The organism is Streptomyces akebiae (assembly GCF_019599145.1).
Classification (GTDB): Bacteria; Actinomycetota; Actinomycetes; order Streptomycetales; family Streptomycetaceae; genus Streptomyces; species Streptomyces akebiae.
In genome coordinates this window covers 8,996,973-9,112,315 of the sequence record NZ_CP080647.1, presented here as the reverse complement: position 1 = coordinate 9,112,315, position 115,343 = coordinate 8,996,973, and the positions used below count along the sequence as shown (strand labels likewise).

The 115,343-nt window shown below is 69.9% G+C and carries 96 protein-coding genes and 13 pseudogenes (2 of these 109 cut by a window edge); 47 read left to right on the top strand and 62 right to left on the bottom strand.

Features of this window, described 5'->3' with window-relative positions; translation table 11 throughout:
* On the bottom strand, positions 1-101 hold the 5' end (the start) of the coding sequence (locus tag K1J60_RS39620; RefSeq protein WP_220650427.1) for an alkene reductase. Its footprint begins 961 nt before the window's first position; only the first 101 of its 1,062 coding nucleotides appear in the window; it begins with the start codon at positions 99-101; its stop codon lies beyond the left edge, outside the window.
* A gap of 320 nt (positions 102-421) precedes the next feature.
* A complete protein-coding gene (locus tag K1J60_RS39615; protein ID WP_220650426.1) occupies positions 422-1,213 on the bottom strand; it encodes an SDR family NAD(P)-dependent oxidoreductase in 792 nt (263 codons plus the stop codon).
* A gap of 274 nt (positions 1,214-1,487) precedes the next feature.
* Between K1J60_RS39615 and K1J60_RS39610 the strand changes: the two genes are divergently transcribed.
* A complete protein-coding gene (locus K1J60_RS39610) occupies positions 1,488-2,066 on the top strand; it encodes a TetR/AcrR family transcriptional regulator (RefSeq protein ID WP_220650425.1) in 579 nt (192 codons plus the stop codon).
* Between the two features lie 609 nt (positions 2,067-2,675).
* Positions 2,676-3,689 carry an NADP-dependent oxidoreductase gene (locus K1J60_RS39605; protein WP_220650424.1) on the top strand — a complete coding sequence of 338 codons (1,014 nt, stop codon included), beginning with the start codon at positions 2,676-2,678 and terminating at the stop codon, positions 3,687-3,689.
* A 234-nt stretch (positions 3,690-3,923) separates the two neighbouring features.
* On the opposite strand, the gene K1J60_RS39600 is transcribed toward K1J60_RS39605, so the two are convergent.
* Positions 3,924-4,907 (bottom strand): enoyl-CoA hydratase/isomerase family protein, encoded by a 984-nt coding sequence (locus K1J60_RS39600; protein ID WP_220650423.1) that lies wholly within the window; start codon positions 4,905-4,907, stop codon positions 3,924-3,926.
* Between the two features lie 65 nt (positions 4,908-4,972).
* Entirely contained in the window at positions 4,973-6,133 is a 1,161-nt protein-coding gene (locus tag K1J60_RS39595) for an iron-containing alcohol dehydrogenase (protein ID WP_220650422.1), read from the bottom strand.
* Positions 6,134-6,259: 126 nt separating this feature from the next.
* Between K1J60_RS39595 and K1J60_RS39590 the strand changes: the two genes are divergently transcribed.
* The 4 genes and pseudogenes from K1J60_RS39590 to K1J60_RS39575 all read left to right on the top strand — a co-directional run bounded on the left by K1J60_RS39590 (position 6,260) and on the right by K1J60_RS39575 (position 9,500).
* Complete coding sequence (locus K1J60_RS39590; protein WP_220650421.1) at positions 6,260-7,222, top strand: LysR family transcriptional regulator; 963 nt, start codon at positions 6,260-6,262, stop codon at positions 7,220-7,222.
* 169 nt (positions 7,223-7,391) lie between these two features.
* A pseudogene (locus K1J60_RS39585) lies at positions 7,392-8,145 on the top strand (IS5 family transposase).
* Positions 8,146-8,257: 112 nt separating this feature from the next.
* Positions 8,258-9,105 (top strand): annotated as a pseudogene (locus tag K1J60_RS39580) (IS5 family transposase).
* Positions 9,102-9,500 carry a hypothetical protein gene (locus K1J60_RS39575; protein ID WP_220647302.1) on the top strand — a complete coding sequence of 133 codons (399 nt, stop codon included), beginning with the start codon at positions 9,102-9,104 and terminating at the stop codon, positions 9,498-9,500. Before K1J60_RS39580 ends, K1J60_RS39575 begins: the two are co-directional and overlap by 4 nt.
* A 216-nt stretch (positions 9,501-9,716) precedes the next feature.
* Here the strand turns inward: K1J60_RS39575 and K1J60_RS39570 are convergent, their stop codons facing one another.
* The 3 genes from K1J60_RS39570 to K1J60_RS39560 all read right to left on the bottom strand — a co-directional run bounded on the left by K1J60_RS39570 (position 9,717) and on the right by K1J60_RS39560 (position 13,243).
* Entirely contained in the window at positions 9,717-10,205 is a 489-nt protein-coding gene (locus K1J60_RS39570) for a GNAT family N-acetyltransferase (RefSeq protein ID WP_220650420.1), read from the bottom strand.
* Between the two features lie 203 nt (positions 10,206-10,408).
* On the bottom strand, positions 10,409-11,785 hold the full coding sequence (locus K1J60_RS39565; RefSeq protein WP_398683930.1) for an RICIN domain-containing protein: 1,377 nt from the start codon (positions 11,783-11,785) through the stop codon (positions 10,409-10,411).
* 30 nt (positions 11,786-11,815) lie between these two features.
* Positions 11,816-13,243: an endo-1,4-beta-xylanase gene (locus K1J60_RS39560; RefSeq protein ID WP_220650419.1), complete on the bottom strand. Its 1,428-nt coding sequence runs from the start codon at positions 13,241-13,243 to the stop codon at positions 11,816-11,818.
* Between the two features lie 1,021 nt (positions 13,244-14,264).
* Here K1J60_RS39560 and K1J60_RS39555 point away from each other — a divergent pair.
* Positions 14,265-15,731 (top strand): non-reducing end alpha-L-arabinofuranosidase family hydrolase, encoded by a 1,467-nt coding sequence (locus tag K1J60_RS39555; protein WP_220650418.1) that lies wholly within the window; start codon positions 14,265-14,267, stop codon positions 15,729-15,731.
* A gap of 331 nt (positions 15,732-16,062) precedes the next feature.
* On the opposite strand, the gene K1J60_RS39550 is transcribed toward K1J60_RS39555, so the two are convergent.
* The 4 genes and pseudogenes from K1J60_RS39550 to K1J60_RS39535 all read right to left on the bottom strand — a co-directional run bounded on the left by K1J60_RS39550 (position 16,063) and on the right by K1J60_RS39535 (position 19,078).
* A complete protein-coding gene (locus K1J60_RS39550; protein WP_220650417.1) occupies positions 16,063-16,302 on the bottom strand; it encodes a hypothetical protein in 240 nt (79 codons plus the stop codon).
* A gap of 297 nt (positions 16,303-16,599) precedes the next feature.
* Positions 16,600-17,049: pseudogene (locus K1J60_RS39545) on the bottom strand (GNAT family N-acetyltransferase); the annotation flags it as partial.
* 24 nt (positions 17,050-17,073) lie between these two features.
* Positions 17,074-17,601, bottom strand: a complete 528-nt coding sequence (locus K1J60_RS39540) for an aspartate carbamoyltransferase (protein WP_220650416.1) — start codon at positions 17,599-17,601, stop codon at positions 17,074-17,076.
* 79 nt (positions 17,602-17,680) lie between these two features.
* Positions 17,681-19,078: an MFS transporter gene (locus K1J60_RS39535; RefSeq protein WP_220650415.1), complete on the bottom strand. Its 1,398-nt coding sequence runs from the start codon at positions 19,076-19,078 to the stop codon at positions 17,681-17,683.
* Positions 19,079-19,182: 104 nt separating this feature from the next.
* Here K1J60_RS39535 and K1J60_RS39530 point away from each other — a divergent pair, with 104 nt between their 5' ends.
* Complete coding sequence (locus K1J60_RS39530; protein ID WP_220650414.1) at positions 19,183-19,797, top strand: TetR/AcrR family transcriptional regulator; 615 nt, start codon at positions 19,183-19,185, stop codon at positions 19,795-19,797.
* A gap of 10 nt (positions 19,798-19,807) precedes the next feature.
* A pseudogene (locus K1J60_RS47260) lies at positions 19,808-19,955 on the top strand (DUF4396 domain-containing protein); the annotation flags it as partial.
* Here the strand turns inward: K1J60_RS47260 and K1J60_RS39525 are convergent.
* On the bottom strand, positions 19,919-20,239 hold the full coding sequence (locus tag K1J60_RS39525; protein ID WP_220650413.1) for a hypothetical protein: 321 nt from the start codon (positions 20,237-20,239) through the stop codon (positions 19,919-19,921). The pseudogene K1J60_RS47260 and the gene K1J60_RS39525 sit on opposite strands and share 37 nt — an antisense overlap.
* 642 nt (positions 20,240-20,881) lie before the next feature.
* On the opposite strand from K1J60_RS39525, the gene K1J60_RS39520 reads away from it, so the two are divergent.
* The 7 genes from K1J60_RS39520 (at position 20,882) to K1J60_RS39490 (ending at position 31,693) form a co-directional block, all read left to right on the top strand.
* Positions 20,882-22,567, top strand: a complete 1,686-nt coding sequence (locus K1J60_RS39520) for an NAD(P)H-dependent oxidoreductase subunit E (RefSeq protein ID WP_220650412.1) — start codon at positions 20,882-20,884, stop codon at positions 22,565-22,567.
* Positions 22,564-25,254: a formate dehydrogenase subunit alpha gene (gene fdhF / locus K1J60_RS39515; RefSeq protein ID WP_259408110.1), complete on the top strand. Its 2,691-nt coding sequence runs from the start codon at positions 22,564-22,566 to the stop codon at positions 25,252-25,254. Before K1J60_RS39520 ends, fdhF begins: the two co-directional genes overlap by 4 nt.
* A gap of 749 nt (positions 25,255-26,003) precedes the next feature.
* Entirely contained in the window at positions 26,004-27,794 is a 1,791-nt protein-coding gene (gene acsA, locus K1J60_RS39510) for an acetate--CoA ligase (RefSeq protein WP_220650410.1), read from the top strand.
* Positions 27,791-28,870: a pyruvate dehydrogenase (acetyl-transferring) E1 component subunit alpha gene (gene pdhA / locus K1J60_RS39505; protein WP_220650409.1), complete on the top strand. Its 1,080-nt coding sequence runs from the start codon at positions 27,791-27,793 to the stop codon at positions 28,868-28,870. Before acsA ends, pdhA begins: the two co-directional genes overlap by 4 nt.
* A gap of 2 nt (positions 28,871-28,872) precedes the next feature.
* Positions 28,873-29,868, top strand: coding sequence for an alpha-ketoacid dehydrogenase subunit beta (locus K1J60_RS39500; protein WP_220650408.1), 996 nt, complete (start codon positions 28,873-28,875; stop codon positions 29,866-29,868).
* 2 nt (positions 29,869-29,870) lie between these two features.
* Positions 29,871-31,445 (top strand): dihydrolipoamide acetyltransferase family protein, encoded by a 1,575-nt coding sequence (locus K1J60_RS39495; protein WP_220650407.1) that lies wholly within the window; start codon positions 29,871-29,873, stop codon positions 31,443-31,445.
* A gap of 2 nt (positions 31,446-31,447) precedes the next feature.
* The gene (locus K1J60_RS39490; RefSeq protein ID WP_220650406.1) at positions 31,448-31,693 is read left to right on the top strand and encodes an acyl carrier protein; all 246 of its coding nucleotides are present in this window, start codon (positions 31,448-31,450) and stop codon (positions 31,691-31,693) included.
* Between the two features lie 189 nt (positions 31,694-31,882).
* Here K1J60_RS39490 and K1J60_RS39485 read toward each other — a convergent pair whose 3' ends face one another.
* The 6 genes from K1J60_RS39485 to K1J60_RS39460 form a co-directional block, all read right to left on the bottom strand.
* Entirely contained in the window at positions 31,883-32,539 is a 657-nt protein-coding gene (locus K1J60_RS39485; RefSeq protein ID WP_220650405.1) for a potassium channel family protein, read from the bottom strand.
* Positions 32,536-33,195, bottom strand: a complete 660-nt coding sequence (locus K1J60_RS39480) for a potassium channel family protein (RefSeq protein ID WP_259408109.1) — start codon at positions 33,193-33,195, stop codon at positions 32,536-32,538. Before K1J60_RS39480 ends, K1J60_RS39485 begins: the two co-directional genes overlap by 4 nt.
* Positions 33,192-36,026, bottom strand: a complete 2,835-nt coding sequence (locus tag K1J60_RS39475; RefSeq protein WP_317619739.1) for a cation-translocating P-type ATPase — start codon at positions 36,024-36,026, stop codon at positions 33,192-33,194. The genes K1J60_RS39480 and K1J60_RS39475 overlap by 4 nt, the downstream gene beginning before the upstream one ends.
* Positions 36,027-36,170: 144 nt before the next feature.
* On the bottom strand, positions 36,171-37,124 hold the full coding sequence (locus K1J60_RS39470) for a universal stress protein (protein ID WP_220650403.1): 954 nt from the start codon (positions 37,122-37,124) through the stop codon (positions 36,171-36,173).
* Between the two features lie 286 nt (positions 37,125-37,410).
* Positions 37,411-39,810: a glycoside hydrolase family 65 protein gene (locus tag K1J60_RS39465; protein ID WP_220650402.1), complete on the bottom strand. Its 2,400-nt coding sequence runs from the start codon at positions 39,808-39,810 to the stop codon at positions 37,411-37,413.
* A gap of 55 nt (positions 39,811-39,865) precedes the next feature.
* The gene (locus K1J60_RS39460) at positions 39,866-40,741 is read right to left on the bottom strand and encodes a universal stress protein (protein ID WP_220650401.1); all 876 of its coding nucleotides are present in this window, start codon (positions 40,739-40,741) and stop codon (positions 39,866-39,868) included.
* A gap of 504 nt (positions 40,742-41,245) precedes the next feature.
* On the opposite strand from K1J60_RS39460, the gene K1J60_RS39455 reads away from it, so the two are divergent.
* The gene (locus K1J60_RS39455) at positions 41,246-41,386 is read left to right on the top strand and encodes a hypothetical protein (RefSeq protein ID WP_220650400.1); all 141 of its coding nucleotides are present in this window, start codon (positions 41,246-41,248) and stop codon (positions 41,384-41,386) included.
* 24 nt (positions 41,387-41,410) lie between these two features.
* Positions 41,411-42,088 (top strand): CBS domain-containing protein, encoded by a 678-nt coding sequence (locus K1J60_RS39450; RefSeq protein WP_220650399.1) that lies wholly within the window; start codon positions 41,411-41,413, stop codon positions 42,086-42,088.
* 75 nt (positions 42,089-42,163) lie between these two features.
* On the opposite strand, the pseudogene K1J60_RS39445 reads toward K1J60_RS39450, so the two are convergent.
* Positions 42,164-42,546, bottom strand: a pseudogene (locus K1J60_RS39445) (pyridoxamine 5'-phosphate oxidase family protein); the annotation flags it as partial.
* 78 nt (positions 42,547-42,624) lie between these two features.
* Positions 42,625-43,443, bottom strand: a complete 819-nt coding sequence (locus K1J60_RS39440) for a universal stress protein (RefSeq protein WP_220651906.1) — start codon at positions 43,441-43,443, stop codon at positions 42,625-42,627.
* A gap of 257 nt (positions 43,444-43,700) precedes the next feature.
* Between K1J60_RS39440 and K1J60_RS39435 the strand changes: the two genes are divergently transcribed.
* Positions 43,701-44,576, top strand: a complete 876-nt coding sequence (locus K1J60_RS39435; RefSeq protein ID WP_220650398.1) for a universal stress protein — start codon at positions 43,701-43,703, stop codon at positions 44,574-44,576.
* A gap of 418 nt (positions 44,577-44,994) precedes the next feature.
* Here K1J60_RS39435 and K1J60_RS47255 read toward each other — a convergent pair.
* Positions 44,995-45,105, bottom strand: a pseudogene (locus K1J60_RS47255) (metal-sensitive transcriptional regulator); the annotation flags it as partial.
* Positions 45,106-45,807: 702 nt separating this feature from the next.
* Between K1J60_RS47255 and K1J60_RS39425 the strand changes: the two are divergent.
* The gene (locus K1J60_RS39425) at positions 45,808-46,071 is read left to right on the top strand and encodes an SHOCT domain-containing protein (protein WP_220650397.1); all 264 of its coding nucleotides are present in this window, start codon (positions 45,808-45,810) and stop codon (positions 46,069-46,071) included.
* A 105-nt stretch (positions 46,072-46,176) separates the two neighbouring features.
* A pseudogene (locus K1J60_RS39420) lies at positions 46,177-46,763 on the top strand (IS110 family transposase); the annotation flags it as partial.
* A gap of 1,320 nt (positions 46,764-48,083) precedes the next feature.
* Here K1J60_RS39420 and K1J60_RS39415 read toward each other — a convergent pair.
* From K1J60_RS39415 to K1J60_RS39400, 4 genes are all read right to left on the bottom strand, one after another.
* Positions 48,084-49,031, bottom strand: a complete 948-nt coding sequence (locus K1J60_RS39415; protein WP_220650396.1) for a nuclear transport factor 2 family protein — start codon at positions 49,029-49,031, stop codon at positions 48,084-48,086.
* Between the two features lie 63 nt (positions 49,032-49,094).
* The gene (locus K1J60_RS39410) at positions 49,095-49,814 is read right to left on the bottom strand and encodes a YceI family protein (protein ID WP_220650395.1); all 720 of its coding nucleotides are present in this window, start codon (positions 49,812-49,814) and stop codon (positions 49,095-49,097) included.
* 92 nt (positions 49,815-49,906) lie between these two features.
* Positions 49,907-50,722: an SDR family oxidoreductase gene (locus tag K1J60_RS39405; RefSeq protein WP_220650394.1), complete on the bottom strand. Its 816-nt coding sequence runs from the start codon at positions 50,720-50,722 to the stop codon at positions 49,907-49,909.
* Between the two features lie 42 nt (positions 50,723-50,764).
* The gene (locus K1J60_RS39400) at positions 50,765-51,730 is read right to left on the bottom strand and encodes an SDR family NAD(P)-dependent oxidoreductase (RefSeq protein WP_220650393.1); all 966 of its coding nucleotides are present in this window, start codon (positions 51,728-51,730) and stop codon (positions 50,765-50,767) included.
* Positions 51,731-51,835: 105 nt separating this feature from the next.
* Between K1J60_RS39400 and K1J60_RS39395 the strand changes: the two genes are divergently transcribed.
* The 4 genes from K1J60_RS39395 (at position 51,836) to K1J60_RS39385 (ending at position 55,272) form a co-directional block, all read left to right on the top strand.
* The gene (locus K1J60_RS39395) at positions 51,836-52,411 is read left to right on the top strand and encodes a TetR/AcrR family transcriptional regulator (RefSeq protein ID WP_220650392.1); all 576 of its coding nucleotides are present in this window, start codon (positions 51,836-51,838) and stop codon (positions 52,409-52,411) included.
* Positions 52,412-52,423: 12 nt separating this feature from the next.
* On the top strand, positions 52,424-52,546 hold the full coding sequence (locus K1J60_RS46375) for a hypothetical protein (protein ID WP_259408107.1): 123 nt from the start codon (positions 52,424-52,426) through the stop codon (positions 52,544-52,546).
* 741 nt (positions 52,547-53,287) lie between these two features.
* Complete coding sequence (locus tag K1J60_RS39390) at positions 53,288-54,235, top strand: NHL repeat-containing protein (protein ID WP_220650391.1); 948 nt, start codon at positions 53,288-53,290, stop codon at positions 54,233-54,235.
* 230 nt (positions 54,236-54,465) lie between these two features.
* Positions 54,466-55,272: an SGNH/GDSL hydrolase family protein gene (locus tag K1J60_RS39385; protein ID WP_220650390.1), complete on the top strand. Its 807-nt coding sequence runs from the start codon at positions 54,466-54,468 to the stop codon at positions 55,270-55,272.
* 388 nt (positions 55,273-55,660) lie between these two features.
* Here the strand turns inward: K1J60_RS39385 and istB are convergent, their stop codons facing one another.
* From istB to K1J60_RS39370, 3 genes are all read right to left on the bottom strand, one after another.
* Positions 55,661-56,431: an IS21-like element helper ATPase IstB gene (istB, locus tag K1J60_RS39380; RefSeq protein ID WP_220650389.1), complete on the bottom strand. Its 771-nt coding sequence runs from the start codon at positions 56,429-56,431 to the stop codon at positions 55,661-55,663.
* Positions 56,428-57,846 carry an IS21 family transposase gene (gene istA / locus K1J60_RS39375; protein ID WP_220650388.1) on the bottom strand — a complete coding sequence of 473 codons (1,419 nt, stop codon included), beginning with the start codon at positions 57,844-57,846 and terminating at the stop codon, positions 56,428-56,430. Before istA ends, istB begins: the two co-directional genes overlap by 4 nt.
* Positions 57,847-58,212: 366 nt before the next feature.
* A complete protein-coding gene (locus K1J60_RS39370; RefSeq protein WP_220650387.1) occupies positions 58,213-58,788 on the bottom strand; it encodes a PadR family transcriptional regulator in 576 nt (191 codons plus the stop codon).
* A 127-nt stretch (positions 58,789-58,915) separates the two neighbouring features.
* Between K1J60_RS39370 and K1J60_RS39365 the strand changes: the two genes are divergently transcribed.
* Entirely contained in the window at positions 58,916-59,308 is a 393-nt protein-coding gene (locus K1J60_RS39365; RefSeq protein ID WP_220650386.1) for a nuclear transport factor 2 family protein, read from the top strand.
* A 353-nt stretch (positions 59,309-59,661) separates the two neighbouring features.
* Here the strand turns inward: K1J60_RS39365 and K1J60_RS39360 are convergent.
* The 5 genes and pseudogenes from K1J60_RS39360 to K1J60_RS39340 form a co-directional block, all read right to left on the bottom strand.
* Positions 59,662-59,908, bottom strand: a pseudogene (locus K1J60_RS39360) (transposase); the annotation flags it as partial.
* 172 nt (positions 59,909-60,080) lie between these two features.
* A complete protein-coding gene (locus K1J60_RS39355; RefSeq protein WP_220650385.1) occupies positions 60,081-60,707 on the bottom strand; it encodes a TetR family transcriptional regulator in 627 nt (208 codons plus the stop codon).
* 35 nt (positions 60,708-60,742) lie between these two features.
* The gene (locus K1J60_RS39350; protein ID WP_220650384.1) at positions 60,743-61,501 is read right to left on the bottom strand and encodes an SDR family NAD(P)-dependent oxidoreductase; all 759 of its coding nucleotides are present in this window, start codon (positions 61,499-61,501) and stop codon (positions 60,743-60,745) included.
* 16 nt (positions 61,502-61,517) lie between these two features.
* Complete coding sequence (locus tag K1J60_RS39345; RefSeq protein WP_220650383.1) at positions 61,518-62,288, bottom strand: SDR family NAD(P)-dependent oxidoreductase; 771 nt, start codon at positions 62,286-62,288, stop codon at positions 61,518-61,520.
* A gap of 5 nt (positions 62,289-62,293) precedes the next feature.
* A pseudogene (locus K1J60_RS39340) lies at positions 62,294-63,439 on the bottom strand (acyl-CoA dehydrogenase family protein).
* A 449-nt stretch (positions 63,440-63,888) separates the two neighbouring features.
* Here K1J60_RS39340 and K1J60_RS39335 point away from each other — a divergent pair.
* Positions 63,889-65,106, top strand: a complete 1,218-nt coding sequence (locus tag K1J60_RS39335) for an acetyl-CoA C-acetyltransferase (RefSeq protein WP_220650382.1) — start codon at positions 63,889-63,891, stop codon at positions 65,104-65,106.
* Between the two features lie 657 nt (positions 65,107-65,763).
* On the opposite strand, the gene K1J60_RS39330 is transcribed toward K1J60_RS39335, so the two are convergent.
* Positions 65,764-66,372: a hypothetical protein gene (locus tag K1J60_RS39330; RefSeq protein WP_220650381.1), complete on the bottom strand. Its 609-nt coding sequence runs from the start codon at positions 66,370-66,372 to the stop codon at positions 65,764-65,766.
* Positions 66,369-66,938 (bottom strand): RNA polymerase sigma factor, encoded by a 570-nt coding sequence (locus tag K1J60_RS39325; protein WP_259408359.1) that lies wholly within the window; start codon positions 66,936-66,938, stop codon positions 66,369-66,371. Before K1J60_RS39325 ends, K1J60_RS39330 begins: the two co-directional genes overlap by 4 nt.
* A 671-nt stretch (positions 66,939-67,609) precedes the next feature.
* On the opposite strand from K1J60_RS39325, the gene K1J60_RS39320 reads away from it, so the two are divergent.
* Together K1J60_RS39320 and K1J60_RS39315 are read left to right on the top strand one after the other, a co-directional pair.
* Complete coding sequence (locus K1J60_RS39320; RefSeq protein WP_220650379.1) at positions 67,610-68,488, top strand: alpha/beta fold hydrolase; 879 nt, start codon at positions 67,610-67,612, stop codon at positions 68,486-68,488.
* A gap of 211 nt (positions 68,489-68,699) precedes the next feature.
* The gene (locus K1J60_RS39315) at positions 68,700-68,978 is read left to right on the top strand and encodes a CocE/NonD family hydrolase (protein ID WP_220652007.1); all 279 of its coding nucleotides are present in this window, start codon (positions 68,700-68,702) and stop codon (positions 68,976-68,978) included.
* Positions 68,979-69,361: 383 nt separating this feature from the next.
* Here K1J60_RS39315 and K1J60_RS39310 read toward each other — a convergent pair whose 3' ends face one another.
* The 5 genes from K1J60_RS39310 to K1J60_RS39290 form a co-directional block, all read right to left on the bottom strand.
* Positions 69,362-70,906 carry a class I adenylate-forming enzyme family protein gene (locus K1J60_RS39310; RefSeq protein ID WP_259408106.1) on the bottom strand — a complete coding sequence of 515 codons (1,545 nt, stop codon included), beginning with the start codon at positions 70,904-70,906 and terminating at the stop codon, positions 69,362-69,364.
* A complete protein-coding gene (locus K1J60_RS39305) occupies positions 70,903-71,787 on the bottom strand; it encodes an MBL fold metallo-hydrolase (protein ID WP_220650378.1) in 885 nt (294 codons plus the stop codon). The genes K1J60_RS39310 and K1J60_RS39305 overlap by 4 nt, the downstream gene beginning before the upstream one ends.
* A gap of 637 nt (positions 71,788-72,424) precedes the next feature.
* Positions 72,425-72,865, bottom strand: a complete 441-nt coding sequence (locus K1J60_RS39300; RefSeq protein WP_220650377.1) for a tautomerase family protein — start codon at positions 72,863-72,865, stop codon at positions 72,425-72,427.
* 80 nt (positions 72,866-72,945) lie between these two features.
* A complete protein-coding gene (locus K1J60_RS39295) occupies positions 72,946-73,851 on the bottom strand; it encodes an alpha/beta hydrolase (protein ID WP_220650376.1) in 906 nt (301 codons plus the stop codon).
* Positions 73,852-74,023: 172 nt separating this feature from the next.
* A complete protein-coding gene (locus tag K1J60_RS39290) occupies positions 74,024-75,088 on the bottom strand; it encodes an AraC family transcriptional regulator (protein WP_220650375.1) in 1,065 nt (354 codons plus the stop codon).
* Here K1J60_RS39290 and K1J60_RS39285 point away from each other — a divergent pair.
* Positions 75,078-76,124 carry an AraC family transcriptional regulator gene (locus K1J60_RS39285; RefSeq protein ID WP_220650374.1) on the top strand — a complete coding sequence of 349 codons (1,047 nt, stop codon included), beginning with the start codon at positions 75,078-75,080 and terminating at the stop codon, positions 76,122-76,124. The two genes, K1J60_RS39290 and K1J60_RS39285, sit on opposite strands and share 11 nt — an antisense overlap.
* On the opposite strand, the pseudogene K1J60_RS47250 reads toward K1J60_RS39285, so the two are convergent.
* Positions 76,103-76,330, bottom strand: a pseudogene (locus K1J60_RS47250) (hypothetical protein); the annotation flags it as partial. The gene K1J60_RS39285 and the pseudogene K1J60_RS47250 sit on opposite strands and share 22 nt — an antisense overlap.
* 82 nt (positions 76,331-76,412) lie before the next feature.
* Here K1J60_RS47250 and K1J60_RS39280 point away from each other — a divergent pair.
* Positions 76,413-77,018 carry a hypothetical protein gene (locus tag K1J60_RS39280; protein ID WP_220650373.1) on the top strand — a complete coding sequence of 202 codons (606 nt, stop codon included), beginning with the start codon at positions 76,413-76,415 and terminating at the stop codon, positions 77,016-77,018.
* Between the two features lie 157 nt (positions 77,019-77,175).
* Here K1J60_RS39280 and K1J60_RS39275 read toward each other — a convergent pair whose 3' ends face one another.
* From K1J60_RS39275 to K1J60_RS39230, 10 genes and pseudogenes are all read right to left on the bottom strand, one after another.
* Positions 77,176-78,714: a sensor histidine kinase gene (locus K1J60_RS39275; protein ID WP_220650372.1), complete on the bottom strand. Its 1,539-nt coding sequence runs from the start codon at positions 78,712-78,714 to the stop codon at positions 77,176-77,178.
* The gene (locus tag K1J60_RS39270; protein WP_220650371.1) at positions 78,711-79,454 is read right to left on the bottom strand and encodes a response regulator transcription factor; all 744 of its coding nucleotides are present in this window, start codon (positions 79,452-79,454) and stop codon (positions 78,711-78,713) included. The genes K1J60_RS39275 and K1J60_RS39270 overlap by 4 nt, the downstream gene beginning before the upstream one ends.
* A gap of 39 nt (positions 79,455-79,493) precedes the next feature.
* Positions 79,494-81,695, bottom strand: a complete 2,202-nt coding sequence (locus tag K1J60_RS39265; protein WP_220650370.1) for an ArnT family glycosyltransferase — start codon at positions 81,693-81,695, stop codon at positions 79,494-79,496.
* Positions 81,696-81,712: 17 nt separating this feature from the next.
* On the bottom strand, positions 81,713-83,002 hold the full coding sequence (locus K1J60_RS39260; protein WP_220650369.1) for a bifunctional glycosyltransferase family 2/GtrA family protein: 1,290 nt from the start codon (positions 83,000-83,002) through the stop codon (positions 81,713-81,715).
* 36 nt (positions 83,003-83,038) lie between these two features.
* Positions 83,039-84,283, bottom strand: a complete 1,245-nt coding sequence (locus K1J60_RS39255; RefSeq protein ID WP_259408105.1) for a histidine kinase dimerization/phospho-acceptor domain-containing protein — start codon at positions 84,281-84,283, stop codon at positions 83,039-83,041.
* A complete protein-coding gene (locus K1J60_RS39250) occupies positions 84,280-85,026 on the bottom strand; it encodes a response regulator transcription factor (RefSeq protein WP_220650368.1) in 747 nt (248 codons plus the stop codon). Before K1J60_RS39250 ends, K1J60_RS39255 begins: the two co-directional genes overlap by 4 nt.
* Positions 85,027-85,121: 95 nt before the next feature.
* The gene (locus K1J60_RS39245; protein ID WP_220650367.1) at positions 85,122-86,870 is read right to left on the bottom strand and encodes a CotH kinase family protein; all 1,749 of its coding nucleotides are present in this window, start codon (positions 86,868-86,870) and stop codon (positions 85,122-85,124) included.
* Positions 86,870-87,546, bottom strand: a pseudogene (locus tag K1J60_RS39240) (DUF4956 domain-containing protein). Before K1J60_RS39240 ends, K1J60_RS39245 begins: the two are co-directional and overlap by 1 nt.
* Positions 87,543-88,385 carry a polyphosphate polymerase domain-containing protein gene (locus K1J60_RS39235; protein WP_220650366.1) on the bottom strand — a complete coding sequence of 281 codons (843 nt, stop codon included), beginning with the start codon at positions 88,383-88,385 and terminating at the stop codon, positions 87,543-87,545. The pseudogene K1J60_RS39240 and the gene K1J60_RS39235 overlap by 4 nt, the downstream one beginning before the upstream one ends.
* 583 nt (positions 88,386-88,968) lie before the next feature.
* Complete coding sequence (locus K1J60_RS39230; RefSeq protein WP_220650365.1) at positions 88,969-89,124, bottom strand: hypothetical protein; 156 nt, start codon at positions 89,122-89,124, stop codon at positions 88,969-88,971.
* 134 nt (positions 89,125-89,258) lie between these two features.
* On the opposite strand from K1J60_RS39230, the gene K1J60_RS39225 reads away from it, so the two are divergent.
* Entirely contained in the window at positions 89,259-91,259 is a 2,001-nt protein-coding gene (locus tag K1J60_RS39225) for a serine/threonine protein kinase (protein WP_259408104.1), read from the top strand.
* Positions 91,260-91,556: 297 nt separating this feature from the next.
* On the opposite strand, the gene K1J60_RS39220 is transcribed toward K1J60_RS39225, so the two are convergent.
* The 5 genes from K1J60_RS39220 to K1J60_RS39200 form a co-directional block, all read right to left on the bottom strand.
* On the bottom strand, positions 91,557-92,051 hold the full coding sequence (locus K1J60_RS39220; protein ID WP_220650364.1) for an SDR family NAD(P)-dependent oxidoreductase: 495 nt from the start codon (positions 92,049-92,051) through the stop codon (positions 91,557-91,559).
* Positions 92,048-92,335 carry a hypothetical protein gene (locus tag K1J60_RS39215; protein ID WP_220650363.1) on the bottom strand — a complete coding sequence of 96 codons (288 nt, stop codon included), beginning with the start codon at positions 92,333-92,335 and terminating at the stop codon, positions 92,048-92,050. Before K1J60_RS39215 ends, K1J60_RS39220 begins: the two co-directional genes overlap by 4 nt.
* Positions 92,336-92,540: 205 nt before the next feature.
* Positions 92,541-93,410: an LLM class F420-dependent oxidoreductase gene (locus K1J60_RS39210; protein ID WP_220650362.1), complete on the bottom strand. Its 870-nt coding sequence runs from the start codon at positions 93,408-93,410 to the stop codon at positions 92,541-92,543.
* A gap of 207 nt (positions 93,411-93,617) precedes the next feature.
* Positions 93,618-94,214 (bottom strand): TetR/AcrR family transcriptional regulator, encoded by a 597-nt coding sequence (locus K1J60_RS39205; protein ID WP_220650361.1) that lies wholly within the window; start codon positions 94,212-94,214, stop codon positions 93,618-93,620.
* A 165-nt stretch (positions 94,215-94,379) separates the two neighbouring features.
* Positions 94,380-95,837 carry an aldehyde dehydrogenase family protein gene (locus K1J60_RS39200; protein WP_220650360.1) on the bottom strand — a complete coding sequence of 486 codons (1,458 nt, stop codon included), beginning with the start codon at positions 95,835-95,837 and terminating at the stop codon, positions 94,380-94,382.
* Positions 95,838-96,239: 402 nt separating this feature from the next.
* On the opposite strand from K1J60_RS39200, the gene K1J60_RS39195 reads away from it, so the two are divergent.
* Together K1J60_RS39195 and K1J60_RS39190 are read left to right on the top strand one after the other, a co-directional pair.
* Positions 96,240-96,548, top strand: a complete 309-nt coding sequence (locus tag K1J60_RS39195) for a hypothetical protein (RefSeq protein WP_220650359.1) — start codon at positions 96,240-96,242, stop codon at positions 96,546-96,548.
* 13 nt (positions 96,549-96,561) lie between these two features.
* On the top strand, positions 96,562-96,720 hold the full coding sequence (locus tag K1J60_RS39190; protein WP_220650358.1) for a hypothetical protein: 159 nt from the start codon (positions 96,562-96,564) through the stop codon (positions 96,718-96,720).
* 74 nt (positions 96,721-96,794) lie between these two features.
* Here the strand turns inward: K1J60_RS39190 and K1J60_RS39185 are convergent, their stop codons facing one another.
* The 4 genes from K1J60_RS39185 to K1J60_RS39170 all read right to left on the bottom strand — a co-directional run bounded on the left by K1J60_RS39185 (position 96,795) and on the right by K1J60_RS39170 (position 101,878).
* Positions 96,795-98,279, bottom strand: coding sequence for an aldehyde dehydrogenase family protein (locus tag K1J60_RS39185; protein WP_220650357.1), 1,485 nt, complete (start codon positions 98,277-98,279; stop codon positions 96,795-96,797).
* Positions 98,280-98,464: 185 nt separating this feature from the next.
* Complete coding sequence (locus K1J60_RS39180) at positions 98,465-99,376, bottom strand: SDR family NAD(P)-dependent oxidoreductase (RefSeq protein ID WP_220650356.1); 912 nt, start codon at positions 99,374-99,376, stop codon at positions 98,465-98,467.
* Positions 99,377-99,593: 217 nt separating this feature from the next.
* Entirely contained in the window at positions 99,594-100,235 is a 642-nt protein-coding gene (locus tag K1J60_RS39175) for a response regulator (RefSeq protein WP_220650355.1), read from the bottom strand.
* A 26-nt stretch (positions 100,236-100,261) separates the two neighbouring features.
* Complete coding sequence (locus K1J60_RS39170; protein ID WP_220650354.1) at positions 100,262-101,878, bottom strand: sensor histidine kinase; 1,617 nt, start codon at positions 101,876-101,878, stop codon at positions 100,262-100,264.
* Positions 101,879-102,241: 363 nt separating this feature from the next.
* Here K1J60_RS39170 and K1J60_RS39165 point away from each other — a divergent pair, with 363 nt between their 5' ends.
* The 9 genes from K1J60_RS39165 to K1J60_RS39125 all read left to right on the top strand — a co-directional run bounded on the left by K1J60_RS39165 (position 102,242) and on the right by K1J60_RS39125 (position 109,858).
* Positions 102,242-103,873 (top strand): AMP-binding protein, encoded by a 1,632-nt coding sequence (locus tag K1J60_RS39165; RefSeq protein ID WP_220650353.1) that lies wholly within the window; start codon positions 102,242-102,244, stop codon positions 103,871-103,873.
* A gap of 393 nt (positions 103,874-104,266) precedes the next feature.
* Positions 104,267-104,578 (top strand): hypothetical protein, encoded by a 312-nt coding sequence (locus tag K1J60_RS39160; RefSeq protein ID WP_259408103.1) that lies wholly within the window; start codon positions 104,267-104,269, stop codon positions 104,576-104,578.
* A gap of 106 nt (positions 104,579-104,684) precedes the next feature.
* Complete coding sequence (locus K1J60_RS39155; RefSeq protein WP_220650352.1) at positions 104,685-105,719, top strand: PDR/VanB family oxidoreductase; 1,035 nt, start codon at positions 104,685-104,687, stop codon at positions 105,717-105,719.
* 87 nt (positions 105,720-105,806) lie between these two features.
* Entirely contained in the window at positions 105,807-106,835 is a 1,029-nt protein-coding gene (locus tag K1J60_RS39150; protein WP_220650351.1) for an aromatic ring-hydroxylating dioxygenase subunit alpha, read from the top strand.
* The gene (locus K1J60_RS39145; protein WP_220650350.1) at positions 106,832-107,533 is read left to right on the top strand and encodes an alpha/beta hydrolase; all 702 of its coding nucleotides are present in this window, start codon (positions 106,832-106,834) and stop codon (positions 107,531-107,533) included. The genes K1J60_RS39150 and K1J60_RS39145 overlap by 4 nt, the downstream gene beginning before the upstream one ends.
* 23 nt (positions 107,534-107,556) lie before the next feature.
* Positions 107,557-107,838, top strand: a complete 282-nt coding sequence (locus K1J60_RS39140; RefSeq protein ID WP_220650349.1) for a muconolactone Delta-isomerase family protein — start codon at positions 107,557-107,559, stop codon at positions 107,836-107,838.
* The gene (locus tag K1J60_RS39135; protein WP_220650348.1) at positions 107,835-108,587 is read left to right on the top strand and encodes an SDR family NAD(P)-dependent oxidoreductase; all 753 of its coding nucleotides are present in this window, start codon (positions 107,835-107,837) and stop codon (positions 108,585-108,587) included. Before K1J60_RS39140 ends, K1J60_RS39135 begins: the two co-directional genes overlap by 4 nt.
* Before the next feature lie 46 nt (positions 108,588-108,633).
* Positions 108,634-108,990 (top strand): protocatechuate 3,4-dioxygenase, encoded by a 357-nt coding sequence (locus K1J60_RS39130; protein WP_220650347.1) that lies wholly within the window; start codon positions 108,634-108,636, stop codon positions 108,988-108,990.
* A gap of 1 nt (position 108,991) precedes the next feature.
* Entirely contained in the window at positions 108,992-109,858 is an 867-nt protein-coding gene (locus K1J60_RS39125; RefSeq protein WP_220651903.1) for a class III extradiol dioxygenase subunit beta, read from the top strand.
* Positions 109,859-110,229: 371 nt separating this feature from the next.
* Here the strand turns inward: K1J60_RS39125 and K1J60_RS46370 are convergent.
* Together K1J60_RS46370 and K1J60_RS39120 are read right to left on the bottom strand one after the other, a co-directional pair.
* Positions 110,230-110,666, bottom strand: a pseudogene (locus tag K1J60_RS46370) (protein kinase domain-containing protein); the annotation flags it as partial.
* 144 nt (positions 110,667-110,810) lie between these two features.
* The gene (locus K1J60_RS39120) at positions 110,811-111,395 is read right to left on the bottom strand and encodes a TetR/AcrR family transcriptional regulator (protein WP_220650346.1); all 585 of its coding nucleotides are present in this window, start codon (positions 111,393-111,395) and stop codon (positions 110,811-110,813) included.
* 212 nt (positions 111,396-111,607) lie between these two features.
* On the opposite strand from K1J60_RS39120, the gene K1J60_RS39115 reads away from it, so the two are divergent.
* From K1J60_RS39115 to K1J60_RS39100, 4 genes and pseudogenes are all read left to right on the top strand, one after another.
* Positions 111,608-112,291 (top strand): PaaI family thioesterase, encoded by a 684-nt coding sequence (locus tag K1J60_RS39115; protein WP_220650345.1) that lies wholly within the window; start codon positions 111,608-111,610, stop codon positions 112,289-112,291.
* A gap of 18 nt (positions 112,292-112,309) precedes the next feature.
* Positions 112,310-113,353, top strand: a complete 1,044-nt coding sequence (locus tag K1J60_RS39110; protein WP_220650344.1) for an AraC family transcriptional regulator — start codon at positions 112,310-112,312, stop codon at positions 113,351-113,353.
* Positions 113,354-113,409: 56 nt separating this feature from the next.
* Positions 113,410-114,933, top strand: coding sequence for a flavin-containing monooxygenase (locus K1J60_RS39105; RefSeq protein WP_220650343.1), 1,524 nt, complete (start codon positions 113,410-113,412; stop codon positions 114,931-114,933).
* Positions 114,934-114,935: 2 nt separating this feature from the next.
* Positions 114,936-115,343: pseudogene (locus tag K1J60_RS39100) on the top strand (serine hydrolase domain-containing protein) (it continues 729 nt past the right edge of the window).

Genomic DNA, 115,343 nt, shown 5'->3' with positions numbered 1-115,343 from the left:
CCTTCAGGGGTGGACCGGTCCCGTGTCATGGGGGCCATCGCCAGTCGGTGCGGCAGGGAGATCTCCCCGGCGATGATCGGGTTCCACAGTGCGTTCGACATGGATGTTCCTTTTAGTAAGGGTGAGAGAGCTGCGGGGCGGAGTGCTGCCCCGCAGGTGGCGCGTAGGCGGTGACCGGTCGGATGGGCCCGCTGACCTTCCCCGTGGAAGGCGAACCGCGCGGAGGGGCAGTGGACGGTGCGGACGGGCTTGCCGCGCGCATGACCACCGCCGTCGCGGTGCTGGATCCGGCTGTTCATGCGAGAGGGAGGCCGCCGGGCGTCTCGGTCCCCCTCTCGCGCCGGAGGCCCCATCGGTCGTGTGCGGCGGCGGCCGCGCCGTTGCCGCGAAGGGCCTCCCGTACGGGGGGTCGGAGTGGTGGTCAGCCGCGGTAGCGGTCGGCCGGGGCCTTCAGCGACAGGTTCGGGACGAGTGTCTGACGCGCCTTCTCGAACGACTCCCAGTCGCTGATCTGGGGCAGTGACGGAATGGTGACCAGTTCCCCCGCGTCGAGGCCGGCGAGCGCCGCGTCGACGACATCGTCAGCACTCATGATCCACTCATCCGGGAACGCCCCGAGATCGGCACCGGAACCGTCCCAGAACTCCGTGCGGACAGCACCCGGCAGCACAGCCTGCACCACGACCGGGCTCTCGGCGAGTTCCTGCTGCAGAGCCTGGGAGAACGTCAGCACATAGCTCTTCGTACCGCTGTAGACGGCGCTCACGGGCAGGATGTTGAGAGCCAGCGCGGAGGAGACGTTCACCACCGTGCCCCGCCCGCGGGCCGTCAGGCCCGGCAGGACCGCGGTGGTCAGCCTGGTCAGCGAGGTCACGTTGAGGTTGATCAGCGCCTCGGAAGCCGCCGCGTCGGAGACCGCCAGCGGCGTGAACAGCCCCCCACCGGCGTTGTTGACCAGTATCTCGACGCTCTCGTCGGTCCGCAGACGCTCCTCGACCACCGAGATCTGCGCCGCATCGGTGAGATCCGCGGCGACGATGTCCACCGCACGGCCCGTTCGGCCGCGGATGTCCGCCGCCAGCGTCTCCAGCCGCGCAGCGTTGCGGGCCACCAGGACCAGGTCGTAACCCCGGTCGGCAAGCCGCTGCGCGTAAGCGGCACCCAGGCCGGCGGACGCGCCGGTGACGACAGCGGTCTTGTTCTGCGTAGTCATGGGGGATCTCATTTCTGGCTGGCGGGATGAGGAGAGGGGCCGGAGTGCCGACCTGGCTTTAGATTACGATAGCTATCTAAAGCGATCCGGTCAACGGCCGCGATCCCGCCCACCACCACCCCGCCCCACCCGCGACCGGAGACTGAGCGAATCCCCAGGCTCCACGCCTTCCGGTGGCAGGAAGCAGCGGCACGGCAGGAGGGCGTCGCGACCGGCCGCCCGGCACTTCGCGTACGATAGATGCACTTAACTATCTAACGTGGGCGGGTGAGTGATGAGTCGGGTTTCGCAGGCACAAGCGCTCGAGAACCGCAGGCGCGCGGTCGCCGCGGCCTCCAAGCTGTTCCGGGAACGCGGCGTGAACGGCATCAGCGTCGCCGATCTGATGAAGTCCATCGGGCTGACCACGGGTGGCTTCTACAAGCAGTTCCCGTCCAAGGAAGCGCTGGTGACCGAGGCGGCTCAAGCCGCTTTCGGGGACCTGGACGTACTCCTGGCGGGGTTCGACACGGACCACGGCGACCGCGAAACCGCGCGCGCCGCCCTCGTCGACTTCTACCTGTCGGCCGAGCACCGTGACCAGCCCGGAACCGGTTGCCCCACCGCCGGATTCGCCGGGGACATGGCTCGCGAGCCCACAGCCAGGGAGGTGCGCGAGACGTACGCGGGCGGAGTCCAGGAATTCGCCGCATGGATGAGTGCCGACGGCAACGACGGCCTCCCCATGGTGGCCACTCTGGTCGGCGCGATCCTGCTCGCCCGGGCCACGGCGGGCACGGAACTGTCGGAGAAGATCCTGGAATCGACCCACAAAGCGCTGACCGCACCACAGGGCCCCAAACCGGAATCCTGAGACGGGCCGTCCGACTACACCCACGCCACGGGGGGCGGACCTGAGCGCCCTGCGCTTCCTGGACCGCTCCCCGCCCACCAGCCCACGACCACGACGCCCGCGGCAGGCGGAGCGGCCGCCCCGACGGTCTGAACCCACCGGCTGAACAAGCCACCACGAACACCTGGCGCAATCACATTCAGCCCATGGGCCACATGCGAAACGCGGGGCCGGGGACGCACGATGCCTTCCGCCTGCACGACGTGGCCCCTCGCAGCGGATCCGCGCGTCGACATACGCGCCGCATCCGCGATGTCGCACCCATAGGGCAGGACCTTCCGGGTCGGCGCCATGACGATCGCCCCACCGCAGGAGCCCCATCACCACCGGGACGAGCCGCACCCGACCCGTGTCCGGCAGGGACCGGGGCCCACGCCAGCGCCCCGTAGGGCCGCGATCCACGCATCCATGAGGGGAGATCCCCCCTCTCCTGCGTTTACTTTTATATACTCAGCTAGTAGCGTCATGACCAGCACATCAACCCGGCCGCACACGAACGACGAGCGCCGGGGTCACCTGCGCGAAGAATCCCATCAACCACCGGAACACCCACACGGAAAGGCGGCCGGCATGAAGGCATTCGTCGTCGAGAAGTACGGCAAGGACGGCGTGCGCGCCGCCGAAGTACCAGAGCCCACGGTCGGGGCCCGCGACGTGCTGGTCAAAGTGAGCGCCGCCAGCATCAACCCGCTGGACAAACTGGTCCGCAACGGGGAATTCAAGCAGCTTCTGAAGTACAGGCGTCCGTTCGTGCTCGGCCACGACGTGGCAGGGGTCGTGACGCGGGTCGGTTCCGCCGTACACGGACTCAAGGTCGGCGACGAGGTCTACGCTCGTCCGCGCGATCTGCGGATCGGAGCCTTCGCGGAGTTCATCGCGATCGACGTGGACGACGTCGCGCCCAAGCCGGCCTCCCTCACCCTCCACGAGGCAGCCGCGGTGCCGCTGGTGGCCCTGGCCGCCTGGCAGCTTCTCATCGACAAGGCCCATGTGAAGCCGGGGCAGAAGGTGCTCATCCACGCCGGTGCCGGTGGCCTCGGCTCGACGGTGATCCAGCTCGCCAAGCACCTCGGCGCCACGGTGGCGACGACCACGGACACCGACACCGAGAAGTTGGTCAGGAGCCTCGGCGCCGACGTCGTCGTCGACTTCACCAAGGAGGACTTCTCGAAGGTGCTGTCCGGCTACGACCTCGTGCTGGACTCCGTGGGCGGAGCGAATCTCGAGAAGTCGCTGACCGTACTGAAGCCCGGCGGCCTGGCTATCAGCGTCGTCGGCCCGCCGGACGCCGGCTTCGCCAAGCAACTCGGTGCCCCCTCCTTCCTGGGCCTGGTCATGAACACTCTCAGCCGCAAGGTGCGGAAGCGGGCCAGGGCGCTGGGCGTGCGCTACCAGTTCTTCTTCATGCAGGCCAACGGCTCCCAGTTGCGGAAAATCGGTGCCCTCTACGACAGCGGAAAGCTCCGCCCGGTCATCGACAGCACCTTCCCGTTCGACCAGACGCTCGATGCGATGGCGCACGTCGAGCAGGGTCGCACCAAGGCCGGCAAGGTCGTGGTCTCAATGGTGCCCGACAACGGCTGAGAGCAGTCCGGCCGCAACCCCTCCGTCCGGCACGGTCACCGGAGGGGAGACGTCGCCGTCGGCCGATCCAGTGGCGACCACGGTCACGAAGGGCCGCCGCTGTAGCCGTCTCGGTGCCTCCTGTGCCATACGGCTCGCACGCCATCGGCTCGCGCAGCACGCGCCACACAGCTCCACGGACCGCCCCGCATGCGTGGGCGGACATGCTCAGGACAGCAGCGTCCGTCCGCCGAGCTACGCACGTCGCCAGTTGGGGGTGCGGTCCTTGTCGACCAGGGCCGCACGGACACCCTCCAGGAAGTCCGGCGTGCGGATGGTCGTGCGGGTGAGGGAGAGTTCGGCGGCGAGGCACTCACGCAAGGTGTGCTGCCTGCCCCGGGCCAGCAAGGCGTGAGTGATCTCCAGGCTCTGCGGTGAGGCGGACTCCAGGGCGGCCAGCGCGGCTGCCGCCCAGGGCGTGTCGAGGTCCCGCAGGCGTTTGTCGATCTCGCCGAGGGTCGGCGCGCCGAACGCCCAGTCCACGTCCCCGCGTGCCTTCGCCAGCCCGCTGCCCGCCACCGGGGAGCGGCTGGCCAGGCGATTCAGGACCACGTCCACCGGGTCGCCGGGGTTGCCGGCCAGGGCCTCCCCTACCGCGTCGAGCCCGTCCGCGGGGACGAAGTGCGTGGCCAGCCCCGTGTACAGGGCGTCGGCCGCGTCGAGCCGGTGCCCGGTCAGTGCCAGGTACATGCCGATCGCGCCGGGCAGCCTCGGCAGAAAGTAGCTGGCCCCGATGTCCGGGAAGAACCCGATCCCGGTCTCGGGCATCGCCAGCACCGCGCGCTCGCTGACGACGCGGAAGCTGCCGTGGACGGACAGACCGAGACCGCCGCCCATGCACAGGCCGTCGATGAGCGACACAACCGGCACGGGATACTCGGCGATCCGGGCGTTGAGCCGGTACTCGGAGGCGAAGAACCGCTCACTGGCCTCGGTATCCCCGGCGAGGCTGTACTCGCGGATCGTACGGATGTCTCCACCGGCACAGAACGCCTTCGGGCTGGTACTGGCGATCAGCACAGCGGACAGAGGTGTGTCCCCCCACGCGGCGAGCACACGGTCGATGGCGGCGACCATGCCTGTCGTCAGGGCGTTGAGTGCCTTGGGCCGGTTCAGCAGGATGCGGCCGACGCCCCGATGGACATCGGCGAGAATCTCGACCCCTGCGGTATCAGTCACGGTCGTCGCCTCGCCATCCGTGCGGACCTGCTGTCGTGGCCATCACGTTCCTCACTCACCGGCGGTCAGGCGTAGATCTGGGCGTAGAGATCCTGGATCTCGTTCACGGTGGGTACGACGGGGTTGTTGGCCGGGGATCCGGACGCGAGCGCCTGCTCTGCCATGAGGGGCGACAGGCGGAACCACTCGTCCTTGTCGATGCCGTGGGCTTGAGGTGTGGGCACCTCAAGATCCTTGCACAGGGCTCGGAGCGCCTCCACGAACCTCTCGACGGCCAGGGAGTCACTGTCGCCGTCGGTGGCGGCTCCGAGTGCACGGGCGCAGTCGCCGTACCGGCTCTCGGCGGCGGGCACGGAAAAAGCGGTCACCGCGGGGAAGAGCATCGCGTTCGACAGACCGTGGGCAACGTGGAAGTGAGCGCCGATCGGACGGCTCATGCCGTGCACGAGCGCCACGCTGGAGTTGGAGAAGGCGATGCCGGCCTGCGTCGCGGCGAGCATCATCGCCTCGCGTGCCACGAGGTCTCCCCCGTCGGCGTAGACGCGACGGAGGTGGTGGCCGATGGTCCGGATCGCGGTCAGGGCGAGGCCGTCGGAGAACGGGTTGGCCCTGCGGCTCACGTACGCCTCGACGGCATGAGTGAGCGCGTCGACACCGGTGTCCGCGGTCAGCCGGGCCGGCATCGACAGGGTGAGTTCGAAGTCGACGACGGCGGCGACCGGCAGGAAGACCGGCCCCGGGCAGAGCATCTTCTCGTCCGTGGCGCTGTCGGTGATGATGGTGAACTGGGTGGCCTCCGAGCCGCTGCCCGCGGTGGTCGGGACCGCGATCACCGGAAGCGCCGGACCGAGGCTGGTGTGCGGGGCCTTGTAGTCCCGCATCCGGCCGCCCTGGACGCCCAGCATGCCGAGGGCCTTGGCGGTGTCCATCGGGCTGCCACCGCCGAACCCGATCACCGAGTCCGCCCCGTGATCCCGCAGCACGGCCAGGCCCACCTCGAGCGAGTCGGTAGTCGGATCCGGGACGGTACCGGCGAACAGGCACGGCCGTAGTCCGACGTCCCTCAACACCGACATCAGGCGTTCCGCCGCACCGGTCCCGGCAAGGAACGCGTCCGTCACCAGCAAGGGGCGGCGCAGGCCCAACCCTGCGACGACGTCACCCAGTTCGCCGACAGCGCCGCCGCCGACGCGCAGGATCCGCGGGAGGGAAAGGCTGGCAACCATGGCGGCCCTTTCGGCAAGAACGGCGAGCATGTCGCGCCCACTGCCCCGACTGTGCGGCCCGCAGCATGTGCGAACAACCACCAATGGCGCACACCCACTGTGCGCAAGTGCAGATACGGTCGGGGCGTGCGCCCCCCTTTCCCGGACGAGAACCCTGTCCCGCAGCCGGCCGGCTCCCATCGCTCCGTCGATCCGCGCAGACTGCGTGCGGACGATCTGCGCTATCTGCTCGCGCTGTCCCGTACCGGACGCCTGGTGACAGCCGCCGACGCGCTCGGCGTGGATCACACCACCGTGTCACGCCGCATCGCCGCACTGGAGAAGAGCATCGGCCTGCGCCTCATCGAGCGCGGCCCGGAGGGATGGACGCTGACAGACATCGGGAGAGCGGTCTCGGAGAACGCCCGCGCGATCGAGGAGGCCGTCGACCGCGTCGCCGACACCGTGGCGGGTCAGGACTCGCCGTCCCTGCACGGAACGGTGCGCGTCAGCGCGCCCGACGGCTTCGGCACCGCCTTCGCCACACCCGCCCTCGTACGGGTACGCCGGCGGCACCCCCGCCTCCAGGTCGAACTCGTTACCGCGACACGGCAGCTCGCCCTGCGCCCGTCCGGTTTCGATCTCGCTGTAGTCATCGGCGTTCCCTCCAGCAGCCGCCTGGTGACCGAGCACCTCACCGACTACACGCTGGGGCTCTACGCCTGCGACGACTACTTGACCAAGTACGGCCGACCGGAGACGGCGGCCGAGCTGCGCGAACACCCGCTCATCTTCTACATCGAGTCCATGCTGCAGGTCAGCGACCTCGACATCGAGCGCCACCTTCCCGGCATCACCCCCGCCTTCTCCTCGACAAACGTCTTCGCCCAACTCGAAGCCACCCAGCAGGGAGCCGGCATCGGCGTCCTACCGGCCTTTCTGACCCAGCGGACGCAACTGCGCCGAGTGCTCCCCGACGAGATCGACATCCGGCTCCCCATCACTCTGGCCGTCCGCCGTGAGGCCGTGACGCACCCTGCCGTGCGCGCCCTGTGGGCTGCTCTACGGCATGAGGTCGCCGAACGGGCCGATGAACTACTTCCGGATTGATCGCTTGGGACTGGCGGGGGTCTGGTGTTGTCGTCGTCGGCGCGGGAGGCGACGTCTTCCTCCTCCGCCCCCTCATGAGCGTGCTGCGGGGGTGGCCCCGCAGCCTGAGAGGCCCTAACAGAAGTTGTTGAACAAGTGACTTTCGACTTGGGTGGTCGTTGGTCTGGTCGTGGGGAAACGTCAGTCGCGGCCGTGGATCGTGTCGGACGAACTGTGGTCGCTCATAGAGCCGTTACTGCCCGAGCCGGGGCCGAAGCTGGTGGCGGGCCGGCCGCGGGTGCCGGACCGACAAGCCCTGTGCGGGATCCTGTTCGTGCTGCACACGGGCATCCAGTGGGAGTACCTGCCCCAGGAGCTGGGCTTCGGCTCGGGCATGACCTGCTGGCGGCGCCTGGCTGCCTGGAACGAGGCCGGTGTGTGGGTGAAGCTGCACATGGCCACGTGCGGGCGGCCCGGCGGGGCCCAAAAGCGGTCCCAGCCCGGTCGACCGCGCACGGCCGGGCAGCAAGCACCACGTCCTTGTCGACGGGCAGGGCATCCCGCTCGCGGTGTCGCTGACCGGCGGCAATCGCAATGACGTCACTCAGCTGATCCCGCTGCTGGACAAGATTCCACCCGTGGCCGCCACGGTCGGGCGGCCGCGGAGACGGCCGGACATGCTCTTCGCGGACCGCGGCTACGACCATGACAAGTACCGGCGACTGCTGTGGAAACGCGGCATCCGGCCCGCGATCGCCGAACGAGGCCAGCCACACGGCTCCGGCCTGGGCATCTTCCGCTGGGTCGTCGAGCGCACCATCTCCTGGCTCCACGGCTTCCGCCGCCTGCGCATCCGCTGGGAACGACGCGACGACATCCATGAAGCCTTCCTCGGCCTCGCCACCTGTCTCATCACCCACCGACATGTCCAACGCCTTTGTTAGGACCTCTAAGTGGGCGGTTCGTGAGCTTTTGGGTTGATCTGGTGTCGCCTGATGGTGTGGTGGCGGGGCGGAACCCGCCGGTCCGCGGCTATTGATCTGTTGATGTGATCGGGTGAGTGAACGCAAGCCGTATCCGAGTGACTTATCGGACGAGCAGTGGTCGTTGATCGAGCCGGTGATCACCGCGTGGAAGGACCGGCACCGCTCTGTCAGCGGCCACCAGGGCGCCTACGACATGCGGGAGATCGTGAACGCGATCCTCTACCAGGGGCGGACCGGTTGCCAGTGGGCCTATCTCCCGCACGACCTGCCGCAGAAGAGCGCGACGTACTACTACTTCGCCGCGTGGCGGGACGACGGGACCGACCAGGTCATCCATGAACTGCTGCGCTGCCAGGTCCGGGAGCGCGCCCGGCGATTAGAGGACCCGACCCTGGTGGTCCTGGACACCCAGAGTGTCCATGTGGCCGCCGGGGTCCCCGCCGCCACGAGCGGCCACGATCCGGCCAAGCGGGTGCCGGGCCGCAAACGCGGCCTGGCCGTGGACGTCCTCGGCCTGGTCATCGCTGTCGTCGTCCTCGCCGCGAACACCCACGACAACACCGCGGGCATCATCCTGCTGGACCAGGTCGCCCAGCACGCCGGCGGAACCGTCCGCAAAGCCCTGGTCGACCAGGGCTTCAAGAACCAGGTCGTCCTGCACGGCGCCGGCCTGGGGATCGACGTCGAGATCGTCGCACGCAACCCGCAGGACAAGGGGTTCGTGCCGCAGCCGAAGCGGTGGAGGGTCGAGCAGACCTACGGGATCCTGATACTGCACCGGCGCCTGGTCCGCGACTACGAGCACCGCCCTCCTCCTCCGCCTCCCGCGTCTACTGGGCGATGACCCACGTCATGACCCGACGCCTCACCGGCGCGAACGCCCCCACCTGGCGCACGGCACAGGCGGTGGCAGCGTGAACATCCGGCCCCTGCTCGATGCCCTGGACCTCCAGGAAGACGCCGCCCGCGCCCTGGCCGACGACCTCCGCGCACAGATCGACGACCTGCAGACCCGGTGGCGGGAGGCCGAGACGCACCTGGAACACCTCACGATCACCCGCAAGACCGTCACCGGCCTCGCCGACCGGCTCCCAACCGTCGCGCCGGACCTGCCCGAGCACCCGGACTACCCCCGCATCCTCGCCGCCTTCAACCACACGACCGGGCCGCTACGGGCCAAGGACGTCTGCGAAGCCCTCGGCCACGAACTGCAACCGAAGAACGTCGAAGGCACCCGCGCCAAGCTGAAACGCCTGGTCAAACTCGGGATCCTCACCGAGGCCGACACCGGCAACTTCGCCAGGACGCAATAGCCGGCAGAACCTCCACCAGCGTCCTTGCTCCCACCTCAGCAAGAAACAGACATCACCTTACGAACCGCCCACTAAGCGATGTCGATGGCCATGCGGGTGCCTGAGGCGAGGGAGCCGCTGTACACACGGAGCGCGCGGCGTCCAGCGGCTCCTGCGTGCCGGCCACCATGTCACCGATGCGGGCGAAGCCGGTGCCCCGCCAACCGGCACACCGCGTCATTCCGAAGAAATGCGGAACTCGAATTCGGGACGGTCCCACGGCACGGCGGGCGGGTTCGCAAGCACGGTCCCGGTCCGCACCGCACCCACACGGTGGTAGAAGTCCTCGGCGGGAAGATGCGACACGACCTTGAGACGGTCGAGCCCGGCGGCTCGGGCCTCGGACTGCATGTGCGCCACGAGTTGCCGTCCAATACCCCGCCCTTGCGCTTCGTCGGCGACGAACAGCAGGTCGAGCTCCGGTGGCGCGAGGACGAGCGAGTAGAACCCGAGGACCCGGCCTCCGGGCTCGTCAGCACCAACGGCCACAAAGGCGCGGTGGGCCTCGATGTAATCAGGACCGACCCGGTAGCCCGCGACTGCGGCTGCGTACCTACCCTCGTAGGCGCTTGAGCCACGCACGAGCCGCGTGAGCCGTTTGGCGTCCCGCGCGACGGCCCTCCGTATCGTGATCGCCTGGCTGATCGGGGAAGTGCGTGAGCTCATCGGGAGAGTATTTCGCACCGGCGAATGCCTTCGTGCGGCGGGTCGGCTGCTCAGGCTGGCGTTCCTGCACCGCTCCCGGGAACCACGCGTGCGGAGCGCACCCGATCTCACGCCGAAGCCGCGCCGAAGCGCTTCGGTGCGGCTTCGGCCTCTCACGGAGTGGAGCCAGGATCACCCCGGCTCCACTCCGTGGTGCGGGCGTGTCACTGGAACTGTACGAAGAACCTCCAGATCTCTGCTTTGGTCCAGGTGGTGACGCCGCTTTCGCCGGAGGAGCCGTCGACCGGACCGGGTATGTGGACTCCGTCGAACGCGGCCCATTGGACCGGGTATCCGGCACGGCAGCCCGCGTAGGTGGTGGTGATGTGCGTTCGGCTGCCCTGCGCGGGTTCGCGCGGGCTCTGGGGGATGCAGCCGTTGTTGCTGACGAATCTGTCGCGCAGGGACCGTCCTTGCGCGATGCTGAGGACGGAGTCGCTGACGCCGTGGATTCCGAAGTAGGCGATGGGCTGGGTGCCGCCGCTGCATCCGCTGATCTGAGCGCCGGATATGACCGCGACGGCCCTGAAGACGTTCGCCCGGCTGCATGCGAGTGCGTGGCTCATACCGCCGCCCCAGCTGAATCCCGTGGCGAAACGCTGTGCCGGGTTGACACAGAGGCCGCCCTCGACGAGCCGGATCATGTCGTCGACGAAGGTGATGTCCTCACCGCCCGCATTGGCCCAGCCGTTGCCGAGGCCCTGGGGGGCGACAAGGATCGCGCTGTTGTTCGACTGTTCCTGTTGGCCGTAGTAGGACCAGGCGTTCCCGCTCGTGCCGCCCGAGGCGACGTCGCCGGCGGTTCCGCCCCGCCAGTGGAACGCGAAGATCAGCCGGTAGGGACGGCTGTTGTCGTAGTTGGCGGGAACCCTGAGGATGAAGCTGCGGCTCTTACCGCCGCTCTGAATCGTGTGCGTACCACTTGCCAGAGTCGGGGCGCTGCCGCATCCGCCACCGCCACCGCCACCGGACGACAGCTTGATCATCTGCCACTGCTGGTTGGCGCCGCCCCAGTCGGTGTACTGGACGACGTTGCCGCCGTCGGCGGTGGAGGCGCCCTGCACCTCCACCGCCTTGCCGCTGGTGCGGTTGATCAGCCGGACGTGGCCCGCGTCCGAGTCGGCCAGGCGGAACTGCTGGTTGGCCCCGTTGTGGTCGGCCCACTGCTGGATCGCGGCACCGTCTGCGCTCGAGGCCCCGGCCACGTCGAGAACCTTCTCCGAATGCCGGGCCTTGAGGCGGTAGAAGCCGTCGCCGGAGTTCACGAACTGCCACTGCTGGTTGGCTCCGTCGTTGCGCGTCCACTGGCCGGCCCGCGCGCCGTCGGCAGTGGACGCGCCGGAGACGTCCAGCGCCTTGCCGCTGTTGCGATTGACCAGGACATACCAGGCTTGGGTGTCCACCGTCGCCGCCTCGGCGGGCGCCGGATTCACCACGGCGAGCATGCCGATCGCGAGGGTCGCCGCCACCAGGGCGGCGAGGCGGGACCACCAGCGATGTCTCCGTGGAGGGGCGGGGGAAGCCGCACCGCAGGTCTTCATCGATTCACCCTTTCGTCCGGGGCAGGCCCATCAGGTGCGCGTCCAGCGTTGGTTGCTGCCGTTCGAGCAGGAGTAGAGCTGGATCAGGCTGCCGTTGGCGGTGCCGCCCGCGACGTCGAGGCAGAGGCCGGACTGGACGCCGACGATGGATCCGTCGGAGTTGAGGCGCCATTTCTGGTTGTCGCCTCCCCAGCAGCTGTAGATCTGGACCTTGGTGCCGTTGCCCGTGCCGGCGGCGTCCAGGCACTTGTTGCCGTAGACCCTGAGCTCACCGGCAGCGGTGTACGTCCACTGCTGGTTGGTGCCGTTGTGGCAGTCCCACAGGTGGAGCTGGGTGCCGTCGGTGGTGCTGGTGCCGGGCACGTCCAGGCAGCGGCCCGAACCGACGCCCTTGATCGGCCCGGAGTCCGAGGGGGGCGTGGGGGAGCCGCCGTTGAGTGCGTTGAGGACGGCGGTGTAGGCGGGCTTCTTGCTGCCGTTGCCGTTGAACAGCAGCGGCGTGTGCTCCGGTCGCCAGGAGTCGGTGTCGCGCACGCCCCAGACGGTGATGCCGAGGCAGCGCGGGACAGCCAGACAGTCGTTGGTCACGTTGGCGTAGGTCGTGGCCGAGGCGCCCTGGATGTCGAGTTCGGTGATGGCCACGTCGACGCCGAGGGCCGCGAAGTTCTGCAGGGTGGTGCGGAAGTTGCTGTTGTAGGGGCTTCCGCTGTTGAAGTGCGCCTGGAAGCCGACGCAGTCGATCGGCACGCCGCGCTGCTTGAAGTCCCGGACCATGGCGTACATGGCCTGGGTCTTGGCCCAGGTCCAGTTCTCGACGTTGTAGTCGTTGTAGCAGAGCTTGGCGGCCGGGTCGGCGGCGCGCGCGGTGCGGAAGGCGACCTCGATCCAGTCGTTGCCGGTGCGTTGCAGGTTGGAGTCGCGCCGGGCTCCCGAACTGCCGTCCGCGAAGGCCTCGTTCACGACGTCCCACTGGGCGATCTTGCCTTTGTAGTGGGCCATCACGCCGTTGATGTGACCGATCATCGCCTGGCGCAGCGTGCTGCCGCTGAGGCTCTGCATCCAGCCGGGCTGCTGGGAGTGCCAGGCCAGGGTGTGGCCGCGTACCTGTTTGCCGTTCTGCACCGCCCAGTTGTAGACGCGGTCACCGGCGGTGAAGTTGAACTGGCCACGCTGGGGTTCGGTGGCGTCGATCTTCATCTCGTTCTCGGCCGTCACCGAGTTGAACTCACGGTCCGCGATCGTCGTGTAGGCCGAGTCACCCAGCCTGCCCGAGGCGATGGCGGTGCCGAAGTAGCGGCCGCTCTGCGCCGCCGCGGCACCGAGCGTGTTCTCGGCGGCGTGTGCGGTCGGCGGCGCGACCAGTGCGGCGGCCGTACCGAGGACGCCGATGACCAGCGCCGACAGCAGGCCGCGGATCTTCCGGCCGATAACGGGGCCGGGACGGGCATACGAGCCCATGGCTGTGCCTCCAATGCAGACATCACGAAGGACTGAAGCGCGGGGAAACGCGTCGTCCGCCGTCACTCGACGGACGGACGGGGCGGGCCGGCATTCGGGTGGGAGTCCGTGCCTGACCGTCCGCGCGCACGGGCCGCCGACAGCACGGAATCACCGGACGCCGCCGTCAGGGGACAGGGACGATCTCCACCGGCATGGACGGCATCACGTCGGCCCTCCGGCGACGTACGGCGGGCGGGGGCGCCGGTGTTTCGGTACAGGCATGGGGGTACTCCCTCGCGGCTCAGCCGGGGGGCCGCCACCCGGCGTCGCGTGCCTCTTCGACTGTGCGAAGAACGCGAAGAGCCAGGATGCGCTGGTGCGGACCTCACCGGAACGAAACGGGGTGACGCAGGGGCTTCGGTGCGCGGATCTTTGCGCGGATCTTCGTGCACCAGCCGTGCGCTGATCTGCGTGCGCTGATCTGCGCGCGCTGGTCTGCCGTGCGTGGATCTGCCGTGCGGCTCGGCCGGAGCGGTTCGGAGCGGTTCGGTATATCGAACCAGGACCGGCTTCTCAGACAGGGAGATTGGGGCATGGACGATGGATCGTCAATCCCCGCCACAGGAGAAGTTTCGGTTCTCTGCCCGAAACTTTCTGAAATCCCCGGAGAGAGCCGGGAGGCGAGTCCCGGCGCCGCCTACGGCGGATTCCGTGAGGCACGGCCCCCGGGGCCTGCGACGCGGACGCGGATGCCGCTTACTCGACTTTTCTTCTCAGTGCGGTGGCCTTGGGCCGACGAGTCGTATCCGTGAACTCCGGAGGGAGTCCGGTCGGGACGACCGCGTGGCGCTCCGCGGGAAGCGCTGTTTGTGGACAGATCGGAGACAGGCCTTGACCGGAGGGCCCCACATTCCTAGCTTGTGGCGTCGAAGCATCCGGGAATTCTTCGAAACATTCGAGATTGCCCTGTCCCCCGGTACGTCCGCTCCGCAGTTCATCGAGGTCACCTCACAACCCGCCCCCCAAAGGAGGCCCTCCGATGTGGTTTCGCCCCCCGTCCCCGGTCCGTCCAAGACGCTTACTCGCCGTCCTCGCTCCCCTGTTGCTCGTGGCGACCTTCCTCGGCGCCCAGCCCGCCGAAGCGGCGACCGTAGACCCCAGCGCCTCGTATGTGCTGGTCAACCGCAACAGCGGCAAGGCCCTGGACGTCTACAACATGGCGACCGACGACGGCGCCCGCATCACCCAGTGGACCAGGAACGATCAGAACCAGCAGCAGTGGCAGTTCGTCGATTCCGGGGGCGGCTACTACCGCATCAAGTCCCGCCACTCGGGCAAGGTGCTGGACGTCCACAACTGGTCCACCGCGAACGGCGGCTCGATCGTCCAGTGGACCGACCTGAACGGCACCAACCAGCAGTGGCGGCTGGCCGACAGCTCGGACGGCTACGTAAGGCTCATCTCGCGCCACAGCGGCAAGGCCCTCGAAATACAAGGCGCCTCCACCGCCGACAACGCGAACACCGTCCAGTACGACGACTGGGGCGGCACCAACCAGCAGTGGCAACTCGTCAAGGTCGGCGGCGGCACCCCCGGCCCGTGCGATCTTCCGTCGACCTACCGCTGGACGTCAACGGGCGCGCTGGCGCAGCCCAAGCCGGGGTGGGTCTCGCTCAAGGACTTCACCGTCGTCCCCTACAACGGCAGGCAACTCGTCTATGCGACGACGCACGACACGGGGACGAGTTGGGGTTCGATGAACTTCAGCCTGTTCACCCACTGGTCGGAGATGGCCTCGGCCGGCCAGAACACGATGTCAGCTTCCACCGTGGCGCCCACGCTCTTCTACTTCGCACCGAAGAGCATCTGGGTGCTCGCCTACCAGTGGGGCGGAACCGCCTTCTCCTACCGGACGTCGAGCGACCCCACCAACCCGAACGGCTGGTCGTCCCAGCAGGTGCTCTTCTCCGGAAGCATCACCGACTCCGGAACAGGTCCCATCGACCAGACGCTCATCGGCGACGGGACGAACATGTATCTGTTCTTCGCCGGTGACAACGGCAAGATCTACCGGGCCAGTATGCCGATCGGGAACTTCCCTGGCAGCTTCGGCGCGACCTCGACAGTGGTCATGAGCGATACGAGGAACAACCTGTTCGAAGCCCCGCAGGTCTACAAGCTGCAGGGCCAGAACCGCTACCTCATGATCGTCGAGGCGATCGGCTCGCAGGGCCGCTACTTCCGCTCGTTCACGGCCACCAGTCTCAACGGCTCCTGGACACCTCAGGCCGCGACCGAGAGCAATCCCTTCGCCGGCAAGGCCAACAGTGGCGCCACCTGGACCAACGACATCAGCCATGGCGAACTGATCCGCACCAGCGCCGATCAGACCATGACCGTCGATCCCTGCAATCTGCAGTTGCTCTACCAGGGGCGCAACCCCAACTCCGGCGGCGACTACGGCCTCCTGCCCTACCGTCCGGGTCTGCTGACACTGCAGCGCTGACGGCGTGACACGAGTCCGGCTCCGGTAGGGAGCCGGCGTGGCGGGCTCGGCGGAAGGCCGAGCCCGCCAGGGTCACACGACCGCGTCGGCGCTCATACGGCGACGGAGCGCGGGCTCGGGCAACGCTCACCAGCCCGGGGCCAGGCCGTAACGCGGTGCCGTCGCCGGTGGCGCATGCGAACGGTCCAGGCGCACCGGATCGCCTGGTGTGCTGCGGCGGACGAGCCAGGCTGCGGTGATGTGGGTGAACATCCTCTCGACGCACATGCGCGCTCGGGACGGCCCATGAACCGCGCGGAGTTGCACCTGCCGCTGGGCTACAAACCTCCCGTCAGGTGAGGGCATATCCGAGCAGGTTCACGTCGTGGTTGCGCCGCAAGACCGCCGGGTCCATGCCCAGCAGGTCGGTGTCGCGGCCCATGGTGTCCCCGGACAGGTCGGCACCGACGTTGCAGAGCCCGTCGATTCCGCCGATTCCGGCCGAGTTCGCTGACGGCCTGGCTGACCAGGGCCTGGATCGAGCGTTCGTCGGCCAGGTCGAACTCGACGGCGAGTACGGAACGCCCGGCATCGGCCACCCGCTTGGCCGTCGCCTGCGCCGCATCCATGGTGATGTCGCCCACGACGACCGAGGAGCCTTCTTGCTCAACGGCCTGTACACCATGGACAGCGGCATGCCGGGCCGACTGCTGGTGGCCCTGCCGCCGCTTGCCGTCATCGAAGCGTCCGTGGGGACCTGCCCGCTGCACCCTCACCACCGGCCACAACGGAACCGCCACCGGCGAACTGCCCGTCTCCTGAACAGAATTCCCGACTCGGAAGGGCCCTGGAGCTGCGCCGATGGTCGGCTGGCCGCAGGGGGTTTGCTGATGACGCGGTACATGCCGATCGAGTCGTGGGTGGCGGTGTCGGCGAAGCCGAACTTTGCGTAGAGGAAGCGGGCCGGGCCGTCGGCGATCAGTGAGACGTAGGCGGTAGCGGGCGCCCGGCGTTCCAGTTCCTCGGTGAGCGCGGCCATGATGCGCCGGCCGAGGCCGCGGCCTTGGTGGGCGGGGTGGACACACATGTCGACGATCTGGAAGGCGGTGCCGCCGTCCCCGATGATGCGGCCCATGCCGATGGGCTCTCCTTCGTGGTGCAGGACCACCCCGTGCCAGGTGTTGGGCAGGGCGAGCGCGATCGCTTCGGGGTCCTTGTCGGAGAGCCCGGCGTCGGTGCGCAGGCGCCGGAAGACCTCGACGGAGGGCACCCCGACGCTCAACTCGTACGGGTCGTTCAAGCTGTGCACTTCCGATTCTTGCGTCGTTGCGGTGGCCATCTGCCGTGGTGCTCGGCTGGTGGGTCAGTGGCCGGTTTCGGCGTGGTCGCCGTGGTCGCTGAGCTGGGCTTCGAACCAGTCGTGCAGGGCGGCGACCAAGGCGGGCTCGTCGGTGGTGTACGTCAGGGTGGCTCCGTCGGTCCGGTCCTTGTAGCGGACTTCGATGCGCTCGTAGCCCTCCTGAAGTGTGGCCAGTCCCGGCATGTTGTCGCCGTGGATCTGGGCGGGGTCGCCGAAGTCGCCCTGCCCGAATGCCTTGGCTTCCTGCTTCAGGTGGGTGCGGATGAGAGCGATCTGTTTCTCGTCGTCGGGCTGGTCGGCGACGACGTCCTGGACGGCGCCCGTGCCGGTCGGGGTGAAGTGGTGGGTGGTCTCTTCGATGTCGAAGGGCATCACGGTCCGGCCGCGTGCGGCGACCGCTTCCTGCCGGCTGGTCTGCCCCTCGCTGCCGTCCTGCCGGGGGCCGCCGATCCACAGGGCTGCGCCCAGGGTCGCGCCGATGCAGGCTGTGGTGATGCCGGCCGTCAGCATCCGGCGCTTTGAGATGTTCATCGTGTGCCTTCCGTGAGCACGTCGAGGGCGGGTGGCGGGCCCGCTTCGTTGTGAGTGGGATCCGGCGTGTGGCCTGGGCTTACTGCTGCTTGGCGGGGATCAGCCACCAGACGATGACGGCGGAGACTGCGGCCATGCCGGTGGCGACGAGGAACGCGTCGTCGAAGCCGGAGCCGGCCCGGGCACCGGCGTGGGTGGCGATGCTCGTGGCGGCGGCGCTGGAGACGGCCGCGGCGCCGGCCGAGGCGCCGAACTCGTGGAAGGTGCTGACGATGCCCGATGTCACCCCGGCCTCGTGGGGAGCGACGGTGGCGAGTGCGGTGGCGGAGGCGACCACGAACAGGCCGCCCAGTCCCGCCGCGGCCACGCTCACGCCGGTGACCATCGCGGCCGTCCCGGGCCAGAGCACCGGAACGAGGAACCCGGCGGCCGCGACAGCCAGGGAGAACACCGCCAGCAGCCGTGCTCCCAGACGGCCGATCACGCGGCCGGCGGCCGCGGCGGCGACCATGGTCAGGAGCGCCACCGGCAGGAACAGCACGCCGGTCATCAGGGCACCGTGGCCCTGGTGGTTCTGGAGGTAGAAGGAGCCGAGGAAGAAGGCCCCCACCATCAGCGCCGTGGTGACAGCGATCACGAAGGTGCCCGCCACCACCGGGCGTCGGGCCAGCAGACGCAGATCCATCAGTGGTGCCGCCGCCTGGCGCTGCCAGAGGGCGAACACCCCGTAGGCGGCTGCCGCAGCGAGGACCAGGGCCACGCTGACGATGTCCAGCCAGCCGTGGTCACCGGCACGGATCAGGGCATAGATGAGCGCGCCGGTCGCGGCGGCGACCAGGACGGCGCCGGGTATGTCGAGGGAGCCGGTGGCCGCGCGCGGCAGGCTCGGCAGGATCCGGGCGAGTGCGACGAGGACGGCCAGGCCCACGGGTACGTTGACGAAGAAGACCCAGGCCCAGCCCGGACCCGCCGTGATCAGCCCGCCCAGCAGCACACCGAGGGCGGCGCCCCCGCCGCCGAGCGCCGACCAGATGCCCAGCGCGCGGTTGCGCTCCTCACCGTCGAACAGCCGCACCACCACGGACAGCGCGGCGGGCGAGAGCAGCGCGGCACCCGCCCCCTGGGCGATCCGTGCGGCAAGCAGCACCGGAGCGCCGGTGGCCAGTCCGGCGGCCAGCGACGCGACGGTGAAGACGGCGAGCCCGGCCAGGACGACCCGCTTGGGACCGAACAGGTCCGCGGCCCGGCCGCCGAGCAGCATCAGACTCCCGAACGTGAGCGCGTATCCGCTGACCACCCAGGTGAGCGCCGCGCGGCCCAGGTTCAGCTCCACGCCCATGTCCGGGAGCGCGATCGCGACCACGGTGATGTCGAGGATCAGCATCAACTGGGCCAGCCCCAGCAGCCCCAGGGCCGGCCAGCGCAGCGGATGCGGCGCATCCGGTGCGCGTGTGGTGGTGGTTTCCGTGTCGCTCATGACGCTCACCCCTCAGCATTAAGTCGTACAAGGCTGTTCACGTTATACGCCCCGGAGGCGTAAGCCAAACAGAGCTGTACGACTTACTGGGGTACTGTGGGTGCATGGACAGCAAGAACTCCACGGCCACCAAGCGCGCCGACGCGCTGCGCAGCATCGAGGCGATCGTGCAGGCCGCGGCCGAATGCCTCGGACAGAACCCGGAGGCGAGCCTGAGCGAGATCGCGCGTGCCGCGGGCGTGGGCCGAGTGACGCTGTACGCGCACTTCTCCTCCCGGGCGGAGGTCGTCGACGCGGCGATGAGCCGCGCCCTCGACCGGGGCAACGAGGTCCTGGACACGGTGGACATGACCGGTGACCCGAGGCTCGCCCTGGCCCGGTACATCGAGGCCGGCTGGCACCTGGTGGACCAGGCGCGGGCGCTGCTCGCCGCCGCGCAGCGGGAACTGTCCCCCGGGCGCATCCTCGAACTGCATGCCGGGCCCGCCGCCCGGGTCGAGGCGCTGGTCGCCCGTGGCCGTGCCGAGGGGCTCTTCCGTACGGACCTGCCGATCGCATGGATGGTCAATGTCCTGCACACGGTCATGCACAGCGCCGCAGAGGAGATCCGCGCCGGCCGTCTCACCCCCGACCATGCCGCCGACCACATCACCGCCACGGTGCTCGCCGCCTTCACACCCCCGGGCACACCGGTACCCGAGACAGGCGGCGGGGCGTAACCCCGACAGCCTGACCGGATGCACGATCGGCGAGATCCTCGGCATGGCCATCGGCTCCGCCCTGCTGTGGGGCAACGCGGCCCACCATGGTTTTGGCGATCACCCGGGCGTTCGTCTTCGGCTACTCCTTCACCCTGTTCGCCCTCCGCAGGGCGGGGAACAGAGAGCCGGTCGGTACGGTGCGGTCGGGCTTGTCGCGCAGGAGGATGCGGGCCGACACCGCGTATACGGCAAGGAGGCCGGCGGCCAGGTCGAACGGGAACGCGCAGCCGACGGTGTCCGCCGACTGCACGGCGGTGAAGGGCGAGAGAGCGGTGCCGCCTGCGCCGATTCCGAAGATCCCCAGCGCCGGACCACGCCTCTCGGGCGGGTACCAGGCGTTGACGAACGGCACTCCGACCGTGAAGGCCGTGCCACCCAGCCCGTGGGAGAAGCCGCCCACCAGCCCTTCGGGCGGGGAGTCGGCCAGGTGACCGACGTACCGAACCGGCAGAACGGTCAGGGCGGCGACAAAGAGAACATCCGCCGCGCCCCGACGCGCTCGGTGAGCGCGCCCACGGAGATCCGGCCGACAGACCCGACGATCACCGGCACCGCCACCGCGAGAGACCGCTGGGCGGGGGTAAGGTCCGTAAGGTCCAGGTCTCCCGGAGAGTCGGGCCGAGGAGCGCGTCGGGCCGAGGAGCGCCGGCAGGGCCCACACCCAGAAGCAGAGCATGAATCCGGCCGCAGCCAGGACAAGCATCCGCGTCGGCTGCGCAGACGTCGCCGTCTCACGCGACTGCGGCGTCGAAGTGCGGCTCAAGGGCCTCCTCCTTGTCCGGGGGTGGGTCACCCCGGCCTTCGACCCGCCCCCCCGACGCTCGTGCGCGTTCAGCACGGACATCGACCCTGACTGCGAAGCCTCCGTACGGCTGTTGCAGACGGCGCCATCTCGGGCCGGCCGCAGGCTCTCCGCCAGTCCGGAGCGGTGACGATCGCGACGACAAGCGGGCTCATCCACCCTCGGCCCACCCACACCACCGTCCGGCATGAGCGCCTTGTCGCGATTGCGGCCTTGTACGGCTGCCTCCAGGATGAGGGCATGTTTCCCACCGCCCCCGCGGACCGCTTCGACGCGTTTCGGGCCCTGGCCGACCGGCGCGGGCGGCCAGGGGACCGGCTGATGGCGTCGCTGGCCGGGACCAGAGCGGGTACGGCGGACGCTCCCGGGGGCTGGGCCCCGGCTGTCGCCGCCGGTGTCGGCCTGCCCGCGGCCGCCGGGCTCGGACCGGCGACCTACTACGCGGACCTCGCCGCCCCGCACGGCGCCCGTCACGTCCGCGTCTGCACAGCGACGGCATGCTTTGCCGCACGGGCCGGACGGCATCTCACCGAGGTGGAGCACGAGCTGGGGGTCACCACTGGGACGGCCTCACCGGACGGGGGGACGTCCCTGCAGGCCGTCCGCTGCCTGGGGTTCTGCTACGCGGGTCCCGCCGCGCTCGACGGTGACATTCCCTGCACCGGCCCGACGCTGGCCGGTCAGCTGTCGGGGCGCGAGCCCTCTCGCGCGCCCGGTATCCCGGCGGCCGACGACACAGGCGACCCCGTGCTGCTGGGAGGTGTGGTGGCCGGCGATCCGTCGTGGCAGGTGTGGCCGCGGACGGTGACGGCGGGTACCGCCGACGAGGTCCAACGACAGGTGGCCGCATCCGGGCTGCGAGGCCGCGGTGGCGCGGGGTTCCAGGTGGCCGCGAAGTGGGAGGCGGCCGGCCGAGCTCCCGGAACGGTGGTGGTGGCCAACGGAGACGAGGGCGACCCTGGCTCCTTCGCCGATCGACTGCTGATGGAGGCGGATCCGGAGCGGGTGCTGGAGGGCCTGGCTCTGGCCTGCTTCGCATGCGGGGCGGACCGGGGTGTGATTCTGGTGCGCTCGGAGTATCCGCGCGCCCTGGCGCGGATGCGGGAGGCGGTCGAACAGGGCTACGCCGACGGGCACTTCGGACCGTCCGTGCACGGTACGGACATCACTTTGGACGTTGCGGTGGTGGAGGGTGCCGAGTCGTATGTCGCGGGTGAGGAGACCGCCCTGATCGCGAGCCTGGAGGGGGACAGGGGCTGTGCCCGCCCGCGTCCGCCGTACCCGACCCGGCGCGGACTGTGGGACGCGCCGACGGTGGTGAACAACGTCGAGACCCTGGCATCCCTCCCGTGGATCATCGCCCGCGGCGGAGCGGCGTACGCCCGCCGCGGGGCTCGGGGCGAGACCGGGACGAAGGTGGTGTGCCTGTCCGAGCGGTTCGCCCGGCCGGGAGCGTACGAGGTGGAACTGGGCACCTCTCTGCTGCGGATCGTCACCGAGCTGGGCGGCGGCCTGAAGGACGGAGCGGAGTTGACCGCTGTGCAGGTCGGCGGACCGCTGGGGGGCTTCCTCGGCGCGGACGCGCTGGATGTCCCGCTGACCAGTGCCGACCTCGCGGCCCGGGGCGCCGCTCTCGGCCATGCCGGGCTGGTCGCTTTCGACCAGTACGTGCCGCCGGAGGAGGTGCTGCGGCACGTCTGGCAGTTCGCGGCGGACGAGAGCTGCGGGGCCTGCTCCCCCTGCCGTGTGGGCTCGCGCCGAGGTCTGGAGCTGGCCTCCGCCGAGGCCCCGCCCGGACCGGACTGGGGACAGCTCGGGCGTGTGCTGGCCGAGGCGAGCCTGTGCGCCTTCGGCCGACGGATCCCGCCCGCCGTGCACAGCCTCGCCCGCGCCTACGGTGACCGCCTGGCGGGGTGGGCGCCGTGAACGGAACCGAGCCGCTCCGGGTCGAGATCGGCGGCATCGACGTCGAGGTGCCCGAGGGAGCCTCCCTGCTCGCGGCGGTGCGAGCGGCCGGAGCCGAGCTGCCCGCACTCTGCTCCGACGACCGACTCAGCCCGGCCGGTTCCTGCCGTACGTGTCTGGTGCGGGCCGACGGGCGGATCGTGGCGGCCTGCGTGACCCCGGCCGCACCGGGCGTGCGCGTCGAAACGGACACCGACGATCTCCGGCAGCTGCGCCGGGACACGGTGGAGCTCATCACCTCCGCCCTGCCGTCCCGCGCGCTCACCGAGGACAACCCCAGCGAACTGGCGCAGGTCTGCCGGTCGTTGGGCCTGGGCCCCGAGACAGCCCAGGGCACCGGGGGCCGGGGTGAGGACGTCTCCCACCCGTACGTCCACCTGGACCGGGACCTGTGCATCGCCTGCGGGCGGTGCGTGCGCATGTGCGCCGAGGTCCAGGGCACCTTCGCCCTCACCCTGACCGGACGGGGCGCCGACACGGTGGTCGCTCCCGGAACCGGCGGACCCTGGGCCGAGTCGGACTGCGTGGCCTGCGGCGGCTGCGTCGACACCTGTCCCACCGGTGCGATCTCCGAGCCCGGCCCGGGGCGCGGACTCACCTCCGCCCACCGGCCCGCCGCGACCCGTACGACGTGCGGATACTGCGGCGTCGGCTGCTCCCTGGACGTCGTCACCTCGGACGGTGAGGTCAGGGCCGTCCTGCCGGCCCGGGACGGCCCGGTCAACCAGGGCCACGCCTGCGTCAAGGGCCGCTTCGCCCACGGGTACCTCACTTCCCCCGAACGGCTCACCCGGCCGCTGCTCCGCCGCGACGGCCGCTTGGAGCCGGTCGGCTGGGACGAGGCGCTCGGCCGTGTCGCCCGAGGGATGCGTGCGGCCGTCGCGGCCGGTGGCGCGGACGCGGTGGCGGCGATCTCCTCGGCCCGCGCCACGAACGAGGAGAACTACCTCGTACAGAAGTTCCTGCGGGTCGTCATCGGCACCAACAACGTCGACAACTGCTCCCGCCTGTGCCACTCCCCGTCCGCCGCCGGCCTGACCGCCTCCTTCGGCCTGTCCGGCGGCACCGACTCCTTCGACGACGTGGAGCGGGCCGACTGCCTGCTGGTGGTCGGGGCCAACCCTGTCGAGGCCCATCCGGTGGTCGGCGCGCGCCTCATGCGGCGCGTGTTGCGCGGAGCCAAGCTGGTCGTCGCCGACCCCCGCGCCGTGGGCCTCGCCCTGCACGCCGACGTACACCTACGGCCCCGGCCCGGCACCAACGTCGCGCTCTTCCACGGGCTCGCCCACGTCCTGCTCGCCGAAGGACTGGCCGACGAGGGGTTCCTACGCGAGCGGGTCACCGGCCTGCCGGAGCTGACCGAGCTGCTGGAGGACTATCCTCCCGACCGGGTCGCGGCCATCACCGAAGTGCCCGCCGCGGACCTGATCGCCGCCGCGCGCTTGTACGGCCGCGCCCTGCGGCCCGCGATCGTCTACGGCCTGGGTGTCACCGAACACCTGCACGGCACTGACGGGGTGCGGTCCCTGGCGAACCTGGCGATCCTGCGCGGCGCCGTGGGCACCGACCGCGGGTACGGCGTCAACCCGCTGCGCGGCCAGAACAACGTCCAGGGCGCCTCCGACATGGGCGCGCTGCCCGACCTCCTGCCCGGCTACGGGAAGGTCACCGACCCCGCCGCACGAGCCCGGGTCGAGGCGGCATGGGGCGTACGGGTTCCGGAGCGCCCCGGACTGAGGATCCCCGACATGTTCGCCGCCGCACGGGCGGGGGCTCTGCGGGCGTTGTGGGTCATCGGCGAGGACGTCTGCGCCACCGATCCCGACGCGAACCAGGTGGCCCGTGCCCTGGAAGCGTGCCCGCTCGTGGTGTGCAACGAGGTGTTCCTGTCCGAGACCGCCCGCCGTGCCGACGTCGTGCTTCCGGTCGCGTCCTGGCTGGAGAAGGACGGCACCTTCGTCAACTTCGACCGCCGCTTCCAGCGGGTACGCCCCGCCGTGTCCCCGCCGGGCGAGGCACGCAGCGACTTCGACGTCGTGCGCGCCCTCGCCGACGTGATGGGCGTCGACCTGGGCTGCCCCACTCCGGCCGACGCGCTGGCCGAGTGCGCACGGGTCACGCCCGTCTTCGCCGGTCTCTCCCACGACCGGCTGGACCGGGAGGGCGACGTGCCGTGGCCCTGCCCGGATCCAGACCATCCGGGGGAGGCCAAGCTCTACAAGGAACGGTTCGCCACTCCGGACGGTCGGGCCCACCTCACCGCGGCCCCCTACCTCCCACCCGGTGAGCAACCCGACGACGACTACCCACTGGTCCTGGTCACCGGGCGGCGCTGGGCCCACTACAACTCCGGCAGCATGACCCGCCGTGGAGGCAACCTCGCACTCGACCCGATCGACTTCCTCGACCTCCACCCCGACGACGCCCTCCGATACGGCGTCCGGGACGGCGCGCAGCTCACTGTGGAGAGCCGGCACGGCGAGGCCCGGCTCGTGGCCCGGGTCAGTGAACAGACCGCCCCCGGCCAGGTCTTCTGCTCCTTCCACTTCCCCGCGAGCGGGGTGAACCGCCTCACCTCCGACCACGCGGACACCGTCACGTCCTGCCCCGAGTACAAGGTCACGGCCGTGCGCGTGGGCGCGCCGTGAACGCGCCGGACGGGGTGGGTCAGGGGGCCGCGCAGACGACCTCGACGACATGGCCCACCCGCTCCTCAGGCAGGTGACGAGCGAGGTCCGTCCGGTCTCCCCTGCTCAAGGCTGCCCGCGGTCATGCTTCTTTGGGAGGCCATGACCGCCTGCTCTGCCCGTACCTCCTGTACGACGCCGACCCAGTGTTCACGCTGATCACGAACAGGATCACGGCGTCGGAGAGATCGCCGGTGGCGATCGTCGGGGCGGCGGCCACGAGCGGACGAATCGGCACCGGCAATCGGCACCGGCATCCGAACCCCCGGTGCGGCTCCTGGTGGCTTGTCCCGTCCTCACCTCAGCCGGTGATCTCGATGCGATCGGCGGCCCGGGGCCGGAGATCCGTGCTCCGGTCCGGCACCCGGCATGACGCCGAGCCGATGCAGCGCGGTGGACCGCCCGGCCGAGAGGAGTCCGAACGGGCCAGCCGGTCCCCCGGTCAGGGCCATCCGGCCCTACAACCCGTCGGCGAGCGGCGGTGCCATGGAAATGAGCCGAGGGCCATCACGAGACACGGGGAAGCGGAGCGAAACCGTGCACCGTGCAATGAGGGCCCGCAAGAAGCGGGCGGCCCCCGGCTCCATGAATGTCGGCAGCGTGCAGCCGCCCGTCCGCCCACAGCCCGGACCGCTTCCCGCGGCCGACATGCGGTCGGCGCGGGGCTCGGCGACTCTGGACATCAGGGGCAGTGCCGGGAGGAGCACCCCATGCACTGGGAAACGATCCACAAGGACACCGCGCCGGTCGTCCCACCCCGTCTCGCCGACTACGACCGGGCCCGCTCCGCCTTCACCTGGGCGCGGGCGCGCACCGCGTTGACCGGGCTGCCCGGCGGCGGGCTCAACATGGCCCACGAGGCGGTCGACCGGCACGCGGCCTCGGACCACGCGGACAAGGTCGCGCTGCGCTGCGTCGCCCGGGACAACTCCGTCTCGACCGTCACGTACGCGGAACTGGCTCGCCGTACGTCCCGTTTCGCGAACGTGCTCCGGTCGCTGGGCGTCGGCCCCGGCGACCGGGTGTTCACCCTCCTCGGCCGCTGCCCCGAGCTGTACACCACGGTGCTGGGCACGCTGAAGAACACCAGCGTGCTCTGCCCGCTCTTCTCCGCCTTCGGCCCCGATCCGGTGGAGCAGCGGCTGCGTCTCGGTGATGCGCGGGTCCTGGTCACCACGGCGGCCCTGTACCGGCGCAAGGTCGCCGAGCGCCGGGCGTCGGTTCCCGGCCTGGAACACGTCCTGATCGTCGGGCCCGGCGCCGAGGAGCTGCCCGGAACCGCCTCCTTCGACGACCTGATGTCCGCCGCCTCGGCCACCTTCACCATCCCGCCGACCTCGCCGGAGGACATGGCCCTGCTGCACTTCACCAGCGGAACCACCGGCGCCCCCAAGGGTGCGGTACATGTCCACGAGGCAGTGGTCGCTCACCATGCCACAGCCGCCTACGCGCTGGATCTGCGCTCCGAGGACGTGTACTGGTGCACCGCCGACCCCGGCTGGGTCACGGGCATGTCGTACGGGATCATCGCTCCTCTCGTCCACGGCGTGACCGTCGTCGTCGACGAGGGCGACTACGACGCCCGGCGCTGGTACCGGATCCTCGGCGAACACCGGGTCACCGTCTGGTACACCGCCCCCACGGCCCTGCGCATGCTCATGCGCGCCACGCCGCGGCAGGGTCCGTACGACCTGCCGCGCTCCTATGACCTGTCGGCTCTGCGCTTCATCGCCTCGGTCGGTGAGCCCCTCAATCCCGAGGCCGTGCTGTGGGGCCAGGACGTGCTCGGGCTGCCGGTCCACGACAACTGGTGGCAGACCGAGACCGGCAGCATCATGATCGCGAACTTCGCGGGTTGCGACATCCGCCCCGGCTCGATGGGACGGCCACTGCCGGGCGTCGAGGCGACCGTGCTGAAGCAGGGCGAGGACGGCCGGGCGCTCGTCACCGACGGCAAGGTCACTGAGGTGGAAGTCCCCGATGCCGAGGGCGAGTTGGCGCTGCGGCCGGGCTGGCCTTCGATGTTTCGCGGCTATCTGCACGACAAGGAGCGCTACGACGCCGCGTTCGCCGACGGCTGGTACCTGACCGGTGACCTGGTTCGTCGGGACGCGGACGGCTGGTTCTGGTTCGTGGGGCGCGCCGACGACGTCATCAAGTCGGCGGGCCATCTGATCGGCCCGTTCGAGGTGGAGAGCGCGCTGATGGAGCACCCGTCGGTGGCCGAGGCCGGGGTGATCGGACGGCCCGACCCGGTCGCCGGGAACGTCGTGAAGGCGTTCGTGTCGCTGCGCCCCGGTATCCAGCCGACCGCCGATCTGGAGCGGGAACTGCTCGCCTTCGGCCGCCGCGGGCTGGGCCCCGCCGTCGCGCCCCGGGAGATCGCGTTCGACCAGAACCTGCCCAAGACCCGCAGTGGAAAGGTGATGCGCCGCCTCCTGCGTGCGCGTGAACTCGGCCTGCCAACCGGCGACGTGTCGACCTTGGAGGGATCCGCATGAGCGTGGCCCGCACCACCCGCACGAGGAAGGACCCGGCGTCCCCCAAGTCCGGCAAAGGGACCGCGGCGAAAAGGCGGAAGTCCGGACCTCGGGTCGGCCCACCAGGCACCGGGCGCCGCACGGACCAGTTGGAGGCCATGCTGCGCATCCGGCGCTTCGAGGAGCGGTGCGTCGAGCTGTACAGCGCCGCGAAGATCCGCGGCTTCGTCCACCTCTACATCGGCGAGGAGGCCGTCGCCGTCGGCGTCAACCAGGTACTGACCCCGGAGGACGCGGTCGTCTCCACCTACCGCGAACACGGTCACGCACTGGCCCGCGGTATCACGGCCGAGGCCGTCATGGCCGAGATGTACGGCAGGACCACCGGGTGCAGCGGCGGCCGGGGCGGGTCGATGCACCTGTTCGACGCGAGCCGCCGCTTCTACGGCGGCAACGCGATCGTCGCCGGCGGGCTCCCGCTGGCCGCCGGCCTCGCTCTCGCCGACCGCATGCGCGGACAGGCCAACGTCACCTGCTGCTTCTTCGGCGACGGAGCGTTCGCCGAGGGCGAGTTCCACGAGACCGCGAACCTCGCCGCCCTGTGGAAGCTGCCCCTGCTGCTCGTCTGCGAGAACAACCTCTACGCCATGGGCACGGCCCTGGAACGGCACGAGGCACAGACCGACCTGGCCATGCGCGCAGCCTCCTACGGCATGGTCTCCTGGGCCGTGGACGGCATGGACGTGGAGGCCGTCGAGCAGGCCACCCGACGGGCGGTCGAGGGCATCCGGGCCGGCACCGGGCCGCACTTTCTTGAGCTGCGCACGTACCGCTTCCGCGCCCACTCGATGTACGACCCGGACCGCTATCGCGAGAAGGGGGAGATCGAGCAGTGGAAGTCCCGCGACCCCGTCAGCCTGCTCATGGACCGCATGCGCGACAGCGGTGAGCTGGACGACGAGGAAGTCGCCCGGATCGAGCAGCGGATCACCGACGAGATCGACCACGCCGTCGAAACAGCCGAACAGGCACCCGAGGAGCCGGTCGAGCACCTGCTCCACCATGTCACCAGTGGCCCGGCGGAGGTGGTGAGTTGACCATGGGCGACGACGAGAACCGAGAGCCGAAGACAACCTATCGCGAGGCGATGCGCGAGGCGCTCCGAGAGGCCCTGCGCGCCGACGAACGCGTCTTCCTCATGGGCGAGGACGTGGGCCGGTACGGCGGATGCTTCGGCGTCAGCCTCGGTCTGCTGGAGGAGTTCGGCCCGGAGCGCGTCCGCGACACCCCGCTGTCGGAGTCCGCGTTCGTCGGGGCCGGCATCGGCGCCGCCCTGGCCGGAATGCGGCCCATCGTCGAGATCATGACCGTCAACTTCAGCCTGCTCGCCCTCGACCAGATCCTCAACAACGCCGCCACCCTGCTGCACATGTCCGGCGGCCAGTTGCCCGTACCGCTGGTCATCCGCATGACCACGGGCGCAGGACGGCAACTCGCCGCGCAGCACTCCCACAGCCTCGAAGGCTGGTACGCCCACATCCCCGGCATCCGTGTCCTCGCCCCCGCCACCCTTGAGGACGCACGCCACATGCTCGCCCCCGCGCTCGCCGACCGCGACCCCGTACTGATCTTCGAGCACGGAAGCCTCTACAACGTCTCCGGCGAACTCCTTCCGCCGACAGCCTCCGTGGACCTGGACCACGCCGCGATCCGCAGGCCCGGCACCGACATCTCCCTGATCACATACGGCGGTTCGCTGTCCAAGGCCCTCGGGGCGGCGGACGAGCTGGCCGCCGAGGGCATCAGTGCCGAGGTGATCGACCTGCGCACGCTGCGTCCCCTCGACGACGCGGCCGTCACGGCGTCCGTGGCTCGGACCCACCGGGCGGTGGTCATCGACGAGGCGTGGCGGACGGGCAGCCTCGCCGCCGAGGTGTCCGCCCGCATCGCGGAAGGGTCGTTCTACGAACTGGACGCGCCCGTCGAGCGGGTGTGCAGCGCGGAGGTGCCCATGCCGTACGCCCGGCGGCTGGAGGAGGCCGCCCTGCCGCAGACCGCCGACATCGTCGCGGCCGCCCACCGGGCGGTGGACTGATCATGGCCGAGTTCACCATGCCGTCCCTCGGTGCGGACATGGACGAGGGCACGCTCCTGGAATGGCTGGTGGAGCCGGGGGACCTCGTACACAAGGGCGATCCGGTAGCGGTCGTGGAAACCGCGAAGTCGACGATCGAGGTGGAGTGCTTCGAAACCGGGACCATGACGGAGCTGCTCGTCGAGCCCGGCATCACGGTGCCGGTGGGCACGCCGCTCGCGCGGATCGGCCCCATGACGGAGCAGCCCGGCGAACCGAAGGAGCCGGAGGAACCGGAGGAGCCCGAGGAACCGGAGGAACCGGAGGAGCCCGAGGAACCGGAGGAGCCCGAGGAACCGCCGAGGCCCGGGAAACCGGAGAAGGCAGGGAAAGCCGGGAGCCCCGCGGAGGCCGAGCAGGCAGAGGCGCGGCGACCGGTCCGGCACACAACGCAGAGGGGCCGGCCCGCCGAGCCCTCCCCGCAGCCCGAACGCCGGCCCGCCGAGCCCTCCCCGCAGCCCGAACCCGGACCGGTGTCCGTGTCGACACCCTCCGCGCCGTCCGCCGCCCGCGAACACATCGAGGCAGGACCCTTGGCCCGGCATCTCGCCGAGGACAGCGGGGTCGATCTGGAGACGCTGCACGGCTCCGGCCCCGGAGGGCGTGTCACCCGAACCGACGTCGAGGCAGCGGTGGCCGCCCGAGCCGCTCCCCGGGCGCCGCGCGTGCGGGCCAGTCCCCTCGCCCGGCAGCTCGCCGCCGAGCTGGGCGTCGATCTGGCCACGGTGACCGGGACGGGCAGGAAGTCGTCCGTCCGTGCCGCGGACGTACGCCGGGCGGCCCCCGGACCGTCGGCCCCACCCGCTCCTGCGCCCGCCACCCCGGTACGTCCTTCCGCCGTACGACCTTCTGTCGCACGTCCGTCCGAAGACCGGGCGGCGGCCATGCGCCAGGCGATCGCCGGCCTGATGACCCGCGCCAACCGGGACATCCCCCACTATTACCTCTCCACGACCATGGACATGGCCGCCGCGATGGAATGGATGCACGAGCACAACCGGCGCAGCCCGGTCGGTGAACGGCTGCTCCCGGCCGCCCTGCTGCTCAAGGCGGCGGCCCTGGCTGCCCGGGAGGTCCCCGAGCTCAACGGCTTCTGGACCGATGACCACTTCACGGCCGGCGAGGGTGTCCACCTCGGCGTGGCCGTGTCCCTGCGCGACGGAGGGCTCGTCGCCCCCGCGCTGCACCACGCCGACACCCTGGCCCTTCCGCAGCTGATGACCGCTCTGAAGGACCTGGTCACCAGGGCGCGCGCGGGCAGGCTGCGCGGTTCCGAGGTGTCCGACGCCACGATCACGGTCACCAACCTCGGCGATCAGGGTGTGGAAACCGTCTTCGGCGTGATCTACCCGCCGCAAGTGGCCCTGGTCGGCTTCGGGCGGGTGGTCGACCGCCCGTGCGCCGTCGACGGCCTGCTGGGCGTGCGGCCCATGGTCACGGCGAGCCTCTCGGCCGACCATCGAGCGACGGACGGTGCCGTCGGTGCCCGCTATCTCACCGTGGTCACTCGCCTCCTGCAGAACCCGGAGCAGCTGTGAACATGAACCGAACCGATGCGCTGGACATGGTCAGGGAGTCGATCGCCTCCGTCATCCCCGACGCCGATGTCACCGCCCTGGGGCCCGACGACGTGTTCCGCGACGTGCTCGAGATGGACTCGCTGGATTTCCTGAGTTTTGTCGAGGTCCTCAGCGAACGGTCCGGCGTCCGCATCGAGGACGAGGACACGTCCCGGCTCACCACGCTGTCCGGCAGCGCCGACTTCCTCGTCGCCCAGATGCGGTGACATCCAGCCTCCGAAGCCTGATGGCAAGAAGCAAGGAGAAGATCGTGACCACGCCGACCCGGCAGCCCGGCCGGACACGGGCTGCTGGAGATCGAGTCGCGCTTCGCCACTCTGACGGTGGGCGGCTGCGGCAATGGGCAGCTCGGACAGCGGAGCGGTGACCGTCCCCGGTGCCGCCGCATCCGGGGATTACTGGAACGCCGCGTGGATCTCCTGCTCGGTCGCGGAGTGTGAGACGAGGAGGAGTTCGTCACCGGGCCGGAGCCGGATCGCCGGATCCGGCACGGTCGGCTGCCCGTCGCGGACGATCGTGGCGACGACCGTCCCTTCGGGCAGTCGGATGTCGCCCAGAGACCGGCCCATCGCCCTGGACTGCGGTGTGATGGCCGTTTCGATGACGTCGACACCGGCCTTGCTGAGCCGCAGCAGGGCGACCGTGTCGGTGGCCCCGGTGGCCTCCTCGATGAGGGAGATCAGCGGGGTGGCGGCGGGGACGGCGACGTCCACGCCCCAGCGCCCGTCGAACAGCCAGGCGTTGTCCGCGTCGTTGACCCGGGCCGCCACGCGGGGAACGGAGAACTGCCGTTTGGCGAGCAGGCTGATGACGAGGTTGTCCTCGTCGTCCCCGGTGGTGGCGACGACGAGGTCGGCTGTCAGAGCACCGGCGCCTTCGAGAAGGGCCGGTTCGCAGGCGTCCCCGGCGATCAGCCGCACCGCAAGGCGGCCCTCCAGTTCGGCCACGCGCTCGTCGTCGATGTCGATCAGCGTGACCTCGTTGCGGGCCGCGGAGAGCACCTGGGCGATCTGGGTGCCGAGCCGTCCCGCGCCGGCGATGAGCACGTTCACGTCCCCAGCTCCTTGTCGAGAAAGCCGCGCAGCCTGCCCAGCGCGGTGGCGGCGACGGCGAACGTGACCAGGTCGCCCGTCCGCGCAGGCGTGCTGTGCGCGGGGATGAGGGAACGGCCCGCGCGGGTGACCTCGATGACACGGATCTCGCCGTCGACGTCGAACTCGGTCAGCCGCCGCCCGATGAGGTAGTCGGGTACCTCGGAACGGATGAGCAGGGTTTCTCCGTTGCCGAAGCTGAGTTCCGGACTGAGGTGGCGGTGCAGCAGCATCTGGTGGATCTGGTGCACGGTCCAGCGGACGCTGGCGATGGTGGGGATACCAAGGTCGCGGTAGATGTCGGCGCGTCGGGGATCGTAGATGCGGGCGAGGACGATCGGCACCCGGTAGGTCTCCTTCGCCGTACGCGCGCTGACGATGTTGCTGTTGTCCCCCGACGTGACGGCCACGAACGCGTCCGCGTGCTCGATCCCGGCCTCCTGGAGTACGGCGCGGCTGTAGCCGTTGCCCTCGTGGAAGCGGATGCGGGGGCTGTCGGGCAGCCGCCGGGCCGCCTTGGGGCGCCGGTCGACGACCCGCACGTCGTGTCCTTCTGTGGCGAGCAGACCGGCGAGCGTGGATCCCACCCGTCCGCAGCCAACGACGATCACCTTCACAGTGGGGCTCCTTTCCGGCGGTCGGCGCGGCGGCGCAGCCACCCTTTGCGGGCCTCGTCCGCGAGCAGGGGCAGGGTGCCGAGCGCGGCCAGGACCGCCCAGTCGCCGGCATCGAGCGGGGCGGTGTTGAAGACGGCCTGCAGCGGCGGCAGATAACTGATGGCAACCATCAGGGCGACGCCGAAGCCGCCCGCCGCCAGCAGGGCCGGATTGGACAGCAGTCCCACTCTCAAGATGCTTTGGCGGTCGGTGCGCACCGCGAGGGAGACGAAGAACTGGCTGAGCACGATCCCGCCCTGTGCCAGCGTGACGGCCTCCCGGTAGACAGGACTGTCCTCGGTGAAGTCGTTGAACGGGATGCCGGAGGAATGAATGTGCCAGAAGAACACCGCGCACACGCCGAGCGCCTGGATGCCGCCCAGGAACAGGATGCGTCCCACCACCGCAGACGAGAACAGCCGCTCGCGCCGGGAGCGCGGCGGGCGGTCCATCACGTCCGGCTCGGGCCGTTCCGCGCCCAGCGCCAGGGCGGGCATCACGTCCGAGCCCAAGTCGATCGCCAGGATCTGCACCGCGCTGATCGGCACCAGCGGGAACCCGGCGAACGTCGCCGCCAGGATCGGGCCGAGTTCGCCGATGTTGCTGCTGAAGACGTAAACCAGGAACTTGCGGATGTTCTGGTAGACGGACCTGCCAAGCCGCACCGCCATCGCGATGGACGCGAACGAGTCGTCCAACAGCACCATCGAGGCCGACTCCCGGGCGACGTCGGTGCCCGAAGCTCCCATCGCCACGCCGATGTCCGCGTGCTTGAGCGCCGGGGCGTCGTTCGCGCCGTCCCCGGTGACCGCCACGACCTCGCCGCGGCGCTGCAAGGCGGTGACCACGCGCATCTTGTGCTCCGGGCTGACCCGGCACAGCAGCAGCTCGGACGGCTCGGCGAGCAGCGTGTCGAGCGCCTCGTCGTCCATCGCGTCGAGCCGGGCGCCCGTCACCACAACCGGATCCGGCCGGCGTACGATCCCCACCCGGCGCGCCACGGCCTCCCCGGTCAGCGGGTGATCACCGGTGACCATGACGATCCGGATGCCGGCCCGGCGGCAGGCGGCGACCGCGTCGTTGACCTCCGGGCGCGGCGGGTCCAGCATGCCGACCAGGCCCAGCAGCGTGAGTGCGGACTCGGCCTCGTCCTGCGCGGGACGTGGCCCGTCCAACTCCCGCCGCGCGACCGCCAGCACCCGCAGCCCCTGCGCCGCCAGCGCGTCACTCGCCGCGACCACCACCGCCCGGTCCTCGCCGGTCAGCGGCCCGCGCTGCCCCGCCCGCTCCACGTCGCTGCACCGTGCCAGCAGTTCCACGGGCGCACCCTTCACGCACGCCTGATAGCCCGCGCCGCTCTTGTGCACGGTGGTCATCAACTTGCGGTCCGAGTCGAAGGGGAACTCCGTCACCCGCGGTGCCGCTGCCTCCTCAGCCCTCAGATCGAGCGCGGCCTTGGCCGCGACGACGAGCAGGGCGCCCTCGGTGGTGTCGCCGAGCACCCGCCAGTGTTCCCGGCCCCCAGGGCCTGCGGGCGGAATCAGCCGGGCGTTACAGCACAGGCCCGCCACCCGCATCAGCTCGCGCACCGGCGCCGCGTCGGCGACCTCACCGCTCGGTGCGTACCCCACGCCGGTCACCGGGTGCGTCGCACCCCCCGCCCACACCTGTGTGACGGTCATCTCCGCCTGCGTGAGCGTCCCGGTCTTGTCGGTGCACACGACCGTGGTCGACCCGAGCGCCTCCACCGCCAGCAGCTGCTTGATCAGGGCATGGCGGCGCGCCATGCGCCGCACACCGATCGCCAGCGACACCGACAGCGTCGCGGGCAGGCCCTCCGGCACCAGCGCCACCATGACCCCGAGCGCGAACACGAACACGGTCACTGGCGACTCCCCGGTGGGCAGCCGCACCGCGAACATCAGGGCACCGATCGCGAGGGCCGCCCCCGCCACCCGCCGGGCCATGGAGGCCACCTGGAGCTGCAGGGGGGTCTTCTGCCGCGGAGCGGCGGCCGCCAGCCGATAGATCCGCCCGAACTCGGTCGGCGCGCCGGTGGCGAAGACCACGGCCCGCCCGGACCCTGAGACGACGTCGGTCCCCATGAACACGCAGTTGCGGGCCTCCAGCGGCGGCCCGGCCACCACCGGATCGGCCGTCCGGCCCACGGCGTTGCTCTCCCCGGTCAGCGGCGCGTTGTTCACAGCCAGCTCGTGCGCCTCGACCACCCGGCAGTCCGCCGACACCGCGTCCCCGGCCTCCAGCACCACCACGTCACCCGGCACCAGCTCCCGGGCCGGCACCTCCATCCGTTCGCCGCCGCGCAGCACCCGGCAGGTGTGGGGCACCATCGCCTCCAGCGCCTGGGCCGTCCGCTCGGCCGAGTACTCCTGGGCGAAGCCGATGGCGGCGTTCAGCACGACCACGCCCAGGATCGCCACCGCCAACTGGAAGGTGCCCGCATCACGCGGTTCCTCCAGCGCGTACGCCAGGAAGGTGATCCCCGACGCGACGATCAGCACTACGGCGAACAGGTCCGTGAACTGGGACCCCAGCTGCCGCCACACGGCGGGGCGCCCCGCACGCGGCAGTTCGTTGGCCCCGTACCGCTCCAGCCGGGCCCTCGCCTGCGCCGCCGACAGGCCGCGCCGGGACGTGTCCAGGGCGCTGAAGACCTCACCGGCAGCGAGTTCCCGTACCGCGGGGCCCCGGTTCGCACCGGACGCGGCGCCGACCGCCACGTCCTTCCCTCCGCCCGGTACCAGCGGGTCCGTACCGGTGGGGTGCATCATCCGATCCCGTACGGTGACGAGGTCATCGTCGCCTGTGCGACCGGCCGGACCGCGCGCGGCGCGTCGGGGGAGGCTGCCATCACGGACTCCTGGGAGTTCGGCGGACTTCTCGCCGGTTCACCGCCCATGACCGGCGGCGCTCCCTCATCGTGTGACGGGTCCGACGGCACCGCCAGGGCCGTCCGGGCCAGAGGTCCCGGGCCGTTCGCCGACTCGCACGGGGACCGTGATGACGGGACAGCGGGCGTGGTGCAGCACCCCCTGGCTCACCGAGCCCAGCAGCATGCCCGTGAACCCACCGTGCCCCCGGGTTCCCACGACCAGCCCCAGGGCGTGTTCCGAAGCCTCCGTCAGCACCTGCACCGGGTGGCCACGGACGACCTCATGGTGCAGCTCCACGTCCGGGTACGTCGCGGTGCGACCCGCGACCGTCTCCGACAGCACACGGCGGCACTCCCGCACCGCGGCGTCCTCGTCCAGCACGCCCAGGAGCGGTGGATGCCACACATACAGGGCCCGCAGGAGCGCCCCGCGCAGGGCCGCCTCCTCGAACGCCACATCCACCGCCGCGGCGGAGTCCGGACTGCCGTCGACGCCGACCACGAAGTACGCGGGCTTCTGGGTGACGTGCTCCGGCTCCGGCTCCGGCTCCGGTACGACCGCGACCGGGCAGGGGGCATGGGCGCTGAGCGGGAACGCCACGGAGGCTGAGGTGAACATTTCGCGCCGCCTGTTCAGGTGCCAGGAACCCACCACGACCAGAGCGGCGCTCCGCGCCTCTTCCCGCAGGACCCACGTCGGCTCTCCTTCCGCCAGCAGCGTCGACACCTCCACCGTCGGCTGCCGGGCCTCGACGAACGCGACCGCCTCCTTGAGTACCTGGTCACCCACGCCGTGCAGCGCCTGGTTCCACTCCTCCCAGGACGGCCGTACCTCCCCCGACCGGTAACCACCGGTCGGCACGCCCTGGGCATGGACGAGCCGCAGCGGCAGGCCACGCCGGTCCGCTTCGTCGGCGGCCCAGGCCAGCGCCGGCCGCTTCGAGCGGTCCGGGTCGACGCCCACTACGATCGGCCGACGCCTGTCCGCACCAGTCATGGCCGCCTCCAGAAAGATCTCCCGCTCCGCACGGCCCCTTCGCTGTCCTCCCAGCCTGCCCCCTGCCTTCGAGCGCCGCCACGCCAAGAAACCATGAGGGGATCGCCGACCAACAGGTGTGGTGATCACCAGGGGGCGGAGGGAAGGCGACTTTCTCGCGGCCGGGCAGGCGGCAAGCATGGTCATGATGAGTCGGCTCTCGCGCCGTGGCGTGTGCCGCGCTCGGAGGCATCGCGGTCTGCCCGGAGCAGTCGCCACGTCGGACGGGTGCGGCGTGAGCGACCGCTCACCCCTCCGGCAGCAGGAGGGTGCAGGTCTCTCCGGGCGCGATGGTCACGGCCCGGTCGGGCAGGACCACACGGATCGGTGTCTCCTCCGAGTCGGGCACACCGATCCCCAAGTGTCCGCTGCGAAGCCGGACGCTGACGCCCCAGTGGCCGCGGTAGCGCAGCGAGAACCCGTACTCCGACAGCGCCGGAAGCGGCACGGGGTCCAGGCGGAGGGCGTCCTCGCGGGTCTCCAGGCCGGTCAGGCCGCGCTGCACCAGGTCCAGTGTCCCCGCCATGGCACCGAGGTGTATGCCTTCCCCTGTGGTACCGCCCTGGAGGTCGGCGACATCCCCCTTCAGGGCTTCCTGGCAATAGGACCATGCCTCGGCCTGTCTGACCCTGGCGAGGACCCAGGCGTGAACGAGGCCGCTGAGGGTGGAGCCGTGGCTGGTGCGCTTCAGGTAGTAGTCGACGGTCCTGCGCCAGACCTCGTCGTCCATGTCGTAGCCGAGACGGCGGAACAGGTCACGCAGTTCGGCGGGCGAGAAGAGGTATCCGAGCATCAGTACGTCCGCTTGTTTGGAGGCTTGGTAGCGGTTGACCGTGTCCCCCTCCGCCTCAAGGATCCGGTCCAGCCGCCGGATGCTGTCGTAGCGCGCTCGGTACGCCTCCCAGTCCAACTCGGCGAGGTCACCGTAGCCGTCGAACTGACTGATGACGCCCTGGTGGAACGGCACCAGCAGCCGCCGGGAGACCTCCTCCCACTCCGGGAGTTCGCCGCTGTCCAGCCGGATGCGCTCGAACAGTTCCTCCCGGCGCCACGCGGGCAGGCGCCGTACGAGGTCCAGGGCGCGGCTGAGAACCCAGGCGGCCGTGACGTTGGTGTACGCGTTGTCGTCCAGGCCCGGCCGGGCGGCGTCCGGGTAGCTGTCGTGGTACTCGTCGGGGCCGACCACGCCCCGGATGCGGTAGCGGCCCAGATCAGGGGCGAACTCCGCGGTGTCCGCCCAGAAGCGGGCGATCTGCAGCAGCATCTCCGCGCCCTTGGTGTGCAGGTACTCGGTGTCGCCGGCCGCTTCGCAGTACTGCCACACGTTGTAGGCGATCGCGGAGCCCACGTGGTGCTGGAGGCGGGAGTTGTCCGGCAGCCACCGGCCCGAACGGGGGTTGAGATGCAGCTGCTGGGTCTCCTCGCGTCCGTCGCTGCCACTCTGCCACGGGTACTTGGCCCCGGCCCGGCCCGCCGCGTGGGCTGCACGGCATGCCTGGGGCAGGCGCCGGTGGCGGTAGTTCAGCAGCGCCCGTGAGACCTCCGGGAAGTGCAGGTTCAGGAAGGGCAGCACGAACAGCTCGTCCCAGAAGACATGGCCCCGGTACGCCTCGCCGTGCAGGCCACGAGCCGGCACGCCCACGTCCAGCTCCGTGGTGTGCGGCGACAGCGTCTGCAGCACGTGGAAGAGATGCAGACGCAGCACACGACCCGCCTCCCCGGGCACCTGGATGTCCGCGCGGCGCCACAGCCGCGCCCACGCCGCCACATGGGAGTGCAGGAGCGCAGGGAAGTCACCGGCTGTGGTCACCCGGTCGAGCGCCGCGCCGAGCGGGTCACTGATCGCCAGGTCACGGGAGGTGTGCAGGGCCACGGTCTTGTCCACGACGGCGGGCCGGCCCGGAGCGACCGGTAGCACCAACCGGTGCACGGCACGGTGGCGAGACGGCCGAAGCTCGGACGACGTGGGCAACTGCCCCATGACGACCGTACGCGCCGCCATGCTGATCGTGATGTCGGAGCTGCTGGTCCGGCAACGCAGCCACGTCGTGTCGGTCCCCGCCTCCCCTGTCCGCACCTGGGCCAGGTGGTTCCGGTTGAGGGACCGGTAGCGGTGGACGTTGTTGTTGGTCACGTCGCCGTCGAGGACGGACTCGACCTCGATTTCGCCCGACCACTCCTCGGCCGTGAAAACGGTCCGTAGCGCGGCCCGATGAGGATCCGCCATGTCCTGTAGGCGGTTCTGTTCCACGCTCAGCATGCCTGCCTCGTCGTCCCGGTACCGGAACGTGCGCGTCAGCGTGGCACGGCGCAGATCCAGGGTGTGCCGGTAGTCGAGCAGTTGCCGCGCGTCGGGAGAGAACCACGGGCCCACCGCTCCGTCGGCGGAGCGGAGACGGAACCGCAGAAGCAGCCAGTTGGGGAGATTCACCAGGTCCTCGTTGACCACCCGTCGCCCCGCCACAGTGGACTCCAGGTGGTTGTAGACCCCGGCCGCATAGGTGGCCGGGTAGTGCACCAGGCCCGCCCTGCTCTCCGGCACCGCTCCGCGCGTGGCGAAGTAGCCGTTGCCGAGCGTGCACAACGCTTCGCGCAACCGCTCGGCAGCGGGGTCGTATCCCTCGTACTCCCAGAGCCACTCCGACATCCGTCGTCCTCGCCTTCTCCCCTCACGAGATGGAGCGTGCGACGCGCGCCGGAGTTCAGGCCCGGTGCGGGACGACGGCCACCGGGCACTCGGCGTGATGCAACAGGGCGTGGGCGACCCTGCCGAGTTGCAGACCGAAGTGACCGTGCCGCCTCACCGCACCCACGACGACCAGGTCGGCGTCGGTCGACACGTCCAGGAGGACCTTGTGGGCGGGGCCTTCGAACGCCTGGCGCAGTACATCCACCTCTGGGTGATTGGGTACGGCGTCACGCAGCGCGTCCGTGAGGAGGGCGGAGGCCCGTTCCTCGTGGGCAACGGCGGAATCGTCCACGAGCAGAGGGCTGTCCACGTGCTCATGGGCGGGGCTGCGCCAGGCCCGTACAGCATGCAGGGCGCAGCCGCGCGCCTCGGCCTCGCGGAAGGCGAACCGCAGGGCGGCCGAGCCCTCGGTGGAGTCGCCGACGCCGATCACTACCCGACCGAAGGAGCCCTGCCGGTTCCGCTCGCCACCGCGGACCACGATGACCGGGCACACGGCGCGGGCAGCCACCGTGAGGCTGACCGATCCCAGCAGCATCCCCGTGACCTCGCCGCGGCCGCGGGAGCCGATGACCAGGGCTGAGGATTCATTGGCAGCGTGCAGCAGCACGGACACAGCGTCGTCAGGCAGCACGTCGCTCGCCACCTTCACCTCTGGGTCGCGCAGCTGGGCGCGCTCCGCGCAGGACGCGATGATGTGCTCGGCCATGACCTGTTCGGCCGGACGGTCGGTGCTGAAGGAGGGGCGGCTTCCCTCGTACCGCTCCCACCGGGAGGCGTAGACGAGCCGCAAGGGCAGCCCGAGGCGCGCCGCCTCGTCCACGGCCCAGTCCACGGCCTGCAGGCTGGAATCCGATCCGTCGACACCCACGACCAGCGGGAGCTCCATGGTCCCTACCGCCTTCCTGCCCGGCCACGGCGTGAACCCCTGTGAATACCGTCGCACCGCCCCGGATCCGTCGCGACACGTGACGGACTCCCGCAGGGAGATCTGGGCCCGGGTTGCACCGTGCCGATTTGCGACGATCGTGGAGTCATGCGGCCGGAAGGCATCGCTGGGCCGTCCGCGTCGCCACCACGGCCTGCGCACTGACCTGGGCCCGTCGTCCTGTCGACCGGACGCGGGTCGGGACTCCCGCCGACGAGACCAGGCACCGCGTGGTGAGACGTCCGTGACCGGATGGGAGCCCGCCCCCACTTCGAGGTCGTGGAGAAGGGATGGCCATTGTGGCTGCGAGGAGCGGCGTCGTCGGCGCCCTGACCAAGGAGCATCGCGAGCAGCTCACAGGGATCTGCTCGGCTGGTCGTGGTTCGTCCCTCCCCGTCGCCGGCACCTGGGGGCCCAGGCCGGCAGCCCCGGTGCGCGCCTACGAGTTCGACGCGGTTGCGGTCCATGAGCTGTGTTGGCACGGCACAGGAGCTGAAGGACGAAGTGTGTACCCATGTCTCCGGAGTGTTCGCGGGCCGGCTCATGTCCGCCCGGGTGCGGCTGCTCGACCTGTACGCGCCCTACGGCGCAGGCGAAGTGCCCTGACGAGGCGAGACGAGGAGGCCCGAAGTGCCTGAGACCCCGCACATCGTGAGCGATGTGATGACGCATACGGTCGTGGCCGTCGGACGCGACGCCCCCTTCAAGGAGATCGTGCAGACCATGGAGCAGTGGAGGGTCAGTGCCATGCCGGTGCTGGAGGGCGAAGGGCGCGTCATCGGCGTCGTCTCCGAGGCCGACCTGCTGCCCAAGGAGGAGTTCCGCGACAGCGACCCGAGTCTCTTCGAGCAACGTGGGCGCCTGTCCGACATCGCCAAGGCGGGGGCAGTGACGGCTGGGGAGCTCATGAGCACCCCCGCGATCACGGTCCACCCCGACGCGACCTTGGCCCAAGCGGCAAGGATCATGGCCGTCAGGCACGTCAAGCGACTGCCCGTGGTCGACGACGTGGACATGCTCCAGGGCATCGTCAGCCGCGCCGACCTGCTGAAGGTCTTCCTGCGGTCGGACGAGGACATCGAGGAGGAAGTGCGCCGCACGGTGGTGTCCTACCTCTTCCCGGCCTTCAGCCACGCCATCCACGTGAACGTCCACGAAGGCGTCGTCACCCTGCGCGGGCACATCAGCGACACCTCGCTCGTCTCCGTCGCCGTGCGCCTCGTACGCGCCATTGAGGGCGTCGTGGACGTTGAGCCCCGTCTCACCGGCGAGTCCACCACTCCGGTCGACCCTGGGAGCGAGCCGTAGGAGACCGAACCCGGCACACACGCGAACGGTGAGGAACCGATCAGGTCTCCTCCCTCACTGCTCGGCCGCCGTGATGCGGAGCCCGTCCGGCTCGGTAACCACCTGCGCAGGTCCCACGACGAGCACGCTCCGGCCCTGGCTCATCGCCTCATCCACATGGTCGACGTCGAAGGCGACTTACGCTCCCACGGCCGCTGCCGGGACCGAGTCCGGCGCGGTCCGGAACGCGATCGCATCGTCGACAACCTCGTAGTTCACCGGAACCACCGCCGGGCCGCGCGGTGTCGACACCGCCACACGCCCCACCCCCGTGCGTGGGAAGCCGGGCGCGGCATTCGTCGGGGCGAAGGTCCAGAGCTGAGGGTGCGGGAGCGCAGGCTCGGGCCAGGCGGCAGATCGGTGCCGCGGCCCCGCAGAGCGACGGTGGTGGTGCGCAGTGCGTCCGCCAGGCAGATAAGACTGGTCACTGACGGGTCGGCCTGCCGTCCTTGGTCCCTGCCGACGACCGGCAGCTCGACCCACCTGTTCCTCCCCGGTCATATCTGGGGAACGACCGCGATCGGACACGGCGCGTGATGCAGCACCGCGTGGTTGACCAGGCCCAGTTGCAGGCCGACGTGTCCGTGGCGCCTGCGGGCCCCGACAACGAGCAGATCAGCACCGGACGAGGCTTCCAAGAGCGCCCGTCGTACCGGGCCCTCGACCACCTCGCTGGTCACCGGGACGTCCGGATACCGCTCCGCAGGGCCGCGCAACGCGTCAGCGAGCACGTCGGCGGGCGGGCGTCCCATGGCCTGGAAGGCGTATCCGGACAGGCCCGGAGGCCCCGGCGTCCCGACCGGGACGCTCCAGGCGTGCACGGCCACCAGCCGACAGCGCCTCACATGGGCCTCGCGGAACGCGAACTGCACGGCCGTACCGCTGCCCTCCCCGTCCTCGACACCGACGACGACGATCCCGAACCGGCCGATGCGGTGCTCCACCCCACCACGCACGACGACGACCGGGCAGTCGGCATGAGCGGCCACAGCCAGGCTGACCGAGCCCAGGAGCAGCCCGGCGAGATCTCCAAGACCTCTCGACCCCAGCACCAGCGCGAAGGCGTTGCGCCCCTTCCCGACCAGGGCGGACACCGCGTCCTCATGCAGCACCTCACTCGACAGTCGCACCGCAGGGGCGCTCTTCCTCGCTCGCTCCGAGGCGACGGCGACCATGTCCGGCGCCTCGCGGTCCGCTATGACCGCGTGCACGAGACGGAGCGGCACCTCGTGCCGGACTGCCTCGTGCGCGGCCCAGTCCACCGCCTCAAGGCTCGACTCGGACCCGTCGATGCCGACCATCAGGGGAACCGCCACCACTCCCACCTCCTTGTTCCGGACTTCCGGCCCGTGCCTGGCGCCGCCTCGCCGGGGACCACATGCGCCGCGCGTGGATCTGGGGTAGTCCTCGATGTAGAAGCGCCGTGTCGTGTCGGTCGGCGCCGACGTTCGTGCGGCGCATCGAACACGCCCCGCGGCCGGCCTGCACGGCCACCCACGCACGGGGCGAGCAGTCCGGACGGTGGCCACGCTCACGGTCCTTTCCAGCTTCGTACGAGATGGAGGCAGTCGCCATGGAGCGAGCCCTCACCGTGGGCCTCGATGGCTCTCCCGAGAGCCTTGCCGCCGCCCATTGGGCCGCCGACGAGGCCGAGCGGCGCGACCTCACCCTGCGCCTGTTGCACGCGTGGCCCCTACTGGCGCCAGAACCGACCCACGTCCCTTCGGAAATCGACCAGAACTACTGGGCGAAGCGGCTCATGCACAACGCTCGGACGGAACTCCAGGCGCACCATCCTGGCCTCACTCTCGTCGGCAACCTGGTCGCCGACGACGCCCAGAACGCACTGCTCCAAGCGGCGTCGGAGTCCGAGATGCTCGTGCTCGGCTCGCGGGGCCTGACTCCCGTGGAGAGCTACTTCCTCGGCGACATCAGCATGTCCGTCGTGGCACACGCCGAGCGGCCCGTGGTCCTGGTCCGCGCCGAACGACGGGGAGAAGGCCGCACCCCCGAATCAGGTGCACCAGGCGATGTGGTGGTGGCACTGAAACTGCACGGACCGTGCGATGAGCTGCTCGAATTCGCCTTTACCACCGCCGCGGCGCGGGGTGCACCCGTCCGCGCCGTCCATGGTCGCAGCCTGCCGATCCACGCGTACGCCCCCTGGGGCGTCGACCACACCGTGACCCAAGAGGAAAGGCAGGACGCGCAGAAGAGCCTGAGCCAGGCCCTCCGCCCCTGGCGTGAGAAGTTCCCGGGCGTGGCGGTGGCCGACACCGTCCGCCTCGACAGCCCCGCCAGGGCCGTCGTAGCGGCCGCCGCGGGCGCCGAGTTGCTGATCGTCGGCCGACGCGGGCACCACCCTCCCCTGGCCCCACGCCTGGGCCCCGTAGCCCAGGCCGCCGCCCACCACGCCCGTTGCCCTGTCGCCGTCGTCCCTCATGACTGAGCCGAGCCACCACGAGGAGCCGAGGGCGCCGGTGCGGTGAGCCGACGCCCACGCGCCCCCGTCCCTCCCGCGCGCGGAGGTGCGCGAGACCCACACCGCGGTGGTGCTCTTCGTCTCGGACCGCGCCTACAAGGTCAAGAAGCCGGTCGACCTGACGTCCCTGGACTACACCACGGTGACCGCCCCTCGGGCCACCTGCGAGCGGGAAGCCGCCCTCAACCGTGCCTGCCGGACGCGACCGCGACCGTCGGCGTCGGCGGGGCTTCCACAACGGAAGGGCAGACGGCGCCGCGTGCCCAGTGGACGGCACTGGCGCGGACTGTCGCCATCGCCATCGCCTCCGCCCGAGCTTGTCCTGGGTGAGTTCGTCGAGTTCGGCGTCCCCTTCGGCCTCGTCGGCGCGGACCGCGTCGTGTACGCGGTGCCGGATGTGGTCGTCGAGCATGCCGAGAGCGACTTCTTGCAGGGTGTGGGTGGCGGCGCTGATCTGGGTGAGGATGTCGACGCAGTACCGGTCTGTGTCGACCATGCGGGTGATACCGCGTACCTGACCCTCCACCTTGTGCAGCCGGGACAGGTGGTCGTCCTTGTGACCGGCGTAGCCGCGCGGCTTGGCCTTCCCCGCCGGATCCGCGGTGCGGGGGTGGTCGGGATGGTGGTCATCGGTTCTGCCCTCCCTCGCTTGTCCCCCCTGCTGCCGGCGCCCGGTAGCGGCCCGGGTGGGCGTCGAAGGTGGCCGCGCGGTGCGCGGAGCAGAAGAAGTGGCTGCCGGACGCGCTGTCGCGTCGTTCGGCGGCTGACGCCGGGCCCAGGTGCATGCCGCACACCGGGTCCACAGTCATAGGTGCCGCGCCTGACGGGTGTTTGTGGCCAGTGCCGGACTCAGGCGAATGGTGCGGTTGCTGCCCGGCGTCGGGCCGCGGCGGGTGGGGCCGTGCTCCGGTGGGCTGCGGACTCCACCCGGGGTGTGACGGACTCGGGTGTGGCGGGCGGCAGCGGGCTGGTGTGTGGCACCCCTGGCGGCGCGCCTTCTTCCAGCCTCGCTCCTTCAAGCCTCCGCCCGGCTACCCCTACCTGGTAGGGGCGGAACGGCCCCCTCGGTCGGGCCCGTACGGCCCCAGTGCGCCGCCCCCGGAAGAGGCACGCTGGAGACGAGGACACAGGCTCCTCAAGGGCGCCGGGCCTCCTGGCCCGCACTCGATGCCGAACGATCCGAAGCAGGTGAAGGGCGATGTTCTGGTACGGCCATGACCCCGGCGGATGGGGCTGGTTCGCGATGTCCGCCAGCATGATCCTGTTCTGGGCGCTGATCATCACAGTGGGCGTGCTGCTCTTCCGCGCTGTGAACCAGCCTCACGAGCACACCCACACCCCCGCCGCGCCGCAGACACCCGAACAGGTTCTCGCAGAACGGTTCGCCCGCGGGGAGATCGACGAAGAGGAGTACCGGCGCCGCCTGACCGCCCTGCACGCCGGCCCTCTCACCAAACCCTGACAGTCGGCCGCACTGGCTGCGGCCTCTGTCCTCCGCTGCAGGAGGCTCGTGATGAAGCAGCGCAACTACGGCATGTACGCGCTCGCCGCCGCGATCGTCGTCGTCGAGGACGCCGCGGTGATCGCGGACGCGGCCGCACCATGCCGCACACCCTGCGCTCACTGGAGCTGACCGACGAGGTCACCGCCGAGCTGACCGTGCTCGTCGGCTTCGATGAGGACCTCGCGGCCGAGGCCACCCGCACCTCCGACCGGATGCGCGGTCCGCTCACCCATGTCCACCCCCCGCTGGAGCGCGCCCTCGGGCTGCGCCTGGACCACCCGGCCGTGACCTGGCTGCTGGAACGTCACGGCTCCCCAGCCGCGCTGCGGAAAGCCGGTCGCCGCAGACTCGTCGAGGCGATCAGACCCAAAGCCCCACGCATGGCAGCCCGGCTGATCGACGACATCTTCGACGCGATCTTCGACGCGCTCGACGAACAGACCGCCGTAGTCCCGGCACCTGCACCCTCGACACCGTGATCCCGTTCCCTGGCCCGCTCGCTCCTCGCCACCGTCCACGAACAGTGCCGGGCCCTGGAAGCCCTGATCAAGGCCCTGATCAAGGCCCTGCTGGAGGATCACCCTGTTTCCAAGGTCCCGACCTCGATGCCGGGGGCCGCGGTCAGGTCCGCAGCAGTTCAAATCATCACCACGTGCAGCAAGAAGGCCCAGGTCACTGACCTGGGCCTTCTTCGCGGAGCGGCTGACGAGTATCAAAGTCGCGCTCTCGGCTTGGGAAGCGACGGCGCCCGCATGGAGTCGTTGACCTGCGCCTATGTGACTCAACGGCGGCCTCGCGAGAGCGGGTTCGCACCGCTGTTGACCGTTGTCGTCCGCTCACAGGGGTCTTGGGACCATGGGCGACGTCTTACTACCAGCAGCGCCAGCCGCAGCCGCTGAGCCCGGACACGTCGGAGCGGCTGACGTCACCCACGGGAGCGCTTGCCGACTTCGACTGCCCGGCCGCCTGGGCCGGCGTGGTGACCAGCAGTGTGGCCGCCGCACAGAGCACGAGACCGGACACAATCCGAGTACGAGTCGCGGGAATTCTGGCACGCATAGAGACTCCTAATGTTCAAGCCGGTGCAACATCACACTGATGGAAATACGAACGCTCGCGATCCCGAACGCTCGCGATCCATGAGGACCATTCGATCATATAGACAGGAAACTTGAAAGTGCAAGTACTGAATGAACCCATTACCTTCAGGACGATTTCGACGCTCAAGCGTGCACAGACACCGATTCTCGTGCAGCCGTATCCGCCAGTAATGCGGCCCACAGCACGGGCTGCCGCCTTCACGTTTTCCGCACGACCCAAGGGGTTATTTCACATTTCCCTGACGCTTCTCCAATGAATCTCTGGAGGCGCTCCGAAATATCGACCCCGATGTGTTCGTCGTGGCGACAGCGAGGGGTGAAAACCATCAATTCCCGGCGCTCAGGCAACATGGGCACCTCGCCCCCGGAGCCGATGGTTGAAAGGTGTCCCGCGTGGCGAGGTGGACCAGTCGCTTGTAGCGGCACAGGGCGGCGGCGAGGCCGAGAAAAGTCGGGTAGCTGCCGGAGGCCGCTGGTAGCGGGGGCCGAGTCGGCGGTAGCCCGACAGTCGGGAGGTTGGGAGACCGCGCGGCGAGGTGCCTGTCGGCTCCGCGCGGCCTCCCGTCGCACCGGACATCATGGTTTCCGGTCATCCGGCCCGCCAGCGATTACTGCGTGAATGCGACGCCGGTGCGGCATTACGCGCGCCCGGCCGAAGGCCACCATCCGGCATGCGCGAGGGTGGCGAGAGCACGGATAAGACGCACCAGCACATTGCCCTTGCTTCCGCAGCTGTCGGAGCTGTCCGCCAGGAGTCTCGCGATGAAGTTCCTTATGTGGATACTCCACCCTGACCGACTGTCAGTCGGCGAGTCCCGCCGCCCGCTGCCGCTGGAGTGGAATCCCACAATCCCTCGTGGCGGAATGGGCTCAGAACATGGTGTTGTCGTTGAGGGGAGGGGTCGACGGCACGTCCTGGACGGAGTCCCAGTGTTCGAGGATCTTGCCGTGCTTGCCGACGCGGAAAATGTCCACGACGGCCTGGCCGCGGTCCTCCGGGTTGAGGCGGTAGTGGGCGTGGATCGCCACGAGGTCGCCTTGGGCGATGACACGCTTGCGTTCCACGATCAGGTTCGGGAACTGCTGGAAGAAGTTGGTGAACTGCTCGCGCAGGCCGGCCGAGCCGTTGGGGATGGTCGGGTTGTGCTGGTAGTACTCCGGCGTCAGGTACCTGACCGCGTCGGGGTTCTTGTCGACGAGGAGTGTGTCGAAGTAGGCGGTGGCCACCTTCTGGCTGAAGGAGGTCATCCAGCGAGGGCCGGGCTGGTTGGTACGCGGCCGACTGACCGTGCCGAACATGTCGTTGCCGTTGACGGTGGTCGCCGGTACGTCCTGGACCACGTCCCAGTGCTCGGCGATCATGCCTTTCCTGTCGAAGCGGAAGATGTCGACCACGGACGAACCACGGGTCCCGGGCTCGTAGACCGGGTTGGAGTGGACCATGACCAGGTCGCCCTGGGCGAGGACCCGCTTGACGTTGTACACGTGGTCCGGGAACCGCGCGGTCCAGTCGCGGATGAAGTCCTTGATGGCCTCCCGGCCGTCGGGGGCCATCGGGTTGTGCTGGATGTAGTCCGCACGGATGTACTGGTCGGCGACCTTGAGGTTGCCCTCTTCGAAGAGCTGCCTGAGTACGCGGACGGCGACGCGCTTGTTGCGCTCCTCGGCGTGGGGGTTCGCCTGCCAGGAGTCCGCGAGGGTCAGGGAGGAGGCGGGGGCGGATGCCGTGGCGGCGGGCACGGATCCGGCCATGGATCCGATCGTCGCCGTGGCCAGCAGAGCGGCGACGGTCCTCCTGGACAAGTAGGTCTTGCTCATGACGGTGTTCTCCAATACGGGTGCGATGAGCGATGCGTTACGCGGCGACTGCGGGCGGCGGAATCACGCGGGGCTGAAGGCGAGGAGGAACTCGACGGTCCCCTCGTCCTCGACGGTGATCCCACCGAAGTTCGGTGCGTCGATGCCGTAGTCGGCGAAGGTGACGGGGATCGAGCCGTTCACGCGGAAGCCGTCGGCGGTGCGCTGGGCAGTGAGGTCGAACGTGACGGAATTGGTTTCGCCGTGGATGGTCAGATCCCCCGTGGCCTCGCCGGTGACCTGTTCGTTCACGTCCGGCACCGAGCCGAAGTCCACGGGCTCGGTGAGCTCGAAGACGGCGTTCGGGTACCGCTCGGTGTTCATGATCCGGCCGCGGAACTGGCTGTCGCGTTGGTCGGAGTCGCTCTCCACCGAGGCCAGGTCGACGGTGAAGCTCCCGCCGACAGCCCGGGTGCCCTCGATCTCCAGCTCTCCGGTGACCTCGTCGGTACGGCCCACGGCCGTGACGTTCTGGCCGAAGAGCACCTCGTCGACGCGGTAGCCGGCCTGCGAGCCGCTGCCCACCCGCCACCCGCCCTCGACGCCCTCCCCCGCCTGCTCGCCGGAGCCGGAGCCGGATGTGCTCTCCGGCGTGGCCGGTGGACCGGCGAGTGACAGCGCGGCTGGTGGGTCGTCCTGGATGTAGTTGATGTAGAGGTACGGGCCTCCGACGCCCACGAGGGCTGCGGCGGCAACGCCGACGATCAGCCAGCGCTTCCAGCGTCTGGGTGTGGTGCGTGCCATTGGTTCCTCCGAGAGGCGGATGGCCGAGTAGTAGATCTTGAAATTTCAAGTACTGGCTTGGAAAGTGCCCTGGGCCATGAATGCCATGGGGGTCAGCCGTGGGCCGCGAGGGAGACGTGCTCCCACTCTGCCCAGGTGGCCAGCTTGCGCGCGTAGTGGTCCTTGGCCAGCTGGATCGGCGGCCTGCCGAAGAACACCCGCAGCGGCGGGTTCTCGGCATCCACGATCGTCAGCAGGGCGGGACCGACGGCCTTCGGATCGCCCATGTCGGACAGGTCCAGGCCCTCGGCCAGGGCCTGGCGGACTCCGTCGTAGAGCGGGGCGGGCTCGGAGTTGACCGCGGAGGCGCCGGGCCAGTCGGTGGGATAGGGGCCGGGCTCGATCAGGGTGACCTTGATGTTCTGCCCGGCAACCTCGGCGGCCAGGGCCTCGGACAGCCCCTCCACCGCCCACTTGGAGGCGGCGTAGACACCGAGGCTCGGGAAGGAGAGCACGCCGCCGACGGAGGAGACCTGGACGATGTGGCCGCCGCCCTGGGTGCGCAGCAGCGGCAGCGCGGCCTGGGTGACCCAGAGCACGCCGAAGAAGTTCGTTTCCATCTGGTCGCGCGCCTCGGCCTCGGTCAGCTCCTCGACCATGCCGAAGTGGCCGTAGCCGGCGTTGTTGACGACGACATCCAGTCGGCCGAAGTGCGCGTGGGCCTTGTGGACCGCGTCGAACACGGCGCTCCTGTCGGTGACGTCCAGGGGCAGCGCGAGCAACTGCTCGCCGTAGGCGATCGCGAGGTCCGTCAGGGACTCCGTGTTCCGCGCGGTCGCGACGACCTTGTCTCCGCGATCCAGCGCGGCTTCGACGAACGAGCGGCCGAAGCCGCGGGACGAGCCGGTGACGAACCAGGTCTTGGACACGAGAACCTTCCAGTGGGGAAAGGGAGTTGATGGAATGGGAGGTCAGGCCAGGAGCAACTCGGACGCCTGCCACAGGAGCGCGGCCGCCTCGGGGTCCACGGCGTGCGCGGCGACCCCGGTGTTGGTGCCGGGCCGGTGCGGTTCGGCCTCGTCGCAGTCCTCGAAGTACCGGCCGGTGACACCGTCGACCACGGGCGACGCGGCCAGCAGCACCGAGGTCGCGGCCCCCTGCTCCACCGTCTTGAGGGCCAGCTCGGGCGGCTGCGTTCCCTCGCCGATCAGTGCCTGGAGGTGGGCCCCGAACTGCGCCATCTCGGCGTCCCCGATATGACGCATCAGGTTGGTCCGGATCCCGCCGGGCATCAGCGCGTTGACCGCGATCCCGTCGTCGGACCAGCGCCGGGCGGCCTCGACCGCGAACAGCACGTTGGCCGTCTTGGACTGCCCGTAGGCGAGCCACGGGTCGTACGGCCGCTCGGTGAAGTGGAGGTCGTCGAAGACGATGGGTGAGAAGAGGTGTCCGCTGGAGCTCACCGACACCACGCGCGCCCCGCCGGCCGCCGCGAGAGCGCCGTGCAGCCCGGTGGCGAGGGCGAAGTGCCCCAGGTGGTTGGTGGCGAACTGCAGCTCCCAGCCCCACGGCGTCCGGGTCTCCGGAGTCGCCATCACGCCCGCGTTGTTGACGAGGATGTGCAGCGGCCCTTGCCATGCCGCCACGAACGCCCCGACGGACGCCGGATCGGTCAGATCCAGGGAGGCGACCGTCACGCCCTCCGAGCCGGTGGTGACCTTGATGTCCTCCGCGGTGCGGCGGCCGGCGGCCGTGTCCCGCACGGCGAGGACGACCTGCGCACCGGCCCCGGCGAGCGCCCGGGCGGTCTCCACACCGATGCCGGAGGCGGCTCCGGTGACGACGGCGCGGCGGCCGGTGAGGTCCGTGCCCGCGATGACGTCGGCGGCCGTGGATCCGGCATGGAAGGGGGTGGTGATGCGTGTGCTCGTGGTCATGTCGGCGCGTGCTCCCGGTTTGCTACGATCAAAAAACGGAGGCTCCTCCGATTTGCTTGAACTTTAAGCGGAGGGTCCTCCGATTGTCCAGGAGGAAGGAACGCTGTGACCGGCAACACACGCGGACTGCGTGCCGACGCGCGCCGCAATCGGCAACGGCTGCTCGACGTGGCCGCACGCGCCTTCTCCGAGCGGGGCACGGACGCGTCGCTCGAGGGCATCGCCAGAGAGGCCGGTGTGGGCATCGGCACGCTGTACCGGCACTTCCCCACCCGGGAGGCCCTGCTTGAGGCCGCATACCGCAACGAGGTCGCGCGGGTCTGCGACAGCGCCGAGGAACTGCTGGCGCAATACCCGCCCGACCAGGCGATGCGGGTGTGGATGGACCGGTTCATCGACTATCTGGCCACCAAGCAGGGCATGGCGGACGCGTTGAAGGCCGTCATGGCCTCCGGTGACTCGGACCCGTTCACCGAGAGCCTGGAACGGATCAGCACGGCCATCAGCACGCTCCTGAAGGCCGGGGCCGAGGCGGGTGTCCTGCGCTCCGACGTCGACCCTCTCGACGTCGGCTTCAGCCTCGGCGGCATCCTGCTGATCACCACCGACAAGGGGCTGCGCGACCGCGCGAGCCGCATGCTCGATCTGCTCCTCGACGGACTCCGCCACCGCGCCGACTGAACTGGAGACCGCATGCGACTGGGCGTACACGTCACCCGTTTCGACCCTTCCGGCGGCCCGGCCGCCCTCGGACCCGAGCCGGCCGCGGAGGAGGCCGGCATCAGCCGACTCTCCGTCATGGACCACTACTTTTAGATGGAGGCGTACGGCCTCGCCGCGACGAAGCCCATGCCGGAGGGCCGCACCACGTCGGCCATCTCGCGGGCCGCATCTCGACGACCCGACTCGGCCCGCCCGTTCACCGGGGTGACGTACCGTCATCCCGGGCTGCCGGCCAAGAAGTGCACGACGGGGCCGTGCCGACCGCGAAGGTCGGCGTGACACTCAGGCCTCGCGGGCGGCGGCCACCGCGGCGGCTGCATCCGCCCCGTCGGCCTCCGCGACCGTGGTGACGACTCTGCCGGTCGACGGGCGACGACGACGCACCGCTCCCTGGACTCCGCGTCCCGCCACTCTCCGCCGATGAACAGCCTGCCCGGTTCGATGTGCGGTCGCCGCACGCTCATGACCGGCTCGCCCTCCCGGTGCGGCGCTCAGCCGACACCGTACTCACGCCGGTCGCACCACTGCGGCCGGCAGGTTTCTCGGATGATGACCCAGCGGTGCCCGCTTGGACAGAGACCCCGGAGATGAGCGCCGGAAGCAAGGACGAATGACGTACCCCGGGCACGACGTTCAGCCTCGCCAGGTCGGCCCGCTGTCGAATGGCGCGCCTTCGCGGGCCGCGCCCCCACCAGCCCGGCGGCTTTCCGTCCGATGGACCGAGGAGAGTCAGGACATTCGTCGCTGTGCGCAGATGCTTGAACTCTCAATAATTGATCCAGGAGCCCAGCCGGACCGGCACGGCCCGTCTTGTTTTCCGTGGAAGGACGATCGATGACAGGTTCTCTCGCACGCAGGCAGCTTCTCGGCGCGGGCATCGCCCTGGGAGCGACGGCCCTGATCGGTGGTACGGCACAGGCCGCCCCGGGCACCGCCGCCAGATCCTGGCCCGGGGAGTTCTCGCTGCCCAACGGCTGGGGACCGGAGGGAGTCGCGATCGGCTCCGCGCCGTACGCCTACTTCGGATCGATCGCCACCGGCGGCGTGTACCGGGTGAACCTCGCGAGCGGCAAGGGCAAGGTCGTCCACCGCGGCCTGGGGCGCATGACAGTCGGCCTGAAGGTCGACTCCTGGGGCCGGCTGTTCCTGGCAGGCGGCAGCAGTGGCGAACTGCGGGTCGTCGACGCCCACAGTGGCGCGCTGCTCGCCAACCACGTGGTCGCAGGGGAGGGCAGTTTCGTCAACGACGTCCTGCTCGCCCGCGACGCCGCCTGGTTCACCGAGTCGTTCAGCGCGCGGCTTTTCAAGCTGCCGCTCGGCAGGAAGGGCCGTATCGGCGCCCCGGAGAGCCTCACGCTGAGCGGTGACTGGGTGCAGTCCGGCTTCACGTCCAACGGCATCTCGCTCACCCCCGACGGCAGCGCCCTGCTCGTCACCAACGCGGCCGTCGACGGCGGTTCGCTGATGCGCGTCGACCCCCGCACCGGCGTAGCCCGCAAGGTGGACCTGGGTGACACCACACTGCCCAGCGGCGACGGGCTCGTACTCGTCGGCCGCACCCTCTACGTCGTCCAGCCCAACCCCAACCAGGTGGACGTGATCCGGCTCAACCGGTCGGGTACGCGGGGCACCGCGGTCGGGGTGATCAGGGACGACCGCTTCGACCTGCCCACCACAGCCGCCTCCTACCAGGGTCGGCTGTACCTCCCCAACTCCCGCTTCACCACCCCGGACCGGGATGAGAACACGCCTTACAACGCGGTGTCCGTGTCGTTGGTGTGACGTACGGCCGGAGCACGGCTGGGCCCTGTCCGCTGAAAGCGGGCGGGGCCCAGCCGTGCATGCGACGGCGTTGGCGTGGTTGATCCAGGTGGTGGCGGTACGCAGTCGACTTTGCAGGAAGGTGAGCCCGCAGCTATCGTCTTATTCAACAATGCGACTAAGCGCATAGTTGTTTATCGATGGCCGTGTGCCACTTCTATCAGCAGCGTTGACGAGAGGCGGTCGGCCGCGTGTCGAGCAGTGGGTACCTGCGCTATGTCGCCCTGGGTGACAGTCACACCGAGGGGCTCGGGGACGGCGACGACGTCCGTGGTCTTCGGGGCTGGGCGGACCGGCTCGCCGAGCAGGTCGCCCGCCACAGCCCCGGCCTGCTCTACGCCAACCTCGCGGTGCGCGGCCGTAAGGCCGGTCAGGTGCGCGCCGAGCAGCTGGCTCCGGCTCTCGCGATGCGGCCCGACCTCGCCACCGTGGTGGCTGGAGTCAACGATGCGCTGCGCCCGGGCTGCGACCCCGACGAGGTGGCCGGCCATGTCGAGGCGATGTTCGCCGCCCTCACCGCGCAGGGCGCCACCGTCGCGACCCTCATGTTTCCGGATGTCGGTCGCATCACGCCGCTGGCCCGCCCGATCGGTCACCGTGTTCTCGCACTCAACGCGCGCATCCGGGAGGCCGCCGACCGCCACGGCGTGGTGGTGGCGGAGACGGCCGCGCACGCGGCGGCGACCGATCCGCGGTTGTGGAGTGCCGACCGGCTGCACGCCGGCCCGCTGGGACACGCGCGCATCGCGGCTGCCGTGGCCCAGGCGCTCGGCCTGCCGGGCAGCGACGACAAGTGGACCCTTCCCCTTCCGGCCGAGGGGACAGACATCTCTGCCTGGAGGACCGTGGGTGCCGAACTGCGTTGGGCCGGCACCTTCCTCGGCCCTTGGATCGGCCGCCGCCTGCGTGGCCGATCCTCCGGCGACGGCCGTCAGGCCAAGCGGCCGGCACTGCTTCCGGTGGCCGCGTCCGCTGAGGACACCTCCCCATCGGTGTGACGCTCCGGCTTGCGACGACGCCGGCGGCTCCTCGCGCCGAACTGCTGTTCACCGGGTGTTCTACGTCAGTCCGACATCGACCCCGCCAGTCACCACCGCAAGCTGCTCATCGGCTGGCCGACGCGGACGAGGGGGCGAAGGACGGTGGCAGCAGACCGACCTCGGCGTGCGGATCGTCCGGTCGATCCAAAGTCCCCCAGGGTGGACAGCATCGGATGGAAGGTCCGCACGACACTCACCGTGCGGCCTGTGCGCAGGTAGGCAGGGACCTGACCGCTCAGGCAGGGCCGGCCGTTGCCGTGCTCCGGCTGCTGACCGCCCGTCCGTTGGCACGTGTCGGCGTACTCTCCCTTCGGGCTGGGCCGGTACGTTTGAATGTCCCCAGTTGTTAGGCCACGTCGGTCTCTCGCTCGATGGCCTGGAGGCGGTTCTTGAGCCGGTAGCTCGGGCCGTTGATCGCGATCACTTCGCAGTGGTGCAGGAGGCGGTCGAGGATGGCGGTGGCGAGGACCTCGTCGCCGAAGACCTGGCCCCATTCGCTGAAGGTCTTGTTCGAGGTCAGGATGATGGAGCCCTTCTCGTAGCGCTTGGAGATGACCTGGAAGACCAGGTTCGCCTCGGCGCGTTCGAGGGGCTGGTAGCCCACTTCGTCGACCACGAGGACGCTCGGCCGCAGGTAGGTGCCGAGTTTGTTGACCAGTCGGCCTGCCGCTTCGGCGGCCTTCAGGCTGCGGACCATGTCGTCGAGGCTGGTGAAGTAGATCGAGTAGCCGGCCCGGCAGGCCGCGACCGCGAGAGCGACGGCGATATGCGTCTTGCCCACCCCGGGTGGCCCCAGCAGCGCGGCGTTCGCCTTGCCGTCGACGAAGGAGAGGCTGGCGAGGTCTTTGACCTTGCGAGGGTCGAGCTCGGGCTGGAAGGAGAAGTCGTACTCGTCCAGCGTCTTGTGGTGCGGCAGCTTCGACAGCCGCAGGCCCTGGCGGAAGCAGCGGTCGTCGCGGACGGCGAGTTCTTCGCACAGGACCAGGTCGAGGAAGTCGAGGTAGCCCATCTTCGCCTCGTCGGCCCGGCGGGCGTATTCGTTGATGGTTTCCGCGAGGTGGGGCAGGCCGAGCTTGCCGGCCGTGGTGCGGATGCGGTTGCCGGTCAGCTCGCTCAAGACGACTCCTTCGACGGGGAGTTGGTGGTGAAGGGCCGGGTGCCGGTCAGTTCGTCATAGACCGACAACGGCCGTCTCCCGACCTCGATCTGGGTTGCAGCGGCCCGGTTCAACAGGGCCTGCAACGGCCCGATGCGACCGGACACAGAGGACTCGCTCCGCGGTGGTGGCGGCTCGTCGCCCGTCGTGGTGCGGCGGTTCTTGCCGGTCGGCAGGCCATCCCAGTGCTCGTCCTGCTTGACGACCACGCCGCGGCCGACTGCCCGCGGATGGCTGGACAGCAGGGTCTCGCCGCTGGCATCGGGGACCGTCGTGTGCAGCATGACCTGGGATTTTGTCGCTCTGATCTCGACCAGCTGACGCGGGCGGACCTTGCGGGCGGGCACCGAGTAGAGGTTTCCGCCGAACGCGACCAGGCAGTCCTTGCCGACCGGCCGCAGATGCCGCTCGGCCACCAGATAGGGCGAGGGCGGCAACGGCTTGAGGGCGGCGTGATCCCGGGCGGCGCGGTGTCCGATGACCTCGTGGTGGGTGGCGTGGGTGCGGGCGCGTCGCTGCGGCACCCACGCCATGAAGGCGGCATCCAGCTCCTCGAGCGAGGAGAACGCCCGGCCGGCCAGCACGTGATCACGCACGATCAACACCTGGCGTTCGACCCGGCCCTTGCCGGTGGGCCGGTAGGCGGCCAGCACGTCGATATCGAAGTCGTAGTGGCCGGCGAAGCCGACCGCTTCCGGATGCAGCGGCACCGCCTCGCCCGGGGCGACGTGCCGGCGCACGACGGTCTTGGTCCGGTCGTAGACGATCGACATCGGCACCCCGCCGAAGTGCGCAAACGCCCGCCGGTGGCAGTCGAAGAAGGTCTGCAGGTCCTGGCTCGTGGTGAAGCAGCAGAACGGATCGCGCGAGTACGACAGCACCATATGGAACGAGTAGACCTTCGGGATTCCCAGGTGGGCGAGGATCTTGCCTTCGTCGCCCCAGTCGACCTGAGCCTGGGCCCCGGGAACCACCTCGAAGCGGCGGTGCATACCCGCCAACTCCCGCGGCTCGATGCCCAGTTCACCCGCGATCCGCGGCCGTGCCTCCTGCAGATAGAGCTTGACCCGCTGATAGTTGATCGTCGAGCCGTACTCCTTCACCAGACGCTCGTGCACCACGGCGCCCTTGATGAGGATCTCTGCCCGCAGCATCGCGTCGATCAACGGGGCAACCTCGTCGACCACTTTCTTCCGGGGCCGGCCGTTCGACGTCCGCCTCGGCGGCACCGACGCCGCCGTGCTCGACAGATACTTGCGGACCGTCTTGCGGTCCAGCCCAGTCTCCTTGGCCACCTCCGTCAGACTGACCGCTCCTAACTCGACCAGAGCACGGAACCGCCGCAGTTCCAGCCAGCGCTGCGGGTCCAAAACCACCGCGTCACCGCCCTCCGCCACCCTTCACCGGACGAGCAGCAGACTGCCGGGCACCACGATTCACCGCACCATCAAACGGCCCTTTTCACTCGTACGCGACCGGGGACGATCGTGTGTACGCCGACAGCACGGGTCGGGGACGGACATTCCGCTCTCCCACCGCGACATGGGAACGCTGCGGATCCACAGCCCGCTGCTGCGGGCGACCCGGGTCCAGTCCTGGCCCTCAGCAGCACGCTCATGCCGGGGACGGCTGTTCATCACGTCTCGCTCGGACAACGACCGACGAGCCCTGAGAGGCCGGGCTGCTCACGACCGTCCAGATATTAACTTTGTTGACTAACTGAGTGGGTAGGATCGCCGAAGTCAGCCGTCGGTGCGGAGCGCGGCCGTGCGCCGTTCGAGCCTACGCAGCACCATGTCCCCCCACTGGAGGTTCTCCCGCTCGAACGACATCCCGCGCAGCAGGGTGAGATACGGGCCGATGCGCTCGGCCTCGGCGAAGTACGCCTCCTCGGAGCGCCCGTCGAGCAGGCGCTGCCGGAGCCGCTCGTAGCGGTCCAGCTTGGCGGTGGCCCACTCCATGCGCTCGGTGATGGCGGTCCGGACCGCTTCCATGTCGCCCGCGTCCAGGCACTGCACCTTGACCAGCAACTCGTCCCGGATCACCGCCGGTTTGCCCAAGGGCTCGGCGGTGTAGGCGTGGACGGCCTTCCGCCCGGCCTCCGTCAGGGAGAACAGTCGCTTGTTGGGGCGGCGCTCCTGCTCTACGACGCGGGCCGTGACGAGCCCTTCGGCCTCCATGCGATCCAGCTCCCGGTAGAGCTGCTGAGGCGTCGACATCCAGAAGTTGGCGACCGTCGCGTCGAACGCCTTCGCGAGGTCGTATCCGGACGCCTCGCCCTCCAACAGCGCGGCCATCACCGCGTTCCGCAAAGCCATGGATGCACGCTAGCAGATTATTCAACAAGGTGACTAATAAACCATTCCTTCGCTGTAGACAAGCCCTGACCGGGCGCTCTAGTCTCCATCACACCTATTCACATTTCTGAGTATCAGAGGTGGGCTCATGCATCCCTTCCGCAAGGCCGTCGAGAGCGGCGACCTGGACGCTGTGGCCGCTCTACTGGCCGACGACGTCGTTTTCACCAGCCCGGTCGTGTTCAAGCCGTACTCGGGCAAGGCGATCACCGCGGCGATCCTGCGTGGTGTGCTCCGGGTCTTCGAGGACTTCACCTACATCCGTGAGATCGCCAATTCCGACGGCCGCGATCACGCCTTCGTCTTCACCGCCACTGTCGCCGGCAAGCAGCTCCAGGGCTGCGACTTCCTGCACTTCGACGACGACGGGAAGATCGACGAGTTCACGGTGATGGTCCGTCCGCTCTCCGCCGCCCAGGCCCTGTCCGAGGCGATGGGCGCCCAGTTCGAGCAGATCGCCCGAGAGGCCGCCGAACAGTAACCACGACGACGGACTTCGACGGACTGCGCACCCTCCTGGCGGAGCGCCGCAACGTCCCCGGCTGCTGCGCCACCTCCTTTCGCCGATGCCGCTTCGAGTTCGAGACGTCGCTGCACCAGCTGTCCGAAGCCGGCCTGGAGGTCCAGCCGTCCACGCTGCGCGGGCTGTTCAAGATGCTGAGCGTCGCTGACTCACTGCGGTTCGTCCAGGAGCACGACCTGTATCGCGCCGTGGTGCCCGGTCGGCACGATGTGACCCTGCCCGCCGACGGGGCCGGGCGCCGTGGACGCCCTGGAGGATGCCGCCCCCAGCAACCGCGCCCGCGTCCAGCGCTCCTTCGTGCTCGCGAGGGACGTGACGGAGCCGTCACGGCCACACGACCTCGACGCCCGGATGCTCGCGCAGCCAAGCTGCCAGCGTGTCGGCGGCGCGGTCGGGCAACACGTCGATCCGCTCATGGGTCTCGGCGTCGATCACCGCGGTGGCACAGTGGTGTCGTCGGCGCAGAGCGAAGTCGTCGACGCCGATCGCCCGGGGCGTCCGCCCGGTGGGCAACGGAATGCGCAGCAGGGCGCGCAGGGCCATGTGGCGAGCAGGCCCGCCGCGATCAGTGGGTTCGAACTGCCGGAGCGATGCAGGCGCACCCAGGGAGGTCTGGCAGGCCGACCATCCCCAACTCGACATCCGGGTGCTCGACTTCTCCGGGAAACCGGAGCGCCCGTGGCTGACCAAGCACGACGTAACCGTGATGGGAGAGAGCCGACGTCGTGGGTCAGCCTGCGGTCGCGGACCGGTGGTCGGTGCCCAGCATGGCCAGCACCAGCGTCGCGTAGCGGCGGCCGAGGCTGACGGGAGTGTGGTGGCCGCCGGGGGCGTACCAGCGGCTGACGTCGACGCCGAGGGAGAGAACCGCCAGCGCGACACCGTCCGGGTCCTCGGTGCGGAACGCCCCGGACGCGATGCCGGCCACGATCTCGTCGAGCACCACTTCCTCGGTGCGGCGGCGGAGCCGGAGGATCTCGTCACGATGGTCCGGCGCGAGTGCGCCGAGCTCGTACTGGACGACGCGGGCCAGCTGGTGGTGGCGGGCGTGCCAGGCGGTGTAGTCGTGAACCAGCGCCCGTAGCCGGCCGACCGCCGTCACCTCCTCCGCCAGGGCGCGTTCCACTGCGGCCAGTGCGCTGCGGTGGCCGGCGAGGCTGATCGCGTAGAGGAGGTCTTCTTTCGTGCGGTGGTGTGCGTAGACGGCCGACGGGCTCATCCCGGCGGCGGCGGCGATGTCGCGGGTGGAGGCGCCGTGGTAGCCGCGGGCGGCGAAGGCCGTGAGCGCCGCCTCCAGGATGCGCCGGGATCCGGGGCCGGCCTCGCCCCACAGGTCGTCGGTTGCGCTGGTTGTCACGCGCCCATTCTTGCGGATCACGTCTGTCGGTCCGCTCAGCTGATGACGAGGCCGCCGTCGACGGTGAGGGTGGTGCCGGTGACGTAGCTGGAGGCGTCGGAGGCGAGGAAGACCACGGCGGCGGCGAGTTCCTCGGGTTCGCCGGTGCGCGGAAGCGGGATGCGGCGGACGATGTCGTCGATGGTGTCGGCGTCCTGACGGGCGGTCATTTCGGAGGCGAAGTAGCCGGGGGCGAGGGCGTTGACACGGATGTTCTTGCGGTCGCTCCACTGGGCGGCCAGGTCGCGGGTGAGACCGAGCAGGCCCGCCTTGGAGGAGGAGTATCCGGCCTGCGGCAGGCCGGTGTTGACCAGGCCGAGGGCGCTGGCGATGTTGACGATGGAGCCGCCGCCGGTCATCACTCGGGCTGCCGCCTGGGCCATCCAGTAGGCACCCATGAGGTTGATGTCGATGATGCGCCGGAAGTGCTCCGGTGTCTCCCGGCCGGCCGGGACCGCATCGGCCACGCCGGCGTTGTTGACCAGGACGCCGACGTGGCCGAAGTCCGCGGCTGCCGCCGCGACCGCATGACAGTCGTCGGGCGAGGCGACGTCGGCCTTGACGCACAGGGCGCGGCGGCCCGTGGCCTCGACGAGGCGGGCGGTGTCGGCGAGCCGGTCGGCGCGTCGGGCGGCCAGGACGACGTCGGCCCCGGCTTCGGCGAGGGCCTGGGCGAAGGCGACGCCGAGACCGGAGGAAGCGCCGGTGACGATGGCGACGCGGTCGTCGAGACGGAAACGGTCGAGGATGTTCACAGGGGCTCCAGAGAGGTCAGATGGACAGGCCGCCGTCGACGGGCAGCACGGCACCGGTGATGTAGCCGGCCTCCTCGGAGGCGAGGAAGGCGACAGCCGCGCACATCTCGCTCGGGTCGCCGAAGCGGCCCATCGGGATGCCGGCAGTCAGCTCGGCGCGTTTCTCGGCGGGGACGGAAGAGACCATGCGGGTCTCCGCGTTGGGGGAGATGGCGTTCACGGTGACGCCGAAGCGGGCGAGTTCTTTGGCGGCGGTGCGGGTGAAGCCGATGATCCCGGCATTGGCGGTGGCGTAATTGGACTGGCCGATGTTGCCGTGCAGACCGGAGTAGGAGGTGACGTTGACGACCCGGCCATAGCCCTGGGCGCGGAAGTGGGGGACGCACGCCCGGGTGAACCGGAAGGTGCCGCCCGTGTGGACGGCCAGGACGGCGTCCCAGTCGTCGTCGGTGAGCTTCCACAGGACGCCGTCGCGCAGGATCCCGGCGTTGTTGACCAGGACGTCGACGCGGCCGGTCTCGGCCAGCGCGGTGGCGACGACACGCTCCGCTTCAGTGCTGGAGGTGACGTCCGCGGCCACCCACAGAGCGTCCAACTCCTGTGCCACCGCGTGGAGTTCGTCCTGGTCTCGGTCGACCAGGACCACGTCCGCGCCTGAAGTGCGCAGGTGGCGAGCGAGTTCGAGGCCGATGCCGCGGGCTGCGCCGGTGATGATCACGGTGCGGCCGGTGAAGTCGAAGCCGAGGTTGCCCATCGGGCGCTCCAATCCGGAAGATGAGGTGTCCATGGGCCTTACAGGCCGAGGTCGCGGCCGATGAGTTCCTTCATGATTTCGTTCGAGCCGGCCCAGATCTTGGTGACGCGGGCGTCCTGCCAGGCTCGGGCGACCCGGTACTCGTTCATGTAGCCGTACCCGCCGTGCAGTTGGACGCAGGCGTCGAGGACCTCGTTCTGCACCTGGGCGGTCCACCACTTGGCCTTGGCCGCGTCCACCGCCGAGAGCCGGCCCGTGACGTGGGCCGCGACGCACTGGTCGACGAAGGCCTGGGTCACCTCGATCTGGGTGACCATCTCGGCCAGCCGGAACTAGTTGTACTGGAAGGAGCCGACGGACTGGCCGAAGGCCTTCCGCTCCTTCACATACTCCAGCGTCTCGTCCAGGATCTGCGCGGCGTGGGCCAGGTTGAGCACGGCGGCACCGATCCGCTCCTGCGGGAGCCGCTCCATCATGTGGATGAAGCCGCGGTCGACTTCGCCGATGACGTTGGCGCCCGGGACGCGCACGTCGTGGAAGAACAGCTCGGCGGTGTCGGCTTCGTGCTGACCGACCTTCTCCAGCTTGCGCCCGCGCTCGAAGCCGGGCATGTCCGTCTCCACGGCGAACAGCGTGATGCCCTTGGCGCCCTTCTCCGGGCTGGTGCGAGCGGCGACGACCACCAGGTCGGCGCCGAAGCCGTTGGTGATGAAGGTCTTGGAGCCGTTGAGGGTCCAGTTCTCCCCGTCGCGCACGGCCGTGGTCCGCAGGGCCGCAAGATCGGAACCCGCCGAGGGCTCGGTCATACCGATCGCGGTGACCAGCTCGCCCGCGCAGAAACGCGGCAGCCAGCGCTCACGCTGCTCCTCGGTGGTCAGCTCGACCAGGTAGGGGGCGACGACCTCGCAGTGGATGGTGAACGAGGAGGCGAATGCCACCGACAGTCTGGCGAATTCCTCGTGCAGAACGGCGGTGAAGCGATAGTCACCCGCCTCACTGCCGCCGTACTGCTCCGGTATCAGCAGCCCGAGCAGTCCCTGCTGCCCAGCGGCCTTCCACACGGCGCGGTCGATCGCCCGCTGCTGGATGAACTCCTCCTAACGCGGCCGCAGCTCGCGCTCCACGAATGCCCGGACGGAGGTCCGGAATGCCTCGTGGTCGGCATCGAAGACGGTACGGCGCACAGGAGCTCCTCATCGCTCGCCGGAAACAGGAAGTAAGAAGCACGAAGTGGGAAGTAAGCGAGTGCATAGTGACTATGCGAGTGCTTAGTTTTCTTAGGCGGGTCGAATCCGTCAACCCCGTTTGTGAGGCAGGCGGACATGACGTACGCCACGGGGGTCCTCCATCGCGCGCAGTGGAGTCCGCCGGCGGTTCCCCCATCAACTCCCCACACATCAACCGTGTTGACGGGTCTGATTGAGCTGCGAGGTGCTCACCGAGGTACCCGACCAAGACGCAACGGGCAGGGGCCTGGGCCCTCTGGCGCGGACGTACCACGGCGAGGCGCGATCGTCCTATGGAGTACCTGTTTCGGCTGGCTACGTTGCTGACGTCATCCCTGTTCTGCCGGAGCTTGAGAGCCGCTCGCCCGGACAGAACCCACCGCCAGATCTCCGAGAAGAGCACTCAGATGCCCGAAGCCGTGATTGTGTCCTACGCCCGCTCGCCGATCGGTCGGGCGTTCAAGGGGTCGCTGAAGGAGATGCGCAGCGACGATCTCGCCACGCAGGTGATCTCTGCGGCGCTCGCCAAGGTCCCGGGACTCGACCCCGACGAGATCGGGGACCTGATCCTCGGCTGCGGTCTGCCCGGCGGCGAACAAGGCTTCAACTTGGCGCGCAACGTCGCGGTCCAACTGGGCTACGACAACCTGCCGGGCACCACGGTGACCCGCTACTGCTCATCGTCGCTGCAGACGACGCGGATGGCCTTCCACGCGATCAAGGCAGGCGAAGGGTCGGCCTACATCTCGGCGGGCACAGAGGCTGTGTCCCGGTACATCAACGGCAACTCGGACTCCTGGCCGGACACGCAGAATCCCGCGTTCGGCGTCGCTCAGGCACGCTCGGCCGCCAGGCAGGCGAGCCACGAGGCCTGGACCGACCCTCGCGAGTCGGGACTGGTGCCAGACGTGTACATCAGCATGGGTGAAACCGCGGAGAACGTTGCCTCCCTCACAGGCATCAGTCGCGAGGAGCAGGACCGGTGGGCGGTTCGTTCGCAGCACCGAGCCGAGGAGGCCATCGCCCGCGGCCACTTCCGCGAGGAGATCACCCCGATCACCCTGCCCGACAGCTCGATCGTGACCGCGGACGACTGCCCACGGCCCGGGACGACGCTCGACGCGGTCTCCGCGCTCAAGCCGGTCTTCCGTGAGAAGGGCTCCGTGACCGCCGGCAACTCGTGCCCGCTCAACGACGGAGCGGCGGCCCTCGTCATCATGTCCGATGTCCGGGCGCGTGAACTCGGCCTGCAGCCGCTGGCCCGCATCATCTCCACCGGCGTGACCGGTCTCTCGCCGGAGATCATGGGCCTCGGCCCCATCGAGGCCACCCGTCAGGCACTCGACCACGCAGGCCTGACCATGAGCGACGTCGACCTCGTCGAGATCAACGAAGCATTCGCCGTGCAGGTCCTCGGCTCTGCACGGGCGCTGCAGATCGACGAGGACAAACTCAACGTTTCGGGCGGGGCCATCGCGTTGGGCCACCCCTATGGGATGACCGGGGCGCGGATCACCGGATCGCTCATCAACAACCTGCAGGCGCATGACAAACAGATCGGCCTGGAGACGATGTGCGTCGGTGGCGGGCAGGGCATGGCCATGCTGATCGAGCGGCTCGCCTAGGGCGTAGCCCGTCGGTCCGGGCACACGCAGAGGTCCGTACCCTCGCGCGACGCGACCGGATCGACCGCGGCGGCCTCAGGCCGAACGTTCGCCGAAGCGGGCCAGCGCAGCCTCTACGCGATCCCTGGACCGAGCGAAGAACCGAGAAACCGACTTCTCCCGGGGTCACCACCTCAGCCGGATCAGCTCGCCGTCCCAAACAATCGGAGCGGAAGTAACAACATGACCGGCCTGTTCGCTGCGGGGCGGCGCGGTCATCCGTGGACAGGCTGGCCGTTCTCCGCCCAATGGGGCAGCCGGGAGACGCTGAACGTCACGCTGGTGGAACCCGAACCGGTGGGGGAAGTCGGCGTCGACATCGCCCGCGACGCCTCCGGCCGGTGGCGCCACCCCGCACGCCGGCACCGCGCCCGCCCCGACCTCTCTCCCACCGACATCGCCCCCGGTAGCGCGCCGCTTCTCGTCAGGCCGTCAGTGAAGGCGGGGGCCGAGGGCGAGCGCCGGCTGCTACTGGGGGCGGCGTCCGGTGACGTCCCCGCCCAGGTCGTCGGGCAGGGCGATGCGAGCGGTGACGAGCCTACCGACCGGCTCCCGCCGAACCTCGCGACGAGGCAACGGCAGACCTTGCGAGACGGAAGAGCCGCCGAGTTTGTGCGCTCACTGCCCGAACGCCCGGTCGTAGAGGCTCCGCAGCTTCGGGGTGGCCTCGGCATCGCCGTAGCACACCGGGACCTTGCCGTCCTTGGCGTAGACGAGGTAGGTCTGACCGACGGCGAACTCCTGGCCGAATGACTCCGGTTGTCCTTCTTGGTTGTTGTCGAGCCGGACGGTGGAGGCGTCTTCGCCGCGGTACCAGTGGTCTACTCGGAGAGTGATCTGGTCGCCGTCGATGGAGGTCGCGGTGCCCTCGAAGGCGGTCGTGTACTGGCGCAGGGTGGTGACGTCCAGCTCGGCGCACGCTGTGGCCGGGCCGCCGCCCGTGTCCTGCTGGACGGTCAGGACCAGCGGGGCGGCCGCGGCCGGAGGAGTGTCGCGGGTCGCCGTGACTCCCCAGGTGATACCGGCTCCCACCGTGAGCACAGCGGCGGCGGCTGCGGCCAGCAGCAGGGGGCGTCGGGGGCGGTCCGATGTGCGGGGGGATGTGCGGACCGTGGTGTCGGCGGTCATGGTGGCCTCCAGGAGACGGTTGATGTCGGGCTGGGGAGCATCAGAGGTCCGCGCCGGGTCGATGGCCCTCATCCGGGCCAGCAGTTCTTCGTCGTTCACCGGTTGCTCCTTCCTTCACCCATCTCATGTCCGGCCATGTCGTCATTCTTTCGGTCAAGCAGAGCGGCGAGTTTCTTCTTTGCCCTGTGCAGGCGGATGCTGACGGCGTTGGCGGTCAGTCCGGTCACTTCCGCCATCTCGCGCGGGGTCAGCCCCTCCCATGCCCAGAGCAGCACCACCTCACGGTCCAGGGCGCCCAGTGTGCCGAGTGCGGCCTGGAGTTCGGGGTGGTCGGCCTCCCCGGGCATGGGCGGCGGTGCGGTACGGGTCAGCCGCTCCACCAGCCGGAGCCGGCGCCCGTCCGCCCGGCGGGCGTTGGACAGGCAGCCGCGTGCGACGCCGTAACACCAGGGCAGCACGCTGTCGGGGTCGGTCACGAGGCCTTTCCCGAGCCCGGGCACGTCCTCGAGGCGGCGCCAGAGCACGAGCATCGTCTCCGCGAGGATGTCATCTGCCGCGTCGGCGTCCGCCCGGCGCAGCAGATACCGGTGCAGCGGCTTCGCCACCGCGCGCGCCAGCGATTCGAAGCGGGCTTCTCGGGCCCGGGCAAATTCCTGCTCCAGCATGGATTCCACACCCCCTCCTGTCCGGCCGGGGCCTGTTCCTTTCATCGCCACGGGCACTGTACTTACCCGGCCCGAGGGAGGTCCGTCGTGCCGGCCGAGGCGACGGCCGCTTCCCGACTGTCCCGGCCCGCGAGGTCCGGCACGGGCAGGTCGGCCACGACCCTTCGCGCGCGTCCTCCCCGAGTTCGATGCCGCTGCTGCCGAGATCCTCGCCAGGGGCTGCGCCGCGTAGCCGCCCGGACGAAACCGAGAAGACCGCCGCCCCGGCGCAGCGGAACCGTACTCACATGCCCGCTCGGCCCGGTGGGCGGCGCGAGATCGCCCCGGCAAAGCACGAGGGGAGCCCGGTGACCGTAAGGGTGTTGACGGGCGGGCCGCGCGCCAGGAAGGCTGTCGCCTCGTCGGCAACAGCACCCAACAGCAGGTAGGCGGCTTCCTGGGGCCTCATCCAGCCGACCCGGACCGCTCGGCCGCAGCGCCCTCGACGCGACCGCGCTGACCCTGCCGCCGCGGATGGCGGCCCCAACCTTGCGCCCGGAAACCGATCGGTTTACGATGATGGAAACCGGTCGGTTTCTCAATGAATCCAAGGGCTGGTCCGTGGCCCCCTTCGGGCGGGCCCTGTCCGAATCACCCGTCCGCAGCAGTTCACACAAAGGGAAGTCAGCGAGATGCCCAGCCCAGAGCCACGTCCCACGATTCACATCCCGGGAACCACCAGCCACACCATCGCCCCGCGCGCCGGACACCGCGGCGACGAGGGGACCCTGCGCTACCTCAGAGCGGGCACCGGCGCCCCCGTGGTCCTGCTGCACACCGTGCGCACCCAGGCCGAGCACTTCCGCTCCCTCATCCCGCTGATCGCGGACCAGTACACCGTGTACGCCCTCGACCTGCCGGGGATGGGCTACTCCGAGATCGTGCCCGGCGCGTCGTACGACGAGCCGGCCATGCGCGCGGGCGTCAAGCGGCTTCTGACCGAACTCGACCTCCATGACGTGACGTTGGTCGGGGAGTCCATGGGGGCGGTGCTCGCCCTGACCACCGCGGCCGACCTGCCCGAGCGGGTCCGGCGCGTCGTCGCCGTGAACACGTACGACTTCCCCGGCGGTATCGCCCGGTCCAGTCTTCTCGCCCGTGTGGTGGTCAGCGGTGTCCTCACTCCGGGGGTGGGCCCGGTGGTCGCCGGGGTGGAGCCCAAGGCCGTCTTCCGCAGGATCCTGCAGGGCGGGCTGGTCGACGAGAGCGCGCTGCGGGAGGACTACGTGGACGAGCTCCTTCAGGTGGGCAGTCGCCCCGGCTACCCGAGCGTCGCCCGGGCCGTGTACCAGAGCCTGCCCAGCCTCATCGCGGCCCGCTCGCGCTACCCCGAGGTCAAGGCGCCCGTCCACCTCGTCTACGGGGAGCACGACTGGTCCCGGCCCTCGGACCGGCAAGCCGACAAGGAGTTGCTGCCGGCCGCCGACTTCACGCAGGTGCCGGGAGCGGGCCACTTCATCTCCTTGGAACGGCCCGACCTCCTGGCCGACCTGCTGAACGCGGTGGCGTGACCGCCCCGAGAGCACCGTAGCCACCCCCGTTCGGATGCAGTGCGGAACGGGGGCAGGGTTCGACCATGTGCCTGACAGTGTCGGGGCAGGCACATGAGCGGCGCGTGGCAGAGATTCAGATCGAGTTCGATGTTCCGGCGGAGATGCGTGGCGGCACCGTGCTACGCGCCGATGTCTACCGGCCCGGGAATACGCGAACGGCTCCGTCGGCATGTGCGGCGGCAGCTACTTCGGCAACACCCAGTGGATGGCGGCGCTGTCGAGGGCGCCGGAGCTGAAGGCGATCGCACGGTTGATCTTGTGGGCCGATCCGGACGACGGCCTGTGGACGCGCGGCGGCGCGATCGAACTCGGCATCACCGCGCCCTGGTCTCTCATGCAGGGCGCCGACACGCTGATGCGCCGTCACCGCACCGACCTCGCGAGTGGTGAGCGGCGTCACCGGGCTCGTACAGGATTCGGACGGCCTGGCGAGCGCCGCTTACGGTGAGTTGCCCCCGGGCGGTTTCCCGCGTTCGCCCGGCACGACCTGCCCACCTTCCGGCTCGGCGGCTGGTGCGACATCTTCGCCCCAGGGCACGCCCGACAACTTCACCGCCATGCGCAGCGCCGGCCGGCCGGCCCGGCACGCCGATCATGGCCCGTGGTCCCACACCAACCGGCGGCACGTGGTCGGTGACGTCGACTTCGGAGCGCGTCGAGCAACGCTGCACCGTCCAGTGACTGCTGCTCAACCGCCCCGAGCGGCGCAACGCCCTCGACATCACCCTCATCGAAGCCAGGACGATCGGGTGGCGGGAGGGAATCCCGCCCCGCGGGCCACCCGACCTTCGAAGACGGCAGGCCCCTCGATCACCGAGCGCCTGCTGGTGGTCAACGGGATGACAGGGCTGCGGCGTGAGCGGCCCGCAACGAAGGCTTGTCGATCTTGCCGACAGCGTTCTTGGGGATGGCGTCGACCACGAGGAACGACGTCGGCCGCTTGTAGCCACTGAGGTGTTGCGCGGTCAGCGCTTCCAGAGCCGCGGGGCGGACAGTCATACCAGGTCGCGGCTGGACGTAGGCGACTACCACCTCTCCCCACTTGTCGTCAGGCACACCGATGACGGCGGCCTCGAGGACAGACGGGTCAGCCGTGAGGACGTCCTCGATCTCCTTGGGGTAGATGTTCTCGCCACCACGGATGATCATGTCTTTCGATCGCCCGACCAGGGTCAGGTAGCCGTCCGCGTCCAGGTGGCCCACGTCGCCCGTGTACAGCCAGCCGTCCACGATCGTCTTCGCGGTGTCTTCCGGCCGGCCGAGATAACCACGCATGACGTTGGGGCCACGCACGATGACCTCACCGTCCAAGCCGGTCGCCAGCTCGTTACCCCGCTCGTCGACGATCCGGAGCTCCTGCCCCGGGACGGCAACCCCCACGGTGCCCGCCCGGCGCGGACCCGCGACGGGGTTGACGGTGGAGAAGCAGGTTCCTTCGGACAGCCCGTAACCCTCGATGATGGGGAAGCCGTACCGAGCCTCGAATCGGATCGGCAACTCGGCGGAGGCGGGTGCCGCGCCGCACGTGCCGTAACGCAGCGAGGACGTGTCGGGGCGAACGTCGGCCGGCAGCGCCTCGAGCACGTTGTAGATCGTGGGCACGGCACTGAAGTAGGTGGGCCGCTCCCGCTCGACGAGATCGAAGAAGGTCTCGGGGTCGAACCGGTCGGCGATGAAGACACTGCCGCCTGCGACCAGCGGCATGAGCACGCTGATCACGATGGCGTTGACGTGGAAGAGCGGCAGGATCAGCAGGCAGCGGTCGGTCGGCCCGGTCTCGACCGCCTGGCACCCCATCGCCGCCATGGCGTCGATGTTGGAGTGGTCGAGCATCACCCCCTTCGGTACGCCCGTCGTTCCGCTGGTGTAGATCAGGAGTGCCGGCGCGATCGAGTCAAGCTGCGGCGTCGGACCCGACCCCACCGCCTCTGCGTACAGGTCGTCGACGGCCAGCGTGGCGACGCCTGCGGCGGTCGTGCCGTCCTCGACGACCAGCACGCGTGCGCCCGAGTCGTGGAGCTGCCGTGCGACCTCACCCTCGGTCAGGCTCGGATTGACCGGGGTGACGGTCGCCCCGAGCCGCCAGGCCGCGAACAGCAGAAGCACGAACTCGACGCGGTTCCTCAGCTTGAGCGCCACGACATCGCCCGTACCGATCCCAAGGTCCTGAAGGTGACGAGCAGCAGCCCGGACACGGGTCAGGAACCGGGCATTGGTGAGCGACTGACGCCCGTCGGCAACCGCGGGCCCATCCGCGGTGGATGCGGCGCGACGGTCGGGCAGAGAGGCGAATTGCATGGTGAGGTCACCTATCGTGGTGTGGCGCGTTTCAACGCGAAGGCAACAGTGCGGGCTTCGGGTGACAGGCTCGGTCACTCAGCGGCATCGCGCTTCGCGATCGCCTCGCCGGCCGAGAACTGGAGCGTCCAGACGTTGCCGTGGTGCGGGTACTTCTCCACCATGGTGGCCACCAGCTCTTCGGCGTCCTTCGCGACCTCGGAGGCAGCCGCGAAGTCCTGGATGTAGGCGCGGGTCTGGGCGATCATCGTCTCGACCGCGTAGTCGTCGCCGTCGGGCCTGCGGTGTCCGGACACGATCATGCGCGGGCGGAGGCTCTCCACGGTGTCGACGGTCTCGAGCCAGTCCTGCCACTCATCGGGCGTCGACAGGCCGAGCATCGGGTGGATCTCGTTGTAGATGGAGTCACCGGCCACGACGACGTCGATCTCGGGGATGTGCACGATGCTCGTGGGATGGATGTCGGCCTGCTTCACCTCGATGATGTGCAGGGGAGATCCGTCGACGTACAACGTGTCGCCTTCGAGCGGCTCCGGAAGCGGCCCCGCCATGATGCAGGTGTCGCCGAACAGCATGCGCCACTGCTCGATCTGAAGCTGCATGTTCTGCTTCATGGACTCGACCACGTGGGGCAACGCCACGGCCTTCGCCTCCGGGAACCGCTCCAGGAGCGGTCCGCAGCCCAGGTAGTGATCAGCGTGATCGTGGGTGATGTAGATCGTCGTGAGCTTCTTGCCGGTGCGCTCGATCAGGTCACCGAGGTCGCGGACGTCGTCCTTGAGGTAGAGCGCGTCGATCAGGACCACCTCGGTGGCGCCGCTCACGAGCGTGGCCGTGGTGGGCGAGAAGGTGCCGTTCGGCACGCCGGGAAACTCCTCGGCCGGGACATTCGGCCAGCGACCGACGAAGACCGTGGCGCGGATGGGTGCGGCCGGCGAGGAGTGGGGGTCAGTGGTCACGAGGTACCTCCGGTTGCGGTGTTGTCGGCCGACGCGGCATTGCGCACGTCGGCGGCGAAGTCACGTTATGAACGCACGCTCGGTGACTCATAGAACGAGTGCGCCGAGCGCTGGTACGCGAGCGCCACGTTGCTCTGAAGCACCACCATGGCTGCTGGAGCGGTAGATACGGCTCACCGCAGGACAAGCAACCCCGGGGAGACAGCGGCAGGGCAGAGTGCCAGAGTGATCGCGACAGTCGGCGCGACGCGCCGTTCGCTGGGCAGGGAGCGGAAAGGTCTGGACAGCGTGATCATCGCTGCGACCGGTGGCGCGGCTCGCCGGAAATCGCGCGGGGCCCGCGACCGGCAGCTGCGCGCGGTATCCGCATACGCCGCCATCGGAACCGAAGACGAGCAGGACGGGACGGCCGTCCCCGGCGATACTTTCGCTGCTGAAGCGGTCTGCGTCGGTTGTCGGCAGGTCGACGTGGGGAATCCTGTCCCCAACTCCCAATTCACTCCTCGGGATCCGCGGATCGCGCAAGATGCCCGCGAAAGGTCGGCCGGTCGATGAGGTAGCGGATGCCCTGTGATGAGGTCCCGGGGCACGCACGGTCGACAGCACCTCACGATGCCTCGGGACCTCGGTCAGGGGGTCAGCCGGTCAGCTCGTAGGGGACGGGCTGGTTCTCCCTGGCCCAGAGCTTCTCGATGTCGGACTCCGCCGGTGGCGGAACGAGGCCCTGGACGCGCCACAGGTCCATGGGGGTCTCGTCGATGTGGACCTCCCAGTCGTAGCCGCGCTCCTTCACGAACGGCGCCAGCTTCTCCTCGATGATTTCCATGCACAGGAACCGCATCTCGGGGTCGTCCATCTGCCGGGCGATGTGGTCCACGCGGATCCGTATGAAGTTGTTGTTCGCCTTGCCACCGACGTACATGGTGTTCGCCGGCATGTCCTTGAACAGGACGACGACATAGAACTTCGGCAGGTCATAGGCGTAGTCCGTGTAGAGCGAGGTGATCCTCTGGGACAGCTGTTCCTTGTCCTCGGGGGTGAAGGCGTTTTCGGGGGTGAAGATCTCCCAGTACGGCATTGCGGCTCCTTGATGGATGGATCGGTGACGGAGGGTGCGGCTCGTCGATGTGGCTCAGGAGGGGAGGCTCAGGAGGGGGCTCAGTCCCGGAGGTGCTTGACGAAGTGGTCCCGTGCGGCTGCGGAGAGCTCGTCGAAGCCGGGGCCGCTGTAGAAGTCGAAGTGGCCGCCCTGCTTGACGATGATCTGCTTCGGCTCCCGGGCCTCCGCGTACGCGTCGAGGGCCAACTCGAACGGTGCCACCCTGTCGTTGTCGGCCACGATCATCAGCAGCGGGGTCGGCGCGATGCGGCTGATGAAGGTGCCCGGGGCGTACTCGGTCACCATTTCCATGCTTCGCACCGTCAGCTCGTTCTTCCAGTTGGGCGCCCGGTCCGCCGACGTCTTGCTGAACCACTCGTAGGCGTCGGCCGCGGGCATCACGGCCTGCGCCGTAGGGTCGGCCGCGACGACCGGGACCATGACGGGCTCTCCGCCGGTGAACCGGTTGAGTCGGTCGCCCTCCTGGATCGCACGGAAGACCGGGATGAAGTCCGGCCGGATCGCCCGGCTCAGGGTGCGCGGACCCGTGATGAACGGCACCTGGGAGACGACGGCCTTCACCCTCTTGTCGATCGCCGCGACCATGAGGACGTGGCCACCGGAGAAGCTGGAGCCCCAGATGCCGATCTTCGACGCGTCCACCTCGGGGCGGGTGGTGGCGTAGGTGATCGCGTTCCGGAAATCCCGGTACTGCAGGACCGGGTCGACCTCCTGGCGGGGAGTTCCCTCACTGTCGCCGAAGTTCCGGTGATCGTAGGCGAGCACGTTGAGGCCGGCTTCGGAGAAGACCACGGCATAGTCGTCGAGGTGCATCTCCTTGACGCATGACAGCCCGTGCGCCAGGACCACGACCGGTGCCGGCGTGCTGGTGTTCCTGGCCGGATAGAACCAGCCCCGGAGGGTGACGTCGCCCTCGCCCTTGAACTCGATGTCTTCTCGATTCATGTGATCTTCCGATTCGCTTGCGATGGTCCGTCGGTCGTGTGGGGGTGCACTCGGAGTGGTCCGACACTCGCGAGTAGTGGTGTCGGCCACAGAATCCATGAATGCCGGTGAGGGCTCATAGAAGGATCGCGCCGCGGGGTGGTACGGGTGTGTCAGGCCTACGAGGAGACGGTCAGGCACATCCGTGGGCTTCCCGGTAGTCGCCGGGCGACAGCGAGAACTCCCGACGGAACTCCCGTCCGAAGTGGCTGGCATCGCAGAAGCCCCACCGGTGCGCGATGGCGGCAATGCAGAGGTTCGTGTTCACCAGGTCGCCTCTGGCCGCTGCCAGGCGGTGCATGCGGATGACCGCCCCGACGGTGTCCCCGGTCGACGCGAAGGCCCGGTGGACCGTCCTCGGAGAAACGCTGTGGGCGGCAGCGAGGTCGGCGACTCTGATCGGTCCACCGGAGAGATGGTCGATGATCCAGTCCTCCAGCCGCCGTCGGAACAGTTGCAGGAACGCGTCGTCGCCTATGTGGGGTCGACTCGCACGGATCATGCCGGCGATGAGGACGAGGAGGGCGTTGCGCGCTCCCTCGACCTCCACCGCTGACATCCGCCCGATGTGACGGTCCATGCTCATGAGGAAGCCGTGGAGCAGGTTGGCCAGAGGGTTCTGAGCCGTGTCCAGGAGCAGGCAACCGGGTGCACCGCCCCCCGCGTCGAACGGGGACAGCGCGCTCATGGGCACCCGGACGGTTCGTTTGGCCAGGTGATCCGGGATGACGAACCGCCCGGTGGTGCGGGTGCTCATCACGAGAACCGTTCCTGGTCGCAGGATGACGGTCTCGTCAGACGTCTCGATGATCTGTTGGCCGGCGCTGGCGGCGAGGAGCAGCAGCGCGTCATCGTCCTGACGCACTGCGTTTCTGCCTCGGATCCCTTCGACCTGCGGGCACACCCAGTCGGTGATGAGAAGGTCTCCGAGGTCCAGTTCCTCGGCAGATCCGAGGCGCTTGACCGGCCCGGTGAGCCGCAGGTCCATGGAGGCAAGGCGGTCGCGGACGGCGAGCCTCCAGCGGACGTCCAACTCTTCGGGTGTCAGCAGGCCGGCGGGGCTTAGCATGGATGGGGCTACAGTCACTTCGGCTCCAGCTCGATAGAAGTTTTCCTCTCGGTCGTGACTCGTAGTTTGCTTCGTCGAAACATTCCGGTACTTGCCCTGAGGCGACAAGGATTTGTCCTTGCGTGACACCGATCTTCCTGTCCGGTGCTCTGCCCTGCAGGGGCTGTCCGCGCTCGTCACCGAGATCGGCGGCTCGGGCCCCGAACTCCTCGCGGCATATGGCTTCGACGAGGCGAGGATCGCCGAGGGCAACTCGTTCGCCAGTCTCCGACTGGTCGAGCGCGTTCTCGAGGAAACGGCCGCCCGATTCGCGCTTCCGGACCTCGGGTTGAGGATGGCGGCGCAGCAGGATCTGCATGTGCTGGGACCGCTGGCGATCGCCATGGAGAACGCACGCACGATCGGCGAGGCCGTCGAGTGCGCGAGCCGGTACCTGTTCGTCTACAGCCCGGCCCTCTCACTGGAGGAAACCGACGATCCGCTGGGAAGTCCCGGTGTGGTCGGCCTCCACTACAGAACCACGGGCATCAACGCCTCACCACAGGCGATCGACTACGGCATCGGGATCGTCCACCAAGTCCTGACGCTGATCCACGGCGACGCACCCTACGGACTTCGTTCGGTCCTGCTTCCACACGCTCGCCTGGCACAGGAAAGCTCCTACCGGAAGTACTTCGGGGCCGAGGTCAGATTCGACTGTCCGAGCGCGGTCCTGCGCGTCCCGAGCCAACTGTTCTCGACACCGGTCAGCGGCGGCGACGACCTGCTTCACGACATCGCGATGGACCATCTCGAAACGCACTTCGGCCATCAGCACGTGCCGATGTCGGACCTGGTCGCGGCGATTCTCGGCGAACAGCTCGGATCCAGCGGTCCGGACCTGTCGAAAGTCGCGCGCCTGCTGAGTCTCCACCCGCGTTCACTGCAGCGGTCCCTGTCCCAGGAGGGCACGACCTTCTCCGGCGTCGTCGATCGTGTACGCAGGAGTCAGGCCCTGGACTTGATCACGACGACCGACCTGCCCTTCTCGCAGATCGCGGCCAGCCTGGGGATGCAGGAACAGTCCAGCCTCACTCGTGCGGTACGTCGGTGGTTCGACACGTCACCTTCCAGACTGCGACGCGAAGGACAGGAGCCGAAAGGTCAGTCCGCCCCCATCGACTGAGCGTGCTCCGCGAGCCCTGAGCCGGCCCCGGTGATCTCGTCTCTCCACGGCCTCAAGTCCGCTGTCACGGGTCTGAGTTCGGAGCTGCCTCTGTCCGGGAGGGCCTGTTCGGCCCAGATGACCTTGCCCTCACCGCCGTGCCGTGCGCCCGAGCGCTCGGCGAGCTGGGCGACCAGGAGCAGGCCGCGGCCGCCTTCGTCGACGGTGGCTCCGCCTTCGTCGTTGCATCGCCTACATCGCCGCAGCCTTCACCGACGTCGCCACCAAAGCGGGATTCACCGACGATCAGTGACCACGCTTGAGGTTTCTGAGCGGCACATGGCCCATGTCCAGCTCGCCTACCTGGGTTCGGCTGCGGAGGCAGACGAATTGGTGGCCCCGTTGCGGGCGTTGAAACCTGCGTACGACGGTGTGCAGGAGATCCCGTACCGACGGTCCGACACCGTCTTCAGCGAACCGGATCAGCCGCATGCGTATGTCGCCGACAACGTCTTGTTGCGGGCGATCGACGAGGAACGCCTCCACGACGCCATCGCCGTGTCGGCGCCGGGCCGGTCGGTTCGCTCCATCATTTCGGTTCGTCATCTCGGTGGGGCGCTGTCCAGCGAGCCGAGGGTGCCGAACGCAGTCAGCCACCGCGAGGCCATGTACCTGCTGTGTGTGGTATCCCCGACAACCAAGTCGAACGCGGCACGTGCGCGGGCGCTACAGGATGAACTGTTGGCCTGCTGGTCGGGGACCGCCGTAGGCAGCTCTCCGAACTTCACTCTCGGACGACCCGACCAACGCGCCGCCGCAGAACTGTTCGACGCCGAGCGTCGTGACCGATTGCTGCGACTGGCCCGTAAGTACGACCCCGCCGGACTGTTGCACCCCAGCTTCGTCATCGCCTGAGCACCTCCTGCGAAAGGCTGACCGATGCGCTGGTCCGTGCTCAGCTAGTGACGCTTCCCGGCCGCATGGACTGCGGATCATCCTCCCGATCCCCTCCCTGCGTGTCGGGGAGCCGCCGTCGTTGTCAGTCCCGGATGGCCGCACCCCGTACGCGCGATCAGCGGGGTACCTGACCGGAGTCGGCTGCGGGCAGGACCAGGCGGAAGGTGCAGCCGCGGCCGGGGGCCGTGTCGAGTTCGAGGCGGCCGCCGTGGCCCTCGGCGATGGTCGCGGCGATGGCGAGGCCGAGGCCGCTGCCGCCGTGGAGGCGGGAGCGGGCGGGGTCTGCGCGGTAGAAGCGCTCGAAGACGAGCTCGGCGTCGACGGGTTGGAGGCCCGGCCCTTCGTCCGCCACCTCGATCACGCTGATCGGCAGGCGCTCCGGCAGGGGCGGTGAAGCGGCGAAGCGTCCGCGTCGGTCCGTGCCTCCGGTTCCGGGACCCGCCTCGGTCGTGCCGACACGGACGTGGACGCGGGTGCCCAGCGGGGTGTGGATACGGGCGTTGGAGAGCAGGTTCTCGAGGATCTGCCGCAACCTGTGCGGGTCGCCGACGGTCTCCGCGACGTCGAGTTCTTCGGCTCCGGTGGGATCGGCCGGGGTGTGCGGCGGGCCGAGGTCAATGGGGTGGGACGCGCTGTGGACGGCGGTCGCGCTGACGGCGTCCGCCGCCAGGGCCAGCAGGTCGACCCGTTCCCTCCGGTAGGAGGGCTCCTTGTCCAAGGTGGCCAGCAGCTGGAGGTCGTCGACGAGCAGGCTCATGCGCTCCGCGTTCTGCGCGATGAACCGGTTGGCCTCCTGCAGTTCCCGCGCCGGGCGTCGCTCCGGGCGCAGTGCGAGCTGGGCGTAGCCCTGGATGGCGGTGAGCGGGGTGCGCAGTTCGTGCCCTGCGTCGGCGACGAACCGACGCAGCCGGGCCTCGGAGGCCTCGCGGGCCAGCAGCGCCTTCTGGAGCCGGTCGAGCATGGAGTTCAGGACCCGGCCGAGCCGTCCGATCTCGGTGCGCGGATCGGTGTCGGGCAACCGCAGGTCGAGCCGGCCCCCGGTGATGTCCTGTGCGGTGCCTTCCATTCTGGTCAAGGGCATCAGGCCCAGCCGGACCACCCACCGGCCCAGGGCGAGCAGGGCGACGATCGTGACGGCGAGAAGGACTGCGTTCAGCCAGAGGATCTTCGAGGCGGCTCCGTCGACGGTGTCGAGCGGCAGGGCGACCACCGCGCTCATCCCTTCCGGGCCGGGGTTGAGCATCACTCTCCAGCGTCCGTCGCCGCTCGTGGCACGCACGGTTTCCGGATGCCCGTCCCGCAGACCGAGGTCCCGCGCGTCATCGGCCAGCTGAGGTCCCGGCTTTCCCTCGGAGCCGAGGGAGTCGTTCAGACGGCGCCCGTAGGCATCGTAGAAGTAGACGTGGAAGTCCGAGGGCAGCATGTCCGGGCGGCCCTCCGGCACCGGGAGTGTGCCGTCGAGGGCGTCGTGGAAGGCCGGTGCCGGTGGGTGGAACGCAACGAGTTGCTCGTCGACACGGTCCAGCAGAAAGGATCGAAGCACTACGTAACCGATGGCCTGGGAGGCCAGGACCGCCGCGGTGGCGAGGACGGTGACACCGAGGACGAGGCGTCGTCTCAACGATCTGGGCGGCCGGGGCAGGAGGTGGGTCACTGATCCGGCGTCCCTGCGTGGTCGCGGGGAAGGCGCAGGCTGTAGCCGACACCGCGCACGGTCTGGATGAGCGGTGGATCGAAGCAGTCGATCTTCTTGCGCAGGTAGCGCACGTATGTCTCGATGATCCGCGCGTCACCGGCGAAGTCGTAGCTCCAGACGTGGTCGAGGATCTGGGCCTTGGTCACCACCTGGCCCGCGTTCACCAGGAGGTAGGCCAGGAGCTTGAACTCGGTCGGTGACAGTGCGACGTACTGGCCCGCGCGGTGTACCTCGTGGGCGCCCTCGTCAAGTTCCAGGTCCGCGTAGCTCAGGACGCTCAGCGAGGTCCGCACGGCGCCGGACGGCGCCGTCCGGCGCAGGATGGCCTCGATGCGCAGCAGCACCTCCTCGATGCTGAATGGTTTGGAGACATAGTCGTCTCCGCCGACGCGCAGGCCGCTGATGCGGTCGTCGGTGCCGGTGCGGGCGGTCAGGAACAGGATCGGACAGTCGTTGCCCGCCGCCCGCAGCCTGCGGGTCACCTCGAAGCCGTCCAGGTCGGGCAGCATCACGTCGAGCAGCACCAGGTGCGGATCCAGGCGTTCGACCTCCAGGAGGGCGGACTGTCCGGTGTCGGTGCTGCTCACCTCGTATCCGGTCAGACGGAGCGTCGCCTCCAGCAGGGTGCGGATGCTGGGCTCGTCCTCGACCACGAGGAGCCGATGTCGCGGCGCCGCCGCTGCGGGCTGCTCGGTCATGACGTCTGCTGGTCCGTTCTGCCGTCCGGAGGCCGTCGTTCACTTGGTGGCGCAGTCGTAGAGCACGTCGCCTCCCCCGAATCCCGTCGCACCGCCGTCGTCCGCCTGGGAGGACGTGGCGCCGTACGCCGACGCCGCGACCTTCGTGCAGTTGCCGGCGATCCAGTCGGAGCGCTGCGCTGCGTATCCCCCGGACACCATCGGCCGGCCGCCGCCGTTGGTGTCGGAGCCCAGGATGTAGCGTAGTTCGCCGTTCTTGGTCCACTCCTTCAGCTGGGCCACCGACGGCGCGTTGTCGCTGTTCGTGAAGCCGCCCGTGCCGATGACGGTCTCGTCGGTGCCCAGGATGAAGGCGCTGGCGGACAGGGCGCCCCCCTCGACGGCGAGCTTGATGCGTGCCTCGGGTGCGTGCTCGACCGCGTACGTGAGGATCTTGCGCTGGTCGGCGGTGAGTTCCCCGCCGCCGAGACCGCCGCGCCCGCCCGGGGCACTTCCCGAGCCGCCGTCGGGCATGCCGTTCGCTCCCCCCGCGGGCATGCCGGAAGGCATTCCGGAGGGCATTCCTGAAGGCATCCCGCCGGACGAGGGTTCATCGGACTGGCCTGAGGGCCCGTCACCGCCGGGGAGGCCCGGAATTCCCGACGGCATCCCGGAGGGCATTCCCGACGGAAGTCCTCCGCCGTTCCCACTCGGCCGGGGCATGCCGCCGCCTCCGCCGAAGCCGAGCGTCTGCGGACCGGCCGTCGGGTTGGAGCCGCCCATGCTGGTGGAACCGGGCACGCTCACCGCCCAGGCTCCCGGAGCCACCAGGACCGACGCCACGGCCGCGCCCACGGCAACCGTCGGCCACCGGCCCTGCCGTCGAGAGAGCACCAGCAGGACGACGGCGGCGCAGCCCACGAGCAGCACCGGCCACACCAGCCAGCCGTTCCAGTCGGGTTCACGGCGGATCAGCACCACCGCCCAGATCACGCTCACCGCGACCCCGGCCACGCCGACCAGGGGCGCCCAGCGCAGGCCCGCACGGTGCACGCGCACCAGCCCGGCCGTCAGCCCGCCGCACAGAGCGCCGATGGCGGGCGCGAGTTGGGTGGTGTAGTAGGGGTGGAAGATGCCCTTCTGCGTCGAGTACACGGCGGCGCAGACCACCAGCCAGGTTCCCCACAGCAGCCAGCCGGAGGCCGGCAGCAGGGCGGAGGCGGGCAACTTCCCGCGTCGGTGCAGGACCGCCACGGCGACGGCGACGGCCATGGCCACGGCGCACAAAGGCAGCAGCCAGCTGATCTGACCGCCCACCTGTGTGTCGAACATACGGGTCAGGCCGGACTCGCCGCCGAACCCGCCGCCTCCGCCCCCCATGCCCTGGGGCGCTCCGCCACTGGAGCCGAAGACCCGCCCCAGCCCGTTGTAGCCGATCACCAGGTCCCAGGCCGAGCCGTCCTCGCTGCCGCCGATGTACGGGCGGTCACCAGGCCACAGGGCAACGAGGGCGACCCACCACAAGGAGGACACCGCCAGGATGGCTCCCGCGCCCAGCAGACGCCGTACTCGCGGTATCCAGGGGCCGCTTCCTCCCACGAGCCAGGCGAGGGCGAACGCGGGGATGACCATCCAGGCGGCGAGCATTTTGGTGAGGAATCCGCACCCGATCAGGAAGCCGCTTGCGCACAGCCACCAGGCCGGGGCCCCGCCCCGCGCCTGCAGCGCGCGGGTGAGCGCGTACGCCGCGGACACCAGCAGCAGGACCAGCAGGGTGTCGGGGTTGTTGTCCCGGTTGATGGCCACGGTGATGGGCGTGAGGGTCAGGACCAGTGCGGCGACCAGCGCCGCGCCCTCCCCCGCCCAGCGGCGCACGGTGCGGTGCAGCACCAGCACCGCGGCCGCTCCTTCGAGCACCTGCGGCAGGATCAGCGCCCACCCGTGCATCCCGAAGATCTTGCTGCTGATCACCTGCGGCCACAGCGCGGCCGGCGGCTTGTCGACCGTGACCACACCGGCCGGGTCGAAGGAACCGAACAGGAAGTTCGTCCAGCTCTGTCCCATCGACTTCACGGCCGCCGAGTAGTAGCTGTTGCCCCACCCCAGGGAACCCAGCGCCCATCCGTACAGGACTGCGGCGAGCGCCGTGATGGCTGCGAGTGCCGCGGGCGCCGCCCAGATGGGCAGCGATCGGGCGGACGTGCGCCTCCCGGCGGCCGCCGGAGGAGCCGGCACGGAGGTGATGTGCGTGTCGTTGCTCATGTCTGGATTCGCTCTCGTCAGCTGGTACGGCCGCGGGGGCCGACGAAGACGGCCAGGCGCAGGACGGCGAAGCGCACGCCGGTGACGGCCACGGACGCCGCGGCGAGGACTGCGGTCTCGGCGGCCGGTGAGGCGCCGGGATGGAGCCACTTGAACCACAGCACCGCCCCGGAGGTGACCAGGTAGCCGAGGACGAACAGGCCCCCCGCGCCGAAGTGGGCACGGGCGGGCGGGGTGGTGGAGTGCCGGAAGGTGAGGCGCCGGTTCGCCTCGGTGTTGAGGACGGTGAGGACGAACAGCGAGACCAGGTTGGCGACTGCGGGAGTCCACCAGCCGCGCAACAGCCAGTACAGCAGGGCCTGCCCGGCCGTGGAGACGACGCCGATCGCGATGAAGCAGCCGACCTCCCACGACAGCACGCCACGTCGCGTGGCGGGTGCGAGGACGGCGTCGGGGTGCTCCGCGGCCGGTGCGGGGCGCGGTCGCACGGCGACCCGGGCACCGCCGGAGGCCTTGAGGCGCGCGATGCGCCACAGGCCCCGCAGGTCGTCCGCGGCGGTGCTCACCACGTCCACCCGGGTGTCGACGTCCTCCACCCAGTCGACCGGCACTTCGTGGACGCGCAGTCCGTTGTGCTCGGCGAGCAGGAGCAGTTCGGTGTCGAAGAACCACGCGTCGTCGCGGGTCACCTGCAGCAGCGGCCGGAGCACCTCGGTGCGGGCCGCCTTGAACCCGCACTGGGCGTCGGTGAAGCGGACGCCGTGGGTGAGTCGGATGATGCCGTTGTAGCAACGGGAGATGAACTCGCGCCGCGGCCCGCGCACCGTACGCGCGCCGGGAGCCAGCCGGGAGCCGATCGCGAGGTCCGAGTGCCCGCTGGCCAGGGGCGCGACCAGCGGGAGCAGCCCGTCGAGGCCGGTGGACAGGTCCACGTCCATGTACGCCACGATGTCCGCGTCACTGGCCCCCCATACGGTGCGCAGGGCCAGCCCACGACCTTTGCGGTCCAGGTGGACGACGCCTACCCCGGGCAGTTCGTCGGCGAGGCGGCGGGCGGTGGCGAACGTCTCGTCGGTGCTGGCGTTGTCGGCGACCGTGATCCGCCAGGGGAACGGGAACCCTTCGGACAGACGCGCGTGGAGGGTGCGCAGGCACCCGGGCAGGGCGCGTTCCTCGTTGTGGACCGGCACGACGATGTCCACCGTCGCGGTACCGGTGTCCGGGAGAAGCGAACGGTCGGCCGGCTGGAACGGGGCCGGCCGCTCCGTGCGGGCGGCGGGTTCGGTGAGGTGGGGGGTGGGAGTCATGGCTTCCTCAGGCATGAGGGGACGGCAGACTGCGGCTCACAGGCCCTGATCCAGGGCCGCGGCCTCACTGTTGCCGCCCCACCTGTGGGGGTGGGGGGAGGATACCGAGAACTGACGGAGAGTCAGATCAATGGCCGGAAGCGCTCCCACCTGATGCGGATCACCGAGGGCATCGACGACATCCAACTCGGTTTCACCGGGATCACCCTCGGTGTCGGCAAGGGCGCCCAAGCCGATGCCGCGATCGGGGTACTGCACCGCGACGGCGGCGATGCTGTCCGCGGCCAGAGACAACAGGTCGACCCGCTGCCACTGCGTCGCGGGCACGTCCCCCAACTTGGCCAGCTGGGACAGGCTGTCGACGAGACGGCTCATCCGTTCCGCGTTCCGCACGATCAGCTGCTGCGCCTCGTGGCGTCGCTGCGGAGTCATCTCCGGTTCCTGTACCAGGAGTTCGGCGAAACCCTGCAAGGAGGTGAGAGGCGTGCGCAGTTCATGACCGGCGTCCGCCAGAAAGTGGCGCAACCGCTGCTCGGACGCCTCGGTCCGGTGCAGCGCGGTGCGCAGCCGGTCGAGCATGGTGTTCAGGGCACGGCTGAGGTGGCCGACCTCGGTGACCACATGCCGGTCCGGAACGCTCAGCTGCAACTCGCCGTCGGCGATGCGCCGGGCGGTGCGCTCGACCCCGACCAGTGGCCGCAGCCCCACGCGCACGACGAGGCTGCCGAAGAGGACGACGCCGGCGGCGACCGCCACTCCCACGGCGAGGCTGAACCACAGCATCCTGGCGGTCGCCTCGTCCACCTCTTTCAGGGGCAGCGCCACCACGACCCTGGTGCCGTCGGCGCCGGACCGGGCGATCACCCGCCAGGTGCTGCCGCCGTCTGTCGCCGCGACCGTGGCGGGTCGGCCGTACCGCAGGCCGAGCGCCGACTCCGACCGGGGCAGCCGTGGCCCGGCACCGCCCCCGTCACCACTCAGCGATCCGGCCAGTCTGTGTCCGTCACTGTCGTAGAAGTACACCCGGTAGTCCGAGGGAAGGGTGTCGTTCCCGGGGGTCACCCCTGCGGTCGTCCGTCCGTCAACCACGTCCCGGGAGAGTGGGGCCACCGGCTGGAACCGGCCGAGCCGACCGTCGACCTGGTCCGTGAGCCAGGTGTGCAGCAAGGCGAGACCCGCCGCCTGGCAGAGCAGAACCGCCGACGTGGCCAGCGAAGTGGCGCCGAGAACCAGCCGTGCCCGCAGAGAGCGCGGTTTCAGCCTTCTCAGCCGCTGCCTCACAGCGCCGCCGTTCCCGATCCGGGGCGGGAGGCTCGCAGGCGGTAGCCGACACCGCGGATCGTCTGGATGAGCTGGGGCTCGAACCGGTCTATCTTGCGCCGCAGATTGCGGACGTACGTATCGACGATGCGGGCGTCTCCCGCGAAGTCGTAGTGCCAGACCTCGGACAGAATCTCCTTCTTGCCCACGACACGTTCCGGCTGCGCCAGCAGACAGACCAGCAGCCGGAACTCGGTGGGCGACAGCTGGATCGGCAGGCCCGCCCGCCACACCTCGTGCGACTGCTCGTCCAGCACCAGATCGGCGTACCGCAGGGGCGGCCGCCTGGCCCCGGTGCCCGGTGGCATGTCACTACGCCGCAGGATGGCACGGATGCGCAGCAGTACCTCCTGCACATGGAAGGGCTTGGTGACGTAGTCGTCCCCGCCGGAGCTGAGGCCGATGATGCGGTCCTCGACGTCGGTTCGGGCTGTCAGGAACAGCACGGGTGTGTAGACGCCCTCCGCGCGCAGGTGACGAGTCACCGCGAAGCCGTCGATATCCGGGAGACCCACGTCCAGCAGGATCAGATCCGGCTGGCCGCGGCCCGCCTCGAACATGGCCGTCTGGCCGGTGTCGGCGGTGTTCACCGCGTATCCGGCGGCGTGCAGAGCGGACGTGAGCAGAGTGCGGATGCTGGGGTCGTCCTCGACGACGAGCACATTGTGTCTGGGCGGTGCGGGCCCTGACGACGTGACGGGCATGGATCTTTTCCTTCGGTGGCGCGGGGTTCGGATGTGACCGAACGCCCCGGACGGCGTCCCACGGGGGAAGGAACTGCCGTCCGGGGCGCCGGAGGTCAGCCGGTCACCTCCTTGTTCTCGCTCAGCGCCGCGGCGCGCTCGGTGACCGTCTTGCGCAGCTTTTCGACGGCGGAGTCCAGCTCTGTCCCGTCGGCACCGGCCTCCCCCGCCTGTACGGCGATGTCATTCAGCGCCCTCAGAGCGTTCCCGGAGCCGTAGAACTTCTCGTACAGCTCCTTGTAGGCCTTCTTGTAGACGGAATCGAAGGTGTCCGAGTCCAGGAAGCGTTGCTTCAGGGGGTGGCCCATGAGGCCGCCGAACCCGCCGCCTTCACCTTGGCCGGCCAGACCGCCTTGTCCGCCCTGACCGCCCTGACCGCCCTGACCGCTCGGCATGTCTGAGGGCATTTCTGAGGGCATGCCCTCGGGCATGCCTTCGGGTAGTCCCTCGGGCATCCCTGACGGCGCGCCAGAGGGTACGTTCTGCGCCCCCTGACCGCCCGTGTCCTGGCTGCCCTGGCCGCTTTGCCCGTTGGCAGCGCTTCCACCAGCGCCGGGAGCGCCGCCCATGGCCATGTCGTCGTCCGGGCCCGCCGTCGCGTCGCCGCTGAAGGTGAGGTTGTAGTCCCACCCGAGGACCGAGAACTTCTTGGTGTCCAGGTCGTACCACAACAGGTAGTTCTTGCCCGGTCCGGCCATGTCGTCGAAGTTCATCAGCAGGTTCTGCGCGGCGACGTACGTGGCCAGCGACTCGACGTCCACGTACTCGTCGAGTTCCCTCTCGAACTCCTCGTCCGTTGCCTGGTTCGCCCACTTGATGAGCTTCATGACCGGCTCCAGGTCCTGGCTGCCGACCTTGTTGAGCTGTTCGAACGAGTTCTCGTAGTCGCTGGGGTCGTCACCCCTGTACTCGAAGCTGCCGCCTGCCCGCGCCTTGTACAGGACTCCGTTGCCGTCGCCGATGGACTCGGCGTACTCCGTGTCCGGACTCTCGACCATCAACCTGGTGGTGACCGGACGGTTGTTGACCTGCACCGAGGTGAAGGCGTACCGCTCGCTCTTCTGGCCGGTGGTGTCCGTCAGGCTCAGCGAGAGCGCCTCGTTCACCGGTACCTGGCCGTCGCTGCCGGGGCGCAGCGAGATCTCGCGCTCGCTCTGGTAGGCGCGGCCCTCGATGAACTCGTCCACCTTGATGAGCCAGGGCAGTTCTTCGGGCTTCTTCTCGGAGAGGTTGTACTGCGTGATGCCGCCCGGGGCACCGCCTGGACCGCCGGGACCGCCGCCGGTGCCCCGGCCGCGGTCCCGGCTCCCCGTCCCACCATCCTGTGGCAGGTCCGGGGCGCCCTGCGGGGCTCCCTCGGGCATGGTCCGGCCGCCACCGGGCATGCCCTGGCCGCTTCCGCGCAGGGACATCAGTGTGGAGTTGCCTTTGAGGCGGATCCCGACGTCCTCGAGGTGGACCCCGTCGATGGTGAGGTCCGCTTCGATGTAGTCCTTGGTCCCGTCCTCGCGGAACTCCTTCATCATCTTGGTGAAGTCGGTCTGGTCGTACTCCAGTCGGATGGAGTGGGAGACCGAGGTGTCGTACAGATCGACCGTGCCCTCGACGTTCTCCGTGATGGCGTCGGCCTCCACGCGGGAGGAGGAGGTGACGTACGGTGAGATGCGGGCGTCGCCGAAGAAGTAGACCATCACCGCCAGTCCCGCGCACAGGGCTCCGGCCGGCTTCCAGTGGTGCCGCAGCCGTACGGGGATCCGGTCCCGAAGCCGCCGTCGCCGAGGGGCCGTCTCGCTGCTCGCGGACATCACAGGTCGGTCGAGTCGTATCCGGTCAGGACAGTGACCCGCTGGCCCGAGGTCCGCTCCTGGAGTGCGGTCACCAGATCACCGGGCTCGGTGCCCTTCTTCATGCGAACTGTGTAGAACACCTCGTTCAGCGCGCCGCCGCGGATTGTCTCGTGCTCACCAGCTCGAACTCGGTGGTGTACCGGATGAGGACGTCGCGGATGGCCGACGAGTAGTCCTCGCCCGCGGGGACCTGGACCTTGACGACCTGACGCTGGACGCTCAGCGCGAACCAGTTGAACTTGAACATCACGACGACGACCACGCAGATCACCACGGCCGCGACAGCCGCGAGGGTGTAGAAGCGGGCACCGCAGGCCATGCCGATCGCCATCGCCAGGAAGACGAAGCCGACGTCCCTGGTCTCCTTGATGGCGTTCCGGAATCGGATCACCGACAGGGCTCCGACCAGGGAGAACGCCCGGGCGAGGTTGGACCCGACCACCAGCATGATCAACGCGACGACCATGCCGACGATGACCAGGGTCTGGACGTAGGACTGGCTGTAGGAGACGTTGCGGTGTGTGTACCGGTACACATGGCCGATGATCGTGCTCAGGACGAAGGACAGCGCCATGGCCACGACGACGTCGGTGACGCTGAACGTACCGCTGAGCTCCTGCAGATCGAAGTTCACTGTGCTCCTGCTTTCAAGGGCGCGACGTGCGCCTGCCGCTGTCCGGACAGCGGGTCGGTGGTGGGGGTGAGGGGCCGCGGGTGGTCAGCCTCGTGGACATGGAAGGCGGACCGGGGCGCCAGGCCGAACGCCTCGATGGACTGCACGTACTTGGAGACGCGGATCAGGTTGAGGTTCCGACGCGCCGCCAGGTCCGTGATCCAGTACGGCGTTCGCTCATTGACCTTGATCTCCATCACCGACAGGTGCGGTGGGATGGTGAACCGGTTCTCCGGGTTCGGCGTGCCGAAGTGGAAGTCCCGGTCCCGGCCGCGGATCCGCCGGTCGAAGGTCACCCGCAGCCCGGTGTCCGCGTCGCGGCCGACCAAGGCCTCACGCTGGTAGCCGGTGATCGCGGTGGGCTGGAGGTTCAGCCGAACCACGAGTTCGAGGACCTCCTGGACGAAGGCGCTCTCCTTCGCCGAGTGTTCGATCATCTGGCGGCCGTCGCACAACTGGCGGGCGACGCCGTACGGAAGGGTGATGCGGCGCTTCTGCGTGACCCGGTTGACACGCTGTTTGATCTCCACGCACACGGGGGACTCGTCGGTGACGCCGTCCGGATTCCCGTAGTGGCGGATGCGCAGCTTGCGCCGGAACTTCAGGCCCTCGATCTTCTCCCAGTAGAACCGCAGCTGCGGGGTGTCGTAGTACAGACTCCACACGCCGTAACCGCCGACGGGGCTGTTCAGATCACGATCCATCCGCTCGGCCAGTTCGTCCCGGATCTCGGCGGCCTGCTCGACCGGCACCAGGTACTTCAGCTCGAACCGGTTGAACGCGTGCAGCCTGCTGGCCACGTGCAACGGCTGTTCCTCTGCCAGGCCTTGATCCTCATCCTGGCTCGGGGACTTCCGTCGTGTGGTCACCGGTAGCGCCACCATCCGCCTCCTTCGTCGTACGGCCCGGTCGGGCGACGCAGCACACGAAACCGGTGGCATGTGAGAAGCCGCTGAGAATTGCGAGGTAATTCCAGGAGTATCCGAGGTGTCCACGAAGTGAACTGCGCGCGTTGACTTGGAAGTCAAGGCGTGGATATCTCGGTGCCGTGGGTCGCGCGGCTGGACAGCTCCGCTGTCCCGGGGGGCGGGATGTGATCGAGGAGTGACATGCTTCATCCGCACCAGCGGCCCGTACTCGATCCGCTCGGCCAACATCCTGGACCGGCGCTACGAGGCCACCTGGGCCGTACTCGCCCACCAGTAAGCACCACCAGTAAGCACACCCCACCCAGCCGCACCCCAGGACCCGAACGATCGGGCCCTGGGGTGCGCGCTTTTGAGCATCGGCCCGCGAATTCCGGTCGTGCGTGGACATCTGCCCGCAGTCCCCGCGCACCGGGCGCTGAACCTCGCGTGCGGCCGCTTGCTGTGCTTGGCGGCGTCACGCGTCGTCGACGCGGCGGGCGAGGGCGTCGTCCCGACGCGTGCGGTAGGTGGCGTGGGCGAAGTCCGCGTGCACGCCCACACCGTCGAGGTCCTGGAGCAGCGGCAGGCCCCTACGAGCCGATAGGCAGGGGCAGATATCATCCAGCCTCACACGTCTCCCCGCACTGACCGATCGGACAATCCGTGAGCGCTGCTGGTTCGGTCGGGCGGATCCAGCCCGCTCGCCCGGGTGACCCGTCCCGTGTCGGCCCCTACCGTGTGGTCGGCCGGCTCGGAGCAGGGGGCATGGGAACCGTGTACGCCGCGCTCACCGACGACGGGGTCCGGGTGGCGGTGAAGGTGATCCATCCGGTGCAGGCAGGGGATCCGGAGTTCCGGGCGCGGTTCCGCCGTGAAATACGGCTCTCCGCCCGGGTCCAGGGCCCGTTCCTGCTGCCGCTCCTGGCGGCCGACCCCGATGCCGACGCCCCCTGGCTGGCGACCGCCTACGCCCCGGGCCCGACCCTGGCCCAGCACCTGGCCGCCCATGGACCGCTGACCAACGCCACCTTGTACGCCTTCGCCACCGGCACCGCACAGGCCCTCGCGGCGATCCATGCCGCCGGCGTGGTGCACCGGGACGTCAAACCGCAGAACGTACTGCTGACCCCGGCCGGCCCCCGCGTCCTGGACTTCGGCATCGCGCACGCCGCCGACGGCACCAGCGTCACGCGTACCGGCGTACTGACCGGCAGCCCGGGCTGGATCAGTCCCGAGCACTATCGCGACGGCGTCACCGCAGTGGAGGGCGACCTGTTCGCCTGGGGCGCGCTCGTGGCCCATGCGGCAACCGGCCGGCTTCCCTTCGGCAGCGGTGCTCCCGAGGCAGTGGCCTACCGTGTCATGTCCGGCGAGCCGGATCTCGACGGTATCCCCGAGGCGCTCAAGGAGATCCTGGAGAAGGCCCTCGCCAAGGAACCCGCCGAGCGGCCGGACGCCGCCGGGGCCGCCGAGTCCTGCGCACGGCTGCTGGCCGCGGAGTCCACCCAGTCGCTCAACGGCGACACGGCGACCCGAGAGGGCAACGACCCGGTGGTCGTCGGTGAGTTGGTCACCGCGCTGTGGTCCGTACCGGCCCCGGACGACCCGTCCTGGCCCGCGCCGGCATCCGCCCCTCCGAAAAGGGCCTCCCGGCGCCGGGCCGTTGTCGCTGTCCTGGTCGCGGCAGCCGTCGTCGGTGCGGCTACCGGCGGCGTGTTGGCCTTCCGCCAGGAGGTGGGAGACACGGACTCGGCGGATGGTGCCGGAACAACGGCCTCGACCTCCACGGGCGCGGGGGACTCAGGTACGGCATCCGGTCCGACGGCCTCCGCCATGTCCGGTACGGAGGCGACCGGCCCGGCGGTGACCGACCCGCGGGCCGTCCCCGTCCCGGCCGATCCCCTCGCCGGCGTGGCCGATCCCGCCTTCACCCGCGCGGACGACGAGACCCAGCCCGTCCCCGGCGAGTGGAGCGCAAGCCGGGACGCCACCGGCACGCAGGAGCGGAAAGCCGCGGCGGACGTCGTCGAGCAGGTGACCGCCATGCTCGCCACGAAGGACATGTCCTTCATGAAACCAACGGTGACGTTCAACCGGCGCGCGCAGACCGTGATGGTGACCGGAGGACCGATCTCCACGCTGACCGACGACTACAAGGAGGTCTTCCGGCGGGCGAGCGAGACGGCCGCCTGCACCACCCTGGCCCACCGACTCAAGGACGCGCCGACCAGCTGGCCGTACGGCCGGTTCTCCGTCTACTGGAAGGACCACGACGGCCAGGACGAAGCCACCATCCTCGGCTTCGGCAGAGCCACCTCCGGCTGCTACAGCGAGGAAGCCGGGCAACGCCAGGGCACCGACGAGGGCATCGTCACCGCCCAGTTGCCCAGCAGCGACAGGAACGAGATCCGTGTCGCCGGTGACACGGTCAAGGCAATCACCACCGCCTGGAAGACTCGCGTCGCCGAGGGCCACGGCCTGGAACCCTTCGACCACGACGACGCGATCACCCTCGGCTTCGATCCCGTCGAGAAAGTGGTGTACGTATGGGCCTTGGACGGCAACGGCGCGCTCTCCGGCCGCGCCCAGCAATCCCACTTCCAGGATGTCGTCACCAAAGCCGCCTGCCCCAAACTGCTCGCCGAGTACAACAGCGACAAGCACTGGAACTACACCCACTGGGCCGTCGCCGCCTACCAGGGAAACAGCGCATGGCCGCAACTCTTCTCCTCCGGCAACTGCCTGCCCGCGGAAAGCCGCCCATGACACGGGCACGAGCGGCCTCACGCGCTCGCCCCCAGGTAACGCCGTACGCCGAGGCGTCGAGGTGGTCCCCCGCTGCGCTACGGATGAGGCGTCCGTCGGGTGCCACTCCAAAGGTTCGTATGTGCTCGCACCCTATGCGGACGAGCACGGGTGGGAAGTGCGCGACCAGCGCCGTCAGCGGGAAGGCGTTCTGCACCGCCGTCCCGCAGCCGACCGAACGGGGCTTCGCCGGGGCGACCGCAGGCCGGGACGCGTGCAGGTGATCCGCCGGTCGGTCTTCCCCCGGTCGGGGCTCGGTCAGTGGATGTGGGATCCGCCGTTGACGTCGTACGTCGCGCCGGTGAGGTAGCCGGATTCTGGCCGGGCCAGGAAGGCGATGATGTCGGCGACGTCCTCGACCGCGCCGATGCGGCATACCGGAACGTCCGCGATCATCGCCGCCCTTCGCTCCTCGTCCAGCTTGCCCTGGGTGATGTCGGTGTCGATCAGGCCCGGTGCGACGGAGTTGACCGTGACTCCGGACGCGCCGAGTTCGCAGGCGAGGGCCTTGGCGAATCCCAGCAGGGCGGCCTTGGCTGCGGAGTAGGCCACTCCCCCGAAGACCCCGCCTCCGCGTTCGGCCGAGACGGGCGACAGGAAGACGATGCGGCCGAACCCGCGCTCGGCCATCCCGGCAGCCACGCGGTGGGTCACCAGGAAGCTGCCGCGGACGTTGACGTCGAGGATGCGGTCCCACTCCGCGGGCGTGACGTCGAGGAAGCGGGTCGGGGACGTGATCCCCGCGTTGTTCACCAGGGCCCGACCGGCGGGAGCGCCGCTTCGGCCGCCCCGATGGCGGCGTCGACGGCGTCGACGTCGGTCACGTCCGCCGCGAGGCCGAGGGCTTCCACGGCGTGCCGGGCGGCGATGTCCCGGGCGGTGTCCTCGGCGGCCTCCTTGTCCACGTCGAGGACGGCGACGACGTACCGCCGGCCACCACCGCACGGATCGTCTTCCCCGACCGCACCACCGAGACCGCCACGGCCGGCACCTTCCGTGCCACTCGCCGTATGCCGAAAGGGCGTTGAGACGACCACCGACGAACGATTGGCGAGGCGGGAGGAGAGGCCGGCGCTCCAGGCCGAGGCGTGAAGGCCGGCCCGTTCGGCAGTTTCGAGGGGAGGAGGTTCCCCGAGGACGGGGCACGCCTCGACGTGAGCGCCGACGTCGTGGAACGACGCGTCCGGCCGGCCGCGGTGCCGCGCCCGGCCGGACGGCAGGACCCGGCGCCCGCCGAAGCGATCAGGCGAGGGAGGAGAGACGCGGAAGGAGGTTCTCCGCGACCCCCGTGGCGAACTCGACCGGGTGACGGTCGGGCGTCGCCAGGATCTCGGACACGCCCAGGGCGGCGTACTGCTCGATGTCCGCCAAGGTGCCGGCAACGTCCGCGAGGACCGGGCGGACCAGCAGCACGGTCTTCTCGATGCTGTCGTAGTCGCGCCCCTCGTCGTCGCAATGCGCGCGCAGTACGTCGAGCTTGTGCGACACCTCCGCCGGAGTGGAGCCGAACAGGTTGCAGGCGTCGGCGTAGCGGGCCACCAGCCGCAACGTCTTCTTCTCCCCGCCGCCGCCGATCATGATGGGCGGGTGGGGCCGGCTGAGCGGCCGCGGTTCGCAGAGCGTCTCCGCCAGCTGGTAGTGCTCACCCGCGAAGGGGCCGTTGTCGTCGCTCCACATCTGCAGGCAGACCCTGAGTGTCTCCTCCAGCCGCTCGAAGCGCTCGGCGACCGGCACCACCGGGACGCCGAGACCGAGCTGTTCCCGCTCGTACCATGAGGCGCCGATGCCGAGCCGGCTCCGCCCGCCGGAGAGCACATCCAGCGTGGTCATCGTCTTGGCCAGGATTCCCGGGTACCGGTACATCACGCCGGTGACGAGCATGCCGAGGGTCATCCGCTCCGTCACCGCGGCCAAGTAGCCGAGGGTCGTGTAACCCTCCAGCATGGGTTCCTCGGCGGGAGCCATGGCGTCCATCTGGAAGAAGTGGTCCATCACCGTGAACGACGCCACACCGGCCTGCTCGGCCACGCGGGCGGTCTCGGCCAGCGTGGGAGCGATAAGCGCGGGGTCGTCGGGGGTCGAGTAGTTCCAGTAGTGCAGGCCGAACTTCATCAGGTCGTCCAGGTCCTTTTCGTGTCGTGCGCTGCGGCGCCGTGACCCGAGCCCTCCCCTCGCGGGAACGGCTCGGGCGGCACGGCGAACTGTAAGCGGAGAACGCTCCGATTGACGGGAGCGTAACCGGAGAACTCTCCGGTGGTCCAGATGTACTCTCGGCCGCGTCGTCCCCGGAGCCGACGACAACGCCACCGGACGACAGCTTCACGCCGTCCGCGTCGACGCGTCCCGGCCGGCTCCGTAACGGAGGCCGTCGAGGATCAGGTCGAGCATGCGGCCCGCCCTCTCGCGATGCACCGGGTCGTTGGCGACCAGGGATACGCCGCCGAGGCTGAAACCCACGTCGAGCGGGTCGACATCGGAGCGCAGGAGACCGACGTCGGCACCCGCTCGCAGCAGCGCGCCGATCGCGGCACTGAGCCGGTCGAGACTTTCGGCGAAGGGATCCGCACCGGAGGCGACCACCGCGCGCAGCGCCTCCGCCATGCCGTTCTTGGTGGCCAGGTAGTCGATGAACCGGTCCATCCACAGCCGCATCGCCCTGTCCGGCGGATTGTCGGCCAGCAGTTCGGCGGCGCTGTCGCACACGCGGGCCAGTTCGCTGCGGTAGGCGGCCTCGATGAGCGCCTCACGGGAGGGGAAGTGGCGGTAGAGCGTACCGGGACCGACGCCGGCCGCCTTGGCGATCGCGTCCAGGGAGGCATCGGCGCCTCGCTCGGAGAACGCCCGCGTGGCGACCTCGAGGATGCGTTCCCGATTGCGGCGCGCGTCGGCACGCAGCGGACGCGGTGCACCGGTCACGCCTCCTCCTTCTCCTGGCTGCGCAGGTCCTCGCTGGACACGCGGAGACCCTCCCGTGCGGTTTCCGGGACCCGGAGGGATCTCCGCTCGCACCTTACAAGAGCGGATGCGCGACGACGTGCGGCCCTTGCCTCGCATGAGGCAAGGGCCGCACGGTCGTCCGGCTCACGCCAGGGATATGACGACCGACTTGGTCTTCGTGTACTCCTGGAGTGCCTCCGGGCCGGATTCGCGTCCGTAGCCGGACTGCTTGACACCGCCGAAGGGCATGGAGGGGTCGAGCATGGCCCAGTCGTTGACCCAGACGATCCCGGCCTCCAGGCGGGCGGCGACACGGTGGGCGCGGGCCAGGTCGGACGTGTGCAGACCGGCGGCCAGCCCGTACGCCGTGCTGTTCGCCAGGGCGACGGCCTCGTCCTCCGTGTCGAAGGACTGGACGGTCAGGACGGGGCCGAAGACCTCCTCCTGCACGGTTCGGGCGTCGTTGTCCAGGCCGGTGATGACCGTGGGCTTGTAGTAGTAGCCGCCGCCGAGTTCCAGCCGTTCGCCGCCGACGACGACCTGGCCGCCGTCCTTCCTGGCGAGTTCCACGTACCTCTCGACGTTCTCCAGGTGCCGTTCGCCGGCCATCGGGCCGACCACGGTGGCCGGGTCGAAGGGGTCGCCGACGGGCACCCCGGGCACGGCCTGCGTGAGGATGCCGACGACCGTGTCGTGCAGGGAGCTGTGGACCAGCAGCCGGGGGGCGCCCATGCAGAACTGCCCGGTGTTGTAGACGAATCCCTTGATGACCGCGCCGACGGCCTTCTCCATGTCGGCGTCCTCGAAGAGGATGTGCGGGGCGTTGCCGCCCAGTTCGACGGTCACGGGCTTGAGCTGTTGGCCCGCCGCGCCGGCCACGACGCGTCCGATTCTGGTCGAGCCCGTGAAGGCGATCTTGTCCACGGAGTGGTGGCGCAGCAGAGCCCCACCGACCGCGGCGCCGCCGGTGACCACGTTCACCACACCGGCGGGCACACCGGCGTCGGTGAGGATGTCCGCCATCAGCAGCGCGCTGAGCGACGTGTCCTCGGCCGGTTTGTGCACGACCGTGTTCCCGGCCGCGAGCGCCGGGGCCAGCTTGGAGGAACTCAGGATCAGCGGGAAGTTGAACGGGGTGATCAGGCCGCAGACGCCGACGGGATCCCGCCGGGTGTAGGCATGCGCGGGGATCGGGATCTGCCGGGTGGCACCGTCCAGACTCTGTGCCAGCGCGGAGTAGTACTCATAGGTCTCGGCCGCGGTCTCCACGTCCACCGCCCGGCACAGCGTCACGGGCTTGCCGACGTCCAGGCTTTCGACGGCGGCGATCTCGTCGGCCCGCTCACGAATCAGTTCGCCCACCCGGTGCAGCACACGGGAGCGCTCGCGGGCCGGTGTGCGGGACCACGGTCCCTCGTCGAACGCCTCGCGGGCGGCGGCCACCGCGGCGTCGAGATCGGCCTGGTCGGCCTCCGCGACCGTGGCGACGACCTTGCCGGTGGACGGGTCGACGACATCACGCCGTCCCCCGGCTTCCGCCTCCCGCCACTCTCCGGCGATGAACAGCCTCCCCGGTTCGATGTGCGGCCGTTCCACGCTCATGATCCGCTCGCCTCCTCGGTGCGACCCGTGGCCGTCACCGTGCCGGCGCCGGTCGCGCCACTGCGACCGGCAGGTTGTCGGATGATGACCGCGCACCGGCCGCCGGACAACGAGGAAGGGGGCGCAGCGGAGTAAGTGGAGACAGATGACGTAGCCGGGCCCCGACATTCGGCCTTCGACGGCCCGTCATTCAGGAGTGGTCCTGCTTCAGGGGTCGGGACATTCGTCGCTGGACCAAAAATCTTGAAACTTGAAGAATAGGTCCGTCCCGCTGTCCGTCGAGGAAGGACATGCTCCAAGGAACGCTCTCTCGCACGCAGGCAGGTACTCGGCGCGGGCGCCGCCGTACGCCTACTTCGGTTCGATCGCGAACGGCGGGGTCTACCGGGTCGATCTGGCGGCGTGACCGGCGGCTTCGTCAAGATGTCGTGCTCACCGAGGACGCCGCCTGGTTCACCGAGTCCTTCGGCGCGGCTCCACCGACTGCCGCTGGGGCGGCGTGGCCGTCTCGGCGAGCCCGAGACGATCGAGCTCGGCGGTGACTGGGTGCGGTCCGGCTTCACCGCCAACGGCATCGCCCGCACTCCCGACGGCAGCGGCCTGCTCGTCACCGACGGCGACGCGCCGGCGCTCGTCGGCCGCACTCTCCACGTGGTCCAGCCGACGCCGAACAGGTGGACGTCATCCGACCGAACCGGTCGGAACGCGTGACACCGCGAACGGGGTGATCAGGGACGACCGTTTCGACCTGTCCACCACCGCCGCCGTGCACCGGGGCCGTCTCCACCTGCCCAACTCACGTTTCAGCGCTCCGGTCCGGGACGCCGACACGCCGTACGACGCCGTCCGCGTACCGCTCGTCCCACGGTCGGTCACCGGGTGATCGCGACCTGAGTGTGCCCCGGACGCCGACGCGTTCCGGGGCACAGCCGGGAGGAGGACGACAGGAGGCGGGGCTCAGCCGCCCGGGACCGTGACGGTGTGCGCCTCGGTGAAGGTGAGCAGGCCGTCCTGACCCATCTCACGTCCGATGCCGCTCTGCCGGAAACCGCCGAAGGGGGCCCGGTCGTCACACACGACGGCGTTGGCGTGGTTGACCCATGTGGTGCCGGTGCGCAGACGCTCCGCGACGGCGGAGGCACGAACCGGGTCGGCGCTCCAGACCGAGGAGCACAGCCCCGACCAGTCGTTGTTGACGTGGTCCACCACGGGGTCGAGGTCGTCGAACGGCAGGATCGGCAAGGCGGGGCCGAACTGCTCCTCGGTGACGATCCGCAGGCCCGGCTCGGGGTCGAGGACGAGCGCGGGGCGCAGGAAGTGGCCGCCGGAGGACGCGACACCCTCCTGCAGCGTGCCCAGTTCGCGGATCTCGGCCCCGGCGTCGGCCGCCTCGGCCAGCATGGCGAGCACCTTCCCGCGCTGGGCCGCGCTGTTGAGCGGACCCATGGTCGAGGCGGGGTCGGAGCCCGGTCCCACACGGTGGGTGTCGAGGGAGGCGGACAGCTTGGCGACGAGTTCCTCGTAGCGCGACCTGTGGACGTACACCCGCTTGACCGCCATGCAGACCTGCCCACTCGTCAGGAACGCGCCCTGTGCCAGGCGGCCGATGTGCTCCTCGGACAGGTCGGCGTCGTCCAGGACGATCGCGGGATCGTTGCCGCCGAGTTCCAGCGTCACCGAGGCCAGACTCCGCGCGGCGGCGGCCATGATGGTCCGGCCGGCGGCGGTGCTGCCGGTGAACACGATCTTCCGCACCCGCGGATCGGTGAGCACCGGGGCGACCGCGTCGTTGTCGCCGGTGACGACGTTCAGCACGCCTGCCGGGAGTCCCGCGGCGAACCGCTCCAGGGTGTGCACCAACGCCAGCGGCACGGTGGGCGGAGGCTTGACGACGGCGGTGTTCCCGGCGAGCAGCGCGTACGGCAGGCTCGCTCCGAGGATCGCGATCGGCCAGTTGAACGGCACGATGACGGTGACCACGCCCATGGGCAGTTGATGGATCCGTGAGTCCAGCGGCGGACCGGCGAGGTGCCGCACCCGGTCCAGGGTGTCGACCAGGTCGAGCGCCGCCCGCGTACGTGCGACGAACACCCCCATCTCCACCTGGCTCTCGAATGAGATCTTCCCGTTCTCGCGGGTCATCAGGGCCGCACGGTCGGCCGCGCTGTCGTCGAGCGGGCCGAGCGCCTGCTCGATGATCTCCGCGCGCCGCCGGGCGGGCATGCCGGCCCAGCCGGGGAAGGCGGCGTCGGCGGCGGCGACCGCCGCGCGGGCCTGCTCCTGTGTCGCCGCGGCGGCGTAGCCGACGATCCGGTCCGGGGCGGCGGGATCGTGGACTGCGGTGTGGCTGTCGGTCTCGACGGTCTTGCCGTCGATCAGCAGTCCGGTCCGCACCGTGGCGGCCGGTGGTTCCTCTGGTCTGGTACCAACCTCTTGGGACATGCGGCTCTCCTGGTGGTGATGTCTCTCCTGGCGGATGCTCCTGGCGGGTGAGGTCTCGCCTGGCGGTGGTGTGCGTGCGCGGCCGGACGGCGGACCCGCGCCCCTGCTGCTGCGGACCGTCCGCCGGGCACGTGCCGACGCGGCACGGGCCCGTTTCGCGGTGGTGTTCCGGTCGTGGCGTACGGTCAGATGCTCTCGATGGCTTCGAGGTCGAGCGGGGTGGGCCGGAACTCCTGCAGTCGGTTCGCGTACGCGTCGGCGAAGAGCTCGCTCACCGCATCGGTGGTCCAGCCGCCCGGCCGGAGCTGTGTCGCGACCTCGGCGGGGTGCGTCCACAGGGCGATCCGGTCGCCTCCGGCGGCGACGGCCTGCCCGGTGACATGGCCCGACTCCTTCGACGCCAGGTACACGATCAGCGGGGCGACATCGTCCGGCGAGCCCAGCCCCTGGCGGCGGACTCCCTCGGGAATCGGCTCGCCCGCGTCCGCCTTCGCCACGAGGTCACCGACGCGGGGCATGGTCGCGACCATGCGGGTCAGGGCGGTCGGCACGACGGCGTTGACGGTGACGTCGATCTTCCCGAGTTCGAGAGCCCAGGTACGGGTCATCGCGACGATCGCGCCCTTGGCGGCCGAATAGGCGGTCTGGCCGAAGCTGGCGCGCTGTCCCGCGGGTGACCCCACGAGGATGAGCCGGCCGCCGTCGCCCTGCTCGCGGAAGCGGGCCGCCGCGGCCCGGCCGCAGGTGAACGTTCCGCGCAGATGACTGGTGACGACGAGGTCGAAGTCCTCGTCGGTGACGTTGCGCAGGGTCCTGTCCCGCAACGCGCCGGCGTTGGTGATCATCACGTCGAGGCGGCCGAACTCGGCGACGGCACGCTCGACCAGAGCGTCGGCGAACTCGGAGCTGCCGACCGCGCCGACATGGGCGACGGCCGTGCCTCCCGCCGCGGTGATCGCGTCGACTGTTTCGGCGGCCACGTCGGCGTCGAGGTCGTTCACGACGACAGCGGCACCCGCTGCCGCCAGCGCACGGGCGTAGGACCGCCCGAGGCCGCGGCCCGCACCCGTGACGATGGCGACTCGGCCGTCGAGCATGTTGTCCTCCTGAACAGGGAGATCGGTAGGGCTTTTCCCCGAGCCTGACAGGCTCCGGGCCGCGAAGGATCTGCCCGATGACGGTTTCCGCTGCCGTCCTGTGTCCCGGCGGAACCGGGACAAGTGTCGCGCTCGGAGGCGTCGCTCACCGCGGCGGTCCTTCCGGTCGTCGCCGATGCGCACCGCTCGGCACTCGGCGACACGCACGGCTCGGCGCTCAGCCGCGCGGCGGTACCAGTCCCTGCCGTACGGCGAACAGCGCCGCCTGGGTACGTGACGTGAGCCGGAGTTTGCGCAGCACGTTGCTCACGTGCGTACGGGCCGTGCGCTCGCTGATCACCAGCTCGTCGGCGATCTGCTGGTTGGACCGCCCCTCGGCGACGAGGACGAGGACATCACGCTCGCGGCCGGTGAGCGCGGCGAGCCCGGTCGGTGGCGCCACGATCTTCTGGGTGAGCCCCCGGGCCACCGCGGGATCGAGGAAGACCTCTCCCCCTGCCGCCGCGCGGATCGCGGAGACCACCTCGCCGGCATCCGCGTCCTTGAGCAGATAACCCTCGGCCCCCTGCGCGAGGGCGGCGTGGACGCGCTCCATCTCGCCGAAACTGGTGAGCACCACGACCCGTACCCCGGGGTGCTGCTCCTTGATCAGCCCGATCGCGGTGGAGCCGTCCATCCTGGGCATGAGCAGGTCGATCAGCACCACGTCCGGCAGCTCGCCATGGGCCGCCATCGCGTCCAGCCGGGCGAGCGCCTCCTGCCCGTCGGCCGCTTCCGCGGCGACCTCCATGTCGTCCAGGACTTCCAGGTAGGCGCGGATGCCACGGCGTACGACGGCGTGGTCGTCCACGATCAGCACCCTGGTCGGCCGGGGCGCCCCGCCGCTCAGAGCCGCACCGTCAGCGGGGTGTTCGCGGAGCTGTCCGGGTCCTCGGGGGACGAGTCCGGCACCTGTACGGGCAGGGGTATGACCACGCGCACGGTCGTACCCCTCGGCGCGCGCGATCTGATCCTCATGGTGCCGCCCCATCGTTCCGCCCTTTCCCGCATGGTCGTCAGTCCGTAGCCCTCCCCGTCTCTCCCTGCACCGACGCCCCGGTCGCCGTCCGGGGGAACCGGGCGTCCGCCCGCGTCCCGCAGTCCGCGGCCGTTGTCGGAGACGCTCGCGGTGAGGGTGTGGCCGTGGACACCGAGGCGGACGGTGGCAAGGGTGGCCTCCGCGTGTTTGACCACGTTGTGGATGGCCTCCGCGATGATCCGGTAGGCGTCCTCGGCGAGTTCGGGGTCGATCGAGTCCAGTCCTCGCCCGAGCCGGAGCCGGAAGTCCAGACCGGTCCGGTTCTCGGTGCTCTTGACGAGCGTGTGCACCGTCTCCTCCAGACCGAGGTCGGCGGTGGAGGACGGGCGCAGTTCGTGCACCATGGCCCTCAGGTCGGCGAGCACGGTCCGCGAGAGCGTTCCGATCTCGTCCGCGAAGTGCTGGACGGCCTCGGCGGGCACCGGTACGCCGCGCGTCCCGAGTACTCCCACCGCGTTGGCCTGCATGCCGATGGAGAACACCTGCTGGACGATCGAGTCGTGCAGATCACGGGCCAGCCGCTGGCGTTCGTCCTGCCGGGCTCCGTCGCGTTCGCGCTGCAGCAGCGTGGCGTAGTCGACGGCGAGGGCGGCCTGTTCGGCCATGGCGGCGAGGAACTCCAGCGTGCGTGTGCCGACCTCCTGGCCCGGCGCGAAGTACGCGTTCAGCACGCCTTCGGCGCGGCCGCGCACCGTCAGCGGCACGCTGACGAAGGAGTCCCAGGCCAGTTCGCCGAGGTAGTCGTGCAGCGGTTCCCAGGCCGGGTCCGAGCGGATCTCCGCCCATCGGTGGGGGACGACGATCGGTTCTCGTTCTTTCAGGGTGTCGAGCATGACCAGCCGGGCGCCCCGGTCGCGGCACTCCAGCAGACGGTCGAGGAACGTGTCCGAGCGTCGTAGCCCGGCGGAGCCCATCAGCCGCAGTTCCCGGCCCGTGCTGTCCAGGATCAGGATCTGCACCCCGGCCAGTCCGTCGGTCCGGACGATCTGCCGGGCGACGGCGTCGAGGGTCGAGCCCAGTGATCCCTCGGAGGCCAGGGAGACGGAGGTGCGGGCGATGGCCGCGACCCTGCGGTAGCGGTGCTCCTCGTCCGTCACGTCGCGGAACGACACGACCTTCAGGCTCGGGTCGGCGGGCAGGTTGCGGGCCCGGTAGGCGAACTCGCGGCGCGTCCCGGAGCCGGTGACCCAGTAGGCCACCTGCTCGTCCGACTGGTCCTCCAGCAGGCCCGGGCAGGCGGTGGGTTTCGTCATGAGAGCGAACGGAGCGGGGACACCGATCAGATCGGCCTCCCGACGTTCCCCGCACAGCGCGACGGCCGCGGGGTTCAGCTGGACGAAGCAGCCGGCGCAGTCCACCACCGCGAGGCCGTCCACCGTCGCCTGGGCCACGTCTTCCCACGCGACGCGCCGTGCAGCGGACATGGCCTATCTCCTCATCAGCTGCGTGCGACGGATCCCACGGGGGGGCGGGGCGCATGGACTGGCGGAAGGGACTGGTGGAGGCGTCGGGATACGGCCGACGGCAGCATCGTAGCCCGGTGCGCCGACGGCGGTGCTACGTCATTTGACCTGTTCATCGCCTGTCGAAGCGCCGAGCGGGTTCGGTCATTGCTCGCGTTCCCCCCTCCGACGGCACCCGCCTAGCCTGGGGATCCACCTCGTCGGATCCCGTTCCTCTCCCCCGGACCGGATCCGGCGAGGTTCGTGGGACGGGCTCGGCCGCACGGCCGGTCCGGGCCCGCGCCGCCCTGGTGTCCGATCCCCGAGGACGAGGAGGTCTGAGGAATGGACGTGTCCATCGGCACGATCTGGGAGGCGGTCTCCCGCGCCCTGCCCGATGCCGTCGCCATCGCCGAGCCCGGCCGCGAGCTGACCTACCGGGAGTTCGACGAGCGTGCGTCACGGCTGGCCGCCGCGCTGGAGGTCGCCGGGGTGCGGGCCGGCGACACGGTGGCCTGCTACCTGTACAACGGGGCCGCGTATCTGGAGACGGTCTTCGCGGCGTTCAAGCTCGGCGCCGTGCCGGCGAACGCCAACTACCGTTACACCGGCGAGGAGTTGTCCGAGCTGCTCACGGACGCGGACGCGGCGGCGCTCGTCTTCAGTGGCGCCCTGGCGGACCGGGTCACGCACGCCGCCGCACACGTACGGACGTTGAAGCTGCTCGTGCGGGCGGGGGATCCGCCCGCCGAAGGCCCGGCCGGGCCCGCGGTGCCCGAGTTGGAAGAGCTGCTCGCGACGCACCCGCCCCGCGCGGCCCGGCCCCGGCCCGGCTCGGACCGGCTCTTCATGTACACCGGCGGCACCACGGGCAAGCCGAAGGGTGTGATGTGGCAGCTGAGCGACCTGCTCCACTCCATCCCGATCCTCCGCCAGGCGGGCGTCACCGAACTGCCGAAGACGCTCGACGAATGGGCGGCGACCGCGGTCGCCGCCCACCACGAAGGCAGAGCGCCCACCACCATGCCGGTGGTTCCTCTGATGCACGCCACCGGTCTGTTCAACACCATGGGCACCCTGCTGGTGGGCGGCCGGGCGGTCATGGCACGGCAGGGCGGACTGGATCCGGTCCATGTCTGGCAGACGCTCGCCGAGCGCGAGATCGACACCCTGCTCGTCGCGGGCAACGCCGTCTGCCGACCGCTCGTCGACGAACTGGTGCGCGCCGAAGGCACCGGCACACCGTACGACCTGCGTTCCCTGCGCACGGTCCTCAGCTCCGGCACCGCTCTCGACGACCGGCTGAAGAAGGCGCTGCACGAACGCGCCGACGTCACGGTCCTCGACGCCATCGCCTCCAGCGAGGGCGGCCCCTTCGCCCTGGCGGTCACCTCGTCGGTACGGGAGCTGCCGGCCCGGTTCCGTCCGGTGCCCGCGACCAGGGTGATCGGCGAGGGTGACCGTTTCGTCGAACCCGGCAGCGGGGAGACCGGGATCCTCGCCTACTGCGGTCCCATGCCGCTCGGCTACTACAAGGACACCGGGAAGAGCGCCCGGACGTTCCGCACCATCGACGGGGTGCGGTACGCCATCCCCGGCGATCTCGCCCAGATCGAGGCCGACGGCGCGATCAGGTTCCTCGGGCGCGGCTCGGGCGTGATCAACACCGGCGGGGAGAAGGTGCACCCGCAGGAAGTCGAGGACGTGCTGCTGACGCACCCCGAGGTGAAGGACTGCGTCGTCGTCGGTGTCCCCGACGAGACCTGGGGCGAGCGGGTGGCTGCCGTCGTCGCGGTCGGACCGGCCGCCACCGCCACCGGCGAGGAACTGCGCGACTGGGTCCGGCGCAGCCTCGCCGGTTACAAGGTCCCGCGGTCCGTCGTGCTGACGGACGTCCTGCCCCGTACGCCGACGGGCAAGCTCGAAGTCGCCTGGGCCAGGAGGACGGCCCAGAAGGCCGGTTCGGCGGGAGTCTGACGGCCGTTGCAGGACGACGGGCCGTTGCAGGACGACGGGGCCCAGGGCCGACATAACCGATGACGTCTGACCGGGCGCCCCGGGCCGCCGGCGGTGATCCGCTCGGTGAGCCGAACCTCTTACCGGACCCGCTTCTGTCGGGTCCGCGGGCCCGCGACTCGGCGGTCCGCCACCGGCACGCGAGATCGCCGACATCCCGGCCCACGCCGACCGTCCCGTCGGCACGCCGATCCGTTCGGTCATCCCGGCCATCCGGGTCCGCCCGGGCCATCCCGGTCCGCCCGGGCCATCCCGGTCCGCCCGGGCCCGTCCGATCCAAGGAGCCCCCATGACCCCCGCAACGTCCCGACCCTCCGACGGCGCCGCGCCGCCCCAGACCACGGGGACGCCGGCATGACCGCGGCCACGCACATCTGGGTGCCCTTCCGCGGCACCTCCCTGTTCGTCGAGTTCACGCGGGCATCGGACGCCCCGGACCGCGCCGCCGGTCACCGGCGGCTGCTGGCCGACGCCGTCCCGTCGGACGGCGTCACGCGGGACGACCGTTACGGCGAGCCCCTGTGGCGGGTCGACGCGGAGCATCTGCACACCGTGGTGGAAGCCCTGTGGGGCACGGACCACCCGTTGCACATCCACCTCGACCAGGCCCCGCCCGGCACGGCCGGAAGACCGTCAAGCGCGACGAATGACGTAGTCGGGTCGTGACCTTTCTCCGTCCGGGTCCGGTCATTAGCGCGATGACCTGCGCATTCCCCACCATTAGCGTCGAAGGTGCCACCGCGCCACCGACCGTGCCGAGGAGCTGACACGCATGACGAGCCCGTCGACCGCCGCCCTGGCCGCGCTCCCGCTCGGGACGGCCGCGGCCACGACCACCCCGGCGCCACGCGACACCGAGTACGACGGCACAGTCACCGTGCTGTCCCGCAAGCCGGCGGCGGACGGCGTCACGTCCCTGGTGCTCGCACCGCGCGACGGCGTACCGCTGCCGCGCTGGCAGCCGGGCGCACACATCGACGTCGTCCTCCCCACGGGCACCGTCCGCCAGTACTCGCTGTGCGGTCCGACGGCCGTCACCGACTGCTGGCGCATCGCGGTGCTGCGGGAGCCCGCCGGACGCGGCGGATCGCAGTGGATCCACGACGAGGTCCGCGAGGGGAGCGAGCTGCGGATACGCGGCCCGCGCAACAACTTCCCCCTGCGGAAGGCCTCGCGGTACCTGTTCGTCGCCGGCGGCATCGGCATCACCCCACTGCTGCCGATGATCGGCGAGGCCTACGCGGCGGGGGCCGAATGGTCCCTGCTCTACGGGGGTCGGAGCCGGGCGTCGATGGCGTTCCTGTCCGAGCTGGCGGGCTACGGCGAGCGCGTGACCGTACGGCCGCAGGACGAGTACGGCCTGCTGGACCTCGCCGGCCACCTCGGCGAACCCGATCCCTCCGCCCTGGTGTACTGCTGCGGCCCGGCCGGTCTGATCGACGCGGTCGAGGCCCACTGCGCCACCTGGCCGGCGGGATCGCTCCACGTGGAGCGGTTCGCCGCGACGCCGGGGCAGCACCCGGGTGACGGCGAGGGCGACGAGCCGTTCGAGGTGGAGCTGCGCTCGTCCGGGGTGACGCTCACCGTGCGGCCGGGACAGTCGGTGCTCGGGGCCGTGGCAGCGGCGGGCGCACCGGTCATGTCCTCCTGCGAGGAGGGCATTTGCGGCTCCTGCGAGACCGCCGTCCTGGCGGGCGAGATCGACCACCGGGACTCCCTGCTCACCGATGACGAGCGGGCCGCCGGCGACACCATGCTGATCTGCGTCTCCCGCGCCCGCGGCGGCCGCCTCGTCCTGGACCTCTGACTCCTGGGCCTCTGACATCTGGGCCTCTGACTCCTGCGCCTCGACCCGCCGCCCGAAGAAGACTTCGAAGAGAAAGGCGTTGCCCTCATGCTCTCCTCACACGTGCGCAACGGCTGGTACCTGGGAGCCTGGTCCGACGAGATCGGCCGGACGCTCACCCGCCGCTGGATCACGGACATCCCGGTCTGCTTCTACCGGCTGCCCGATGGCAGCGTGACCGCCGTCGAGGACCGCTGCCCCCACCGCAAGTACCCGCTGTCCCTGGGCCACTTGGACGACGAGGGCACCCTCCAGTGCGACTACCACGGTTACCGCTTCGACGGGCAGGGCGTGTGCGTCGGCGTCGCCGAGCAGGCCGACCGGCCCAAGGCCGCCCTGCGCCGCTTCCCGCTGGTCGAGAAGGACGGCGCCATCTGGATCTGGCCCGGCGAGGCCGACCTGGCCGACGCGAGCCTGCTGCCCGACACCTCGTGGCTGACCGACCCGCGCTGGACCCACGTACACGGCGTCGTACCGCTGAAGGCGCGCCATCTTCTGCTGGTGGAGAACCTGCTCGACCTCACGCACGAGACCTTCCTGCACCCGACGAGCATCGGCAACGCGGCCGTCGCCGCCACGCCGATCGACGTCACCGTGGACGGCGACCGGGTCGGCTTCAGCCGTCGCATGGTCGGCATCGAGGCCCCGCCGTTCTACGAGAAGTCCTGCGGACTGACCTCACCGGTGGACCGCTGGCAGGACGGCGAGTTCCACCCGCCCGGCATCTTCGTCCTCCACATCCGCGTCGCGGCCACCGGCACCGAGGAACCGGAGGGCTTCCACATGAAGGTGCTGTACGGCATGACGCCCGCGCTCGGCAACGAGACCCACGATTTCTACGCCCTGGCCCGCGACTACCTCATCGACGACGAGGACCTCACCGAGTTCCAGCACAAGCAGCAGCTCGCGGTGATGCAGGAGGACGTCGACGCCCTGGAGGCCCAGGAGTTGATGTACGCCACGGACCCGGGCGGCACCGCCGAGTCCAGCATCCGCTCCGATCTGGCCGCCCTGCGCGGACGCCGGGCGCTGGCGAAGATGCTGGCCCGCGAACAGCGAGGGAACGTTCCGGCATGAGCGTCTTCGTCCTCCTGCACGGAGCCTGGCACGGCGGATGGGTGTGGCAGCGCGTGGCCCCGAGACTGCGCGCCGCCGGGCACGAGGTGCACGCCCCCACCCTCACCGGGGTGAGCGACCGTGCCCACCTGCTCAGTCCCCAAGTGGGCCTGGCGACGCACATCCAGGACGTCGTGGCCCTGATCGAGGCCCACGACCTGCGGGACGTCGTGCTCGTCGGGCACAGCTACGCCGGTCAGGTCGTCACCGGGGTCGCGGACCGCGTTCCGGAGCGGCTGTCCAGGCGGCTCTACCTCGACGCCTTCGTCGGTGCCGACGGGGACGCGGCGATCGACCTGCTGCCCGCCACCGTCGCCGGGCACTACCGGGAGTCCGTGGCCGGGCCCGGCTTCGGCTGGCTCATCCCGGTACGCTCACTGAGCGTTCTGGGTGTGGAGGAACAGTCGGACCTGGACTGGCTCGGGCCCCGGCTGTCCCCGCACCCGTGGCTGACCTACACCGAGCCGTTGAGGCTGACCGGCAAGGCCGACCAGGTGCCCGGTGTCTTCGTCGAATGCACCGACTGGATGCGGGTGTTCACCCCGCACGCCGAGCGCGCCGCCGCCCGGGGCTGGCCGGTCCACGAGATCGCCACCGGTCACGAGGCCATGGTCACCGCCCCCGGTGAACTGGCCGACGTGTTGCTGGATCTGGCCTGAAGCCCTGAAAGGCAGGACACCACATGGAATTCCTCGTCCGCACCGAGAACACCCTGCCCCCCGACACCCCCGACGACGTCCGTGAGAGCCTGCGCAAGGGCGAGCGCGCACGGGCACAGGAACTCCGCGAGGCCGGGATCCTCAAACGGCTGTGGCGGGTCCCCGGCCGCAACGCGACCATCGGGCTGTACGAGGCGGCCGACCCGGCGGAGCTGCACGACGCACTGGTGTCCCTGCCGATGTGGAAGTGGATGGACATCACCGTGGAGGCCCTGGCCACCCATCCGCAGGAGAAGGCACCGTGACCACGCGGAGCGCTCGGGTCGCGGTGGTCACGGGCGCGGCGGGCGGGCTCGGCGGGCCCATCGTGCGCCGGCTGGCCGCCGACGGGTGCACCGTCGCCGCCCTGGACATCACCGAACCGGACGACACGGCGGGGTCCGGCGACGGGGCGGGGATCACCGGCGTACGGGCCTGGCGTTGTGACGTCAGTGACCCGGCCGCCACGCGCCGTACCGTCGAGGAGATCGCGGAGACCTACGGCGGCGTGGACGTCCTGGTCAACAACGCGGGCCTGCTGTCCGGCCGGAGCGGTCTGCTGGAGGCCACTCCGCAGGAACTGCACCGCTTCTTCGCCGTCAACGCCGTCGGCCCGCTGCTCATGGTGCAGGCGTGCGTGCCGTGGCTGGTCAAGAGCGCACACCGGGGTCGGGTGATCAATGTCGCCTCCCGCACCTTCTTCACCGGCTCACCGGGCCAGCTCGCCTACGTCGCCAGCAAGGGCGCGCTGATCGGCATGACGCGGGTGATGGCGCGAGAACTGGGCGAGCACGGGATCACCGTCAACGCGGTGGCCCCTGCCCAGGTCGCCACCCCCGGCACCAGGGCCCACTCCGGCGACGAGGTCTTCGCCGCGACCATGCGGCAGCAGGCGATCCGGGAGTACGTCACCCCGGAGCACTTCGCGGGGCTCGTCTCCTATCTGGCCTCGCCGGACGCGGCCATGGTCACCGGTCAGACGCTCGTCTGCGACGGCGGTGGACTGCTGCACTGACCGGCCGCCCGGAAACGACAGCGGAAGGGGAGGGAGAGGAAGGACCATGTCGACCCGCACACCCCACATCACGGGTACCTACGTCTTCGACACCGCCGACAACCGTCGAGGGTGGGCGCTGAACCGGCTCTGCGGCTCGTTGAAGGACGCCGACAACCGCGTGAGATTCAGCGCGGACGAGGGGGCGTACTGCGAGGCGTACGGACTCACGGCCGAGCAGCGCGAGGCGGTCCTGGGCCGGGACTGGACGCGGATGCTGGAGCTGGGCGGCTCCATCTTCTACGTCTTCAAACTCGCGGTGCTGGACCAGAAGTCCATGCAGTACCTCGGGGGCGTGTTCACCGGCATGACCACCGAGGAGTTCGCTCAGGCACTGGAAGCGGGAGGGCGGAGCTTTGGCTGAGGTGACGTGGGGTCTGGCGACCTCGCACGTGCCGTCGATCGGCGCGGCGATGGACCGCGGGAAGACCGCGGACCCGTACTGGAAACCGCTGTTCGACGGGTACGCGCCGGCCCGGGAGTGGATGGCCCGGCACACGCCGGACGTGGCCGTGGTCGTCTACAACGACCACGCCAACGCCGTCGACCTGTCCGTCACACCGACCTTCGCGATCGGCGCGGCGGCCTCGTACGAGGTGGCGGACGAAGGATGGGGCAGCCGCCCGGTCCCGACCGTCGTCGGCGCACCGGAGTTCTCCGACCACCTCGTCGAAAGCCTGATCGACTCCTCCTTCGACATCACGGTGTTCCAGGACCTCGCCGTGGACCACGGTCTGACCGTGCCGCTGTCGGTGTACTGCCCCGACCCCGGGGAGAGCTGGCCGTGCGCCGTCGTCCCCGTCCTGGTCAATGTCATCCAGTACCCGCAGCCCACGGCGGCCCGGTGCCTGGCCCTGGGAAAGGCCCTCGGCGAGGCGATCCGTTCCTTCCCCGAGGACCTCAAGGTCGCTGTCTTCGGCACCGGCGGCATGTCCCACCAACTCGCGGGCGCCCGCGCCGGGTTGATCAACCAGGACTTCGACCGGATGTACCTCGACGCCATCGAGCACGACCCGGAGAAGCTGGCAGCGCTGACCCGGGAGGACTACATCCGCGAGGCCGGTTCGGAGGGCATCGAGCTCATCATGTGGCTGATCATGCGCGGCGCCCTCGGGCCACGAATCCGCCGCGTGCACGATGCCTACCACGTGCCCGCCTCCAACACGGCGGCCGGGATGGTGCTGTTCGAGAATCTGAGCCCCGTCTCGTCGGAACGCTCGGCCACTGCCTGAGGCCACGGCCGGAGAGTCGTCACCCTGCGGCAGCAGCGTGCGGGACTCCAGCGTGAGGGCGGTGTGGGGACGGTGCCACGGCCTGGCCGGGCGTACGCGCAGTCGCGGTGGGCCCGATCCCTGCCACCTCCGGCCCCAGCCGTCGAGATGGCGTGCGAGGACCCGGTCCATCCGGAGCGACCACGCCCTGCGGAGACGCCGGTCGGGGGCCCTGACATCCACGGAGCAGGACTCGCCCTCGTACGTCCGCACGGTCACTCCGAGGATCCGGCCGAGACCCGTGACGGTCGTGGTCACGGCGCCGATCTCCGCCCATGAGAACTCGATCTCGGTGGTGTCGGCCTGGAGCAGGACACCCTCCTCGTCCACCACGACGCGGCTGCGGTCGGCGGCGGCCATGACGATGTTGCCCGGCTTCAGGTCGCGGTGGACGAGTCCGCACGCGTGGATGGCCCGCAGAGCCTCCGCGAGTGCGGCCCCGAGCTGCCTCACCGTTCCCTCCTCCATGGGCCCGTCGGTCGCCGGCCGGGCAGCGAGGGTGGGTCCGGGAACGTACGCGGTCGCCGGCCAGGGAGGGAGGCGCGCCGTCCGGTTCGGCGTCCACAACCGGTGCCGTATGGAAGCCGCCGACCCGGCGCGCCGCTTCGATCTCCACGCGGAAACGGGCCCGGAAGGCGGGATCGACGGCCGGCTCGGGGCGTGCCACCTTCACGGCGACAGCACGTCCGCCACGCGACCGTGCGAGATACACGGTCCCCATCCCGCCGGAGCCGAGTTCACGCTCGACCACGTACGGCCCGATCCGCATGGCGGTCACGGCCCCTCCCCCTGCCACCCGGCTGCGGGGGCGGGGGCGGGGGCGGGGGCGGGGGGCGTCCTCAGTATGCCCGGGTACGGACACGCTCAATAGCACATGAATGCACTCAGCGTCGCCGCCGCGGATCCGGGTCGGTCACGCCCTGGTGGCGGCGGCGATGAGGGACTGGAGCTGTTCGGCGGTGTGGTCGAGGGGCTGGGTGCTGCGCTTGGCGCGGCACATGGCCACCGTCCCCTCGACCGCGGCGACGACGAGTGTCGCGAGCTGCGCGGCCTGCTCGGTTTCGGCACCGTGCTCCCGCAGGGAGGCGGCCAACAGGGTCTCCCACAGCTCGAAGACCTCGGCCGCGGCCGCCAAGGCGGGCGGGACCTCGTCGGCCGGGGGCTCCTCGATGGCGACCGCCAGGACGGGGCATCCGGCATGGAAGTCGCTCTCCACGACGATCCTGCGCCACAGGTCGAGAAAGGCACTCAGGCCTGCGGCGGGCCCCGCCTCCAGCTCTCTGCGCAGGCTCCGGGCCACCCAGTCGCCGGTGTAGCGGACGGCTTCCGTGGCCAACTGCTGCTTGCCCTGGGGGAAGTAGTGATAGGTCGAGCCGAGCGGCGCCTTGGCGTGCTTGGCCATCTCCCGGATGCTCGTGGCGCTCAGACCACGCCGACTGATCATGTCGGCGGCACCGGCCACGATCCGATCGCGCGACGGCGCGCTGCTCTTGGGCATCTGCTACGTCCCCTCTGGCTATAACGTTCGTCATAGTCTACCGTGATCCGCGTCCTCGGCGATCGTCACAGGAACCTCGCGCCCATGCCGCCACGCCGGGAAGGCGGTCTCGACACCGTCTCCCTCCGCACCCGGGCGTGAAACCGCCCTGTCGAACGCCGAAGGCGCCCGGACCACCGCCGAGGACGACCCTCACCACACAGAGACACCTGATGAACTCGCCTCTCTCCGCCTCAAGCCGCACCCCGCAGGATCCGGCAGCCGAGAACCTGAAGCACCAGCGAGAAGCGATCGCCGCTCTCGGCCACGAGTTGCGCCTGCTCGTCGATGCGACCGTCCGCACCGAGGCCTCCCCGGAAACCACGCAGCGCCTGGCGGACGGCGTCCGAGCCCTCACCGGACAGCTCATCGGCCGCCGCCGCTCACCGGCGGACATCCCGGAGGTGGACGAATTCCCGGGCGGGGTACGGATGTACAGCCCCGTCACCGGTCCCGGCAGCCCGATGGCCCCGCCGATGCGGGTGGCTCCGTACGAAGGCGGCGTCGTGGGTCGGTGCCTCCTCGGCATCGCCCATGAAGGACCACCCGGCTACGGACACGGCGGCATCAGCGCCATGCTCCTCGACGAACTGATGGGCTGGGCATGCGCCGCCGCCGGCAGACCGGGCATGACCATCTCACTCCAGACGCGCTATCGGGGACCGGTTCCCCTGGAAACCCCCTTGCGGGTACGCGCCCACGTCACGGCGACCGACGACCGCAAGATCTACACGAAGGGCTCGATCGCCACGGAAGAGGCCCCGTCCACCGTGCTCGTGGAGGCGGACGGCATCTTTGTCGCACCGGACCCGGACGTCGCACGCGCCCTTTTCCCGATCCTCGACAACGCGCAGTAGGCCACTGGCGGTTCACGCATGCAGATGGAGATCCGGGCGGCCGCGATCCGCGGCATCGATCGGCTGATCGATGATCTCGGTGGCGACGGAACGGCGCTGTTGGCCGAGTTCGGCGTTTCGCCCGGTGATCTGGATTCCGAGCACGGGCTGTTGCCGACGGTGACGGCCGGGCGGATCCTGCGCACGGCCACGAAGAAGCTGGACTGTCCGGATTTCGGCCTGCGTCTGGCGGCGTACCAGGACATGTCGATGCTCGGGCCGCTGGCCCTCGCGGTCGAGAACTGCGACACGGTCGGCGAGGGGCTGGACTGCGCGTCACGATTCCTGTTCGTGCACAACCAGGGCATTCGTCTGCGGCGTGAACGGGATCCCGAACACTATGCGGGCGTGGGGGCGGTCGAGTACCGGATGCTGCATCCGGACATCCCGTACGAGCCGCAGACGATCGACGCGGGTCTGGGGCTGCTGCACCGCAACCTCGTCACGATGAGCGGGGGATACGAACTGCTCGGGGTCTACCTGCCCCACCCGCCGCTGACCGACGAGTCGGTGTACACCGACTTCTTCGGGGCGCCGGTCCGGTTCGACACCGGCCGCGCCCTGCTGCGGGTGCCGACGAAGCTCTTCGCCCAGCCGATGTCGACCCCGGTCGATCCCGAACTGCGCCGCATGGTCGTGGAGTACCTGGAGGCGCACTACACCGATCCTCGCGAGAGCGTCACGGCCATGGTGCGATCGGCGATCAGCGGCGCGCTCGGTACGGTGCCGGCGCGGATCGATCTGGTCGCGCAGTGGCTGCACATGCATCCACGCACGTTGCAGCGGCGACTGGCGCAGGAGGGCACCTCGTTCCAGGCGATCCTCGACGACGTCCGCAAGAACGCGGCACACCGGTTGCTGACGCGGAGCGACATGCCGCTCTCGCAGGTCGCGTCGTCGGTGGAGCTGGCCGGACAGGCGGCACTGACCCGTGCCGCGCGCCGTTGGTTCGGCAGGACGCCGACGCAGGTTCGTCGTGACGCCGGGCGTATGTCCGCCGCAGCGCGTGTCGCGCAGAGGTAAATTTCTGTCGCCCAGGGTTAAGCGGAGCCCTCTGAGCGCTTCCATACTCGGGTGCCATGACCCACTCCCCGCACCCCGTCCCGCTGCCCGGCCATGTCGACGTCCTGATCGTCGGGGCGGGGATCTCCGGTATCGATGCCGCGTACCGGGTGCGGTCGCGGTGTCCCGATCGGTCGTACGCCGTGGTGGAGTCCCGCGAGTCCCTGGGCGGGACGTGGGATCTGTTCCGGTATCCGGGCGTCCGCGCCGACTCCGACATCTACACGCTCAGCTTTCCGTTCCAGCCGTGGACCGGCGACAACTCCATGGCCGACGGGGACGAGATCCTCGACTACCTCCGGCGCACGGTGGAGCGGTTCGACATCGACCGCCACATCCACTGCTCCACGAAGGTGGTCGCGGCCGACTGGTCCGGCGCGACGGCCCGTTGGACCGTCACCGTCGAGCAGGGCGCCGGCGCGGACGGGCCGCGGCGGTCCACCGTGACCTGCTCGTTCCTCTACCTGTGCACCGGCTACTACGACTACGAGCGCGGGCACGACCCGCGGTTCCCGGGCGTCGAGTCCTTCGCCGGCACGGTGGTCGAGCCGCAGTTCTGGCCGGACGGACTCGACCACACCGGCAAGCGCGTCGTCGTGATCGGCAGCGGCGCGACCGCGATCACGGTGGTCCCCGCGATGGCACGTGACGCGGCAAAGGTGACCATGCTGCAGCGCACCCCGACCTGGATCAGCGCGTTGCCGCGGCGGGACCGGTTCGCCGCCAGGGTCCGGCGCCGGCTGCCCGCCGGACCGGCGCACCGGGTCATCAGGGCACGCAACGCCGCCTACTCCAACGGCTTCTACCACTACTGCCGACGCTTCCCCGACCGGGCGCGGACGCTGCTGACCAGGGCCGCCGCGCGTCGGATCGGCGAGGACACGGTACGGGAGCACTTCACCCCGCCGTACGCGCCGTGGGACCAGAGGGTGTGCATCACGGCGGACGCGGACCTCTTCAAGGCGATCCAGCGCGAGGAGGTCGACGTGGTCACCGATCACATCGAGAGCTTCGTCGCCGAGGGGATCCGCTTGCGGTCGGGCCGGGTGCTGCCGGCCGACATCGTGGTGACCGCGACCGGGCTGCGCATGCTGGCGTTCGGCCACATCGCGGTGAGCCTCGACGGCGAGCCGGTCGACCCCGCGCGTCACCTGCTGTGGCGGGGCGCCATGCTCAGCGACGTGCCGAACTTCGCCCTCTGCTTCGGCTACGTCAACCTCTCCTGGACGATGCGGGCCGATCTCACCGCGCGGCTGGTGTGCCGCGTCCTCAACCACATGCGCCGCGCGGACCTCGCGGCGGTCACGGCGGCCGCGGAGCCCGGCGTCCGCGAACGGCCCATGGTCGAGCTGGCGTCCGGGTACGTCCAACGGGGCGTCCAGAGCTTCCCCCGGCAGGGCCACCGCGCCCCGTGGCGGATGCGCCAGACCTATCTGCTGGACGTGGCCGACATCGCGCGCGCGAGCCTGCGCCGCGAGTTGCGCGGCGTGCCCCGCGCGGCGGTGCGTCCGGCCGGCGACGACGTCCGGACGGGAGGCTGACCGTGGCGGATCTGGACGGAGTGTGCGACGGGCGCTTCGCGGAGGTGGCCGCGCGGCTGTCCGGGAATCTCGACGCGGGCGACGAACTCGGTGCCTCGATCGTGGTCACGGTCGACGGGGAGCCGGTGGTCGACCTGTGGGGCGGATGGGCCGACCAGGGCCGTACGGCGCCGTGGCGGCGCGACACGATCACCAATGTGTGGTCGTGCACGAAGACGGTCACCTCCCTGGCGGCGCTCATGCTGGTCGAGCGCGGACTGCTCGACGTGGACGCCCCGGTGGCCCGGTACTGGCCGGAATTCGCCGCGCGCGGCAAGGAAGGCGTGCTGGTCCGGCACCTGCTGTCGCACACCTCGGGCGTCTCGGGGTGGGAGAAGCCCGTGACGGTCGCGGACGTCCTCGACGTGCCG

Coding starts and splice junctions, on each gene's coding strand:
- K1J60_RS39615 (WP_220650426.1), bottom strand. CDS start 1,213: ATGACTACGCAGAACAAGACCGCTGTCGTCACCGGCGCGTCCGCCGGC.
- K1J60_RS39610 (WP_220650425.1), top strand. CDS start 1,488: ATGAGTCGGGTTTCGCAGGCACAAGCGCTCGAGAACCGCAGGCGCGCG.
- K1J60_RS39605 (WP_220650424.1), top strand. CDS start 2,676: ATGAAGGCATTCGTCGTCGAGAAGTACGGCAAGGACGGCGTGCGCGCC.
- K1J60_RS39595 (WP_220650422.1), bottom strand. CDS start 6,133: ATGGTTGCCAGCCTTTCCCTCCCGCGGATCCTGCGCGTCGGCGGCGGC.
- K1J60_RS39570 (WP_220650420.1), bottom strand. CDS start 10,205: ATGAGCTCACGCACTTCCCCGATCAGCCAGGCGATCACGATACGGAGG.
- K1J60_RS39565 (WP_398683930.1), bottom strand. CDS start 11,785: ATGAAGACCTGCGGTGCGGCTTCCCCCGCCCCTCCACGGAGACATCGC.
- K1J60_RS39560 (WP_220650419.1), bottom strand. CDS start 13,243: ATGGGCTCGTATGCCCGTCCCGGCCCCGTTATCGGCCGGAAGATCCGC.
- K1J60_RS39555 (WP_220650418.1), top strand. CDS start 14,265: ATGTGGTTTCGCCCCCCGTCCCCGGTCCGTCCAAGACGCTTACTCGCC.
- K1J60_RS39550 (WP_220650417.1), bottom strand. CDS start 16,302: ATGCCGGGCGTTCCGTACTCGCCGTCGAGTTCGACCTGGCCGACGAAC.
- K1J60_RS39540 (WP_220650416.1), bottom strand. CDS start 17,601: ATGAACATCTCAAAGCGCCGGATGCTGACGGCCGGCATCACCACAGCC.
- K1J60_RS39535 (WP_220650415.1), bottom strand. CDS start 19,078: ATGAGCGACACGGAAACCACCACCACACGCGCACCGGATGCGCCGCAT.
- K1J60_RS39530 (WP_220650414.1), top strand. CDS start 19,183: ATGGACAGCAAGAACTCCACGGCCACCAAGCGCGCCGACGCGCTGCGC.
- K1J60_RS39520 (WP_220650412.1), top strand. CDS start 20,882: ATGTTTCCCACCGCCCCCGCGGACCGCTTCGACGCGTTTCGGGCCCTG.
- acsA (WP_220650410.1), top strand. CDS start 26,004: ATGCACTGGGAAACGATCCACAAGGACACCGCGCCGGTCGTCCCACCC.
- pdhA (WP_220650409.1), top strand. CDS start 27,791: ATGAGCGTGGCCCGCACCACCCGCACGAGGAAGGACCCGGCGTCCCCC.
- K1J60_RS39500 (WP_220650408.1), top strand. CDS start 28,873: ATGGGCGACGACGAGAACCGAGAGCCGAAGACAACCTATCGCGAGGCG.
- K1J60_RS39495 (WP_220650407.1), top strand. CDS start 29,871: ATGGCCGAGTTCACCATGCCGTCCCTCGGTGCGGACATGGACGAGGGC.
- K1J60_RS39490 (WP_220650406.1), top strand. CDS start 31,448: ATGAACCGAACCGATGCGCTGGACATGGTCAGGGAGTCGATCGCCTCC.
- K1J60_RS39475 (WP_317619739.1), bottom strand. CDS start 36,026: ATGATGCACCCCACCGGTACGGACCCGCTGGTACCGGGCGGAGGGAAG.
- K1J60_RS39470 (WP_220650403.1), bottom strand. CDS start 37,124: ATGACTGGTGCGGACAGGCGTCGGCCGATCGTAGTGGGCGTCGACCCG.
- K1J60_RS39465 (WP_220650402.1), bottom strand. CDS start 39,810: ATGTCGGAGTGGCTCTGGGAGTACGAGGGATACGACCCCGCTGCCGAG.
- K1J60_RS39460 (WP_220650401.1), bottom strand. CDS start 40,741: ATGGAGCTCCCGCTGGTCGTGGGTGTCGACGGATCGGATTCCAGCCTG.
- K1J60_RS39455 (WP_220650400.1), top strand. CDS start 41,246: ATGAGCTGTGTTGGCACGGCACAGGAGCTGAAGGACGAAGTGTGTACC.
- K1J60_RS39435 (WP_220650398.1), top strand. CDS start 43,701: ATGGAGCGAGCCCTCACCGTGGGCCTCGATGGCTCTCCCGAGAGCCTT.
- K1J60_RS39425 (WP_220650397.1), top strand. CDS start 45,808: ATGTTCTGGTACGGCCATGACCCCGGCGGATGGGGCTGGTTCGCGATG.
- K1J60_RS39415 (WP_220650396.1), bottom strand. CDS start 49,031: ATGAGCAAGACCTACTTGTCCAGGAGGACCGTCGCCGCTCTGCTGGCC.
- K1J60_RS39410 (WP_220650395.1), bottom strand. CDS start 49,814: ATGGCACGCACCACACCCAGACGCTGGAAGCGCTGGCTGATCGTCGGC.
- K1J60_RS39400 (WP_220650393.1), bottom strand. CDS start 51,730: ATGACCACGAGCACACGCATCACCACCCCCTTCCATGCCGGATCCACG.
- K1J60_RS46375 (WP_259408107.1), top strand. CDS start 52,424: ATGCGACTGGGCGTACACGTCACCCGTTTCGACCCTTCCGGCGGCCCG.
- K1J60_RS39390 (WP_220650391.1), top strand. CDS start 53,288: ATGACAGGTTCTCTCGCACGCAGGCAGCTTCTCGGCGCGGGCATCGCC.
- K1J60_RS39370 (WP_220650387.1), bottom strand. CDS start 58,788: ATGGCTTTGCGGAACGCGGTGATGGCCGCGCTGTTGGAGGGCGAGGCG.
- K1J60_RS39365 (WP_220650386.1), top strand. CDS start 58,916: ATGCATCCCTTCCGCAAGGCCGTCGAGAGCGGCGACCTGGACGCTGTG.
- K1J60_RS39345 (WP_220650383.1), bottom strand. CDS start 62,288: ATGGACACCTCATCTTCCGGATTGGAGCGCCCGATGGGCAACCTCGGC.
- K1J60_RS39335 (WP_220650382.1), top strand. CDS start 63,889: ATGCCCGAAGCCGTGATTGTGTCCTACGCCCGCTCGCCGATCGGTCGG.
- K1J60_RS39325 (WP_259408359.1), bottom strand. CDS start 66,938: ATGCTGGAGCAGGAATTTGCCCGGGCCCGAGAAGCCCGCTTCGAATCG.
- K1J60_RS39320 (WP_220650379.1), top strand. CDS start 67,610: ATGCCCAGCCCAGAGCCACGTCCCACGATTCACATCCCGGGAACCACC.
- K1J60_RS39315 (WP_220652007.1), top strand. CDS start 68,700: ATGTGCGGCGGCAGCTACTTCGGCAACACCCAGTGGATGGCGGCGCTG.
- K1J60_RS39300 (WP_220650377.1), bottom strand. CDS start 72,865: ATGCCGTACTGGGAGATCTTCACCCCCGAAAACGCCTTCACCCCCGAG.
- K1J60_RS39295 (WP_220650376.1), bottom strand. CDS start 73,851: ATGAATCGAGAAGACATCGAGTTCAAGGGCGAGGGCGACGTCACCCTC.
- K1J60_RS39270 (WP_220650371.1), bottom strand. CDS start 79,454: ATGACCGAGCAGCCCGCAGCGGCGGCGCCGCGACATCGGCTCCTCGTG.
- K1J60_RS39265 (WP_220650370.1), bottom strand. CDS start 81,695: ATGAGCAACGACACGCACATCACCTCCGTGCCGGCTCCTCCGGCGGCC.
- K1J60_RS39260 (WP_220650369.1), bottom strand. CDS start 83,002: ATGACTCCCACCCCCCACCTCACCGAACCCGCCGCCCGCACGGAGCGG.
- K1J60_RS39250 (WP_220650368.1), bottom strand. CDS start 85,026: ATGCCCGTCACGTCGTCAGGGCCCGCACCGCCCAGACACAATGTGCTC.
- K1J60_RS39245 (WP_220650367.1), bottom strand. CDS start 86,870: ATGTCCGCGAGCAGCGAGACGGCCCCTCGGCGACGGCGGCTTCGGGAC.
- K1J60_RS39225 (WP_259408104.1), top strand. CDS start 89,259: ATGGGAACCGTGTACGCCGCGCTCACCGACGACGGGGTCCGGGTGGCG.
- K1J60_RS39210 (WP_220650362.1), bottom strand. CDS start 93,410: ATGAAGTTCGGCCTGCACTACTGGAACTACTCGACCCCCGACGACCCC.
- K1J60_RS39200 (WP_220650360.1), bottom strand. CDS start 95,837: ATGAGCGTGGAACGGCCGCACATCGAACCGGGGAGGCTGTTCATCGCC.
- K1J60_RS39185 (WP_220650357.1), bottom strand. CDS start 98,279: ATGTCCCAAGAGGTTGGTACCAGACCAGAGGAACCACCGGCCGCCACG.
- K1J60_RS39180 (WP_220650356.1), bottom strand. CDS start 99,376: ATGCTCGACGGCCGAGTCGCCATCGTCACGGGTGCGGGCCGCGGCCTC.
- K1J60_RS39170 (WP_220650354.1), bottom strand. CDS start 101,878: ATGTCCGCTGCACGGCGCGTCGCGTGGGAAGACGTGGCCCAGGCGACG.
- K1J60_RS39165 (WP_220650353.1), top strand. CDS start 102,242: ATGGACGTGTCCATCGGCACGATCTGGGAGGCGGTCTCCCGCGCCCTG.
- K1J60_RS39160 (WP_259408103.1), top strand. CDS start 104,267: ATGACCGCGGCCACGCACATCTGGGTGCCCTTCCGCGGCACCTCCCTG.
- K1J60_RS39155 (WP_220650352.1), top strand. CDS start 104,685: ATGACGAGCCCGTCGACCGCCGCCCTGGCCGCGCTCCCGCTCGGGACG.
- K1J60_RS39150 (WP_220650351.1), top strand. CDS start 105,807: ATGCTCTCCTCACACGTGCGCAACGGCTGGTACCTGGGAGCCTGGTCC.
- K1J60_RS39145 (WP_220650350.1), top strand. CDS start 106,832: ATGAGCGTCTTCGTCCTCCTGCACGGAGCCTGGCACGGCGGATGGGTG.
- K1J60_RS39140 (WP_220650349.1), top strand. CDS start 107,557: ATGGAATTCCTCGTCCGCACCGAGAACACCCTGCCCCCCGACACCCCC.
- K1J60_RS39130 (WP_220650347.1), top strand. CDS start 108,634: ATGTCGACCCGCACACCCCACATCACGGGTACCTACGTCTTCGACACC.
- K1J60_RS39120 (WP_220650346.1), bottom strand. CDS start 111,395: ATGCCCAAGAGCAGCGCGCCGTCGCGCGATCGGATCGTGGCCGGTGCC.
- K1J60_RS39115 (WP_220650345.1), top strand. CDS start 111,608: ATGAACTCGCCTCTCTCCGCCTCAAGCCGCACCCCGCAGGATCCGGCA.
- K1J60_RS39110 (WP_220650344.1), top strand. CDS start 112,310: ATGCAGATGGAGATCCGGGCGGCCGCGATCCGCGGCATCGATCGGCTG.
- K1J60_RS39105 (WP_220650343.1), top strand. CDS start 113,410: ATGACCCACTCCCCGCACCCCGTCCCGCTGCCCGGCCATGTCGACGTC.